Source organism: Flavobacterium notoginsengisoli (genome assembly GCF_014207905.1).
Taxonomy (GTDB): domain Bacteria; phylum Bacteroidota; class Bacteroidia; order Flavobacteriales; family Flavobacteriaceae; genus Flavobacterium; species Flavobacterium notoginsengisoli_A.
In genome coordinates this window covers 57,672-173,014 of record NZ_JACHLB010000001.1, presented here as the reverse complement: position 1 = coordinate 173,014, position 115,343 = coordinate 57,672, and the positions used below count along the sequence as shown (strand labels likewise).

The following is a 115,343-nucleotide window of genomic DNA, read 5'->3' as shown; positions in this document are numbered from 1 at the left end:
TAAACACATAGAGACATAGTTTTTAGATGCTGGTGAAAGGCGTTTCACTTTACATTAATAAACATAGACTATGTGAAAATGACTTGTCATTTATTTTAATCTTTAAAATTAGAATAAGAAAAAACTATGTTTCTATGTGTTTAAAAAAATCTAATTAATACAATTCAAAAAGCGCTTCAACTTCAACTGGAATATTATCAGGAAGTGATCCGAATCCGACAGCACTTCTTACACCGATTCCGTTTTCTTGTCCCCAAACTTCTGCAAATAATTCGCTGCAGCCGTTTATTACATAAGGGTGTCTTAAGAAATCTGAAGTACAGTTTACCATTCCCAAAACTTTGATGACTCTTTTTACTTTGCTCAAACTTCCAAAGTTGGTTACAATAGTAGAAAGCATAGTAAGTCCAACTTGTCTTGCGGCTAGTTTTCCAGCTTCAATATCCATGTCTTCGCCAATGCGGCCAATAATTAAAGATTTATCGTCTTGAACAGGGCCGTGTCCAGATAGATATAGATATTTTCCGTCTACTAAATACGGTTTGTAAATTCCCAGCGGCTGCGGAGCAGGAGGAAGAGACAAACCTAGACTTTCGAATTTTTCTTGCGGATTTAAACTCATGATTTTAATGTATTAAAGCGTTTAAAATAAATATAAATACAATTCCCAGAACAGAAACCAATGATTCCATAACTGTCCAGGATTTAAAAGTGTCTTTTAGACTGATATTAAAATATTCTTTGAACATCCAAAAGCTCGGATCATTTACGTGCGAACACATTAAACTTCCGGCTCCAACAGAAAGAACAAAGAGATTAGGATCAAGATCGTTTGATTGTAGTAAAGGTAATAAAACGCTGGCAGTCATTAAACCCGCAGCTGTTGCAGAACCCACACAAATACGAATTATCGCAGCCATAATCCACGCTAATAAAAAAGGATGAATATTAACCTGATTTAAAGTCGCGACAATAGTTTCGTTTACACCGCTTACAATCATGACTTCTTTTAAACAGCCAGCACCGCCGACAATTAAAACAATTAAAGCGACATCTTTTATAGCTTGTGTATAATCGTCCATAACAGATGACATACTTCTGTTCATTTTAATTCCTAAAGTGTAAGTGCAAAGCAAAAGTGATAATAACATTATGATGCTTGGATCGCCGATAATTTTACAGATTGAAACTAATGTTTTATTGTCTGAAATTAGAGGAAGTAAAGAAGTAATCGTTAATCCGAAGACGGGAAATAAAGCCGAGAATAAACTCAGTCCAAAACTCGGTAATTTGCCTTCGTTGGTTATTTCTTCTACATTTAAAATTTCATGATCTGATTCGGTTTTGATGTTTTTAAATCGGGTTGAAAACCATAAACCTGCAATCAATATTGTCGGAATCGCGATTATGATTCCGTAAATCAAAACTAATCCAATATCTGCTTTTAAAATACTGCTCAAAGCCATTGGTGAAGGATGCGGTGGCAGAAATCCGTGTGCAACAGAAAGCGAAGCCAGCATTGGAATTCCCAAATAAACTTTTGATAATTTAAATTGATGCGCAACCGAAAAAATCAACGGCACTAAAAGTACAAATCCAACGCTATAGAAAAGCGGAATTCCGATTATAAAACCAGTTATCATTAAACCCAAACGAACGTATTTTCTTCCAGTCCAATTCATAACCGTTTTGGCAATTACTTTTGCAGCGCCAGAAGAAACGGCAAGTTTTCCAATACAAGTTCCGAAAACAATAATTAGAGTAATCGAACCCAACATTTCTCCAAGTCCTTTTTGCAAAACTGGCGAAATAGTTTCTATTGGTAATCCTAAAAAAAGCGCAGCCAAAAGTGACGTAATAATAAACGCGATAAACGGATTTATTTTAAACCAGGCAATCTGTAGAATTAAAAAAATAATGCACGCAGTGAGTATGAGAATGCTCATGGTTTGTGGTTGTTTTTTAGTTAGTTATAATTGTGGTTGTAATTCCAAATATATAAAATATTTCTACACTTCGCATTTTTTTTGCAAAAACTGCGTTTTTTTTGCAGTGTTAATGTTAAAATTATTGGCTCATAAATAAAGAATACCTCGATGTTTTCTACCTTTATAGAAAAATACAACGAGATGAAAATTGCTTTAATTCAAACTGACCTTTTTTGGGAAGATGCTTCTAAAAACAGAGAAAATTTCGACTCAAAAATTAATGAAATAGATTCGGAAATAAATCTAATTGTGCTTCCTGAAATGTTTTCGACAGGATTTACAATGAATGCTTCTGATGTTGCAGAAACGATGCAGGGAGAAACGGTTGAGTGGATGAAATTAAAAGCAAAACAAAAAAATGCTGCCATAACAGGAAGTGTTGTTATCACCGAAAATGGAAATTTTTACAACCGAATGTTTTTTGTTTTTCCATCAGGAGATTTTCAATATTATGATAAACGACATTTGTTTTCATTGGCTGGAGAAGACGAGTTTTATACTCCGGGAACCGAGAAAGTAATTGTAGATTATCTGGATTGGAAAATTTGTCTTCAGATTTGTTATGATTTGAGATTTCCAGTTTTTTCAAGAAATGTCGAAAATTACGATCTACTTTTATATGTTGCCAATTGGCCAAAAGTGAGAACTGGTGCTTGGGACACTTTGCTAAATGCGCGCGCTATAGAAAATCTAAGTTATGTTGCGGGAGTTAACAGAATTGGTTTTGATGATAATAATTTTGAGCATAACGGACATACTCAATTAATTGATTTCTGGGGCAATTATATAATAAAGCCACAAGAAACGGAAGGCGTTTTTGTGGCTGAATTGGATAAAAATATAATGTTAGAAACTCGTAGAAAAATCAATTTTCTAGGAGATAGAGATCAATTTGAACTTAAACTCTAAAAGGCTTTCCGTTTTTTTTCGGCTTCTTTTTTCTTTTTGTCATCTGTCTTTTTCTCGACTTCTGGACTAAATGGTATACTGAGGTCAATGCTTTCGTCTACATCCCAATTCGATCGTACATCTATGCCTTTTTGATGATAGAATACTTCTTCAGAATAGGTTTTCTTTAAGAAATTTCCAGTGTCGTAAACCTTATTTTTATTGTCATCATAAATAACACGAATGGTAAATTCCTCGGGAACTACCAAGTTGAATGTAATTTTAGTTTCTCCTTCAGAATAAGCAGTTGCAAGTACTTCGTCTCCTTTTTTGTTTGTAATATCTACAATAATCGGGAAACGTTTTACATTCTTAAGATTCAATATCAGATTACCATAATCTTCTAATTCTTTGGTAGTCAATTTAAAAGATAAAGTGTCATTCGTTTTTTCATAAAAATCGGTTAAAGCGCCTGGTAAGAAAGTGAAATTGTATTTTTCTACCGGATCTTTCTTGAAATCAATATATAACTTTTGGTCAAACTCATCATATTCTGTTGTAAAATCAACTGCTGTAGAGTCTTTGTTGACCAATGAGATTTTAGATTTATCAAATTTTACCAAAGGAGTTTCGGTTTCTAAAGTAAAACGTTCTCTAAAATTAATAATACCATTTTGTACCGCCTTAATATTTAAGGTGTCCTTTTTCATGTTTTTAATCTTAAAAGAAAACTTTTTGTCGTAGTTGTCTTTTGATACTTGAAGTGATAAAGAATCTGCTTTTAGAGGTTTAAACCAAACTTGAAGCGAGTCTTTTTTAGGAAATTGCGTTACAATTGTTTCCAAAACTTCATTTCCGTTTTTAAGAACGATTTTTGGTTTGGCATTTTTAAAATTTTGTTTTCCTTCATACGGAAGTAATAATCTGTTTCCAGAAGCCTGAATTGGTTTGAAAGCTTTTAAAGGCAATACTTCTTTAAATAATTCTATTTCGTAAACCGTATCAGTCGGAATTGTGATATAATGTTTTAAAAATCCGATTTTATCATCTTTCGGATTAAATTTATTATTACCACCTTTATCTTTCAAAGCAATCAAAAGATATTTCCCTTCTTTTAAATTTTCAAATTGAAAAGTTCTCAAACTATCTAAAGTATTGGTCACATAACGCGGAAAATCTTTATAAATAGTAGAATCGTTAAACTTCTCATTTACTTCATACAGCATTACAGACACAAAGTTGTCTACATATTTATCTTTTGCATCTTTAATTCGTCCATTCAATTTTAAAGAATCAATGTAAGGACCTGTTGAGAAAACGTATTTAAACTGATTGATAGCATTTCCCTCATTATTGTCTGTAATGGCTTGACCAAAATTAAAACTGTAAGTAGTATTTGGCTGTAAAGTGTCTTTAATGTCAATTTTAATGAATTTGCTAACCGATGTAGGAGAAATCAATGGCTCGTGCTTCATCGGCGGAGAAATAATCAGCTGTTTATTCAAGTTTTTTAGCTTGATATATTCATCAAAATTTAAAGTAATCGTATTTCCTTTAAAGTTTGTACTGTAATTTTCTGGATAACTAGATATTAAAACTGGCGCTAAAGTATCTTTTAAACCGCCAGTAATACTGCCTCGTTTGGCGCAGCTTATCATTGATATCAGAATAAGGAAAGCAATATATTTTAACGTGTTTTTCAACATAAGGGTTTTTCAATTTGATTGCACAAAATAACGATTATATTTGCTTTAATTGAAATTTTTTGGCCATTTATTAGGATTTACAACTTTTGGATTTCGTTGCTATTTTTTATGATTTTGAATGTTTTTAAAACAGTCATAATTTCTTACTTTTGATTTCGAATGTAATTTTCTAAGTTTTGTTAAAACGATTTTTGTCTATTTTATGCCTTTTTTTGCTGTTGTCTTGCGGTAAAAACGATAAACCAATGATCTCTTTTTATTATTGGAAAACGATTTTTAAATTTTCAAAAATTGAAAAAGAAGTTTTGGATGAAAATAAGGTTACCAAGCTTTATTTAAGATATTTTGACCTCGGATTGCATCCAGAATCTAAAATTCCTATTCCGATTAGTCCCATTCGATTTGAAGAAAATCCGAAAGAATATCAAATTGTTCCCGTTGTATTTATTCAGAACAGAGTCATGCTGCAACCTAATCTTGATGTAAATGATTTGGCAAAGAAGACTTTTGATTTTATAACGCAAATCAATTCTAAAAATAAAATTACTTGCAAAGAAATTCAGATCGACTGCGATTGGAGTTTAAAAAGCAAAGATAATTATCTGAGATTTATCGCAGTTTTTAAGAAACTTTCTAATAAAAAACTATCGGCAACAATTCGACTTCATCAAGTGAAATATTTTGAAAAGACTAAAATTCCGAATGTAGATTCTGGAGTTTTAATGTATTACAACATGGGATCAATTGCGCCAGATTCTCTAAATTCGATTTACGATCAAAAATTGGCGTCGAAATATCTTAAAAGTCTAAAGAAATATCCACTTCATCTCGATTTTGCATTTCCGATTTATTCATGGGGAATTCATATTCGAAACAATAAAGTAATCGAACTTCGTTCAAAAATTAATAGCCGAGAATTAGAAAAAGATCCGAATTTTGAAAAAACAAGTCCAATTTTTTTCAGAGTAAAACAATCCAATTATAAAAATGGAGTTTTTTATGAAGAAAACGATTTGTTGAAAATAGAAGAAATTAAAACAACAGATTTGAAAGAAATGGCAGAAGATTTGGAAGAGAATCTTAACAAAAAGCCAAACGAAATTATATTTTACGATTTAGACGAATTCAATTTAAATAATTATGAGAAAAATACTTTTAAGCAAATTATTTCTTATTTCTAGTGCCATTTTGCTTTCGGCATACGGAATTATATACGCCTGCGCCGGAGGAGACGATTGGGATTTCTTTGGTTACAATTCTAATTTTACGCCAGAAACTTTTGCAGACAAATCGTATTCGCCTTTATTTTTGTCGGGTGGTATTTTCTACGGAATCGGATTTGATACCCAACACAATTCCCGTTTCAATAAAAATATAAAATCGGATTGGGCAAATTATTTAAAAGGGAAAGTTGATACTACAACGGTTAATTATTTTTTAATTGGTGATGAAAAGCCAAGATATTATTCTGATGAAAAAAGTAAAATTAATAATCAGCAAGAAATAACCGATTTTCATGTTTATTATAAAACCAAAAAAGAGAACAAAAGCACTCAAAAATGGAATAAAAAGCTGAATTTCAAAGACGAGAAAGTTAAAAATTTTATTGAGTTTTTGTATTTAGCACAAAAAATAGAAACGGTTTCTATTGGCGAAGATTATTGGAGTTATGATCCAGTTGTAGCCAAAACTTTCAATGATGCCAAAATGATTCAGTCTATTGAAAATGTCTACAACACTTTGTCAGATCCATTCTTGAAAAACAGATATTGGTTCTTGACTATGAAAGCGCGTTTTTATAGTAACGACAAACAAAAAGCGATTGATTTTTTTAATAAAACAGAAAGTTCGGTAGCCAAAAATACGTTGTATTATCGGGCTTTAGCTTACGTAGCGGGAATCAATCACAAACAAAAAAAATATGCAGTTTCGAATTATTTGTACGCTCAGGTTTTTGATAATTGCCCAGAACTTCGTGTGGTAACGGCTTATAGTTTTCATCCAAAAAACCAATCGGATTGGACTAAAGCTTTAGCAATGGCAAAAAACAATAAAGAGAAAGCAGCACTTTGGGCTATTCACGGATATTATAAAGATGAAAAACAAGCCATTGAGAAAATCTACGAATTAGATCCAAAAAGCGAACATTTGAATTATTTGGCGACTCGATTGGTAAATTCTTTAGAACAGAAAATAAATAATTCTTTTCAGCAAAGCGGTAGCGAAAATCAAAAGCCAAGACCACAAACTGTTGCAGAAAACAAAACCGAAAACAAAGCCAAAATTGATAGCAGTGAATTTGATTTAATAGCTAAAATTTCTGCTGCAGGAAATACTGAAAAGCCTTATTTATGGGATTTAGCAATTGGATATCTTCAAACGCTAAAAGGCGATTATGCCAATGCTGATAAGAATTTTAGCAAAGCAGAAAAAACACTTCCGAAAACAGAATTGGCTGGAATGCAGCTTAGATTATTGCGTTTTGTAAACAATTTAAGCAAGATCGATAAACTGACAGATAAAAATGAGAAAACAATTTTGGCCGATTTGAATTGGTTATATTATGAACTTCCAAAAACATACAAAGGACAAGAGTTTCGTTATCAGAATGCTTCTTCATGGAGCAGAAATTATTTGTCGAATTTATACAAAGAAAAAGGCGATTTGGTTTTGGCAGAGATTTTTGGCGAATCCCGTTACAGTTATTGGAACGATGGAAATTCGTTCTATGATAATGAAAAGGATTTGTTGGGAATGAAAAACTTTTTGGAGAAAACGAATAAATCTGAAATCGAGAAAATTGGTGCAGGAATTTATAGTTTGAAATTGAAAGATATTAATAATTTTCAAGCAGTTCAGGCGACTTTTAAAAACAAAATTCCAGAAGCAATTGAGTTTTTAAAACAAGCGGATTCGGTTCAGTATTATAAGTTTTTAGGGAATCCGTTTAACGGAAGCATAAAAGATTGTCACGATTGCGACCATGTGGCGTATCAAAAAAGAAAATATACTTACATGGATTTCTTGACGACGATAAAAGAAATGCAGGATAAATTGACAAAGAAAGAAGATGTTTACACGAATAGTCTTTTGTTAGGAAATGCATTTTATAATATTTCTCATTTTGGAAACGGGAGAACTTTCTACGAAATTAGTATTGTTGGTTATGGATCAAGTCCGTACTCTTTTAGAGATACAATGAAAGAAATGATTACGAATAATTCGGTTTCTAAAATGTATTATCAAAAGGCATTTGAAGCGGCTTCGAACAAAGAACAAAAAGCAAAATGTTTGTATCTGATTTCGAAATGTGAACGAAATGATTATTACAATAAAAAGTATAGCGCGATAAATAGTTATTGGGAAATTCAAGATGATAAAATTAATTTTATTGCCTGGAACACATTCAAAACATTAAGAAAAGATTATTCAGACACGAAATATTATCAAGATGTAATTGCGGAGTGCGGTTATTTTAATACGTATGTAAACCAATAAAATTTAAAGAATGGTAAACAAAATAGAACATATCGGAATTGCGGTAAAAAATATGGACGATGCCAATATTTTGTTCGAAAAAATGCTCGGCGTTCCGTCTTATAAAATGGAAGCGGTAGAAAGCGAAGGCGTTCTGACTTCTTTTTTTCAAACGGGAAATAACAAAATTGAACTTTTAGTGGCAACGAATCCAGAAAGTCCAATTGCGAAGTTTTTGGAAAAGAAAGGAGAAGGAATTCATCACATTGCTTTTGACGTTGATGATATCGAAGCTGAAATTTCACGATTAAAAAGTGAAGGTTTTGTACTTATAAATGAAGTTCCGAAGAAAGGCGCCGACAATAAATTGGTTGTTTTCCTGCATCCGAAGAACACAAATGGCGTTTTGGTAGAGCTTTGTCAAGAAATTAAATAAAAAAATGTCATTTTAGTTTTTGAATAAGATATTGAAAATCAATTTCGTTTTTGAAATTCTAGGAAAGATTTAAAATTAAATACAAATGATGTCTTAAAATATTTGGAGTGAATGAAAAATAGTAGTAATATTGCATCCTCTAAACCGGTCCTATAGCTCAGCTGGTTAGAGCACCTGACTCATAATCAGGTGGTCCCTGGTTCGAGCCCAGGTGGGACCACTAGTAAAATCAAGCCTTCGCAAATGTGTGAAGGCTTTTTTATTTTTTTTGACGAACATTTGACGAACATTTTTTAAAGTACTGCAAAAAATGTCTTGTTTTATTTTCAATTAGTTTTGCTTATTTTTATGTAAGCTAACTGATTGAACATGGAAATTTATATCTACATCATAACGGTTGTGTTATATTTTGCAAAGATTGGTTTTCCCATGTTCCTGCTCTTTAGATTATTTTTCATTGTCAAACCTCTTTTGATAAATTTATACGCTGAAGAAAAGTTTAAATATTATATAGGAATCAATAAAAGCAGATTGATAATCTTGTTTTCACTTTTCCTGTTATCCTGTTTTTTAGGAATTCTCTTTGGAAATGAAATTTCAAAGAATCCAGATATTTATAATCAAACATTCTATGCTTTTCTGCTTGTTTTGATTCAGTCCATTTTGCTTTATCTATTTGAGACAAAAACTCCAGTGCATATTCTAAAAATTTTAAATCAGTATATTCTAAACCCTAAAGAAATATTTAAAGAGAGGAAAGTAGTTTTTGAAGAAAGCAGAGCTATTTCGTCAATTCAAAATGGCCTCAGTTTTAAAGATGTGATAAACTTATCCAATGGAGATATCATTAAACAGATTGGCTCAAGAGAATTTGAATTGATCATAGAAAAACATAAAGATGTTTTTCAAGACCAATTTTCGATCGATAATCTCTATAAGCTTTGTAATGGAATAAAAATAAAAGAAGGAACAATTGCTATAAAAATCGATAATAAAAGAAATTCCAAACAAAATATCGTTGAAATATTAGCCTCACTTTTCAATATCCAGCAAAACTGGAATTCTCAGATCAAAGATAGATCCAATACCAAAATCGTTGATTTTCTGAATACGTATATCGTAATAAACCAAAAAAAGAAAATATTGCACAGTAATGATTTTACCCGATTATTTGAAAAATTGGACTAAACTATTTGTAAAACTTCATTACTGCAATCTCATTTTTTGAATAAAATAAGTTATAATGATTTACCCCACCTGGGTATTAATCAGTATAGATTATTTTAGACATGTAAAATGTTTTTACACGATTTTTTACTTCACCAAACCTCTTTAAACTTGTCTCTTAATTCAAAAAATAGAATCATGGACACGAGTAATTTTACTTCCAAAATTGAACGATTAGAATTGATCGTACAGGAACTAGCTAACAAACAGGATGCTTTCATTAAGAAAGCATTAATGAAATTATCTTTAAATAGTAAAGATGTCTATTCCTCTGAAGAAGCTGCCGAGTTTCTGTCAATAGAGGTTAAGTATATTTATCAGCTAACCCACCAGCGAAAGATTAGATACACAAAGAAGAAAGGGCAAAAGAAAATCTATTTTAGAAAAGTGGATCTTCTTGATTATCTAAACGGAGACATCATCAGTACTACTGAAGATCTTGAAAACGCAAATGCTGCTTTGTGGAAAAAATAAGGCCTTTGACTCCTGCAGAAAACGCGAAAAACAATTCGTTATTTTTTAATCAAATTCTTATGCTAAAACTATAAGGATTGCAATTTGAATTTTATGGACTTAGATATTCCTTATATCAGGGTAGGAACTTCCTATTTCAAAATAATTGATAAGCCTTTAATATCAGGCGATAAAGTAAAAGTAATGGTCCGCTGGAATCGTGAAACGATCATTTCGGATCATGGAAAATCATTTTTAAATAGTGTGCTGAAATTAGACGGGTTCTGCTGTATTCCAAATCATTTTGGTTATGAGCAGATTGTTCATGATTTCTATAATACTTACCATGAACTTCCAAATAAACCTGCCATTGAAGATTTTCCGCTGGATGAGCTCGAAAAAATGATTCCAAATTCAATGCAGTTTATGAGCCATATTTTTGGGGACCAAATCAAGCTGGGGTTAGATTATTTGAAGATTCTATATGAGAAGCCTACCCAGACACTGCCAATACTTTGTCTGGTCAGCAAAGAACGGTCTACAGGGAAAAGTTCTTTTATAAAATGGCTGAAAGCGATTTTTGGCATGAATATGACATACATAAAAGGAGATTCCTTCGGCTCGCAGTTTAATTCTGATTGGGCAAGTATGCTGATTGTCGCCATTGATGAAGTCTTTTTTGATAAAAAAGAAATTACTGAAAGGTTAAAGTATCTTTCTACAACTGATAATGACAAGATAGAAGCAAAAGGGAAGGACCGGCAGGAAATTGAATTTTTTGCAAAGTTTATTCTCTGTTCAAATAATGAAGATAATTTTATCCAGATAGATGAAGAGGAAATCCGTTTTTGGATTCGTAAAATTCAGACTATTAGCGCGGAAGATGTATTCTTCCTTAAAAAACTTAATAAGGAGATCCCCTGCTTTTTAAAATATCTTCAGATGAGAGATTACTTTTCCCAGCAGAAAACAAGAATGTGGTTCAGACCGGAACAGATTATGACCGCTTCTCTTCTAAAACTTGTAAATCGAAACAAAGGTGAAATAATTGTTCTTGAGCTTATAAATGAATGTTTTGAGAAAATGGAAGAAGATGAGCTGAAGCTGGCTCCAAATGATATTTTTATGCTGTTGAGAAAACAAAACAGCAGAACGGATATTTCTGCTAATGAAATAAGAAATATTCTTAAAAGATGGGGCTTCATGCCGGAGGATAATACAAAGTCTTATTGCGGAATTGAATTGTTATCGCACGGTGAATATGTGAAAGTAGACAGGAGGGGACGTTTTTACACTATTAAAAGGATTCTGTTTCTTAAAATATTTGATGCTATGATGCAGAATTAGTTCTAAAACCTCACAGGCGGGGTAAGGATATCTGCATCAAAGTCTGCATCAAATAACAATACCGGTATTTATGATGCAGTATTGATGCAGCCTGAAAATAAAATGATGCAGTGATGCAGATAGTGATGCACTGCAATGCCTGTATATTCAGCGGTTTAGATTTAAACTGCATCAAAGTATTGCGGATATATGAATAATTTTTTTTTCACCAGCAGATAAACAGATTTGACTGGAACAGCCAATGGATTCACTAAAAGAAAATGATTATGGAAAAGTTCAATTGTAAAATTGCAAACCAGATAGATTTAGTCAATTATCTTAAGGTATTAGGACATGAACCATCAAAAATTAAAAATCAGGATTACTGGTTCCTGTCGCCGCTGCGAAATGAAAAAACTCCTTCTTTTAAAGTGAATCAAAAATTAAACGTGTGGTATGACCACGGATTAGGAAAGGGAGGAAATATAATTGATTTTGGGATTGAGTATTTTAGATGTACAGTTTCAGAATTCCTGCAGCTTTTAAACCGAAGCGGCATTTCCTCCAGCGCAGGTCTTTCATTTAAAAAGGATGATGTGCAGCCTGCAGGCCATGAAATGACTCCTGGGAACAAAGATAATCATTTGGATAAAATTGTAATTGCTGATGTCCGTGAATTGGCTGACAGCTTATTGACGGATTACCTGGCCAGCAGAAGCATTTCCCAAGTGGTTGCAATGCGACACTGCAGAGAGGTTGAATTTTGTTTAAATAATAGGAAGCACATAGCTGTTGGATTTCCAAATAATTCTGGAGGATTTGAATTGCGCAATGAACATTTTAAAGGCAGCAGTTCGCCAAAAGATGTCACATTTATCAGCAGTGATGCAGAAACGTTAAACGTTTTTGAAGGTTTTTTTGATTTTCTTTCCTATAAAATGCTCAATCAGAACAAGGATGGGCTTGAAACAAATTTTCTGATACTTAATTCACTGTCTTTTTTTAACAAGTCACTGCCGATAATGGAAAAACATCAGAAAGTAAATCTTTATCTCGACAGAGATCCGTCAGGCATAAAACTGACTGCTGAAGCGCAGCACCGAAATCCTTCCAGATATATCGATCAAAGTTTTTTATACCAAAACAGGAAAGATCTCAATGAATGGCTAAAGACCAAAGAGCAGGTCAAGCGAGGTCACGCTTTTAAGCGGTCTCTGTAACCTTATAGTGGCAGGCGCAGTGGTAGCCAGCTATGTTTTGGTATAACCAAAACGCTGGCTCTTCTCATGCTCCCGCATTCGCCGAGAGTTTTTTCATGCTCCCGCATTCAAAAAAATAGATGATGAAAGATTATGGAACAGCAGAGAAATAGTATAAAGAATAAGGGAGGCAGACCTAAAAAAGAAGTAAAGAGAGACCAGCTCGTGGGTGTTAAGTTTACACTCTACGAGCGCAGGATAATTGAAAGCAAGGCTAAAAATGTAAATCTTACTGTCTCTGAATACCTTCGTGAAATTGCATTAAAAGCGAAGATCAATTATAAAAACAAAGTGCTCTCAAAAGAAATCCTGAGTTTTACAGGGCAGCTTAATCATTTGGCTGCGAATCTGAATCAAATAGCCAAAAAAAGAAATAGCAATGATGAATTAAATCCAGTTGAAAGAGCAGAATTAAAAGTCTGCACCCAACGAATCAAAGATCTTGCAGTGGAAATTAAAAGCTGTATGTCATGATAGGGCATGTGAGTATTGGACGATCGTTTTATCATTGTATCAGTTATTGTCTTGAAGATAAAAAAGAATTATCCGAACTAAGAAAACTTGAACTTGAATCTCAGGATCATCTTATACATAAAGGACGGGCGGAAGTATTGGAATACAATAATTGCTTCGGTGATAAGTATGAACTCACTCAGCAGTTTAAGGATGTAAGAAAGTTAAGCAGGCGTGTTGAAAAACCTATGCTTCATCTGACGCTGCGTTTGGCTCCAACTGACAGACTTACTAAAGAACAGTTTAGGGAAGCTGGCAGAGAATGCGCCAAAGCATTTGGCATAGCAGATAATCAATACATCTGTGTATTGCATAAAGACACTAACGAGAGGCATATCCATATTGCTGCAAACCGAGTAGGTTTTAATGGCAGGGTTGTTAGTGACAGTAACAGTTATAAGCGCATGGCAGATCTCTGCCGCCGCCTTGAAAAGAAATACTGTCTTCAAGAAGTATTAAGTCCAAAAGCATTTCTTTCGCCAGAAGACAGGCGGCAGCCCCGTTGTGATAAGAGGAAAGAAAAACTCAAGGCAGATATCAATCAGGCATTAAAGCTTACCAGTTCCTATTGGACATTTGAAAAGTATATGCGGAATTTAGGCTATAAAGTTCTCAAGGGGAGGGGAATTTCTTTTGTAGATGATAAAAAAGTAAAAATAAAAGGAAGCGAAGCTGGTTTTTCATTGATGAAAATTGAAAAAATATTATATCACAAGCAAAAAGATATGATGAAAAATGCTGGTGAAGAAAAAGAAGATAACAAAAACAGCTGGTCAATTCCTGATTCTCCAAGAAGTAAAAAGCAAGGCATTGAAAATCAGAACTACAGTTTAAATAAAAGCATTGGGATAGATGCTGAGGGAGTCTCAAGCTCTATAGGCAGCTTATTGAATCCCGAATATCAGCCGGATTATATCAACCCTGAATTACAGATAAATTCCCAAAAGAAAAAAAAGAAAGCAGCATTAAGGAGATGATCATAAAAATTGTACAAAATGAAGACAAATTCAAATACAGATAAGACACAGATAGAACAAGATGCATTACAGCTGGTGATGGAGGAATTTTCGCAGGAACAGAAAATAAATAACCAGCATATAGTAACGCTTATTTCAGAAGTGAAAAATGTGAAAGATAAAATTGATTCATTTAAAAAGGAATCTGAGGGAGAAATAAAGCTTTCCCAACCATTTGATATTAGTACCGTAGAAGTTATTCTGCAGAAAGGCATCCTTGATATGAAATATATGATTGGAAGACAGCCTAAAAGCATCGTTAGGAAATTTCAGGTTCTGTTATTTCCGGAACAGGATGCAAAGCTGTTTTATAAAATTGTTTTTGGGAGATGGATATTGTATTTAACTGTAATGCTGGCAATAACAAATTTGTGCAAATGGGGATTAAATTCCAGCAATAATCGTAAAGAGGTTGAATTACGGATGATTCAGGATGAAACAGTGTGGGGAGCCTGGATATATATGTATAATAATAGTGATAAGAAAATTAAACAGCAAATGGATAAGGCTTATATCAATGCGGTTAGGGCTCAAAGAAAATCTGGACAATGAGAAAAAATATGCTATTGATTCAATACCATTTTGGTTTGCTTATAAAAGTTGTTTATTATGAAAAGCAGCTATGGACAACTTAGATAGACATTAAAATTAGCATCAGAGACGGCTGATTAATTGATATTTTTCAAGTACTTAAAGCTCTAACTGTTTTTCCATATTGAAATTTTGTTTTCAGTTAAAACAGATTGCATAACATAAAATTAATTGAAAAATATTAAAGGCTATTGGCGGTACTTAGATGTAAATTTTGGTTTTTTATAATTAAGAAAAAATATTATGAAAAACTACCAATATTATCGATTGCTTGAGGGTTGTGAAGGCATTTGAGTAATAAACTAAAAGTGTAAATAATGTATACTAAAAATGTAATTTATTATCTTTGTAATGATGAATAAAAATCTTTATATAATTGCAGGCTGTAATGGTGCTGGTAAAACTACTGCTTCTTTTACAATACTTCCTGAAATACTAAATTGTAAGGAGTTTGTAAATGCGGACGAAATTGCTAAAGGGCTCTCTCCTTTTCAGCCTGAAAAGGCCGCCTTTGAAGCGGGAAGGATAATGCTTCACAGAATCAATGAATTGCTGGCAAACAATGAAGTCTTTGCGTTCGAAACGACTTTAGCCACAAAAAGCTATAGACAAAAAGTGATTGCGGCTCAGGAAAAAGGCTATAAAGTGGTGCTTTTGTTTTTTTGGCTCAATACTGTCGATCTGGCAATCGAGAGGGTCAAAACAAGGGTGCAGGAAGGCGGGCATAATATTGAAACCGATGTTATTAAACGCAGATATGAAAACGGGATAAATAATTTATTTGATATATATTTGCCTATAGTAAACGAGGCACTGATTTTTGACAATACAGCTGTAAAAGCTGAGCTAATTGCACAAAAAACATTGGGCAATGATATTGAAGTTATAAATGAAATCAAGTTTGAAAAACTCAAAAATGACCAATCATGGGAGAACATAAAACAACCACGACACCGACTCAGAAGAAGATTATAGAGGCGATGGATAAAGTTTCTGAAAAACTAATTGAGTTTAAAAAGAAAAATAACAGCGATTTAGTTGTTATGCAAGACGGTAAAATCGTAAGGATAAAAGCCAGTTCTTTGTAAAATATTATTTTAATAATAGTGGAAAAGCTCTCAGAAATGAGAGCTTTTCTTATTTACAGTCTAAAACAAATTTAGGAAAATGATTGAACTAAATCTACTATCGCATAAATTGGAAAATGCAAAAAGACTGATCTTTCTATAGAGATTTTTTGCAAGGCATTTTTACTAAGTTTGCAATTCATTAGTTTATATGTATCTGCATTAATTTTCAATCATTAATATTTTTCGACCACAGGCGGTGTCCAACTTCCGTCTATAATCGCTGTGTCTCCCCAGTATGCTCGAATATACAATGAAAAATGCTCTGCAGGTGAGGGAAGCCAGTTGCTTTCTTTATCTGCGCCAGGATTTTTATTTCCTGCGTAAAGCGTTAATGTTCCGTCAGCGTTTTTCTTGAGGGTTTTGTTTTTGGTTCCAAGAGAGTATCGTTTTAAGTCATTTGGATAAAAGAAATGCTCTTTATTGTATAAGGTCAATGACCAGAATCCTTTTACAGGAGGAAGTACCTTAAAGGTAATTTTGTAGTTATTGTTTCCTGTAAGTTCTTGCCCGTCTGTGGTTGTATCGATATAGAAATATTGGGTTTCGTTTGGACGGTTGTCAAACATATTTGATTTGGCGCTTCCTATGCGGTTGTAATAATCAAGTCCCCAATCCGCATTATTCTGTGAACGGTTCCAACCGTTTCCAGCCGGTTTGCCATTGTATTCCCAGCGGATATAATCTTTGATCAGGGTTTTATCCAAAGCAATTACTTCATCGGTGATTAATTTTTTAACGGCAGGGTCCTTTTTTGCAGCGGCGACTAAAGATTTAAACTGACTGTACAATGATTCTTCGCCAGGAAGAGGCGGAACAGTTTCCAGTACGGTTGGGAACTGGTCAAAGTAAACCTCTGGTTTCACCCATTTCGTCTCAGCTCCTCCGGTGCTTGGATTTGGATTAGGAATGATAGGTGCATTTTTCCAGACTGTTGTTTTCATTTTGCCGTCAAATTCTGAAAGGGGATAAACCACTACCTGATTGATAAGCGGCTGTATCGCGGCTTTGTCCTCTGGAGTATCATCCTGAAAAATCCTTGGAATACAGTTCGCTAAAGTGGTAGGGCTGGTCAAGACACCCGTGATGCCATCAGGTACTTTTCCGTTCCATTTAGGGCCTTTCAACAAATAAAAACCTGGTTTCGATCCGTAGGGCTGTCCAAGCTGTCCCACCTGATCTGTTCTTGCGTCATAGATCGCATATACGAAAAAACGCTTGCCAAAATCGGGAACCTGTATCACGACTGGCTGCTCATCCAATGAAAAAAAGCCTAGTCCGTAAACTACGTCTTGGTTAGGACAGGCAATAAATGTCTGTGCCGGATTAATGTAGTCGTAAAGCATACCTATGCGCCCGGTTGGTGCCACTGGCAGTACGCCATCCATACGCCCCGGTTCGGGCGCTTTCGCAAGAGTATTTTTTCTGTTCAGCATATTTACCATAGGATAACCCCATATATAAGCCATACGAGCCAGTGTTTTGGCATACTCAGGATGCAGTTTCACATCGGTGCTGGCCGTGGCTAATCTCAGGCTGTCTTTATTTTCTGCTGCTGTTTCGACAGCGACGGAATTAGTATTTTCTGTGGTATCTGCATTCTTTTTGCAGGCTGTGAAAACTGTAACCGTAAGCAGAGTAAGGATGAATTTTTTCATAATCGTGATATTAAGCTTTTAGTAAAATTGGATGTTGCGTTTAATAAAATTATAGTGGTTGAATTTTTATCACTATTTAATCTTAACCAGATCATCCGGCTTCCAAGTCTGGTCGTAGAAAGCGCTCCCTGTTCCATATAATCTAACGGCGACTAGCAGAGCCCTATTAGGGAGTGTCTGTATCCAGTTTTCAGAAGGAGATGCCGATGGTTTTGAAGGGCCGAAATACAGATCTACCGAACCGTCAGAATTGGTTTTCACTTTGTCAAACTGATTTCTTGAAGGAAAAGGCTGTGAGGTTTCAGGCATGGTTCCATCCTGCGGATTATAAGCAGTTACAGCCCAATATAAGCTTGCTGGAATATTTGGTGGAAGATGCAGTTTATAGCTGTTGCTTCCATTTAAGAAATTGCCTTCAGAATCTATGTAAGTATTAGGATATTTTGATCCCATGCCAATAGCATCTACCACCATTGCCGGAGCAGAAGAAAATGCAATTTGGAAATATCCTGCCTGGGTTTTCAAAGACTGGTAAGTGGGAGTCTGCCAGTCAGCATCCACACCGCCCCATACATTAACATATTTTCGGTCTTTATAATAAGGATTCATGCTTAGGCCTTCTGGATGAAGTCTAAAACCAAGGATCATTTTTTCTGCCTTAGTAACAGCATCTGTAAGAATCTGTTTCTGATGTGCATCTGGATTAAATGGCTGCCCTTTAATAATTCCTATTGAAGCAAGCTGTCCTCTTGATACAGGATCTAAACAGCCTACAGGTTCGTAATCAATGAATTTTTTCAGCTTTTCCCAATAGCTGAAATCGGTTGGATACATCATGTTGATTCTTTCGGGTGAAGCATTTGGAAACTTCATTGCGGGTCTGTTTGATTCGGTAGCACCCAATGGATAAACTCTGGTCATCTCTGCCGTTGCAACAGGTTTCTTGGTGTCAGGACCATTTGGACCTGCAGCAAGTACGGTGCGGAAAAAAAGAAAAACATTGTAAGTTCTGGACTTAAAAGCGAAATATCCGCCTGGTACATGTCCGTCATAATCTGGGGGAAGCAATAAATATAAGCCTCCTGCATTTCTGTCCGGTCCTGCGGCCCCAACGTCAGTTAGCGTGCGCTGAAAGAAGTCAGTAAACATTCCAATTACTCCGGGTGGAGCATATACAACCAACGGTCCGGTTTCTTTTAGATCCAGATAGCTCATGGAATAAATTACATCGCAGTTTGGAGTAGGAATCAGTGTTTTTGCATTCATACGGTCTTTCCAGATCGGCAGGATATTGTATCCTTTTCCGAATTTTGCTTCCGATGCATCTCGGATTCCAATAACATTCAGTGCAGGCAGAGAGGCCATGTAGGCTTGTATGGCAGCCTGCTCGAAATAATAGTCGTAGTTTTTCTGAATTTCATCTTTTGACGGCCATTCTCCATTATACATTTTCTGAACCAGAGGAGATGTTGTCTGAGCTGCAGAAAAATTTATAAAGAAGATTATGAGCAAAAAAAATGAAAAATGCGTTTTGACTGCTTTCATAAAATGAATTTTTAGATTAATCTTATAAATTTACAGTGCTTTGAATGGATATTATTAAAAACTTGGTTGCAGATTATAATCTGCAACCAAGTTTTTAATAATGATTCAAATCGCATTACGTTAACTTTAAGGATTTACGAATCAGTTTTGTTTTGTAAGGTAAAACTTTATTGTTGTTGAAATGATTTATAAAAAAAGACCTATCTGCAAAATGATAGGTCTGTTACATGTCGAAATATGATCAAAGAGGATTATTTTTTTAAAAAATAATATCATCAATCATTTTATCTAATGTATTGCTGGGAAGGGAATTTAGATAAGACATTGTGGATTTAATATCTCTATGGCCTAAAGCCTCTTTAATTATATCTATGGAGATATTATTAAATTTCAGTATTGTAGCAAATGTGTGTCGTGCGCAGTAGTAAGTAATATTCTTTTGAATCCCCAGATCATTAATAATCCTTTTAATAGGTTTGTTTATATAAAGTTTTAAAAATTTTTCCTTTCTATTATTTATATATGTTTCGGAATCTTGATTATTATGAATGATATTGAATAAATACAAAGAGTCAGTAGAAGAGGCGTATTCTTTAATTTTTTGCTTCCAGAATTCATTTAATTTAAAATTTACGATTACTCCTGTTTTACTTCTTTTATAAGTAATAGTCTCTTTATATAAGTCTTTTTTCTTTAACTGCATAAGATCAATGAAATTGATGCCTCTTCCATAATAGCTAAGTAAAAACATATCTCTTGCTATAATATCATTGCTGTCAGATAAATTTGCTTTTTTAAGTAAATCGAGTTCTGCTTCAGACAAGTATTCCTTTTTACCACTTTCCTTAATCTTGGACACTTTAAATTTAGCGAAAGGGTACATAGAAGCGGGTATGATTTCTCTCTTAATTGCTTTATTAAAAACGGATCTTAAAGTTCGGATTCTTATGCCAATGGTGCTCTGGCTATTTTTATTGGCATTTAAAAAAGATTGATATTTATAGATTGCATCGACAGACAAATCTCTAAAAGTGATTTCCGTTTTACCCAAAAAGCGTTGTATTGATCTTAGTGTTTCCTTTTCAATACTGCTCGTTGATAGTTTTCCTGCGTTTTTTATTTCTTCAATCAAGGTTTCGTGAAAATCAGTATAACTCAAGGCTTTCTGTTTGCCAGATTTTTTTTTGAAGTTAGTTATAATATCCTGTACGGTAAATGGATTTTCATCTGATTCAAAATCATGAATTATTTCATTAATTCGATTCGAGTATTTTTCAATTAGTTCATTAATTTGTTTATACTGTTTATGTGATTTTTTTAGCCGCTGGGTTTCAAACGACCAATCTTCATACTTGCATGTTTTATTGATCGATAAACTACTGTTTATTCGGTCTTTTATAAAGACAAGGATAATAGAATAATTTCCTTCTGTATTTGAAGTGCTTTTTAATGTGAATCTGTAGGAAATCATCTTTTTTTGGTGTTTGATTTGTAAATTTGACGAACATTTTCTATTAAACCCTTGAAAAACAGGCGAAAATTAGTGAAAATTTGACGAACATTTGACGAACATTTGACGAACATTTGACGAACAAATGTACAAATATTATCATTTATAATGATTTATCTTTTGAGTATATTTTTATAACTTACTGATTATCAGTTATAATAAGCTAAAGTAAGAAATTGTAAAATGACTCAAATCTGACTCATAATCAGGTGGTCCCTGGTTCGAGCCCAGGTGGGACCACTTCTTTAGAAATAGAAAGCCTTTACAGAAATGTAGAGGCTTTTTTGTTTTTTATCATTTTAAAAATGTGAAAGTTGAAATATATAGTAGTCAATATTTAAACTTTACATGGCTTAAAATACCTTAACTTTATCCATCCGAAACAAATTTAATCTCAAGATGGATAGATTAACTCCCGAACAGAGGAGTAAAACTATGCAGGCGATAAAAAGTACTGCGACAAAAGGTGAAGTAAGGCTTGCTAAAGCGTTATGGAAATTAGGCTACAGATATCGAAAAAATAACAAAAAGATATTTGGAAGGCCAGATCTAACTTTTGCCAAATACAAAATTGCCATTTTTGTTGACAGCGAATTTTTTCATGGTAAAGATTGGGAAACGCAACAATTAAGAATCAAATCGAATCGGGAATATTGGATTCCGAAAATTCAGAGAAATATAGAAAGAGATCAAGAAGTTAACGCTTTTCTCATTTCAGAAAATTGGGCAATTTTACGATTTTGGAGCAAAGAAATTGAGAAAAATCTTGAGGTTTGTTTAGCTAAAATTGAAGGAACGATAATGCTAAGAAGTATCTAAACTTTTTGAGATTTTGTTTTCTTATTTTCTATTTTTTGAATGCACTTAAAAATCTCAGACGCCAATCTTTGTATAACCGGCATGCTAACAGAATTTCCTGCTTGTTTGTAAAGATTAGAATTTGAAATTTTAGGTAATTTATAACTATCCGGAAATCCTTGAAAACGAAAACATTCTCTTGGGGTTAATTTTCTAAAACCGAAATCGGTTGTAATAATTGGAACATTGTGTCCGCCGGTTCCCATATTTGCTGTTAGAGTTGGACAAACTTTTCTTTTATTTTCTCGAACATAATGTCGTCTAAATTGGTAAATTCTATCTTCTCGTACAATGGCCTCTTTCAATACTGGGTACATATACTTGTCTTCGGTGTAATAAAATTTCTTTTCGACTTGTTCTTTTATAATCAAATCAGTAACCTTTTGGGTTAATTGTTCTTTTTCGGGAAAATGAAATTTGAAGCCTCTTTTTACGAAATCTTTGTCGAAAGCAATCATAAAAATTCGTTCGCGATTGTGAGGGATATTTCCAAAATCTTTGGTATTCAAAATGGCACTGTCAAAAGTATAATTACGCTTTTTAATTTCCCGTTCTATAACTTTCATGGTATTTCCTTTGTCATGACTTTTTAAGTTTTTGACATTTTCTAGAAATACAACTTTGGGTCTCATTTCGTCAATAAAATCCAATATTTTAAAAAAGTGATTTCCTCGACTGTCATTAAAACCTTTTCTATGGCCTGCAAGCGAAAAAGGCTGGCACGGAAATCCAGCAGTAAGAATGTCTATTTTTTGAAGCTTTTTAACATCCAAATCCATTACATCTCCTTCAAAAAGAGTATGTTCAAAATTGTTTTTATAAGTGATACAGGCTTTTTTGTCAAATTCATTGGCCCATTCTAGTTTAAAACCAGCATTTTCAAAACCCAAACAAATTCCGCCAACACCAGCGTATAAACTTCCTACAGTATAAGTTTTTGTCATTTCTTTGTTTTTGAGTGGTTTTGAATCTGAAAAATTTCTTCTAAAGTAAAAATAGAAAGACTGTTTTCTAATTACAATCTTTTATAGCGAAAATTGTTTTAGAAAGAAAAAATTAGTTGTCTTGAGAAAGTAAAAAACCAATTGGTGTAATTTTTCGTAAATGGTGACAAACAGAAAATTTTTATTCAAAATTAATTTTTCAATTTTTTAAAATCAGGAAATTCTTATAAGGTTATTATCTGTGTGAATAATATGAAAATGAGGATTTTATGCTCTATAACGTTTTCTGAAAAGGTATTTGGCTATTAGCGCAAAAAACTGTTAAAATTTCTTTTATGTTTTTTGATTTAAAAGTTGCTTTTGTGTAAAAAACTTATACTTTTGTCCCTGATTTTGTAGGGAAAAATATATTTGTGAGGAAATTTCTATAAAAGAAAAATTTGTTTATTAATTATAGCTTGTTGATTTTAAACAGCTTGAATTTATGAGAAAACTAAAAGCCCCCTTTTTAGCAGTTACAATAATATTATTCAATGTTTCAGTGGTATTGGCTGCTCCTGAACCGCCAGAACCTACGGTGAGTACTGCACAATCAGATGCATGTGAATTTTGTGATCCTGGAACTCCGCCTGTGCCAATCGATCAAAATATTGTTTTTTTGGCAATTAGTGGCTTAGCTCTTGGAGCAGGCGTTATATATAAAAATAAAATAAAAAAAGCTTCAATTTAATTGAAGCTTTTTTTATTTAAAACCTGATGAAGGTTACTTGTTTATTGCGTAAAGCCTTGAAATGTATTTTCCAACTACATCAAATTCAAGATTGATTTTTGTTCCAACTTTGAAATCTTTAAAATTAGTGTGCTCAAAAGTATAAGGAATAATCGATACGCTAAATTCATTTGTTTTTGAATTTACTACCGTAAGACTTACACCATTTACAGTTATAGAACCTTTTTCTATCGTAATATTATTTAAGTTTTTATCATACTCAAAAGTATAGTTCCAGCTTCCGTTTGCTTCTTCAATTTTAACGCAAGTTCCGGTTTGGTCTACGTGACCTTGTACAATGTGGCCATCTAGACGATCTCCGAGTTTCATTCCTCTTTCTAAATTGACAATATCGCCAGTTTTCCAGTCACCAATATTGGTTTTTAAAATAGTTTCATCTATTGCTGTTACAGTATAAAAAGAATCTTTAATGGCAACAACTGTAAGGCAGATTCCGTTATGAGAAACGCTTTGGTCAATTTTTAGTTCGTGTGTTATTGAAGAGTCAACTGTTATATGTAGATTGTTTTGGTCTTTCTGGATTTCATGTATCCTGCCGAGTGTTTCTATAATTCCTGTGAACATTGTAGTTTTATTTTACTAAATTTGCAACATCAAAATTAGTAATAAATAAACTGAGCTCATGAATAAAAAAGCAGAAAATATAATTGTTGGAATTTCAGTAGGAGATTTAAACGGTATTGGAAGCGAAGTTATATTAAAAACATTCGAAGATTCTCGTATGTTAGAATTGTGTACGCCGGTTATTTTTGCAAATGCTAAGATTCTTTCTTTCGTTAAAAAAAGCTTTACATCGACAGTCCAGTTTCATGGAGTTGATAAACTAGATCAGGTTATTCCTGGAAAAGTTAACGTTTTTAATCTTTGGAGAGAAGGTGTAGATATTAATTTTGGGGTAAATGATGAGAAAATCGGAGAATATGCCATCAAGTCGTTTACAGCAGCAACAAAGGCATTAAAAGACGGAAGTATAGATGTTTTGGTAACAGGGCCTATTAATAAGTATAATATACAATCGGAAGATTTTAAATTTCCGGGACATACCGATTATCTTGATCAAGAATTAGAAGGTAATGCACTAATGATGATGGTTCAGGATAATTTAAGAGTAGGTTTAATTACGGATCATGTACCTTTAAATGAAGTCGCTTCACACTTGACAGTGGAATTGATCACTAAAAAAATTGAAACAATAAAAAAATCGTTGATTCAGGACTTTAGTATCGTAAAACCCAAAATTGCAGTTTTAGGTTTGAATCCGCATGCTGGAGATGGTGGCGTAATTGGAAAAGAAGACGATTTAATTCTAAAACCTGTTCTGAAAAAAATATTCGATTCTGGGACAATGGTTTTTGGGCCATTTCCTGCAGATGGTTTTTTTGGAAGCTCACAATATGAGAAATATGATGCGATTGTGGCCATTTATCACGATCAAGGATTAATTCCGTTTAAAACATTGTCTTTTGGAAAAGGAGTGAATTATACCGCGGGATTAAATAAAGTTAGAACTTCTCCAGATCACGGTACAGCTTATGATATAGCAGGAAAGGATATGGCAGATTACAATTCATTTAAAGAAGCAGTGTATCTTGCAATAGATATTTTTCGCTCGCGTAATCAGTATGAGGAGATTAGCGAAAAACCTCTTAAAATAAAAGAAAAACAGTTATAAACAAAAAAAGGTGAATAAGATTATTAGATTTATAATAATTTTATATCTTTGCACCCCAATTCAGATATCTAGTTTTAGAAATGAATTGATCAAATTGATGTTGAAATGAGCAAAACAAAAGAATTTTTAATTCCTTTCGTAGGATTAAAACTAGGAAAACACCATTTTGAGTATCAGATAAATAATGAGTTTTTTAAGGAATTTGAATACGATGAGTTTCAAAGTTCTGATATAAAAGTCAAATTGCTTTTTGAAAAGAAAAGTAATATGTTAGAATTGGAATTCAAACACAAAGGGACAGTTAATGTACCTTGTGATCTAACAGGTGAAGATTTTGATTTGCCTATAAAAGGTAAAATGAAATTGATTGTTCGCTTTGGAGAAGAATTCAATGATGATAATGAAGAATTGTTGATTTTGCCACATGGTGAGTTTGAAATAGATGTTGCGCAGTATATTTATGAAATGATTGCGCTTTCTGTACCTCAAAAAAGAATTCATCCAGGAGTTAAAGACGGAAGTTTGCAAACTGAAGCTTTAACAAAATTGAATGAGTTGAGTGTAAAAGAACAAAAGGAAGAGAGTAACAAAGAAGAAGATATTGACCCGCGTTGGGAAAAATTAAAGAAACTATTAACGGATAAATAATATAGTAAAATGGCACATCCTAAGAGAAAGACCTCGAAAACAAGAAGAGATAAGAGAAGAACACATTATAAAGCTACTGTAGCTCAAATCGCTACATGTCCAATTACTGGAGAGGCACATTTATACCACAGAGCTTACTGGCATGAAGGTAAAATGTACTACAGAGGGCAAGTTGTTATCGATAAATCTGAAGCGGTTGCTTAATACGTTTTTGTAAATTATACTAGAACTCTCACATAGTGAGAGTTTTTTTTGTTGGTTATAATTTTCGTTTTTTAAGAAAATATAGACAAAATCGTTTCGTTTTTTTTTGTAATTTTCAAGTCTTTTAAAAATTTTTCAAATTGGAGTATTTGAAAGGAAATAATAGAATATAATGAATACAATCACAGCCGCAATTACCGCTGTTGGAGGATACGTTCCTGACTTTGTGCTTTCGAACAAAGTTTTAGAAACAATGGTTGAAACCAATGATGAGTGGATTACCACTCGAACAGGAATTAAAGAAAGAAGAATTCTTAAAGATGCTGATAAAGGAACATCATACCTTGCAATAAAAGCAGCACAGGACTTAATTGCAAAAGCAAATATTGATCCGTTAGAGATTGATATGATTATCATGGCAACAGCAACACCAGATATGATGGTGGCTTCTACAGGAGTGTATGTTGCAACAGAAATTGGAGCTACAAATGCATTTGCTTACGATTTGCAAGCTGCATGTTCAAGTTTCTTATACGGAATGTCAACGGCTGCGGCATATGTACAGTCAGGACGTTACAAAAAAGTACTTTTAATTGGTGCAGATAAAATGTCATCAATTGTAGATTATACAGATAGAGCAACTTGTATTATTTTTGGAGATGGAGCTGGTGCAGTTCTTTTCGAACCAAATTATGAAGGTTTAGGTTTGCAGGATGAATATTTAAGAAGTGATGGTGTAGGACGCGATTTTCTTAAAATCCCTGCTGGAGGTTCTTTGATTCCGCCTAGCGAAGAAACAGTAAAAAACAGACAGCATAATATTATGCAAGATGGAAAAACTGTTTTCAAATATGCTGTAACCAATATGGCTGATGCCAGCGAATTGATTTTACAAAGAAATAATTTGACAAATCAGGATGTTGACTGGTTGGTACCACACCAGGCAAACAAACGTATTATTGATGCAACTGCTGGAAGATTAGAATTGGACGATTCTAAAGTGTTGGTAAACATTGAAAGATACGGAAATACTACTTCTGGAACTCTTCCATTAGTATTAGCTGATTTTGAAGATAAATTAAAAAAAGGAGATAATGTTATCTTTGCTGCCTTTGGTGGTGGATTCACTTGGGGATCTATCTATTTAAAATGGGCTTACGATAAGAAATAAATTAAAACTAAAAACGAATCATTATGGATTTAAAAGAAATTCAAAACCTAATCAAATTTGTTGCAAATTCGGGCGTTGCAGAAGTGAAGTTAGAAATGGATGATGTAAAAATCACAATCAGAACAACTTTAGAAACAAATGTAACTGAAGCAACTTACGTACAGCAATTACCTGCTCAGGCAGCTTTACCTCAAGTAGCGGCTCCACAAGTAACTGCTCCAGTTGTTGTAAATGTAACTCCAGAAGCACCAGCTGCTAAAGACGATTCTAAATACGTTACTATAAAATCTCCAATTATCGGAACATTCTATAGAAAACCATCTCCAGACAAACCAGTTTTCACTGAAGTAGGAAGCACTATTGCTAAAGGAGATGTTCTTTGTGTAATTGAAGCAATGAAATTATTCAACGAAATCGAATCTGAAGTTTCTGGTAAAATTGTAAAAATTCTAGTTGACGATATGTCTCCAGTAGAATTTGACCAACCTTTATTCTTAGTAGATCCATCATAATTTTTAAAAATTCCAATACACAAGTCACAAAATCCAATGAGTTGGAATTTGGAGATTGGAATTTGTAATTTTTAATTTAAATAAGATGTTTAAAAAAATATTAATTGCGAATAGAGGAGAAATTGCACTACGTGTAATTCGTACATGTAAGGAAATGGGAATCAAAACTGTTGCAGTTTACTCTACAGCCGACGCAGAAAGTTTACACGTTAAATTTGCTGATGAAGCGGTTTGTATTGGCCCTCCTCCGAGTAACTTATCGTATTTGAAAATGTCAAATATTATTGCAGCTGCAGAAATTACAAATGCAGATGCAATTCATCCAGGTTATGGATTTCTTTCTGAGAATGCTAAATTCTCAAAAATTTGTCAAGAGCACGGAATCAAATTTATTGGTGCAGCTCCTGAAATGATCGACCGTATGGGAGATAAAGCTTCTGCAAAAGCTACAATGAAAGCAGCAGGAGTTCCTTGTGTACCAGGTTCAGATGGATTATTAGAATCTTACGAGCATGCACAAAAAACAGCAGCAGAAATTGGTTATCCAGTGATGATGAAAGCTACTGCAGGTGGTGGTGGAAAAGGTATGCGTGCCATCTGGAAAGAAGAAGAGCTTTTAAAAGCTTGGGAAAGCGCACGTCAAGAAGCTGCTGCAGCATTTGGAAATGACGGAATGTACATGGAGAAACTTATTGAAGAACCACGTCATATCGAAATTCAAGTTGTTGGAGATGCTTACGGTAAAGCTTGCCACCTTTCTGAAAGAGATTGTTCTGTTCAACGTCGTCACCAAAAATTAACGGAAGAAACTCCTTCTCCGTTTATGACAGACGAACTTCGTGCTAGAATGGGTGAGGCTGCTGTAAAAGCTGCTGAGTTCATTAAATACGAAGGAGCGGGTACTGTAGAGTTTTTGGTTGACAAACATAGAAACTTCTATTTCATGGAAATGAATACTCGTATCCAAGTTGAGCACCCAATCACAGAACAAGTTATTGATTATGATTTGATCCGTGAGCAAATTATGGTTGCTGCTGGAATTCCGATTTCGGGTAAAAACTACCTTCCAGAATTACACGCTATCGAATGTCGTATTAATGCTGAAGATCCTTATAACGATTTCAGACCTTCTCCAGGAAAAATTACTACGCTTCATATGCCAGGAGGACACGGAGTTCGTTTAGATACTCACGTATACTCAGGATATAGCATTCCGCCAAACTACGATTCTATGATTGCTAAGTTAATTACAACTGCACAATCTCGTGAAGAAGCTATCAGTAAAATGCGAAGAGCTTTGGATGAATTCGTAATCGAAGGTGTGAAAACTACAATCCCTTTCCATAGACAATTAATGGATGATCCAAAATATATTGCAGGAGATTATACAACTGCATTTATGGATACATTTAAAATGAATAATCCAGAATAATTATAAAGGCTGTCAATTTTTTGACAGCCTTTTTTCTTTATAAGCTTTTATAAATTCCAATATTCAAATTCCAAATTCCAATATTTGGAACTTTCAACCTAAAAAAACTTGGAATTTGGTATTTTAAAATTTCAGATTTCTATCAAGGTTACACTTTAAGTGTTTACTTATTACACACCTTTTTTCTCCTTTACACACTTTTTTAAATTCGTCAATTTTTGGCATATTGAAGAAAACCCTTTAAAAACAAGCCTTTTACGTGTTTGGCATAGTTCTTTTCTTTTACGGCATAATAATTTCATTACCTAAAGCGTAAACAACTATTAATATTAAATATACACGTTATGAAAAATTTATTTTTATCAGCCGCAATTGTTTTAGGAAGTTTAACTTCATTCGCTTCAACTACACAAGTAAATAACACAATCGTAAAAACGATTACTATTGAAGACGAATATACTGAAATCAAATTAGAAGAATTACCAGCTGCAATTTCTGAAGCTTTGAAAAAAGCATACCCAGAAGCTGTAATTACAAAAGCATATAAAAACGAAAAATCTGAGTATAAACTTGATGTTACAGTAGGTGACAAAGTTGGAAATCTTTTCGCTAATGCAGACGGAACTTGGATTAAAAAATAATCTAAATGTAGGTTTGTGAAAATCCAGATCAAGAATACTAAGATCAAATTAACAATATTAAAACAGAACTATCATGAAAAATTTATTTTTATCAGCCGCAATCGTTTTGGGAGGTTTAACATCATTTGCTTCAACTTCGCCAATTTCAAATACTATCGTAAAAACAATCTCTATCCAAGATGATTATACAGAAATTAAATTGGAAGAAGTTCCAGCAGCAGTGACAGATGCGCTTAAAAAAGCTTATCCAGATGCTGTGCTTACAAAAGCATTTAAAAATACAAAATCTGAATACAAGCTTGAAGTAACTGTTGGTGAAAGAACAGGAAATCTTTTTGCTAACGCAGATGGAACTTGGATTAAAAAATAAGTAAACTAACCCTTAAAAACTATTACTATGAAAAAGTTAATCTTATCGGCAGCAATTGTTTTAGGCAGTTTGTCGATGCACGCAGAAAACAGTGTTGTACCTAATCAGATGGTACAGACAGTAAATGATCAGGATGGATACAAAGAAGTAGACGGAGTTCCGGCAGCTGTAAAAAAAGCTTTAGACGAAGCTTATCCTGGTGTAGTGCTTGAAAAAGCATGGGTAAATGACAAAAAGGAGTATAAAATTGAGGTAACCGTTCGTAAAGAAAAATCGATCGTTTACACAGATGCTTCTGGTAACATTCTTAAAAAGTAATTTAAATCAATATATTATGAAAAAGTTAGTTTTATCAGCAGCGATTGTGTTAGGAACTTTATCGGTTAACGCCGCAATTCTTCCAGCGATTTCGATCACTCAATCGGTACTTATTCAAGATGGATTTACCGAAGTAGCTGCAGATGCTGTTCCAGCAGCAGTGAAGTCTACAATTGAAAAATCTTTCCCGAATACTAAGCTTGAAAAGGCTTATAAAAACGAGAAAAACGAGTATAAACTTGAAATTTCAAGTGGAGACAAGAAGTATACTATTTTTACGGATGCTTCTGGTAACATCATCAAAAAATAATTAACAATCAGCATCATGAAAAAGTTAATCTTATCAGCAGTAGTTCTTTTAGGAACAATGTCAATTCAAGCAAATGTTTTGCCAGTTTCTAAAGACACAAAAGCAACTGTAATAGTTCAAACTGAATATACAGAAGTTACTGCAGATGCTGTGCCTGCAGCTGTTAAAACGGCTTTGCAGACCGCTTATCCAGGCGCAAAACTGGAGAAGGCATTTGTAAACGAAAAGAAAGAATACAAACTAGAAATATCAGTTGGAGACCAAAAGGCTACTGTATACTCAGATGTCAATGGTAACTGGTTGAAAATATAATTAGGTGAATTTAGATTTATGTTTTTGGTGAAAAAGAGATTGCATCGTGCAATCTCTTTTTTTTTGCATAATTTTGTGAAAATCCAATTTTAATAGTCTTATTTTAGCAAAAAACTCCCTAAAAGCAAATGCCGAAGATATTATTGATAGAAGACGACATCGCGTTTTGTAAGCTGTTAGAAAAATTTCTAATTAAAAAAGCGTACGATGTAACCATTGCTTTCTCAGCCGCAGAAGCACGCGTAGCAATCAAAAACGAATCGTTTGATTTGATTTTGACAGATCTTCGTTTGCCTGATTTTGACGGTATAGGGTTAATGTCTGAATTTAAAAACTCTCATCCGCATATTCCAATTATTTTAATGACAGGCTACTCTGATGTAAATACTGCCGTTAAAGCAATTAAAAATGGTGCGGCAGATTATATTTCGAAACCCTTCAATCCAGATGAGGTTTTGCTTGTTATTACAAATGCGTTAGAAACTCCTCAAATTGTAGAAGAGCAAACTCCAGTAAAAGAAAAAAAAGCACCAAAAAAGCAAACTTCTGCTGAAAATGAATTTGTAAAAGGAATCTCTGTTGCTTCAAAAAAACTATTAGATCATATTCAATTGGTTAGTCCGACCGATATGTCAGTTTTAATTATTGGTGAAAGTGGAACAGGAAAAGAAATAATTGCCAAAAGCATTCATCAGCAAAGCCAAAGAAAAAACAATAATTTTATTGCTGTCGATTGTGGAGCAATTCCGAAAGAATTAGCCGCAAGCGAATTTTTTGGTCATTTAAAAGGATCTTTTACTGGTGCAATCAGTGATAAAATGGGATATTTTGAAGCGGCAAATGGCGGAACTATTTTTTTGGATGAAATTGGAAACCTTTCTTACGAAAATCAAATTCAGTTATTGAGAGCGCTTCAAGAAAGAAAAATTAAGCCAGTTGGAAGTAATAAAGAAATAAACGTCGATATCCGCATTATTACAGCTACAAATGAAGATTTACGAGAAGCAGTAAAAAATGGCGATTTTAGAGAAGATTTATACCATAGAATCAATGAATTTTCTATTGAATCTCCATCGTTAAAAGATCGTGATGAAGATTTAATGCTTTTTGCCGATTATTTCCTTGAAAAAGCCAATCAGCAATTAAATAAAGATGTTATCGGATTTTCTCCAGAAGTAGTTTCTATTTTTCAGAATTATAATTGGCCTGGAAATTTACGTGAATTACAAAATTGTGTAAAACGTGCCACGCTTTTAACTCGAGGCGATTTTATCGAAAGCGAAGTGCTTCCGGCAGAATTTTTCCAAATTCAAAAACAGCCAAGTGGAGGCGAAAGCTTTTCTTTGTCTGATAATGAAAAAGAGGCTATTATTCATGCTTTATCTAAAGCACAAAATAATAAATCTGAAGCGGCTAAACTTTTGAAAATTACAAGAAAAACACTTTACAATAAATTGAAACACTATAATATTGAGTAAAGCACGAATTAAATTCGTGCTTTGTTTTTTATATTTCTTGTTTTAAAGCTTCAAAAAGAATTTCTATTTTTCTTTTTAAATCTGCATAAGTACTTTTGACATCAATTGTATTTAAATCTTCCTTTTCCAAATCTTTAAGAAATTCGCCAATTTCATTGGCTTGAATCTGTCTGAACATCGGAGCAATTCTATGTGCAATAGATTTTATTTCTTCATGATTTTCTTCTTCAACGGCAGTTTCTAAAAATCCTAAATTTTCGATGCTGGTTTCGATAAAAGAATTTAAAACTTCTTTCAAAGCAGATTCGTCTTTTCCTAGAAAATCATTTAAAGTTTCTAAAGAATACATTTGAGAAGAATTCTGGTTTTGAATTTCTGTAATTTCATTTTCAGGAATTTCTTCGTGATCCAAAATGTGCTGAATTGTTTCTAATAAAATCTTTGGAGAATACGGCTTTTTGACAACTGTTGTAAAGCCAGCATTTTTGTAAACAGAAAGATCTAAATCTGTTCTTCCCGTTAAGGCAATTACAGGCTGATTTTTATAAATAGGAAGTTCACGAAGTTTTTCCAATAATTGAAATCCGTCAATTCCTGGCATTTGAATGTCTGTAATAACAAAATCAAAAGGAGTGTTTTCGATAGTTTCTAAAGCCTTAGCTGGATTACTAAAAGAAAAAACTTGATGTTGTTCTTGTTTTAAAACACCACTCGTTAAATTCAAAAGATTAATGTCGTCATCAACAACAATGAAAGTTTGTTTCTTGATGTTTTTGGCAATTTTAGGTTTCTGTACACCCTCAGAATTGTTTTCACTATTATCGAACAATAAAGGTAATTGGATTTTAAAAGTGCTTCCTTTTCCAAAAATACTTTCCAAACTTAAATTGCCTCCCAAAATGGAAATTATTTTCTGGCAAATAGACAATCCTAAACCAGTTCCGCCATATTCTTTTTCGATATTTTCATTAGCTTGGGCAAATTCTTCAAAAACCAATTTCTGATTTTCCTTCTCAATTCCGATTCCTGTATCTTGAATTGAAATGGTAAAAGATTGTTCATCATTCGCGTAAGCGGCAATTCGAATATGTCCTTCTTCTGTAAATTTATAGGCATTTCCAATAATATTGGTCAGAATCTGTTTTAGTCTAAACGGGTCGCCAACAATTCGCTTTTGAAATTTCTCATCAATATTGATAATCAGATCAATGTTTTTGTGTTTGTAAACGGTTTGAATATTTCTAGCAATATCTTCAATAATTTCTGGCAGTAAAAACGGAACCTTTTCTATTGTAATTTTTCCTGCTTCTATTTTAGAAAAATCCAATAAGTCTTGTACTAACTGCGTAATATATTCGGAAGAATTTTTAATGTTTTTAACGAAATAAGACTGTTTGGTAGTAATGTCTGAATTTCCTAAAAGTTCAGAATAACCTACAATCGTGCTTAAAGGCGTTTTTAAATCGTGACTTACGGTCGAAATTAATTGCTCGCGACTTTTAAGTAGATTTTTAGTTTTGAAATTGGCAATTTCTAACTGCTTTTTATAGACTTGAGATTTCGAATAATCACTTACAATCAAAATAGAGAAAAATAAAGTCAATAATAAACCAATTACCGCCGAAGCCGTAACAATTTCGTTGACTCTTTTTAATGATTTTTCTTTTAAAGTATTGCTTTTAATAGAATTGATAATAATTTCTCGTTCAATAATTCGAAGTATTTTTCGAAGTTGATCTGAAATTGCAATTTCATTTTGAAGCAGTTTGTTTTCTTCAAAATTTAAAGATTCCTTTTTCTTTTCGGCTTTTAGTTTTACCGAACTTAATAGTTTTTTCGAATTAGCTAAAATCGAATCGGAAGCTTTTTTGCTTAAAGTATTTGTGCTATCGTCAGGAATATTTGAATTCATATAATCAACATAACGCTGTAAAACGTTTCGCTGATAACTTCCTAACTGATTTGGGTTTTTAGTGAAATCTTGAAGTTCTAGTTTTCTCAGATTGAACTCCATTTTGGTAATTTCATCAATAGCATTGTTTACAGAAGTTTCGTCGTCTGCTTTGTTCTTGATTTCTCTTAATTGTTTAATGTTTTCGGTTTTTTCGGCCAAAAAATAAGTCACACTATCTAAAAGTGTTTTTTGATATTCAGTTGTGACAATTTGTTTTAAAGTATCGATACGCTTACGAAGCGAGTCTGTTTCAATCAGATAGTTTTTGAAATCTTTTTGAGAGTTATTTTGAATGGTTTGCCTTGCTAAACTTTCTGTTTTATAAACATTAGAATACAATCTGCTTACTCTTAATATTTTATTTTTTTCTAAAGCAATTTTGTCTTCGAGTTTGTTATAAACGACATTTTCAGAATATAAAAACCATCCAACGGTGACAACCAAAGCTAATAATGCAACATAGCTGAATAAAACTTTTATTGCGGTGTAACTTTTTTTAGTCTCCATATTTTATTGAAAGATTTGGCGAATTTGGGATTAATAAAACAATGCAATTTATCTAAAAAAATCTGTTTTCGGAAACCTTAACCTTCTTTATCTGTTATATAATTGTCATGTTTGTAAACAAAAACAGCCGTAGGTTATGTAAAATCTACGGCTGTTTTTTATAGTTTTTGAGAGCTTATAAAGTTTCGCTTAACCATTTAAAGAATTCTCCTTGCCAAACCTGAGCATTTTGCGGTTTTAAAACCCAGTGGTTTTCATCTGGAAAATACACAAATCTACTTTTGATTCCTCTTAATTGAGCTGCCTGAAAAGCTTCTTGCCCTTGTCCGATTGGCACACGGTAATCTTTTCCGCCTTGGAAAATCAAAATTGGTCTGTTCCAGTTCTGAACCAAAGTTGCAGGGTTAAAAGTTGTATACGCTTTTTGGGCTACAGCATTGTCTTTTTCCCAATAAGCGCCACCAAAATCCCAGTTGTTAAAGAAAACTTCTTCCGTTGTTCCTAACATTGAAACCGTATTGAAAACTCCATCGTGAGCAATAAAAGTTTTGAAACGATTTTTGTGAATTCCAGCTAAATAAAATACAGAATATCCACCATAACTTGCTCCAACGCATCCTAAACGGCTTTTGTCAACATAACTTTCTTTAGCCACATCGTCAATTGCAGAAAGGTAATCGTCCATAACTTGTCCGCCCCAATCTTTACTAATTTGTTCGTTCCATTCAACACCGTGTCCTGGCATTCCACGACGGTTTGGTGCAACCACTACATAGCCTTTTGCGGCCATTAAAGAGAAATTCCAACGGTAAGAATACGATTGTGTTAACGCACTTTGTGGTCCGCCTTGGCAATATAATAAAGTTGGATATTTTTTAGAAGCATCAAAATTTGGAGGTAAAATTACCCAAACCAACATTTTTTTACCGTCTGTTGTAGTAACATAACGTCTTTCTGTTTTGCTTAATGTTAGCGTTTTGTATGTTTCAGTATTTACATTAGAAAGCTGTTTCCAAGTATTTTTCTTCAAGTTGAAAGAATAAATTTCAGCAGCATGATTCATATCGTTTCTGGTTACGATAATTTCATCGCCAGAAAAACCAACTAAATCATTTACATCAAAATCTCCTTTTGTTATTTGGCGAACCTGAATAGCAATTTTAGTCAAACCAGGGAAATTAACTGCGAAAATTTGTTTTGTTCCATCAATTGGAGCAACAAAGAAAACCGTTTTTCCGTCTTTGCTCCAGATAAAATTATCCACAGTTCCGTCCCAGTTTGCTGTTAAGTTCGTTTTGATCCCTTTAAATTCAACAATAATATCGTTTTTATCAGACTCATAACCGTCACGTTTCATTTGCAACCAAGTTAAATTTCCTGTTGGAGAAAATTGTGGAGCCGTATCGTAACCTAAATTACCATCCGTTTTATTAACCGTTTTTTGAGTTTCTAAATTGTACTCATAAATATCGGTGTTGGTAGAAATTGCATAAGCAGTTCCTGCTTTTTTCTTGCAAACGTAGAAAATGCTTTTGCTGTCTGGCGACCAAATGTAATCTTCGTCGCCGCCAAAAGGTTTTTGCGGAGAATCGAAAGTTTCGCCTTTTAAAATGTCAATTCCTTTTGCGCCGTCTTTGTTTTCTTTATAAAAAACGTGATTGAACTTTCCTTCGTTCCAAGTATCCCAATGACGATAATCTAAACCATCATAAATTTGAGCGTCAGATTTTGTCAGATTTGGATAAAAATCTTTACCTAAAACTTTATCGATTTTTACTTCTTCATTATAAACAACATATTTTCCGTCAGGCGAAATGTTTTTGTCTGCTAGAATATCTTTTGTGTCTTTAATTTCAACCGCATTTCCTCCAGTTACAGGAATCGTATACAATTTTGAAGACGATTTATTTTCTTCTACAGAAGGCGTAGAAACTTTAAAAACCACATTTTTTGCATCTTTAGAAATGCCAAGAGGCGTTACTCTTCCTAATTTCCATAACAATTCTGGCGACATTACATTCTGTCCGATAGCGTTTAAACTCATCATTATTAAGGTTGTTAATAATACTTTTTTCATAATCAATTATTCTATTTTTTGTGGCGCTAAAAATACAACATTTAAATTCCAATTAGTTAAATTCTCAATTTCAATTATTGTTAAAATTCCAATAAATTAAATTCCAAATTCCAAAGTTGAGGTAGTTTTCCTTCTTGGAATTTGGAATTTTAGATTTGGAATTTAATTAAGTTTTGTAATTTAACCCAAGATTGGAATTTGGAATTTAACTAATTGGAATTTTACAAAGATGGAACTAAGTTATTGGGAATTAAAAAACTGGTTTACAAATGTAGATTATGCCATCATCGGCAGCGGAATTGTTGGCTTACATACAGCATTACGCTTACGCGAAAGATTTCCTGTTGCTAAAATTTTGGTTCTTGAAAGAGGAATGCTTCCGCAAGGAGCAAGTACCAAAAATGCTGGTTTTGCCTGTTTCGGAAGTCTTTCTGAAATTTTAGAAGATTTAAAAACACATTCCGAAGATGATGTTGTAGCGCTTATTGAAAAACGATGGAAAGGTTTACAATTGCTTCGAAAACGTCTTGGAGATTCAGCAATTGATTTTAAACCACATGGAGGATATGAATTGTTTTTGAAAGAAGATGAATTTGGGTTTAATGAATGTATTTCTAGAATGCCTTTTATCAACGAAATCTTGAAACCACTTTTTAAAGCGGAAGTTTTTGGCAAAGAAACCGACCGATTCGGATTTGGAAATGTTCAGGATTACTTGATTTTTAATCCTTTTGAAGCGCAAATCGATACTGGAAATATGATGCAAGAATTATTGAGACAAGCAGTTTCTGAGAATATTTTAATCTTAAATCAGCAGACTGTAACGTCTTACGCAGACGCGGGAAATCATGTTGAAGTAGTTTTAAACGATTTTAGTTTTAAAACCCAAAAACTCCTTTTTGCAACAAATGGTTTTGCCGAATCTCTAACAAAAGGAGCCGTAAAACCCGCTAGAGCGCAAGTTTTGATTACAGAACCTATTCACAATTTAGATATAAAAGGAACGTTTCATTTAGATAAAGGATATTATTATTTTAGAAATATTAATAATCGAATTTTATTGGGAGGTGGAAGAAACTTAGATTTTGAAGTAGAAACCACAACCGAATTTGGTAACACGAAAATTATTCAAAATAAATTGGAAGATTTACTGAAAAATGTAATTTTACCGAATCAGGATTTTCAAATTGCGCACCGTTGGAGTGGCATTATGGGAATCGGAAATAGTAAAAATCCTGTTGTTTCTCAACTGTCTGAAAACGTGTTTTGTGGAGTACGTTTGGGCGGAATGGGAGTCGCAATAGGCAGTTTAATAGGAACCGAATTAGCAGATTTAATATAATGGCAGCACCCAAAAAACCAGCACCTAAAAAAACAACCGCAGCAAAACCAAAACCAAAGACGTCTTCTAAAAAAGGAAATCGTTCTTTGGGAGAAAAAATAAAATGGTTTTTTATTAAAGCCGCTTTATGGTTTTTTGGAGTTTCAATTGGGTCAGTTATATTTTTTAAATATGTTCCAGTTCCATTTACACCCTTAATGCTTATTCGTGCCATTGAAAATAAATTAGGCGGAAAAGAAGTGTATTTTGACCATGATTGGGAGCCGATCGAAAAAATCTCAATGAATTTGCAAAAAGCAGTTATTGCGAGCGAAGATGGAACTTTTTTAACGCATAATGGTTTTGATTTTAAAGCACTTCAAAAAGCATATAAAAGCAACGAACGAGGGCGTAGAATTCGAGGCGGAAGTACAATCTCTCAGCAAACTGCAAAAAATGTCTTTTTATGGCAGGGAAAAAGTTATTTCCGTAAAGGTCTTGAAGCTTATTTTACAGTTTTAATCGAAATTATCTGGGGCAAAGAGCGTATTATGGAAGTTTATTTAAACAGTATCGAAATGGGCGATGGTGTTTATGGTGCTTACGCAGCGACAGAACACTGGTACCGTCGTGATGCCTCAAGTTTAACGCCAATGCAAGCGGCTGGAATTGCTGCGATTCTGCCAAATCCAAGAAAATTTAAAGCTACAGGGTCTTCAAGTTATATTAATAGAAGAAAAGAAAGAATTGTTCGCGAAATGCGTTACGTTGGAAAAATCAATTACGATGGTAAAGAAAAAGAAAAGTAAAAAAGCACTTTTTGCTTTTCTAATCTTGACAGTAACGCTCACTTTTGGACAAGGAAAAAAAACAGAAATAGGTTTTATATCAGATAACGATTTGTATACGTCCTCTAAAAATGACATGTACTATACCAATGGTTTGGAGCTTTTTTATCGATTTTTGAGTAAAAACAACAATCAGAAAATCAATAAAGAAATTACCGAATTTAGAATCGGACAATATCTATACAATCCGAGATTTATAAATGCAGAAGCGGTTGATATAAATGATCGTCCTTTTGCGGGTTATCTTTTTGCTGAAGCAGGAAAAAGCTTTTTTTACCAAAGTGAATCGGTTTTGAAGACCGATTTTCAGATTGGTTTTCTTGGTCCAAATGCTTTAGGAGAAGAATTGCAGAAAGGATTTCATGAAATTATTGGTTATAAAAAAGTATTTGGTTGGGAAAATCAAATTCATAATGCTTTAGGATTACAGGCTCATGTAATGTATTCTAAAAAAATGTTTCCTTCAGAACATAATGATTTTATTGATCTTCATTGGCAATCTGAAGCCAATTTAGGAACTATTTTTACGGGAGTTTCAACTGGTTTTATGGCTAGAATTGGTTTTAAGAATCTACTTCCGATTTATGATTCTAATGTGCATGATGCTTCTGTAAATGTGAATGAACAACCAAATATTAAAGAATTCTATTTCTATGCCATACCAAGCGTCAATTATCAGTTTTATGATGCCACGATAGAAGGAAGTATGTTTAACGATACAAGCCCGATTACATTTGATTTAGAGCCGCTTCGTTTTAATGGAGAAGCTGGTTTAAAATATCGTTACAACAATTTTAATATTTCCTATTCTTTCATTTACCGTGGAAAAGAATTAAAAGATCCAGGAATTGATACGAATAAAGGATATTTTTATGGTTCGATTAGAATGGGATTTTTGTTGAGGTAATTCTTTAAGTAGCATTTTTTTATAGCAGAAAATAGAAAATCATCGAAAAAAGGCCGTAACAAATTTGTTACGGCCTTTTTTTTGGCATTTGCCTATATGAACTTTTATCTTAATAATTTCGGGGTACTAATTCAGAAATATTTAAAAATGATACTTTGTTCAATTACAGACATATTCTAATTTTTAAAATTTGAATATGCTTGAATATAATTATTCAATTTCCTACTCAAATATTTTGCAAAACTACAAATGATTTATTGATTAATTCTCAATTTAAGGTTAAATTTTTGTTTATAATTCAAAATGAAATATAAAAAAGGTTGTTGAATTATGTAATAATCAATTTAGGTACGAAAACACCTTTTAGTTTAATAATAAAAAATAATATTTTAGGATTGTATGGAGTTTGTAGAAATATATAGTTTCTTTTAATTGCTTACGAATAGGCTTAACTTTTTGATAATATGATGAATACATTATTTTTTTAAATTAGTAAAAAAATAATATTATGGATGTTAATTGGAATATAATTGGAGTTGTAGCAATCTTGGTTCTGATTTTGGTTGTGTTAACAATCAGAAAAAATCTAAAAGAGAAGAAGAAATTGGAAAACTTGCTAAATAACGACTTCAAAAAAGCAGAGAAAAAAGATGTAGATGCTGACGATTCTGCGAATGAGAAATAGCAGAAATTCTAAAATAATAGAAAAAACAAAACCCTCGTAAATTTAGTTTTACAAGGGTTTTCTGTTTTGTGGAGAATACCGGATTCGAACCGGTCACCTCGACGCTGCCAGCGTAGCGCTCTAGCCAAATGAGCTAATCCCCCGTGTTTTTGTTTTCTGAAGAATACCATATTCGAACTGTCACCTTCCCGATTTTTCATCGGGATACTCTAGCCAAATGAGCTAATCCCCCAAATGTGTAAACAAATAAAGTCAAATAATTCTCAAAAAACAAATTTCAGAGAGTTTCAAGAATATAATTTTTCAAAAGCGTAACTTTACCTTTAAATCTTTTTTTATGAGTTCTGAAAATCTAAATGGAAGTTTAGAAACTTCTTTTCAAAATACAATTGCAACAGTAGAGTTTGGCCATCCAGCAAGTAATTCTTTTCCGAGAGAATTATTAAATAAATTAACTGCTGAAATTAATTCGTTAAGCAGAAACGAAGACGTTTCAGTTATTATTCTAAAAAGTCAAGGCGAGAAAACTTTTTGTTCTGGCGCTTCTTTTGATGAACTTTTGAAAGTTGAAAATGAAGAGCAAGGTATAGAGTTCTTTTCAGGATTTGCACATTTGCTAAATGCGATGAGAAATTGCGATAAAATGATCATTGGTCGCGTTCAAGGAAAAGCAGTTGGCGGTGGAGTAGGGATTATTTCGGCATGCGATTATGTATTTGCAACTCCACAGAGTGATATTAAATTATCAGAATTAGCAATCGGAATTGGCCCTTTTGTAATTGAGCCAGCCGTTTCTCGTAAAATAGGAAAAACAGCTATGGCTCAAATGACTTTAGCACCGCACGAATGGAAATCGGCAGATTGGGCTTTTCAAAAAGGACTTTATTCGGTCTTAGCTTCTTCCGAAAAATTGGATGAAGAAGTCGAAAGTTTTGCTCAAAAATTAAGTTCGTATAATCCAGAAGCTTTATACGAAATGAAAAAAATTATTTGGGAAGGAACAGAACAGTGGGAATCGCTTCTTTTTGAGCGCGCCGCCATTACAGGTAAATTAGTTTTGTCTGATTTTACAAGAAATGCGCTGCTTCAGTTTAAAAAATAAAAAGATAGAAATTCCAATTAAAAAAATCCAAATTCCATGATGAACTCAATACTTGGGATTTGGAATTTTTCTTTACTTGGAATTTATTATTTAAACGGTTATTAATTTGTAAATTTGCAAGCTTAAAATTAAAAATCGATGAGTAATATCAGAATTACAAAACAATTTAGTTTCGAAACTGGACATGCATTGTACGGTTACGACGGAAAATGTAAAAACGTTCACGGACACAGTTATAAATTATCGGTAACGGTTATTGGTTCGCCAATTACAGATCGATCGAATGTGAAATACGGAATGGTAATTGATTTTTCGGATCTAAAGAAAATTGTAAAAGAAGAAATCGTCGACCAATTTGATCACGCTACTGTTTTCAATCAGACTACACCACATGTTGAATTGGCTGCTGAACTAAAAAATCGCGGACATCATGTAATTTTAGTAGATTATCAGCCAACTAGCGAAAATATGGTGGTTGATTTTGCAGAAAGAATTAAAAATCGTCTTCCTGTTGGAATTTCTCTTTTCTCATTAAAACTTCAGGAAACTGAATCTTCTTTTGCAGAATGGTATGCTTCTGACAACCTGTAAAAAGTAAATTGTAAAAGGTAAAACGTTTCTCATCTCACAACTCACATTTCACAAAATTCAATGAAAAAAATATATTTTGCTTCAGATCAGCATTTTGGTGCGCCAACTCCTGAATTGAGTTTACCACGCGAGAAAAAATTCGTTGCTTGGTTAGATGAGGTTAAAGAAGATGCAGAAGCCATTTTTTTATTGGGAGATTTGTTTGATTTTTGGTTCGAATATAAAACGGTTGTTCCAAAAGGTTTTGTTCGAATTTTGGGAAAACTAGCTGAAATTCGCGACAGCGGAATTCCAATTTATTTCTTTGTAGGAAATCATGATCTTTGGATGAATGATTATTTTGAAACCGAATTGAATATTCCAGTTTACCACGATAATAAAGAATTTACTTTTAATGGAAAAACCTTTTTAATTGGTCACGGCGACGGAAAAGGCCCTGGCGATAAAGGTTATAAGAGAATGAAAAAGGTTTTTACCAATCCGTTTTCAAAATGGCTTTTCCGTTGGTTGCATCCAGATGTGGGCGTAAGTTTGGCGCAGTATTTATCAGTAAAAAATAAATTGATTTCTGGCGATGAAGACATTAAGTTTTTAGGCGAAGAAAAAGAATGGCTGATTTTGTATGCTAAGCGAAAACTAGAAACCAAACATTATAATTATTTCGTTTTTGGACACCGCCATTTACCAATGATTCGTTCTGTTGGCGAAAATTCTGAATACGTTAATCTAGGTGACTGGATTGGCTATTTTACGTACGGTGTTTTTGACGGTGAGAAATTTGAACTTCACGAATTCAAAAAATAATTACTTTTTCGCATTCGGATAAATTCCGATTCTGTGCGTTCTCAAAATATAATTGGATAATTGTTTGCTGTTTGAAAGCTGAAAACTAATCGCATTTGAAGCTTTTTTAGGCATATGACATTCTACACAATTAGAAGCCAATAATTTCTCTGGCATTGTTTTTTGCGTTGTTTCATTATGCTTTAAACCTTGGTGGCAACTCATACAAATTTTAGAATACGACGCCATGTTTTTGGATGCATTCTCATGCGGATTGTGGCAAGTAATACAATCCATTTTTTCGCTCTTAATAAAACACTTACTCTGAGCCATTAAGCGAAATTGATTTCCGTGAACATCAAATTTTGCACTATCGGTGATATTTCTGTTTTCACGAAAGAACTCCGATAAGTTATCTCCAGGTTTAAATTCAAAACGAGATCTCAATTTCATTCCATCATTTCCTGAATGACATAAGGCACAAGCATCCAGTTTTTGTTGTCTGTTTAAGGTTTTAAAACTCGTAATACTGTTGGCGACTTTTACGTTTGGATTTTTTAAATGAAATTCGACATGTTTTTTTGCAGGTCCGTGGCAGCGTTCACAATCAATTCCGTAAACTATTGTTTTTTTGTTAATGATATCTTCCACATCCATAGACATAAAATTCTTTTCTGCAGAACTCTGATCCACCATTCTAGAACTCACATTAGAACTATGGCAGGCATAACAATCTTTTACAACCATTCGATCAAAATAAGGTTTGTCGGCTGGAAATCCTGGACTTGTTGCCCAATTATTTATGGAATGATAAAAAGAAAGCGGTAATTCATAAGTGTTGTTGTCTTTCCAATAAACTGAAGTTTGTGCATGTTTGGTTCCAAAGACAATTTCAAATTTGTATCTCGAATTTTCTTTTCCGTTTTTGTACAAAACCTGATACAAACTGTCGCCATGTTTTTCCATGACCAATTTAGTATTCTTATCGTAAATGAAAGTATGATTTTTAGAATCGAAATCTCCAGCGACATTTCCTAAAATAGCGGGAGCAGTAGCCTTAAAGTGAGAACTTTGAAACACCATGTCAGACTGTGTTTTATGACATTGCACACAGCTTTCTGAACCCGCAAAATCAGTTCCGCGAGGATCAATGTATTCTTCAGATTTATTGTTGCAGCTGACAAAGAAAATTGTCAAAAGAATATTGGTTAGTAGAAATACAGCTTTTTTCATTGCTGTAAATATACTTTTTTTTGATTTGAATCAAAATATATTTCAATAATGAAAAAATGTTGTTAAAATATTTAGAATGTGTCTTAATTCATTCCAACTCCATAAATATATTCATCTAATTCAATTTTGAATAGAGAACCTTCAACCAAATCTTTAATAGATTTTAATTCGGTCATATTTACAGCCAAATCTATTGAATTGCAAGGTGTTTTTAATAGAAATTTATGGCAAGAATATTTCATTTCGCAAGCTTCGCAACAAGCGTTTTCAATCATACTGTCTTCAATCAAATCGCAAAAAAGATTCAATTCCTGAACAGTGAAATAAAAACCAGTTTCCTTAAAAACCAATTGTACTTTGTCTGAAATGGTTGTGTTGCGATCCTTCCAATAGAAAGCTATTCCAAAGTTATTATGATATATCTGTTCAATTTCTCTCATCGTAAATCCTTTTAATTCAACAAATATAAATATTATTTAAATTAATTCTAAATAAAAAAATCATAAAAAGAATAAAATTTTGTTAACCGCATTAATTCTAGATTTTACTGATTTATTGACACATAGCGTTGAGATAAAAAGTCAGGCTCTGGCCACTTTTATACCAAGTACTTCTATTTTTTTCTCTGTAAAAGCTAGTTTCTGTCGCCGACGCTGCGGTTGAAATTGCGAAGAACTTGCTTTTCTCATCGGTTTTATCACTTTCAATCCATTGAATGGTTACGGCAATATCTCCCATTTCTTTATCCAGATAAATATCGTAAGGTCTTAAATCAACAGTAAACAAACCGAGTTTATTATCTTTCACTTCAAAAATGATGTCTTTTTCAATTAAGATTTTTGACGGAAGGCCATTTTCTACTTTATAAAAATTAAGCCTGAATTTAACTGATTTGAATTCATTTGAAGTAATATTGAAATTAAAATCATCGACTTTACAGTCTTTTTTGATTCGGAATTCCATTCCTTTTTCACGACTTAAATAATCGTCAACCGTTTTATCGAGAGAAGTGAAAAAATTAGAATGCATCAGCCCAAGACCTTTCGAACTTCTTCCAAATTGTTTCGGTTTTGGCTGTTTGAATTTAACGACAACTTCTTTTAAAGTATTTTCAGAAGGAGTCATTACAATTAAATTGGAATTTGATTTTAATTGGCCAACTACTATTTTTTTGGTTTCAAAACCAAGATGAGAAAAGAAAATAGTATCGTTTTCCGTTACTTTTTCATTGAGTTTCAAAATGAAATTTCCATTTTTGTCCGAAACAGTCCCGGTACTTTTAGAAGGAATTCCAATATTGACATATTCTAAAATGGAATTATTTTGTGAATCTTTTATTTCACCAGAAATTATATTTTCTTGCGCATAAATTCCAAAAGAAAAAAAGATAAATAACAGAGTAGTAGTATATTTCATTCAATTATTTTTAAATAAAGAAATGAAATAAGATTAAATCAGAAATCTATTTTATCCAATTTTTAACATTTTAGGAAATGAATTTTACTGCTATTTATAAATTATTACAGCAGAAGAAAATTTTAATTCATGCCGGCACCATGAATATATTCATTGAGATTAAGTCGAAATAAAGAACCTTCAACCAAGTCTTTTATAGAGTGTAATTCTATTGGTGATATTTCTAAATCTATCGCAACATAAGGTGTTTTCAATAAAAATTTATCGAAGACGCGTTTTACACCACGTGTATCATAATCGTTATGGTCTGTTGCGCATTCTTCAATTAAATCGTGAAATTCATTTAATTCTTGAACTGAAAAGTAAAATCCCATTTGTTTAAAAAGCAGTTGAATTTTATCTGATATTACTTCGTTGCCTTCTTTCCAATAAAATGAAATTCCAAAATCGTTTCGGTATATCTGTTCGATATCTTTCATGGCAATTTTTTTAGGCTACAAAGATACGAACTCTTTCTACTAATACTTGATTAAGAAAAGCATAAAAAAAAGCTAAAAATCGTTATTAGTATTTTGATTTTTAGCTATTTATGTAGGTTTTAGTGAACTTGCTTTTTTATAAAATTCGATTGTTATTTCAGCCAATTTTTTAGGTTGGAAAGAAATATTGCCTGCTGATCAACAAATAAATAATGAGAACAATTGTCTAGAAAAGCAAAACGTTTTTCGCCAGTTATTGCCTTAAGAGAATTAATTTGGGCTGATGAAAATATGCCATCGTCTTTTCCGTAAATTCCATAAATTGGAACACCAGCAGTTTTGATTTTTTTTAAAAAAGGTCTGCTGTCAATGTTGTTTAGTTTTTCGTTTCGATAAAAAACTAAAGGCGCATTTTTATTTCGAATATTCGTTTTAAAAAATTCCCCAGCTTCGTAATCGGCGTATAGTTTTTTAGATTCTGCAGTTGGATTTGGCATTTTAAAAAAGCTATTTTCTCCTGCAAGTTCGTAACATCCTTTTCTGTATTCGGCAGAATTTTTATTTAGATTTTCAACGATATCAATTTTCTTCAATTGTTCAGAATCGTCATGGTACTTTTTCTTTAGCGTATTTAAAATATGATCATACGTTTCCTGTTGAGAAAATAAAGCTCCCGCTAAAACCAAAGCGCTTACATTTTGCGGATATTTGTTGGTATAAAATGTCGCAACCAAACCGCCAAAGCTATGACCCAATATAATTGCTTTCTTTAGATGATACTTTTTATAAATCGAATTTAGATCCTGAGAAGCTTCTTCAAAAGTAAATTTTGCATCAGGATCTGCAGATCTTCCTTCGCCTCTTCGGTCGTAAGCAATAACATAAAAGCCTTGATTGGCTAGTTTTTGAGCTGTTGTTCCTTCAAATAAAGTAGCATTTCCGCTTGGACCGCCGTGAATGAAAATTACAGGTTTATTCTTCTCGTTTCCGTAAGTTTTGATATAAAGGTTTTGTCCGTTTGCAAAAACAGATATAAAAAATAAATAAAGAAAAAGTGATTTCATTTACTCCAGTTTCTGATGCTCGTCCATATCTCTTTTCAGATCTAAATTCCTAAAGGTCGGAGATTTCAATGCGGTGAAAACTACGGTCAAAAGCGTAACACTTCCGCCAAAAACAACCGAAGTTACAGCTCCCATTAATTTAGCAGTTGCACCGCTTTCAAAAGCACCTAATTCGTTAGAAGAACCAACAAAAATCGAATTTACAGCACCAACACGTCCACGCATATGATCGGGAGTTTTAAGCTGTAAAATAGTTTGGCGAATTACGACTGAAATTCCGTCAGCCAATCCGCTTAAAAATAAAGCGAAAACAGAAAGCCAGAAATAAGTTGAAAGTCCAAATAAGATAATCGATAATCCAAAAACAAAAATGGCAATTAAGAGTTTCTTTCCTGCATTTTCATATAAAGGTACGTAAGCTGAAACTAGCATTGTAATAAATGCACCCACAGCAGGAGCGGCTCTTAGAATTCCAAAACCTTCTGAACCGACTTTTAAGATATCTTGTGCAAAAACTGGCAGTAATGCAACAGCTCCTCCAAAAAGTACCGCTATCATATCAAGTGATAATGCACCAAGAACAATTTTGTTTTTAAATACAAAAGTTAAACCTTCCATAAGACTATCTTTTATAGATTCTCCCATTTTCGGATTTATGATTGGTTTAGCACTGATTTGCGATAAAGCAATTAACGAAAGAATTGAGAATCCGAAAACCAGACACATTGACCAATGAACGCCAATCCAGTTAATTGAAAATCCAGCTAGTGCAGGTCCCATAACAGCTCCAATCTGCCAAACAGAACTGCTCCAAGTTGCAGCATTTGGATATACTTTTTTAGGAATGATCAAAGATAAAAGCGAGAAAATAGTTGGTCCCATAAAAGAACGGACGATTCCGCCAAAAAATACTAAAGCGTAAATCGAATACAAAATAAGATGCGTAGACCAACCACCAACTACTTTTGGCCAAGTCAATAAGAAAAGTCCAAAACTGATTACTGAAAATCCTAAAATACATTTTACTAATAAGCTTTTCTTTTCTCTTTGATCTACGATATGTCCTGCAAACAAAGACATTGAAACGGCAGGAATAATTTCCATTAAACCGATAATTCCTAATGAAAGTGGATTTTTGGTTAAGCTGTAAACTTCCCATTCAATAACAATAAATTGCATTGACCAAGCAAAAACCATTGCAAAACGCAATAATAAAAACACGTTAAATTCTCTGTAACGTAATGCCTGATACGGATCAGGTTTGTTCGATTTAATCTCTTCCATTTGTTCTAATGTCTTTCAGCATAAGCTGTGTTGAAACAGTTCCGTTCCATTCGTTTTCTGCAATGCAATACGCCAGTTGAAACGGATTCTGATTTTTTACAATATTTAATTTTTTTCCTAATCCGAAACCAATTGCAGCAATTCCGTCTGAGTTGTTTTGTTTGGCAAAAAGCCTTAAATGTTCTTCTTCTGCACCCAAAGTTTTAGCATAACCAGTATCGACCGCATTTTCAGTCATAAAAACAGGCGTCATATTCTGAGGACCGAAAGGTTCGAATTGTTTTAAAATTCGAATGAGTTTTGGGGTTATATCAGAGAAATTAATTTCGGCATCGATCTCAATTTCTGGAGTAAGCATTTCTGGTAAAATGGTTTCTGAAACCTGTTTTTCAAAAGCATCTTTGAAAACTTTATAATTTTCTGCTTTTAATGTCATTCCTGCGGCGTACATATGACCTCCAAATTGTTCCAAATGTTCGGAACACGCATCAAGCGCATTATAAACATCAAATCCTTTTACAGAGCGAGCAGAAGCGGCATATTTATCTCCGCTTTTAGTAAAAACTAAAGTTGGACGATAATACGTTTCAATTAATCTTGAAGCTACAATTCCGATAACACCTTTGTGCCAGTCTTCTTGAAAAACAACTGTTGAAAAACGCTCTTCTTCATTATTTTCTACAATTTGCTGAAAAGCTTCTTTGGTAATTTTTTTATCTAAATCTTTTCTATCGGCGTTGTATTGTTCAATTTCTGAAGCAAATTGCTGTGCTTGTTCCAAATCAAATTCTGTCAATAATTCGACAGCATGATTTCCGTGTTTGATTCTTCCTGCAGCATTAATTCGCGGAGAAATGATAAAAACAACATCGGTAATATCTAGAACTTTCTTTTTTACTTGATGCACCAAAGCTTTAATTCCGGGTCTTGGTTCGCTATTGATCACTTTTAAACCAAAATAAGCCAAAACTCGATTTTCTCCCGTAATCGGCACAATATCGGCTGCAATTGCTGTTGCAACTAAATCTAGATAGGGAACTAAATCTTCTATAGTTTCATTTCGGTTTTGACCTAAAGCCTGAATCAATTTAAAACCAACTCCGCAACCGCACAATTCATCATAAGGATAGGAGCAGTCTTCTCTTTTTGGATCTAAAACAGCAACAGCATCAGGAAGAAATTCTCCTGGTCTGTGGTGGTCACAAACAATAAAATCAATGTTTTTAGCTTTCGCGTAAGCAATATGATCAATTGATTTGATACCGCAGTCGAGAGCAATTATTAAAGAAATTCCGTTGTCGTCTGCGTAGTCAATTCCTTTATAAGAAACGCCATATCCTTCGTCATAACGATCTGGAATATAAGTGGCAATATTCGGATAATGTGCTTTTAAATAAGACGAAACCAAAGAAACCGCTGTTGTTCCGTCAACATCGTAATCTCCGAAAACCAAAATATTTTCATGATTTTCAATTGCCTGCTCAATTCTCGCAACTGCTTTGTCCATATCTTTCATTAAATATGGATCGTGAAGATGTTCTAGAGAAGGGCGAAAAAAGTTTTTTGCGTCTTCAAAAGTTTCAATGCCACGCTGAATCAAAAGTGTTGCTACAAAATCTTCTACATTTAAGGCCTGCGCTAAATGTTTGATTTTATCTTCAGAAGGTTTTGGTTTTAATGTCCAACGCATGGATGATTTTAGATTTTAGATTATTGATTTTAGATTTAAGAAATCGAAAAACGTTTAATCTTGATGGATATTTTTTTAAACACATAGAATCATAGATTATCAGAAACTCTAAAAAGGCGTTTCTCTTGCATAAATGCACATAGTTTTTCTATGTGTTAGAAACTAGTTTCTTTTTGTTTTCTTTTATTCACAAACAAAAAACTATGTTTCTATGTGTTTATTTTTTTACGCAGAATTATTTTGCTTCTAAAGCATTTCCTTCAAACTGAATTCCGTCCCAGCCTAAGTTGATGAAATTTCTAATGTTTTGGTGATTTGTTCCGTTTAGATCGCCTAAAACTTCTTCGAAATAAAAAGCTCCGAAACAAGCTAAAGTTTCTTCTTTGCTTAAGTTTTGCAATTTTGCGAAAGAAAATAATTTACAAGAACCAGAATTTTCTCCGGCAGCATTATGCTGTGTTCCGTTTTGAAAAGCGGTTGGTGTAAAGTTGTAATTTTCTTCAATTACGGCAATAGTTTCAGGAAATGTGATTTGAGTTGGAGTTTGTTTTACTTTTTCTAAAAAGGCTTGAATGCTCATGATTGTATTTTATTTTTTTACATTAAGTGATATTGAATTTTGCATAGTTGTAACTTTTCCTTCATATGGTATTTTTACTAATATATGCAATTTGCTATCATCTATTGACTTTGGAATAAACTCGTAATTAAATTTTGTTTGATTGTTTTCACCTATTTTAATTTCTTTCTTATTTTCAACCTTATAAATTTCATATTGAGGTAATTTTTTATCTAATGTGTAAAATAAGAAGGTGATATTATTTTTTTTCCCCACTTTAAAAGATTCGACATCAGGAACTCCAATTAACATTTGAGAATTTATAAAATCGCGTTCATTTTTTGATAATGAATCTTTTAATTTTTTATTTTCATTTTCAAGTTGTGAAATTTTATCCAATAAAGCTTTTTCTTTGTTTGAACTATGATTTGAATTGTTACAGCTTAACAATGTAAAACAGATAATTATAAAGATTGCTTTTTTCATTAAACAAGAGAACTTTCTGGATTGTAAATAGGTTTTATTCTTCTTCTTTTTCTTCATCCTTAGAAAACTTACTTTTCTTAGGTTCTTTTGTTATTGTTTTTCCCGCAACGACAACGACGATTTCGCCGCGTGGAGCTGTTTTTTCAAAATGTGCTAAAACTTCTTTTGCTGTTCCGCGTACATTTTCTTCATGCATTTTTGATAATTCTCTCGAAACGCAAACTTGTCTGTCTTCTCCAAAATATTGCACAAATTCGGCTAAAGTTTTCACTAATTTGTGTGGAGAAACATATAAAATCATCGTTCGGGTTTCTTCGGCTAAAGCCAAAAATCGAGTTTGACGCCCTTTTTTATCAGGAAGAAAACCTTCAAAAACAAATTTATCATTTGGGAGTCCACTGTTTACTAAAGCAGGAACAAAAGCTGTAGCGCCCGGAAGACATTCTACTTCAATTTTATTTTCGACGCAAGCGCGAGTTAAAAGAAATCCAGGATCTGAAATTGCTGGAGTTCCAGCGTCTGAAATTAAAGCGATGGTTTCGCCGGCTTTCAAACGTGCAATTAAATTTTCGGTGGTTTTGTGTTCATTGTGCATATGATGGCTGTGCATGTGCGTGCCAATTTCAAAATGCTTCAATAATTTTCCGCTTGTGCGGGTATCTTCCGCCAAAATCAAATCGACCTCTTTCAAAACCCGAATGGCTCTAAAAGTCATGTCTTCAAGATTGCCAATTGGCGTTGGAACGATATATAATTTGGACATAATTCTTTATTCGTGAAATGTAAAATGTGAGATGCGAAATTGTTAAGCGAATTTTTTCTCGATAATTCCAAGAAAACGTTCTGCGTAATCGTCTTTTCCTTCCCAATTATTGTAATCTGGTTTCACCATGTTTTCTATAAATTCTTGCGCTTCAGCATAAGAATCAAAAGTTAAAAGCTGGTTTAAAACTCGACTGTAATCTTCGGTGCTGTTTCCAAAAAGGTTTTTCGTAAAAGCAATTCTATCATTCAAATCAATATGAAAACCTCTTGCCAGTTTTTCATTCAAACTAACTGGTTTTGATTGTGCAGGAGTTTCAAGAATAGCAGTTTCAACTTTTTTTGCTTCAATTTTCTCTTCCTTTTTTTCTTCTTTAAAATCGTTTATTGAAGGAGTTTTAGCAGGAGGAATAGCTTCAAAACTATCTACTTTTACAAATTGTGCATCGGCATAATTTACACCAAAATCTTCAAACAAAATGGTCGGAATTGGAGCCGTTTTAGCTTTTGGCTCTTCTTTAACTTCGTCCTTAATTTCTTCTGTTTCTAATTCAAAAGCAGGTTTGAAATCTGGAATCGGTTTCAAATCATTTACAGTTGTAAAAGAAAGTTCGTCGATTTTATTTTTCGATTCTTCAATTTGCTCAATTTCTTTTTCAGCTTCTGGTTCAATAATTTCGGCAACAATTGGTTCAGTCGTTTCTTCGATTACAGGTTCTGCAATTTCAGTAATTGGTTCGGCAGCTTCAACAACTTCTGCTGGACTTTCTTCTGAAATTTCAGGTTCATAAGTTTCTTCAAGCGCAATTACTGTTTCTGCAATTGGAGCTTCATTTTCTAATAAAGTTGGAATAGTTTCTTCTTCTTTATCAAAAATCATTTCCAATTCTGAAGCAATATCGTTTTGCCCGATTGTTGGTTTTGCAGCATCAAAATTCTCTTCTACAAATTTTAATACCGCTAATTTCTCGTATAATTTCTGAGTTTCTAGGTATAATTGATTGATATCGGACTTGTTCTTAAGTTTTAAAATTCGATGTGCAATGCTGATTAAATCGGCTTCCAATTTTTTTTTCATAACTGTTGAAATTATAGTGAATAAGGTATTTTAGGGTATTTAACGTCTGAATGTCTCTATTCTCAAGGAAAATTCAAAAGATAATTTTTTATTTCTGTTAATAAGCTTTCGCTAATATTTGATTTGATAAAAATTTTCTACTTTTGAAAAAATGTAAAACAACACATTTTTACGTCGATTTATTACCAGTACAAAGTAATAAAAACTATTCATTTTTAAAGGCAGAAAAATACAAAATGTTTCTCGAAAATACAGTAAATCACAAAGAACAATTTGGGTGGATTGAAGTTATTTGTGGATCAATGTTTTCGGGTAAAACCGAAGAGCTGATTCGCAGATTAAAACGTGCTCAATTTGCCAAACAAAGAGTTGAAATCTTTAAACCAGCTATTGATACCCGTTATCATGACGAAATGGTGGTTTCTCACGATGCCAACGAAATTCGTTCTACGCCAGTTCCAGCAGCAGCTAATATTTTAATTTTAGCGCAAGGCTGCGATGTGATTGGTATTGATGAAGCACAGTTTTTTGATGATGAAATTATTACCGTTTGTAATGATCTCGCAAATCAAGGAATTCGTGTAATTGTTGCTGGTTTGGATATGGATTTTAAAGGAAACCCATTTGGACCGATGCCTGGACTTATGGCAACTGCCGAATATGTAACTAAAGTTCATGCTGTTTGTACTCGAACAGGAAATTTAGCAAATTACAGCTTTAGAAAAACCGCTAATGATAAATTAGTAATGCTTGGCGAAACCGAAGAATACGAGCCACTTAGCCGTGCGGCGTATTTTAATGCCATGAAAAAAAATCAGGAGAAATAACTTCTCGATTGAAACTTTGTTAAGTACATAAAACATGAGAAAATCGAATATTTTATTGTTGATTATCGTTGTCGCTGCAATTGCTGCGGCTGTTTATTTTCAATTTTTCCTTACTGAAAAAGAACAAGAAGTGAATACAGAAATAACTGAATTGGTAGCAAAATATAATAAAAGCTGTCCACTAAATATTCAGGAAGGCATGCGCTTAGATAGTGTAAGTTTACATGAAGAAAAAACAGTTCAATACAATTTGACATTATTGAATGTGGCAAAAGAAACGGCTGAAGTAAATGTTATAAAAGAAGAAATTGAAAAAAGTTTGGTTAGCACTGCAAAAGCAAATCCAGGGCTTCAAGTTTTTAGAGATAATGATTATACTTTGATTTATCATTATTCTGATAAAAAGAAAGTGTTTTTATTTGATGTGAAAATATTGCCAGATCAGTATAAATAAAAAATTAAGTTTATATGTTGATAAACCCGACGGATTTTTAAAATTTGTCGGGTTTATTATTTGTACGGATAAATATATTATATTTGTACGTATTAAATGTGTTAGGTTATGGATGCAAAATTGACACTCAAATTAGATAAAGATGTAATTGAAAAAGCTAAAATTTATGCTGCAGGACATAAGCATAGTTTGTCGCTTTTGATTGAAAATTATTTGAAAACAATTATTGAAAAAGATAAATTTGAAGAGAACAGAGAAATTAGTTCTTTTGTGAAAGGTCTGTCAGTAGGGAAAGGAGAAACTCCGGAGGATTTTGATTATAAAAAAGATCGTCAAAATTATTTATCTGAAAAATATAAATAATAATGAATTTATTTTTAGATACAAATGTCCTAATTGACTTAATTGATAAAAGAGAACCTTTTTATAATGACATTGCAATAATTGCTTCTTTAGCAGAAAATAAAAAGGTTAAATTGGCAACATCTTCTTTGTCTTTTGTAAATACGGTTTATGTAGTTTCCAGAAATGTAGACGAAAAGATAGTTTTAGATGCTCTAAAAAAGTTCAGAATTATTTGTGAAGTTTCTAATATTGATGAAATTGTTATTGATAAAAGTTTGATTTCTAATTTTAATGATTTTGAAGATGCGGTACAATATTTTAGTGCTGTGCATCATAAAAGCGAAATAATAATAACCAGAAATAAAAAGGATTTTAAAAATTCTGAGATTGTTGTTATGACACCTGCAGAATTTTTAGCAACAATATAAAAACAAACCCGACAGATTTCAAAACCTGTCGGGTTTGCTGCTTTAAATGAGCTTACATTTCTTATATGGTTCGAAGAAAATCTAAATCTTTTTTCTCATTCTCGCTACCGGAATATCTAATTGTTCACGATATTTTGCGATTGTTCTTCTAGCAATTGGATAACCTTTTTCTTTTAAGATTTCTGCCAATTGATCGTCTGGAAGCGGTTTTCTTTTGTCTTCTTCTTCAATAGTATTTTGAAGAATTTTTTTGATTTCTAAAGTCGAAACATCTTCACCTTGGTCGTTTTTCATCGCTTCTGAGAAAAATTCTTTGATCAATTTGGTTCCGTATGGAGTTTCAACATATTTGCTGTTTGCTACACGCGAAATGGTCGAAATATCCAAACCAACCATATCTGCAATGTCTTTTAAGATCATTGGTTTTAGTTTGGTTTCGTCACCATCTAAGAAATATTCTTCCTGATAATGCATAATCGCATTCATGGTTACAAAAAGCGTTTCCTGACGCTGTCTGATCGCATCGATAAACCATTTAGCCGAATCTAATTTTTGTTTGATAAACTGAACGGCATCTTTTTGTGCAGTCGATTTATCACGAGATTCTTTGTATGTCTGCATCATTTCTTGATAATCTTTTGAAACGTGCAGAGAAGGAGCATTTCTTCCGTTTAAAGTCAGTTCTAATTCTCCGTCTACAATTCTGATGGCAAAATCTGGAACTACATTTTCGGTAACTTTATTATTTCCTGTGAAAGATCCGCCCGGTTTTGGGTTTAGTCTTTCAATTTCGTGAATCGCTTTTTTAAGCTGTTCATTAGAAATACTGTATTTCTGTAGAAGCTTGTCGTAATGTTTCTTCGTAAAAGCATCAAACTGATTTTCGATAATGTCAATAGCTAAATCAACATATTCAGTTGGAGTTTTATGTTTTAATTGAAGCAATAAACATTCTTGTAAATCGCGTGCGCCAACTCCCGAAGGCTCTAGTTCGTGAATCACGGTCATCATTTTTTCGACCATTGCTTCATCAGTATAAATTCCCTGCGTAAAAGCCATGTCGTCTACAATATCCGGAATGCTTCTGCGGATGTAACCCATATCATCAATACTTCCAACAAGGAATTCAGCGATTTCACGCTCTTCATCGTTCAAAATAAAAGTATTCAATTGATTGATTAAATCCTGATGGAAACTAATCGGAGCCGCAAAAGGTGTTTCGCGCTCTTCATCGTCGCTGTAATTATTAACCTGAGTTTTGTAATCTGGCGTATCGTCGTCGCTTAAATATTCGTCAATGTTAATGTCGTCTGCTTCGATTCTGTCAGACTCATTGTCATCATAATCGTCGTAGTCGTCATTAGTATATTCATCAGCTTCGTAGTCGTCTTCTTTACCCGCTTCCAAAGCTGGGTTTTCGTTCATTTCTTCTAATAAACGCTGTTCAAAAGCTTGCGTAGGCAATTGAATTAACTTCATCAGCTGAATTTGCTGTGGAGATAATTTTTGAGATAATTTTAAATTTAAAAATTGCTTTAGCATAAAAAAAGGTGCTAAGATACTAAGGTGCTAAGGCACTAAGTATCTTATGTTGACGAATTAATTTCGCTTTTAATTATTTATTATTAAACTTTAAACCTTAGAATCTTAGTACCTCAGTACCTCAGTACCTTAGAGCCTCAGATTAGAATTCCGCGCTACCTGGAGTTCTTGGGAAAGGAATTACGTCTCTAATGTTTGTCATTCCAGTTACAAACAATACCAAACGTTCAAAACCTAAACCAAAACCGGCGTGCGTTGCAGAACCAAATCTTCTGGTGTCTAAATACCAGTATAATTCTTCTTGGTCAATTTCTAATGCTTTCATTTTTTCAACCAAAACATCGTAACGCTCTTCTCTTTCAGAACCACCAACGATTTCTCCAATTCCAGGGAAAAGGATATCCATTGCGCGAACAGTTTCTCTTCCTGGTTCTGTGTTGTCGTTCAAACGCATGTAAAACGCTTTAATGTTTGCTGGGTAATCAAATAAAATTACTGGACATTTAAAGTGTTTTTCTACTAAATAACGCTCGTGTTCTGATTGTAAATCAGCTCCCCATTCGTTGATGATATATTGGAATTTTTTCTTTTTATTTGGAGTTGAATCTCTTAAAATGTCAATTGCCTCCGTATAAGAAACACGTTTGAAGTTGTTTTCTAAAACGAAGTTCAATTTCTCTAACAAACTCATTTCGCTTCTTTCCGCCTGCGGTTTTGATTTTTCTTCTTCTAAAAGTCTTCCTTCTAAGAATTTCAAATCATCTTTACAGTTGTCTAAAGCGTATTTAATTACATACTGAATAAAATCTTCAGCCAAATCCATGTTGTCGTCAAGGTTGTTGAAAGCAACTTCTGGCTCGATCATCCAAAACTCTGCCAAGTGACGAGAAGTGTTTGAGTTTTCTGCTCTAAAAGTTGGTCCAAACGTATAAATCTGACCCAAAGCCATTGCGAAAGTTTCTCCTTCTAACTGTCCAGAAACTGTTAAGTTGGTATGTTTTCCAAAGAAATCTTTTTTGAAATCGATGTTTCCTTCTTCATTTTTAGGAAGATTATCCAATGGTAAAGAAGTTACTTGGAACATTTCTCCAGCACCTTCAGCATCAGCTCCAGTGATAATTGGCGTGTTTACATAAACGAAACCTTTGTCCTGAAAATATTTGTGAACTGCATAAGACAATACAGAACGCACACGCATAATTGCACCAAAAGCATTTGTACGTACGCGCAAGTGAGCGTTTTCACGTAAAAATTCTAAAGAGTGTTTTTTAGGTTGCATTGGGAATTTCTCTGCATCAGAATCTCCAAGGATTTCCAATTTGGTAACCTGAATTTCATATTTCTGACCAGCACCTTTACTTTCAACTAAAGTTCCAATTACAGAAACCGCAGCTCCAGTAGTAATTCTTTTTAAAGTCTCTTCTGGTGTATTTTCAAAATCAACAACACATTGAATATTATTAATTGTAGAACCGTCATTTAAAGCGATGAACTGATTATTTCTAAAAGTTCTCACCCATCCTTTTGCATTCACTTCCTGTAACGTCGTCGTACTGTTTAATAAGTCTCTAACTTTTGTGTGTTTCATTTTTATATATAATTGATATTAAATAATATTCGTTTTGAACAACTGCAAATATAATCGATAATAATTAATTTGGGAAGTTGAATTTTTTATAGAGTTTCTAATATTTCCATTTTTTGTCATTTCGACGAAGGAGAAATCTTCGTAAGAAACTCGACAAAGTTAGGAATTACCATGCGGAGCTACTTGCGGAGATTTCTCCTTCGTCGAAATGACAGACTTTTTTGAAAATTTTATTTCAAAAAATCATATAATCTAAAGGCAAATAGAAAAACACTTGCAATTATAAAAAATAACCAATATTTTTTTTGAGGTTTAAAATCTTCTCTATTTGTAGACTTTAAAATTATTCCAAAGCCTATTATAATTAGAGGTACGAATAATCGAAATATTTCCATCTTAGATTTTCTAGAAAGTAAAAAACTTATTTCTCCAAATTCTCCAATTCCTCTTTTCTTGTTTTCTTCTTTTCAAAAGTCAAAACCAATGAAGGCAATACTACCAAATTCGCAAACATTGCAAATGCCAATGTACAAGAAATTAATCCGCCTAAAGCGATTGTTCCGCTAAAACTTGATAATGTAAAAGTCGCAAAACCTAAAATCAAAACTACAGAAGTGTAAAAAGTACTAATTCCAGTTTCTCTTAAAGCACTGAAAACCGATTTCTTCACTTTTCCGCCACTTTGAAGTAAGTCATGTCTGTATTTTGCCATAAACTGAATGGCGTTATCAACCGAGATTCCGAATGCGATACTGAATACTAAAATCGTAGACGGTTTTAATGGAATTCCGAAATAACCCATTAATCCTGAAGTAATACAAAGCGGTAAAATATTTGTAATTACCGATGCCATTACCATTTTGAAAGAACGGAATAAATACAAAATCAAAACTGCAATGGTTAAAATCGCAAAAATCAAAGATTCGATTAAGTTGTCAACTAAGTAAGAAGTTCCTTTTTGGAATACTAATGCTTTTCCGGTAACGGTAACTTCATAACGATCTTTTGGGAAAATTTCATCGATTTTAGAATGTAATTTTTTCTCTACTTTCGCCATTTCATCTGTTCCAATATCTTTCATGAAAGTTGTGATTCTGGCATATTGTCCAGTCGAATCTACATAAGCTTTCATTAAGTTTTCTTTGCTGTTTTTAGTCGCATTTTTAGCATAACTTAAAATAAAAGTTTGCTCTTGCGATGTTGGCAATTGGTAATATTCTGGATTTCCGTTGTAGAAAGCCTGTTTCGAATATTTTACCAAATTCACGATTGAAACTGGTTTTGCCAATTCTGGAATTTCTGCGATTGTATTTTGCAATTCATCCATTTTACGAATAGTCGAAGCTTTCATAACACCTTTTTTCTTTTTAGTGTCAATCATAATTTCCAACGGCATAACTCCGTTAAACTCTTTTTCGTAAAATAAAATATCTTTAAAGAAAGAAGCGCTTTTTGGCATTTCACCAATTAAACTTCCCGAAACTTTCATTTGAGAAACTCCAATTACGCTGAAAACCAAAAGTAAACCGTAAACAATGTAAACGAATTTACGTTTTGTTTTAACTAAATTTTCGACCACATTCAATAGTGTCGAAATGTAAGTTTTAGTCAAGTGATATAAATGCTTTTCTTTTGGAAGCGCCATAAAACTGTAAATAATCGGCACAATGAAAAGTGTCAATAAATAAACAGAAATCACGTTGATTGAAGTTACTAATCCAAATTCAAAAAGAAGATCGTTTCCAGTAATCATAAACGTTGCAAAACCAATTGCTGTTGTCAAATTCGTCATCAAAGTCGAAACTCCAATTTTCGAAATAACACGTTGCAATGCTTTTGCCTGATTGTTATGCAATTTGATTTCCTGCTGATATTTGTTAATCAGGAAAATACAGTTTGTAATTCCGATTACAATAATAAGGGGTGGAATAATTGCTGTTAAAATCGTGATTTTGTAGCCAAATAATCCTAATGTTCCAAAAGACCAGATTACACCAACAATTAAGATACAGATTGAAATAAAAGTGGCGCGAAACGAACGGAAAAAGAAAAAGAAAATCAGTGAAACAGTCAATAAAGCTGCGCCGATAAACAATCCGATTTCGCCTTTCATGTCGTTGGCATTAATCGTTCTGATGTATGGCATTCCTGAAACTTTAAGATCGATTCCGGTAGTTTTTTCGAATTTATTGATTTTCGGAACCAGATTTTCAAGAATAAAGGTCTTTCTTTCGGCTGTATTTACCAGTTTTTTATTGATATAAATCGCAGAACGAACACTTCCGCTTTCTTTATTAAATAAAAGTCCTTCGTAAAAAGGTAAATTATGGAATAAATCGTTTTGAACGCTCTTTAAATAAGCTGGATCTAAAACCTTGCTTTGATCTATAAATGGAGTTAAAATAAATTTTTCGTTAACCGTATCTTTTTCAAGTTTTTTCAAATCATTTAAAGAAACCACTAAATCAACTTCTTTCGATTTTTTTAAACCTGTCATTAACTCATTCCAAGCGGCATAGTTTTTAGGTGTGAAAAAGTTTTTATCCTGAAAACCAATTACAACGAGATTTCCTTCTTCTCCAAACTTGTCTAAGAATTTTTGATATTCTTTGTTTGCGATATGTTCTTTCGGAAGCAAATTTGCTTCAGTATAAGTCATAGAAAGATTTTTCCATTGATAACCAAGGAAAATAGTTAAGGCAGATAGGATTACCAGAATTGTTATTCTGTTTTTAAGTATAATTCGGGCCAACTTCTCCCAAAATCCAACTTGAATAGTGTTTTTCATAAAATCTTTAAAAATGGTTGCAAATGTAGTGAAAAGTGCTCGAAATCATAAATAATCGATTGTATTTTACTTAATGTTAACACATATCTGAATGATGTTCTATTGTGAGAATTTTGTTAGTTTTTGTTATAGAATCAGTAGCTTTTCTCATATTTGTAGTGAATTTATAATGAAAAGGAAACAGTTTTTAGTTTTAAAATTTTCCGAAGTAATTCTAAAAATAGATATAATAATGATTAAAAGATGTTTGTTGTTTTTGATGTTTATTTTTTCATTTAAAGGAATTTCTCAAAAAATAAATTGTAAAGAAGTTCATACGGGTAAATTTGAGTTAAATTCTGAAATTTCCGGAAAAACAGAAATTTTAAGAACTGAAAAACATCAAATAGAAACCAATACTTTTATGAATGTAAAAGTTCAATATGATGTTTTTTGGCTTGACGAATGTTCTTATGAATTAAGAAATAGAAAGTTAATAAGTGGAACTTCTAAATATGCTGGTCAACCTACAGATGTTTTTAAGGTTCAAATTTTAAGGATATCGAATAATAAAATTTATGTGAAAACAAGCGCTAATTTTACGGACCAATCTTTTGAAAGTGCAATTGATATTATAAAATAATTCAAACCAGATTTATGCAGCAAAACAATACAACAACTTTTATTTTTCTAGCAATTTTGTTGCTTTTAATTGTCATTATTTGCTTTATGATTTATCAATTAATGCAAACCAAAAAAGCAAAAGAAGACGCTGAGAAAAGCTTTTACGCCTTAGAGTCTAAAGTAAATGATTTGCAGTTGGAAAACTTAGAGTCTAAACTAAATCCACATTTATTTAAGAATATTTTAAATTCGATTCAATCGCACGCTTATCAGACTTATTTTGCCTTAGATAAGTTGGCAAATGTTTTAGATTATATTCTGTACGAAAGCAAAAAGAAATTTGTGACGGCAAAAGAAGAAATTGATTTTGCATTGAATTTAATCGAAATCAATAAAATTAAAATTAGTCCACTTTTCGAATTGAAAGTTAAGACCAACATTAACCAAGAAGACAAATTGTACGACCAACCTCTTTTGGCGCCTTTAATTTCTATTGACTTAATTGAAAATGCTTTTAAACATGCAGATCTTCAAAGTGCCGATGCTTTTATTTCGGTAGTTTTCGAATTTAAAGACAATGCTTTCTTTATGACGGTTTCGAATAAAATCTCCGATAAAAAAATGTTGAAAAAGGAGCGAAGCGGTTTTGGACATGCAACTTTAGAACATCGATTACGAATTATCTACAAGAATAATTTCAAACTCGATAAGTTTGTAGAAAACGATATTTATATTGCTCATCTAAAAATTGATTTACTTGAATACAAAACTGAAATGCTTGCTTCTGGACGATGAACTTCCAGGATTAACGTACTTAAAAATGCTTTGTGAACAAATTCCAGAGCTAGAAATTGTAAAGACGTGTAATGATCCAGAGAAATTGCTGTCTGATTTTTCTAATTTGGATTTTGATTTATTGATTTCGGATATTGAAATGCCCGGAATCGATGGGCTTCATTTGGCTGAAAAACTGCAGGACAAGTTGGTGATTTTTTGTACCGCATACAAAGAATATGCCGCCGAAGCATTTAATATAGATGCTGTTGATTATATTACAAAACCAGTAAAATTAGAACGTTTGCAAAAAGCAATTGCTAAAGCTATGGAGCGTTTTGAAAAATCTGATTCTTCTAAAAAATTCATTCAGCTCAATACTGATAAAGGAAAAACGCTGCTTTACTTTAATAAAATTCAATACATAAAAACGGCTTTGAGCGATAGTCGAGATAAAACGGTTTTGCTTACAGACGGAAGTTTTTTGAATCTAAAAAATGTTAAATTTGATACACTTCTGCAAGAGTTGCCAGAGTCTGATTTTTGCAGGGTGAATAAAAAAGAAATTGTGGCCGTTAGAGCAATTAAGTTTTTCAATCATAACGAAATTGCTTTACATCATTTGGACGAAAATAATAAAAATACCACTTTAATTTTAAGCGAAACATATCGCTCTGAATTCTTAAAAAAAGTAAAAATCTAAACTTATTACAAAGTTTTTCGGTCTTGTTACATAGAGAGGAAATTAGCAGACCTTTTACTTTTTCACTTAAAACTCAGTTCTGATATTTGCGGCAATAAATCAAAAGAACGAGTTATGAATAACATTAAAAACTCTGTATTTTACATTACAATTATTGGCGGTTTTACGGCGCTGATATATTGGGTAATTTCAAAAGGTGCCGCATTAGAAGTGGGGCGCAACATCGTAAAAAAACAAATCGAAAGCAACCATTGGAATGACTTCCTAGATTCTATGGTTCATAATTTACAGCATCCCTTAGCTATTTTATTGGCTCAGATCGTAACTATTATTTTGGTTGCACGTTTATTTGGATGGTTTTTTAGAAAGATTGGCCAGCCATCTGTAATCGGAGAAATGATTGCGGGGATTGTTCTAGGGCCATCTTTAGTCGGAATGTACTTTCCAGAATTTTCAGCCGCTTTATTCCCAAAAGAATCTTTAGGAAATTTACAATTCTTAAGTCAGATTGGTTTAATTCTTTTCATGTTCGTTATCGGAATGGAATTAGATCTTAAAGTACTAAAAAACAAAGCCCATGATGCCGTTGTAATTAGCCACGCTAGTATTGTAATTCCATTTGCCTTGGGATTAACTTTGGCATATTTTATATATCACACTTTTGCCCCAATTGGTGTTGAGTTTTCTTCTTTCGGATTATTTATGGGAATTGCCATGAGTATAACTGCTTTTCCGGTTTTGGCGAGAATTGTCCAGGAAAGAGGAATGCAAAAAACAAAACTAGGAACAATTGCCATTACTTGTGCTGCCGCAGATGATATTACAGCTTGGTGTATTCTAGCGGTTGTAATTGCAATAGTAAAAGCGGGTTCGTTTACAAGCTCATTATATGTTATCGGTTTAGCGATTTTGTATGTAATTATAATGCTAAAAATCGTTCGTCCGTTCTTGAAACGTGTAGGAGATTTAAATTCAACTCGTGAAAGTCTAAATAAGCCTGTTGTTGCCATTTTCTTTATTACACTTTTAATTTCAGCGTATGCATCAGAATTAATCGGAATTCATGCTTTGTTCGGAGCTTTCTTGGCAGGAGCAATTATGCCAGAAAACAATAAATTCAGAAACATATTTATCGAAAAAGTAGAAGACGTAGCGATTATTGTTTTACTTCCTTTGTTCTTTGTGTTTACAGGTTTACGTACGCAAATTGGATTGTTAAACGATCCAGAATTATGGAAAGTGACAGGATTAATTATTGCTGTTGCTGTAGTTGGAAAGTTTTTCGGAAGTGCTTTGGCAGCAAAATTTGTTGGACAGAATTGGAAAGACAGTTTATCGATCGGAGCGCTTATGAATACACGCGGATTGATGGAATTGGTAGTTTTAAATATCGGTTATGATCTTGGCGTTTTGTCTACAGAGATTTTTACTATGATGGTTATAATGGCTTTGGTGACTACTTTTATGACTGGTCCGGCATTAGATTTTATCGGATTTATTTTTAAAGATAAAGAAACGGTCGTTCCGCAAGAAATTGGAAGTAAAAGCAAATACAAAATTCTGCTTTCATTTGCGACTCCAGAAAAAGGAAAAAAACTGCTTCAAATTGCCAATAGTTTAGTTAAAAAACAAGGAGATAATTCTGTTGTAACCGCTATGCATTTGTCTTTGAGTACCGAAATTCACTCTTTTGATGTAAAAGAACATGAACGCAAAATGTTGGTTCCCGTTGTTGAAGAATCGCAACGTCTGAATCAAAATATGGTAAGTTTGTTTAAAGTAACAAATGATATTGATACTGAAATAATAGATACAGCAAACCAAGGTGAATATGATTTATTGTTGGTAGGTTTAGGACAATCTATTTTTGATGGAACTTTGCTAGGAAAGATTCTAGGATTCACAACTAGAATTGTAAATCCAGATCGTTTGATTGATAAATTTACAGGAAAAGAAGGATTGTTTGAAAATTCTCCTTTTGATGAAAGAACTCGTCATATTATCGCCAAAACTAAAATGCCAGCAGGTATTTTTATTGATAAAAATTTAGAAGAAGTCAATCAGGTTTTTATGCCTATTTTTAGTAAAGAAGATGCTTTTTTAATTGAATACGCTAAAAAACTAATTAATAATAACGGTTCTCAAATAACGGTTTTAGATGCTGCAGGCGAGGTTAAAAACGCAAGAGATATTCAGGAAACCATTCGTTCTATCGAACAGATTGCACCGAATCATATTATGATTATGAATGATCGAACTATTAAAAAGGAATTTTTAGAAAGTCAGGATTTGATGATTATTAGTTTAGAAAGCTGGAAAAAACTAATTGAATCTCAAAGTATTTGGCTAAATAATACGCCTTCGGTTTTGATTTTGAAGCCATAAAGTTTTAGAATTTTCAATATAAAAAATCCCAAATTCCAAATGTTGTTGGAGTTTGGGATTTTCTGTTTCTCATAATTAATGAAGTTCAAATCTTTGTCAAAGTTTCAAACTTTGATAAAGATTTATTGCAAAGTATGTCATTTCTCCTTTCGGTCGAAATGATAAAACGTATTGTTTAAATTGGAATTTGGGATTTTTTTTAAAATTGGAATTTACTTTCTTAAAGTCCCAAATCTAAAACATAAGAAATCTTAACCGCAATATTATCTTCAAATTTCAACAATTGATTTGGTCCGTAACGGTAGAAACCTCCCAAACCAAAACCTTTGAAAATCTTATTCAATTCGATTCCTGATTCAAAAAAACCTTTATCTAATGTTTTATAATCTGGACCAACATGCTGTTCTGGATTTTCCATATGTCCATAAGCCATTCTAGTTACCAAAACCAAAGAGGGACGAACTTTTTTCATGATTTTAATTCGATCAAAGCCATGTTTAATTTGAAAAAACACATATTGACTTGAGAAAAATTCATTAAAAAACATCGTTTCAAAGCTGTTTCTTCCTGCAAAAGTAATACGTTGAATAACTGTTTCTTTGGTTAAATTGTTCGGCATCGTATTGTACAAGTGCGTAATCGGAACATCTCCGGTTGCATAACCAGCCTGCAAAAGCAAACTTGTTTTCTGGCCGTTTAGATATTTTTTTTCGTATTCGGTCTTAAAATCAATTTTACTGAATTTGAAATCATTTTCTAAAACATTAGGCAATGACTGCGTAAATTGAAATGTAAACCTCGGAAATCTTTTGTCAGATTCTGTTCTTCCGGTCGGAGTTTGCATATAATCACTAAATGGCGCCCAAACAATAGAAGCCATAGCTGTTGTCATTACATAGTGAGAATATAATTGCCCGTTATAATTAAAAAGATAATCAAATTTAGGTTCAACATACGTTCTAGCTAATTCGAAAACGGCTTCTGTTTTCGGAATAATTTTGGTCTGTACATTTGCTTTCCAAGCCGTATAATGGTAGAAAGTGCTAATGTTAATCGGTCGTGGATCGTAGATTTTGAATACACGTTTGTCGACGGCAAAAACGGTACTTGCAATTTCTCGAACGTCGTCTGTATAATAACCGTTTAGCCAAGTATTGGTATATTTATCTAATAAAACTCCAGAACCTACGCTATATTTAAAAACTCCATCTTTTGTTCCATAGGCGCCATAACCTTCAATCCTAAAGTTTTTAGAAAAACGGTCATTTGTAATTCCGCCCAATCCAAGTCGAAATCCTTCGTAATTATTATAACTGATGATTTTCTTTAAATCCAAATCGATTGGACCAATTGGATAAAAACCATTGATGATTTTTCGTCCAATTCCTAAACGTTTTTCGATTCGATTACTCACAGAAAGACTATCTAGCAATAAATACGTTTTCTGGCTTTTTAAATCTAGATTTTCTTTGCGATATGCTTCCCAAAAGTTTTCTGGTTTTTTGGCCGCATCGTCTTTAATTTCGATATAAAGTGAAGGGTTTTTTATCGGATTATTAGTGTTGACACGAATATCAAAACTATTGCTCTCAGAAATCAAATAAGTAAAATCGGAAGCGACTTTTTTTCTAGGTTCGAAATTCTCTTCAACGTCACCATCAAATTGAATCGTTCCTCCTAAAATTCTAATATCATCGTCGTTTTTTCCCTTTACAATTTTGAAAGTAGTATTGCTTTGAAACCATATTTTTTCTTTCGGAATATATTCAAATTCATGAATACCGCTAATGTCCAAAACGCCTTTAATTCGCATTACAGCTTTCGCGACAGCAAAATTTTCTTTATCAATATATAAAACACCTTCTAAGCCAGATGACTTTCGTTTCGATTTGTTTTTAAAATAAATCATGTAAGTATCGCGTCCGCGAATGCTTACTGTATCTAATAATTTATAATTGTAACTTGAAGGCGCACTAGTTGCAATTGGGTTTTCGTATTTCGTTTCAAACAATTCATATTTCGGATCATAAATAGAAATAGATTGTAAGTTGAAAGCCAGAACTTCATAGATTGGCTGTTTAAAACCAGCTATTTTTGTTCCAAGTACCGTTTCTTTTAATTTATGATTTCCGAATTGATATTGTGAAACTTTTTCCGTTTGAAACAAATGTTGCTTAGTTACAATTTCTTTGAATTTATAATCAGAAGAATCAATATTGATGATTTTTTTGTCTAGATCTTTATAAGATGCACTAGAATCTATTCTGCCATCAATTGAATCTGGATTAGCTGTAACAATAAGTTTATTATAGGTCTTGTATTCAAAATTGTTGAGTTTCTTCTGCGGATCATTAAGCGATTTGTTAGCAATAACTTTTTTAATAATCGTTAATGCCGGATTTTCGTTAGAAACAACAACTTCTTTTAAATCATCTGTCTGCTGCGCAAGAGCAACAGCATAAAAAGTTTTGCCCTTTAATAAAGCAATGGTTTTAGTCTGAAAACCGATATAAGAAACAGTAAGTGTATTTGCTGATGAACTGATTTTAAAAATAAATTTTCCATCAACATCTGTAATAGTGTTGTTGTTTTCAGAAGTTGTGATCGTAGCAAACGGAAGAGGTTTATTGTTCGAATCAGTTACGATTCCGTTTATTTGAATTTGCGCTTGAAGTGTAAGCGTAAAAAACAAAGTCAAAAAACAAAATAGCTTCATACAGAATGATATAGTTTCAAAAACGAAAAGATTTTAATTTTCGTATGCAAAAGTAGGAATAAAAAAATCCGTCTGGCAAATAAACCAAACGGATTTTTATTTTATCACAAATCTTACTTAAACTTTCATGATTTCAGCTTCTTTTAAAGCTAATAATTCATCGATTTTTTTGATGTAAGCGTTTGTTAAGTTTTGAACTTCTTCTTCTGCAGATTTACATACATCTTCAGAAGTTCCTTCTTTTTCTAATTTTTTAATGTCAGTATTTGCATCTTTACGAGAATTACGAATACCGATTTTAGCATCTTCAGCCTCAGATTTTGCTTGTTTAGCCAAATCACGACGACGCTCTTCTGTTAATGGCGGAACACTGATAATTACCATGTCGCCATTATTCATTGGGTTAAAACCAATGTTTGCAATTAAGATTGCTTTTTCAATTGCTTGCAGCATATTTTTTTCAAATGGCTGTAATGTAATTGTTCTAGCATCTGGAACACTAATTTTAGATACTTGAGAAAGCGGTGTTTGAGATCCGTAATAATCTACAAATACACCTCCAAGCATAGCTGGAGAAGCTTTTCCTGCACGAATATTAAGAAATTCTTTCTCTAAGTGTGCAATAGTACCGTTCATTGATTCTTCAGTACTTTCTAAAATAAAGTCTATTTCTTCAGTCATTTTTTTTTGTTTTCAGTTTTCTTTTTCAGTTTTCAGATCAAGTCGTTAAATGCGACTGTAAACTGTTACTGACGACTATATATGTACTACAGTTCCGATATTTTCGCCATCACAAATTTTCAGAAGGTTTCCGATTTTATTCATATCAAAAACAACGATTGGTAATTTGTTTTCTTGGCTTAAAGTAAATGCAGTTGTATCCATAACATTTAATCCTTTTTTCAGAACATCATCAAAAGTAATAAGGTCGAATTTTACTGCCGAAGCGTTTTTCTCTGGATCAGAATCGTAAACACCATCAACGCGAGTTCCTTTAAGGATAACATCAGCATTAATTTCGATTCCTCTTAAAACTGCTGCTGTGTCAGTTGTAAAATACGGGTTTCCAGTTCCAGCACCAAAGATTACAATTCTTCCTTTTTCAAGATGACGATCTGCTCTTCTTTTGATGTAAGGTTCTGCAATAGATTCCATTTTTAAAGCTGTCTGAAGACGAGTTTTCATTCCTTTATCTTCAAGAGCTCCTTGTAATGCCATTCCGTTAATTACGGTTGCAAGCATTCCCATGTAATCTCCTTGAACTCTGTCCATACCGGCACTTGCACCAGCAACGCCTCTAAATATATTTCCTCCTCCAATAACAATGGCAATTTCTACTCCTTTGTCGTGAATCTGCTTGATTTCATCTGCATATTCGGCTAATCTTTTCGGGTCTATACCATATTGTAAATCACCCATCAGCGCTTCGCCGCTAAGTTTTAGAAGAATTCTTTTATATTTCATGTGTGTGTCGCGTTAATTTGTGCAAATATAGACATATTCTGATTTTTAGAAATAATGTTTGCAAAAAATTAATTGAGCATATGAATTTAGATCAATAAAGATCTTAAATGTTATTTTATTTCTAATGTGATAAATGTCATTTCTTCGTCATTTCAAAAATTCGTATTTTTATATATCCTAAAAAAATAAAAATATGAAAAGCATCGTAGCCAAAGGATTGTTCAATAGTCATCCTTATATTGAATATAGAAAAATTGTAACCGATTTGTTGTCTGAAGGAAAATCAACAGGAAATGAACAATCGGAAAGTTTGACTAATTATTCGAAATTGAATGAAGCAAGAATGAACCGTTTGGAAAAAACAATTTCTATTTCTGATGAAGTTGCAACCAAACTTCAAAACTTAGACAATCATTATATTTGGCTAGTACTTTCTGAAGGTTGGTGTGGCGATGCGGCACAGATTCTTCCTATTTTAAATAAAATGGCTTTGGCTTCAAACAAAAAAATCGATCTTAGAATTGCATTTCGAGATGAAAACGATGAATTAATGAGTCATTATTTAACAAACGGCGGAAGAGCGATTCCAAAAATTATTGTTATCTGTAAAGAAGCTGGAATTGTTCGTGCCGATTGGGGGCCAAGACCAAAAGGAGCTTCTGAATTAATGGCAAAACACAAAATAGAAGTTGGACCAATTGACGAAAAAATAAAAACCGATTTGCAATTGTGGTATTTGGCAGATAAAGGAATTTCTGTGCAAGAAGAATTGCTTGAAATTATGGAGAATATAAAGTATAATCGACTTTAATTTTGCTTAATGTGTTGATAAACAAATTATTTCGTTAATAAAATTATCTTAAAGTCTTTTTATCTTGAATTGAATTTCGTATCTTAGTATTGCTAACCCACGTCTATTATAACTTTCTGATTTACTCTTTTTATTGGTGTTTATTTAATGTTTAACAATTAAAAGTACACTATTATGAAAAAGTTATTCGAAAGGTTTTATGATTTCTTCTCTCAATTTTTATTTGGAGGAAAAAATGTGCCTCACTATTAACTCAGGGAAATAAGTATGAAATAATTTTACTTATCAACTTTAGGAAACACGGCACATTACTCCATAAAAAAGTGATGTGCTTTTTTATTTTTACAAAGAATACTAATCTTCTTGAGAATTATAGCTAAAGAAATCTGATAAGGTTACTCCGAATGAAATTGAACCTATACTTTTTTGGTCGTAAAGGCGAAATCCATAATCGCTAACTTCGGCAAAAATGATAAAATCATCATTTCCAATACCAAGTTTAATCTTTTTATATTCTCCATTCAAATTGCCACGACCCAAGGCAAAACCTTTTCCGTATCCGGCTTGAAGCATAATTCTGGTTTCTGGACCTACTTTTGGACTTAAGCCTAAATTTAGGTATACTGGAACAGCGACAAGTTTGTCGTCCCACTTCCAGTCAAGTCCAGAGTGAATTCCGAGTGTAAGCCATTTTCTGTAATGAACTCCATAGCCTATTTTTGATCCTAAACCATTCGGAACCAAAAAGGCATTTGAAGAAGTTGTTTCGGGATAATAATAAGAATCGTCTCTATCTTGATTTCCTGTTATAGAAACGGCAATATCGAATTGTGTGTATGTAAATTTTGTTACTTGACCGTGAACAAATGAATTAAAAAATGAAATAAATGCAATAGTCAGTAAAATTCTTTTCATACAATTTTTATTTTTTTAGGAGTTCTTCTTCAAATAAAGTAATGTCAATTGCATTTTTAACATCGTATTCGCCAATTTTAGTACGGCGTAAAACAGTTAAATGCGAACCAGAATTCATTGCTTTTCCAAAATCAAAAGCGAGAGAACGAATGTAAGTTCCTTTAGAACAAACTACTCTAAAATCTACTTCTGGTAATGCAATTCTGGTAATTTCAAATTCGTGAATAGTTGTTTTTCTGCTTGCAATTTCTACAGTTTCTCCTGCGCGAGCATGCTCATACAAACGAACTCCATCTTTTTTAATCGCGGAAAAAATAGGTGGCTTTTGGTCAATTTCACCTAAAAATTGTTTTACTGTTTCAAGAATTAAAGCTTCATCTATATGTTCGGTTGGAAAAGTCTGATTGATTTCAGTTTCCAAATCATAAGATGGAGTAGTAGCTCCAATATAGAAAGTTCCAGTATATTCCTTTGCTTGACCTTGAAGTTCAGCAATTCTTTTAGTGAATTTTCCAGTACAGATTAATAAAAGTCCAGTTGCTAAAGGATCTAAAGTTCCTGCATGTCCAATTTTGAACTTTTTTGGAAGTCCAACTTTATTAATCAAAAGGTATTTTAACTTATTGACAGCTTGAAACGAACTCCATTTTAATGGTTTGTCAATCAATAAAACTTGTCCGTCTAAATATTCTTCAGGTGTCATTATATAATGGTAAGCGGATGAATGAAAAAGTGAATCAATAATAAAATGATTCCAGCAAGGATTCTATAGTAACCAAAAACTTTGAAACCATTTTTAGTTAAAAATCCGATGAAAGTTTTAATGGCTAAAAGTGCTACAATGAAAGCAACAACATTTCCAATAACCAACATATTTATTTGGTCGTGAGATAATTCGAAACCAGCTTTGTAATAATCGTAACATTTTTTTGCAGTTGCTCCTAACATAGTTGGGACAGCTAAGAAAAATGAAAATTCTGCAGCAGTAGTTCTTGATAATTTTTGAGACATTCCTCCAACAATACTAGCGCCACTTCTAGAAACTCCAGGAATCATGGCAAGACATTGAAATAATCCAATTTTAAAAGCTTGCAAATAGCTAATTTTTTGAGAAGTTTCGGCAGTGTTTGGAGTGTTGAACCATTCGTCAACTTTCAATAAAATGATTCCTCCAATTAAAAGCGAAATCGCAACGGTAACAGGATTTTCTAATAAACCATCAATAAAATCACTTAATAATAATCCTAAAACGACTGCGGGAATAAAAGCGACTAAAAGTTTAAAGTAAAAATCAAGTGTTTGAAAGAAACGTTTGAAGTATAAAATTACAACCGAAAGTATTGCGCCAAGCTGAATTACAATGGTAAAAAGTTTAGTGAAATCGTCATGTGCGATTCCAAAAAAAGAAGAGGCAATAATCATGTGTCCAGTTGAAGAAACAGGCAAGAATTCTGTAATTCCTTCAATAATGGCAAGAACAATAGCTTGTAATGTATTCATTTAGAATTTTAGATTTTGGATTTTAGATTTTAGATTTGTTCTTTCGCTTCGCTCAGATAATTAAAACCTTGAAATCTATTTATTTTGATTTTTTGAAAATAGAATAAATCGTGATTCCGAAACCGATTAATACAGTTGTCGGGGCTAAACGAATACGTCTAAAATTGAAAATTTCTTCGTTGAAAACATTTGGATCTGTACTTCCTCCGCCAGACATTAAAATAAATCCTAATGCAATTACGGCGATACCGATCAATAAAATTTTGTAATTGATTGTATCAAAAAGGAATTCCTGTTTTAGTTTTTGTTCTTGTGTGTTATTATTGTTGTTTTTCATTTTTTTTTCTGTTTGTCAGCCTGAGCGAAGTCGAAGGCCTTTTTTTATTGCTGAAAACTTAAAACTGCGACTGAATACTAATTAATAAAGATCGTCAGTTCTTAAATTCAAGAAACGTTGTGTTGCAAAATGCGTGCTTACCCAAGTAATTAAAACGCCTAATCCGAAAACGGCTAATAAAACCAATCCAATTAACGCTTTATCTTCTAAAATTCCTAAACCAGGGAAATTGCTTTCTACGTAAAGTAATAATGCAATCAAAGCAATAATTGCTAGTCCAGCACCAAGCATTCCTAATTTTACGCTTCTTGTTACAAATGGTTTACGAATAAAAGCTTTTGTTGCTCCAACCATTTGCATGGTTTTAATAATAAATCGATTAGAGTGTATCGATAATCGAAGTGAACTATTGATCAATAAAACCGCAATTACAGTCAAGAAACCACTGATAATCAAAATCCACATACTTACTTTTCTAATATTGTCGTTTACCAGATTTACCAATTGTTTATCGTAAACAATGTCAGAAACCATTGCGTTTTTACGTAAACGGTTTTCGATTTTTACAATACTGTCTCTTTCAACATAATCAGCTTTTAAGTGAATGTCGTATGAATTCAATAAAGGATTTTCTCCTAAAAATGTTAAAAAATCTTCTCCGATAATATCGGTATGCTCTTTAGCAGCTTTTTCTTTAGATACATAAACAGAAGAAAGTGCAAATGGCGCTCTTTTCAATTCGGTATTAAAAGCTTTGATAATACTATCATTTGCTTCATTTTTAAAGAATACTGTCATAGCGATTTTTTCCTTAAAATCATCTGCCAGTTTTTTAGAATTAATGATGAATAATCCCAGTACTCCCAAAAGGAATAAAACCAAGAAAACACTTAATACTACCGAAAAATAAGAGGAAATTAACCTGCGCTTTTGAAATTTATCAAAGTTAGAACTCATAGTCTGCTTAAATTATGTGGTAAAAATAATAAAGAATTTCTTTATTTAAAGTTATTAACGAACTTTTATACTATAAATGTACAATTAGATAGGAAATAAAAAGTTGATTTAACCGCAAAGTACGCAAAGATTTTTTAATGCTTTATGTTATTAACGCAAAGTTCGCAAAGCTTAGTTTGATAAAGCTTTGCGAACTTTACATTTGTCAGTGTTTAGTTTAGGGAAAAACTTTGAGTCCTTTTCGGTTAATCGTCAGGTTTTTTTAACGCAAAGTTCGCAAAGTTTCTTTTTGACGAGTGTAAGCAAGATCTAAATATTAAGTCCGCAAAGCTTAGTGTGATAAAGCTTTGCGGACTTTGCGTTTTATCGGCAGTAAGCTAGGGAAAAAACCTTGCGAACTTTGCGTTTGATTTTTTCTTGATTAAATTTTTTAAAATTTCAAATTCTGAGTTTCTTTTCGAGCAAAATCTTTAATGCGATTTTCAACTTCATAAAAAACGGTAATTGCTTTTTCTCCGGCTTCAGTCAATCGTGCGCCTCCGCCACCTTTTCCACCAAGAAGTTTTTCGACCAAAGGACTTTCTGCTCGTTGATTCATTTCTTCAACCAGTTGCCAAGCCTGACGATAAGCCATTTTCATTTCTTTTGCAGCATTGGTAATCGATCCTGTTTTTCGGATATTTTCTAGAAGCCAGATTTTTCCAATTCCCAAAAAAGCACCTTCTGTTTCTTCAATCCACATGCGGACTTCAATGGTATATTTCTTGTTTTCAGCCATCGAAATAAGTATTTTTTAATTACAATAATACGTATTTTTACGTAATCGATAATACGTAAAAAGTAAAATTATTTGTTTGCCAAGGAAATAGCTTTGCTACAATGCACAATAAATGTAAATTTGCGGCTAAATTAATTTAGTGAAAAGCTTAGAGCCTTAGTAACTTAGAATCTTAGTCACTTAGAAATGAAGTACAATCCAAACGAAATTGACGCCAAATGGCAAAAATATTGGGCAGAAAATCAAACTTTTGCAGCAAAAAATAACTCCGAAAAACCGAAACATTATGTTCTCGACATGTTTCCTTATCCGTCAGGAGCAGGATTACACGTAGGGCATCCACTGGGTTATATTGCTTCAGATGTGTATTCTCGTTTCAAAAGACATCAAGGTTTCAATGTTTTGCATCCAATGGGTTACGATAGTTTCGGATTGCCTGCAGAACAATATGCAATTCAGACTGGGCAGCGTCCAGAAGATACAACACGTGTTAATATCGACGGTGGAGTAGACAAAGAAGGAAAACAAATTGCAGGATACAGAAAACAATTAGATAAAATTGGTTTCTCTTTTGACTGGGCGCGTGAAGTACGTACATCAAATCCAGATTATTACAAACATACACAGTGGATTTTTATCCAGTTGTTCAATTCTTGGTACAATAAAACGACAGACAAAGCAGAAGATATTTCGACTTTAACTGCGATTTTTGAAAAAGAAGGAAATGCAAATGTAAATGCAGTTTCTGATGATAATATTCCTGTTTTTTCGTCAAGCGAATGGAACGCGTTTTCTAAAGATGAACAAGAAAAAATCCTTTTGCAATACAGATTGACGTATTTGGCAGAAACGGAAGTAAACTGGTGTCCAGGCTTAGGAACTGTGTTGGCAAATGATGAAATTGTAAACGGAGTTTCAGAGCGTGGAGGTTTTCCTGTTATAAGAAAAAAAATGACACAATGGAGTATGCGAATTTCTGCTTATGCCGAGCGCTTACTTCAAGGTTTAAATGATATCGACTGGAGCGAGTCTATCAAAGAATCACAAAGAAACTGGATTGGGAAATCAGTAGGAGCTTTGGTAACTTTTAATGTGAAAGATCATAATGAAGTAATCGAAGTTTTCACGACTCGTCCTGATACTATTTTTGGAGTGACTTTTATGACTTTAGCGCCAGAACATGATTTGGTAGCTAAAATTACAACTCCAGAACAAAAAGCAGAAGTTGAAGCTTATATCGAAAAAACAGCAAAACGTTCAGAACGCGAGCGTATGGCCGATGTAAAAACTATTTCTGGTGCATTTACTGGAGCTTATGCAGAACATCCCTTTACAAAAGAGCCAATTCCAGTTTGGATTGGTGATTACGTTTTAGCAGGTTACGGAACTGGTGCTGTAATGGCAGTTCCTTGTGGAGACGAAAGAGATTATGCTTTTGCCAATTTCTTTAAAGGTCAGACTGGAATGCGAGAGATTAAAAATATCTTCGCAAATGTTGATATTTCTGAAGCAGCTTACGGATCAAAAGATAACGTTGAAATCGCCAATTCTGATTTCTTAAACGGATTAGATTATAAAAAAGGAACTCAAAAAGCGATTGAAAAATTAGAAGAAATCGGACAAGGAAAAGGTAAAACAAATTACCGTTTGCGTGATGCTGTTTTCTCTCGTCAGCGTTATTGGGGTGAGCCATTCCCAGTTTATTATGTGAATGGATTGCCAAAAATGATCGAATCGCAACATTTGCCAATTATTTTGCCAGAAGTAGAGAAATATTTACCTACTGAAGACGGTTTACCGCCATTAGGAAATGCAGGAGTTTGGGCTTGGGATACAAAACAAAATAAAGTTGTAGCAACTGATTTAGTTGATAATGTTTCAATTTTCCCTCTTGAATTAAATACAATGCCAGGTTGGGCGGGAAGTTCATGGTATTGGATGCGTTACATGGACGCACACAATGAAAATGAATTTGCAAGCAAAGAGGCTTTGGCTTACTGGGAAAATGTAGATTTATACATTGGAGGAAGCGAGCACGCAACGGGTCACTTGTTATATTCTCGTTTCTGGAACAAATTCTTAAAAGATAAAGGTTTGGCTCCAACTGAAGAACCATTCAAAAAACTGATTAATCAGGGAATGATTTTGGGAACTACGGCTTATGTTTACAGATTAGAAGGAACAAATACTTTTGTTTCTAAAAATAAAATAGAAGGTCAGAATTTGCAGCCAATTCGTGTTGATGTAAATTTTGTTAATTCTTCTGATGAACTAAATATCGAGAAGTTTAAAGCTTGGAGAGAAGACTTCAATACAGCTGAATTTGTTTTTGATGAAAATGGAAAATACATTGTAGGACGCGAAGTAGAAAAAATGTCTAAATCATATTACAATGTAGTAACTCCAGATGATATCTGTGCAGAATATGGTGCAGATACATTGCGTTTATACGAAATGTTCTTAGGTCCATTAGAGCAAGCAAAACCTTGGAATACTGCCGGAATTTCTGGAGTATTTGGTTTCTTGAAAAAATTATGGAGATTGTATTTTGATGATAATGGTTTAATTGTAAACAACGACGAACCAACAAAAGACAATTTAAAATCGTTGCACAAAACAATCAAAAAAGTAGCGGAAGATATCGAGAATTTCTCTTTCAACACTTCCGTTTCTCAGTTTATGATTTGTGTGAATGAATTGTCGTCTCAAAACTGTCATTCAAGAGCGATTTTAGAACCGTTAGCAATTTTGGTTTCGCCTTATGCACCACATATCGCAGAAGAATTATGGTCTCAGTTAGGACATACAACTTCAATTTCAGAAGTGGCTTTTCCAATTTTTGAAGAAAAACATTTAGTTGAAACTAATAAAGAATACCCAGTTTCTTTCAACGGAAAAATGCGTTTTACAATCGAATTGCCTTTAGATTTAACAAAAGAACAAATCGAAGAAATCGTAATGAAAGACGAAAGAACTCAAAAACAATTAGACGGAAGAACGCCGAATAAAGTGATTATTGTTCCTGGGAAAATTATCAATTTGGTTGGTTAACCAAATTAATTTCCAATAATTAAAATTCCAAATTCCAATTTTACGATTGGGGTTTGGGATTTTTTTTGTTTTTTTCTGCCACGAATTAAACGAATTACACGAATTTTTATTTCGAAAAACGCATAGTTTGTCAGTCTGAGCGAAGTCGAAGACCGCGCAAGTAACTCTGTAAAGATTGGCGATTTTGATTGTGGTGCTTCTCACATGGTCTTCGACTTCGCTCAGACTGACAATAAGTGTGGTTTGTTATTTCGAGAATAAGACTTAGCGACTTAGCGTCTTTGCGAGTAAATAACCTTGTCTTCTTTGTAGTAAAAAAACAAAACATATATTTTTATAAAACTCAAAATAAAATTCGAATAAATATAAAAAAAGAAGCTTCGTAAAAATTACGAAGCTTTCTTTTACCAAAAACAAAAAAATTAAATCCTAATTTTTAATATTATAGAGGAAAGATGTAAGTTCCAGGAATTGCAACGATTGTTCCGTCACTTTTCGCTATAGCAGTTGTTTCCTTTTCTACTTTTCCTCCAATGTAAATTTTTACAGTTAAAGTTTGATCAACAACACCTCCATGACCAGAAACTTGAACTGCTGCACCAGTAGTACCTGCCGCAGCAGTAAATTCTTTAGTCCAAGGTAATTTGGTAATATCTACACTTTGTCCAGCATCTCCAGACTCCATATAAACAGCATCCATCTGTCCAGAAAAGTTTCCTGTTACTTCATATTTAACAGCTCTTGAGTTATTTCCGCCTTTATCGTCATCATCACTGCTGCAAGAAGCAAATGTAAATACAAGAGTTAATGCTAACATTATTTGTTTTAAATGTGTTTTCATGTGTAAATTCTTTAATTATTTATATTCAAAATCTGATTTAAACAAAGTTAGAAGCTAATAATACGGGTAGCAATACCTGATAAAATGTATTTTTTATTACCTGATTTCAGGTAAAAGAGCGTGTTTTTGTTTCGAAAGTCATTAAGCTTTAATAACTTTGAGTAATTGCCCTACAATTATGAATAAAATCCACGCCCTACTTTTCTTTTTGTTTTTCTCAGTAATTTCATATTCTCAAGTAATTCTTTCATTAGATGATGATACTGCTTACATTGACAGTATTGTTAAAATCACAAAAAACACAAAATCCGATAGCGTAAGAAGTTTGAATAGTTTTAGATTGTCTAAACTATTTTTGATGGCGCAGAATGCAAAAAGCTCCAAAGAATATCTTGAGCAGGCGAATAAGCTAAAAGAGAAATTTCCTTTTTTAAAAGATGCCTCTATTTTTTATAATGCCTCTAGTTTTCTTGAAAAAGGAGATATGGAAGGTTTCGAAAAAGCTTTGCTCGAAGCCAATTCTAAACTTAAAAAATACCGCAATAAAGAAGCATATAAACTTCGTGCTGTTATTCTTCAGAACTACGGAATTATGCAACAGCGTAAGAATAATGAAAACGCTTATATGAAATTGCTTGTCAACGAAGCAATTCCGATTGCTAAAAAAAGTGGCGATTATGAATTGATAAGTGCCTTGAATAAAGCAGTCGCCATTATTTTTATGAATAATAATGAACGCGAAAAAGCTTCAGAATATCTAGCGCAAGCACAAAAATATATCGAAAATACCACTAAGAAATCTGCGACCTTGGCAGAATCTAAGATGGAAACCTATATTATAAATGCAGAAAATCTGGTTGAATTGAAGCATTTTTATGATGCCAAAGAAATTTTAGATAAGGCATATTCTACATTAGAAAAATATCCAGAATCGAATTTAAATGATTCTTATTTCTATTCGGAAGGACTTTATTATGCTAAACAGAACAAACATAGTGAAGCATTGGTAAGTTTTGAAAAAGGTATTAAATCTGCAGAAAAACATAATAATGCAATTGCAGTAAACAGATTGAAGTTTGCTGAATATGAAGTGCTTTTTAAACTTAAAAATTACGATAAAGCAAAAGGTAATTTAGAATACTTAATTGCTAAAACACCATTTATTGTAGATAAAAAGAATTACTACAAAGAATTGTCTAAAGTGTATAATGCGACGAAAGAGTTTCCGAAAGCTTATTTTTATTCAAATAAATACAACGTAATAAATGACAGTCTTAATGATGCAAAACTCAAAAGCGAAATTGTAGAACTCGAGGCGAAATATAAAAAAGCAGAAAGCGAAAGAAAAATTAATTTGCTTCAATCAGAAAATGAAAAGGCAGTTTTGCAAGGGAATAATAACCGTCTGAATTCGATGCTTTTTGCGGTGCTTTCTTTCCTATTGTTTTTAACGGTTTTGTTTTTATGGATTTACAGCAATTATCAGAAGAAATTGAGTTTTCAAAAAGAGCTCAATCATAAACAAGAGTTATCTGCATTAGAAAATCAGCAGAAATTATCGATTTCTAATGCTTTAATTGAAGGAGAAGAAATCGAAAGAAAAAGAATTGCTAGAGAATTGCATGACGGTCTCGGCAGTATGCTTTCAGGCTTAAAAATGCATTTGAATTTAGCCGATCGTGAAAATAACGCAATTAACCCTAATATTAACGGAATGCTTAATGATTCTATTAAGGAGCTTCGTAATATTTCTCAGAATCTAATGCCGGAAAGTTTAATGAAATTGGGCTTGGAGCATGCTTTAAAAGATTTGTGTGCATCCCATTCCACTTCAGAAACGACTATCGATTTTCAATATTTAATTAAAAAATCTGCTTTTCCGCAGCATTTCAAAATCATGATTTACAGAATTATTCAGGAACTTTTGAATAATGCTTTGAAATATGCAAAAGCCTCACAAATCTTAATTTCCTGCTCCCAGAATAAAGACGTTTTTTATATCACAGTTGAGGATAATGGAATTGGATTTAATATCAAACACGCAGAAAAAAGAGATGGAATGGGCTTGCGAAATATTAAAAACCGCGTGGCTTTTTTGAATGGAAAACTAGAAATCGATTCGATTCCAAACAAAGGAACTTCGACTTATATAGAATTAAAAATATAAACCCCAAATTATTAATATGAGATATAAAACAGTAATTGTCGACGATCATCCCATTGTTATTTCGGGTATAGCTGGTTTATTGTCGGAATTAGAGAATATAGAAATTGTAGAGAAATTTGAATCTGGAATAGCACTTTTGGATTATATAGAAGATCATAAAATTGATTTGATTTTAATGGATATTTTTCTTCCTATAATAAATGGAGTCGATTTGTGTAAAACAATCAAACAAAAACATCCGAAAATTGTAATTATAGGAATGAGCAGTCAGTCTGAAAGAAGTTTGGTAATGCAGTTTATTCAAAATGGAGGAAATGGCTATATTTTAAAAAACGCTTCTTTCGATGAATTCAAAAACTGCATTTACAAAGCTATTGATGGAGAAATTGTTTTTAGTGAAGAAGTAAAAACTATAATCAGCCAGCCATTATCTGAAGATTTAGAACGTATTCCAGGTTTGAGCAGAAGAGAACGTGACATTGCTTTGTTGCTTTCTCAAGGAAAATCGACACAAGAAATTGCCGACGATTTGTTTTTGAGTTTTCTAACCGTTCAAACACACCGCCGAAACATCCTTCAGAAGTATAAAATGAAAAATGTGGCAGAGTTAATTGCTTTTCTTTTGAAAAATAATATGCTGAATTAAGTCAAAATAGGCAATAAAATGTCAAAATGACATTTTGTTAAAATGGTTCATAATTTGCAGTTTGTTTTGTAAATTTAAATCAATCTAAAAATCAAAAAACTATGGGGTCTGGATATCTAATTATTGCTGGAGCTATAATGCTGTTCAGCTGGCTGGTAAGTTCTCAGCTAAAGAGTAAATTTGAATTATACTCGAAATTACAATTAAGAAACGGAATGAGCGGTGCCGAAATCGCCGAAAAAATGCTTGCCGACAACGGAATTACTGATGTTCGTGTTATCTCGACACCAGGTCAGTTAACCGATCATTATAATCCTTCAGATAAAACAGTAAATTTAAGTGAAGCTGTTTACAGTCACAGAAATGCAGCGGCAGCGGCGGTTGCAGCGCATGAATGCGGCCACGCGGTACAGCACGCAATTGGTTACGAATGGCTAACAATGCGTTCTAAATTAGTGCCGATTGTAAGTGTAGCTTCAAACTACGTACAATGGATTTTAATTGCTGGAATTCTGATGATTAAAGTTTTTCCTCAATTGTTATTGGTTGGGATTATCATTTTTGCGGCTACAACTTTGTTTTCTATCATTACGCTTCCTGTAGAATATGATGCGAGTAACCGTGCTTTGGCTTGGCTGGAAAACAAACATATGTTGACGCAAGAAGAACAAGCTGGAGCTAAAGACGCTTTAAAATGGGCAGCAAGAACTTATGTAGTTGCGGCAATTGGTTCAATAGCAACGTTGTTGTACTATATCTCGATATATTCGGGAAGCAGAAGAAATTAATTTGATAATTGAGAAATTAGTCAATTAGATAATTTACAGCAAACCCGACAGATTTTTAAAATCTGTCGGGTTTTGTTTTTATAATACAAGCTACAATAGTTCCAAAGGAACAAATTGTATTGTAGGGCTGGACTTCAGTCCAGTTTATAATAGCGAGTTTTTTAAATTATTTAATCAATTAGTGAAGTTTAAAAATAGAAAAAGTATTACCCAAATTCCAGATATGATATAAATAGAATTTAGGTATCGCTTTTCTTTTGATCGATAATATTTAAATAAAAGAATCAAAGAAAGAATAATACTTGTCGGGATTGAAAGCAAAAACAATAAAAATCCTCCCCCAGGTGTACAAACGCCGCTTGGTGCTGCCTTTTCAGCAATAAAAACTGCAATAAAATACAAAATAAAAAAGAGTATTGTTTTTATTTCGGTTCGAATGTTAAACATAAAGTTTTAAAATTATCTAATTATCAAATTGACACATTCTCTAATTTATAACTGAATCTGTCTGTCGATCTGCTGATCTAGCGAAATAAAAGTTTCTGTTCTAGAAACACCTTCAATAGCTTGGATTTTATTATTCAATAGCGACATTAAATGTTCGTTGTCGCGACAGATAATTTTAATCAAAACCGACCAGTTTCCTGTTGTATAATGACATTCTAAAACTTCGGGAATTTTGCGAAGTTCTTTTACAGCTTCTGAGTTTCGAGAAGCTTTATCTAAATATACTCCAACAAAAGCCATGGTATTGTAACCCAAAACTTTTGGATTTACAGTAAACTTAGATCCAGAAATAACGCCAGATTGCTCGAGTTTTTTTAATCTCTGATGAATTGCTGCTCCAGAAATTCCGATTTTGTTTGCAATCTGTAGAATTGGTTTTCGGGCGTCATCCATTAAATATCTAAGAATTTCTTTGTCGATACCGTCAATTTCAATTAAGAGGGAGTTGATTTTCATAACTTACAATTTGAAACTATTTCTTGTGATTTGGGTTTAGAATAGAAATCAAATGTAGTTAAAATGCTCAAGAAATAGAAATTCCAATTTTTTAAATTCCAAATTCCAAAAACATAGCCCATGGTTTCAACCACGGGAAACGAACGAAAATCAGTAATTGATTTAAAAAGAAAAATTCCAAATCCCAATTGATTAAGTTGGAATTTGGAATTTAAATATTTTTACTGGTCAGGTTTATTTTCCTTTGTTTGCTTCTGCAACGTATTTTTCTAAAGCCATTGTCATAGAAGGAGTTTCAGGAGTTGGAGCAAGAATATCAATTCTTAAACCATGGTCTAAAGCTTCTTTTTGCGTTGTGCTTCCGAATACGGCAATTCGCGTGTTGTTTTGTTTAAAATCTGGGAAATTCTTAAACAATGATTTAATTCCTGTTGGGCTGAAGAAAGCTAAAACGTCATAATAAACGTCTGCTAAATCAGATAAATCACTCATTACAGTTCTGTAAAAAATAGCTTGCGCCCAGTCAACTTTTAGACTGTTTAATGTTACAGGAGCATCTGCATTTAATTGGTCAGATGCTGGAAGCAAAAACTTTTCGTCTTTGTACTTCTTAATTAGCGGAGATAAATCTGCAAAATCTTTTGCCCCAACGTAAATTTTACGTTTTCTGTACACAACATACTTTTGAAGGTAAAACGCAACAGCCTCAGATTGACAAAAATACTTCAATCCTTCTGGAACTTTGTAACGCATTTCATCAGCAACTCTAAAAAAATGATCTACAGCATTTCGACTTGTTAAAATGATCGCAGTGTAATGATTAAGATCGATTTTTTGTAATCGAATCTCTTTTGCGCTAACCCCTTCCACATGAATAAATGGTCTGAAATCAATTTTTATTTTGTGTTTGTGTTGGAGCTCAAAGTAAGGAGAATTCTCCACTTTAGGTTCAGGCTGTGACACCAAAATTGTTTTCACTTTCATATTATAAACATTTTCTAAGCACTCCCTTTTGTTATCCAATAATAGAGAAAATAATAAGGGGCTATTTCAAGAGCGCAAAGATACAAAATAAAATAAAATAACTTACCGATAATTGCGTTTTGATATGTTTTAATTGAAATAAAGTAAGAGTATACGCTAATACACAGCGAAATACCAATGATTGCTAGCGGAACAATTTTTGGAATATTGCTGTAATAGAACAAAATAGCGTTAATTGGAAGGATCAAAACGCCAATATATGTTCTGTAAGTCACTTTTTGTAAGTTAAATAACTCCACAAATTCATCAATATTAAAGGAAGTCGCTACAATTTTTTCGATTAAATATTTTCCTAAAATAAAATAAAGCAGAAAAGTTGCAATCTGAATAAACAAAATCCAATCGGTTTTGGCTGCATATCCAAAAATATTCATTGTAAGCAAAATGAAAAAAGCGTACGAAATAATCTGTACAAAAAACAGTCCAAATGTAAAGCTACTTTTTAAATGGTTGTTGTCTCGATAAATTTTAGCGTATTTATCAGAAAAAATAAGCTTGCTAAATTCGCTGAATCTAGTTTCGTAAGCAGATTTTGTCATGGCAACAACAGCAAAAGCTAACACAAACAAAAGTGTTGCCCAGTCTTTGTTTTCCAGAATTCGAGGATGAAGTTGTTCAATCATAGCGTTACAAAATTAGTAATTTTTTGATGCAATACTTTTATTATATATTTATTATGAATCAAATGCTATAAAAAGTTTACTTTTGCGGTGAAATTACCATGAAAAAATGAATGATAGCATTGTCATAATTCCCACTTATAACGAAATTGAAAATATAGAAAGTATAGTAAGAGCCGTACTTTCGCAGCATAAATCTTTTCATCTGCTGATTATCGATGATAATTCTCCTGATCATACTGCAAATAAAGTAATTGCATTGCAGGAAGAATTTCCAGGAAAACTTTTTTTAGAACAGCGAACTAAAAAGTCAGGTTTAGGAACGGCTTATGTTCATGGCTTTAAATGGGCTTTAGAACGAGATTATCAATTTATTTTTGAAATGGATGCCGACTTTTCTCATAACCCGAATGATTTAGAAAAATTATATGACGCTTGCCATTTTGGTGGAGCAGATTTAGCCATTGGGTCTCGTTATGTAACTGGTGTAAATGTTGTAAACTGGCCTTTAAGCCGTGTTTTAATGTCTTATTTTGCTTCCGTTTATGTGAAATTTATTACCGGAATGAAAATTCATGACGCAACTGCAGGTTTTGTTTGTTACAAACGAGAAGTTCTGGAGAAAATCAACTTAAATAAAATAAAATTTGTTGGGTATGCGTTTCAAATTGAAATGAAATACAGAACCTATTGCGGTAAATTTCAGATTACAGAAGTTCCTATTATTTTTACAGATAGAACAAAAGGAGTTTCTAAAATGAGCAATGCTATTATTAAAGAAGCTATATTGGGTGTAATTTCACTTAGATTAAGAAAATTAGTCAATTCATTATAAAGTAACCACGATGAACAGGATTTTAATAAAAAATGCCAAAATTGTAAACGAAGGGACAATTTTTGAAGGTGATGTTTTGATTGAAAACGATTTGATTGTTGAAATTGCAGACAGCATTTCATTAAAAACATCAGATTGTATTGTAGTTGATGCCGAAGGTAATTATTTAATGCCAGGAGCAATTGACGATCAGGTACATTTTAGAGAACCGGGATTAACGCATAAGGGGGATATCGAATCTGAATCTCGTGCAGCTGTTGCGGGCGGAATCACTTCTTTTATTGAACAGCCCAATACAGTTCCGAATGCCGTTACTCAAGAAATATTAGAAGATAAATATCAAATTGCATCTCAGAAATCATTTGCGAATTATTCGTTTATGATGGGAGCAACAAACGATAACTTGGAGGAAGTTTTAAAAACCAATCCGAAAAATGTTGCTGGAATCAAGATTTTCCTTGGTTCTTCGACAGGAAATATGTTGGTTGACAGAGAAGAAACTTTAGAAAAAATATTTTCAAGCACACCAATGTTAATTGCGGTTCATTGTGAAGATGAAACGACAATTCAAAATAATCTTGCCGCTTTTAAAGAGCAATATGGAGACGATGTTCCAGTTACGGCACATCATTTAATTAGAAGCGCAGAAGCTTGTTATATTTCTTCTTCAAAAGCTGTAGCTTTAGCTAAAAGAACAGGAGCAAGATTGCATATTTTTCATCTTTCTACTGCAAAAGAAATGGAATTGTTTACGAATAAAATTCCGTTAGAAGAGAAAAAAATTACAGCTGAGGTTTGTGTACACCATCTTTGGTTTACGGACGAAGATTATAAAACAAAAGGGAATTTCATTAAATGGAATCCGGCTGTAAAAACTGCAGATGATCGCGCAGAACTTTGGAAAGCTTTAAACGATGGCAGAATTGACGTAATTGCGACTGATCATGCGCCTCATACAAAAGAAGAAAAACAGCAATCATATCTAAATGCGCCTTCTGGTGGTCCATTGGTTCAGCATGCAGTTGTTGCTATGTTTGAAGCACATCATCAGGGAAAAATAAGCGTGGAGAAAATCGTGGAAAAAATGTGCCACAATCCTGCTAAGCTTTTCAAAATCGAAAAAAGAGGATTTATTAGAGAAGGTTATTATGCCGATCTAGTTATTGTAAATCCAAGTTTGCCATGGAGCGTAAAACCAGATAATATTTTATATAAATGTGGATGGTCACCTTTTGAAGGTTATACTTTTAAATCTAGAATTACCCATACTTTTGTAAACGGAGAATTGGTTTATAATAATTTCAAGGTAAAAGATACTAGAGCTGGAAAAAGATTATTGTTTGACAGATAAAAAGCAATTATGAAGAATTTTATAGTAATACTATTGGTTTTGTTTCTTTCTATAAGTTGTAAAAAAGAGCTGGTAAAAGAGCCCGCTAAACTTATAGAGAAAGAAAAAATGATAGATATTATGTACGATTTATCGATTTTAGAAGCAATTCGATATCAAAAACCGTTGTCTTTAGATTCGTTAGAAGGTGATGCTACTAAATTTGTTTTAAGAAAGTATAAAGTAGACAGTCTTCAATTTGCTCAAAACAATATGTATTATGCTTCTGATTATGAAGGTTATAAAGAAATGTTTGATGAAGTAAATAAAAGAATTGCTGTAAACCAAAGAGCGGCTGATTCTCTAGCTAAAATAGATGAGAAAAAAGCAGCTAAAGCCAAGAAAAATAAAATAAAAGAAGTTTCTAAGGATTCGGTTAAAAAAATAGCGCCAAAAATCAATATTGATTCATTAGAAATGGCACATAGAAGACAAAGAAGATAGTTTAAGTTTTTTAACTTTCTTTAATGTAAAAATGAATATCAGTAAAAACCGTTCCTAGAGCGGTTTTTATTTTTTCATTACTATATAAATTGGTTGAATAAGAAGCTTTGGCCGTTGCTTTTGTAATGCTTCTTTTTCTGAAAAATAAATTTGAAAACAAGAAGTCAGAAATCCATAATAAATTCATAAAAAAAGGCTTTGCATGAATATGTGGTCTTTTGACTTTTAAAGTATCTGCAATTGTATTCAAAATATCTCTAAATACAATATTGTCTGAAATAAGTGTAAAACGTTCGTTTTTAATTTCGCTTTTCATCAATTGATAAGTTGTTTTTACGACATCATCAATTGTGATAAAGCCTGTGCTTCCTAGTGTGTAAAACGAAAGGCCTTTAGAAACTTTTTGATAAATTTCAGTGCTTCCTTGTTCAAAAACGTTTGCCATTCGCAATGGCCCTAAAATCACTCCAGGATTTACAATAATTACATTTAAGCCTTCTTGCTGTCCACGCCAAACTTCCATTTCGGCACCATATTTAGAAATGGCGTAATCGCTATGTGGCTTTTCAGGATTCCAATCTGTTTCCTCTGTGATATGTGTTTCATGTGCAGCAATATCTCCCAAAGCAGCAATAGAACTAATGAAGCAAAATTTTTGTATGTCCTTAGCAATCGAAAAATTAACCATATTGGCAGTTCCTTCGATATTGGTTTTTCTAAGTTTTTCTTCGTCTTTTGGATCAAACGAAATTAAAGCGGCACAATGATAAACGTCTGTAATATCGATAAAAGCATTTTCAAGTGAGGGAACATCTAGAATATCGGCTTCAAGCCAATTAATCTTTTCAAACAAACTAGATTTTTTATATAAGTCAAAAACCGATTTTGTTTTCTGAATGTTGTCTTGAGTTCTATAAATAGCCCGAACATTTTCTCCATTTTCAATTAAATGAAGCAATAAATGCGCGCCGACTAAGCCAGTTCCTCCCGTTACTAATATCATGTTGTAAAGATAGCTTTTTTGGGTTTTGCCACAAAGGCACTAAGACGCAAAGTTTTTATTTTTTGCTGCGAATATTTAGGTTAAATTTTATAGAAATAAAAAACTTTGTGTCTTTGTGTCTTCTCGGCAGACTTTTTTGTCATTACCAGCGACATTGATTACATTTGCGCAAATTATTTTAGAAAAAAAATGAAGAATCTAGTTGAAGAATTAAAATGGCGCGGGTTATATCATGATAGTATGCCTGGAACGGAAGAACAATTACTAAAAGAAGCTACCTCTGCGTATATCGGTTTTGATCCAACGGCAGATTCACTGCATATCGGAAGTATGGTTCAAATTATTTTATTGGTTCACTTAAAGAATTTCGGTCACAAACCGATTGCTTTAGTAGGTGGCGCAACAGGAATGATTGGAGATCCTTCTGGTAAATCTGATGAAAGAAACTTGCTTGATGAAGAAGCTTTAGCTAAAAATGTTGCCGGAATTAAAAGTGTTCTGTCACGTTTCTTAGATTTCAATTCAAACGAAGCAAATGCACCATTAATGGTAAATAACTACGATTGGATGAAAGAATTTTCTTTTATCGATTTTGCACGTGAAGTTGGAAAACGTATCACTGTAAATTATATGATGGCTAAAGATTCTGTAAAAAAGAGATTTAGTGGAGAAGGTGAGGGAATGTCTTTTACAGAATTTACATATCAGTTAATTCAAGGTTACGATTTTTATCACTTATATAAAAACAATAATTGTGTCCTACAAATGGGAGGTTCTGACCAGTGGGGTAATATTACCACGGGAACAGAATTAGTGCGTAGAATGGGAGGTGAAAATGCAAAAGCTTACGCCTTAACAACACCTTTAATTACAAAAGCAGACGGTTCTAAATTCGGAAAATCTGAAGGAGGAAATGTTTGGTTGGATGCTGATAAAACTTCTGTATACAAATTCTACCAATTTTGGGTAAATACAACAGATGTTGATGCTGAGAAGTATATCAAAATCTTTACTTTCTTAGATAAAGATGCAATTGATGCATTGATCGAAGAGCATAAAACGGCTCCGCATTTAAGAGTTTTACAAAAGAAATTGGCTGAAGAAATCACTGTTTTTGTTCACAATCGTGAAGAATTAGAAAAAGCAATTCAGGCTTCGAATATTTTGTTTGGAAATTCTACTGCAGAAGATTTGAAGAAATTGGATGAAGCTACTTTCTTAGAAGTTTTTGACGGAGTTCCACAGGCCGAAATTGCAAAAGCAGATTTAGAAAACGGTTTGGATATTATTACTGTTTTAAACGAAAAAACAGGTTTCTTTAAATCTAACGGAGAAGCGAGAAGAGCTTTAACAGCAAATTCTATTTCTGTAAATAGAGAAAAAATAAAAGAAGACTTTGTTTTAACTGCAAATGATTTAATTAATAATCAATTTGTGTTATTGCAAAGCGGAAAGAAAAATTATTTTGTGATTCGAATAGTTTAAGAAAGTTTAACTGTTTAATTGGTTAATTGTTTAATCGATTTAGAAAAAATCTTTTACAATAAATATATAAATCCCAATTTTCGAAAGAATATTGGGATTTTTTATTGAAAAAACATTCCGTAGGAATGTCTCGTCGGTAGAAATGGAATTTGGTTTGTAATTAACGTTCCGTAGGAACGTTTGATTAATGCGGTGAATTAACAATAACCAAATTAACGATTAACCATTTTAAAGAACCATCAAATTACAACCACGAATATCTGAATTATCAAAACGTCCCAAAACTTCAAAAGAGTTGTTGGAATATTTTTTGCCTAAATCCTGTGTTGCGATAAAAGAGCACGAATTGATATTGGCTAAATCAATTACGTTTATTCCACCCGTTTTTCCATCTTTCACGTAAGTGAGAGCATCTTCCGGATCACGAACTAAAATATTCATCCAAGAAGGACACTCAAAAACTCCATCACCAAGAGAATACGCTTGCGCTAAAAGTTCAGTCATTCCGTATTCTGAATGGATAGAAGAAACCCCAAAACCTTTGCAAAGCTGTTCGTGCAATTCTTCACGAATCATTTCTTTGCGTTTTCCTTTCATTCCTCCAGTTTCCATAATAATGGTATTTTGAAGTTTGAATTGGTGTTTTTCGATTAAATCTAATAAAGCATAAGTAACGCCAATCAAGATTACATTTTGACCAGCTTCTTCTAATTCAAGAAGTTTTTTAATCAAGTCGTCGTGATTATGTAAATAAAAACCACTTTCAGGCTGATTAGAGAGTTTTATTAAATCTTCTACCATATAAATTAACGAAGAGCCTTCGCGCTCTAAATATGATGGTAAAAGGGCTAAAACAACGTAATCTTCAATATTGCCGTAAAATTGAGAAAATCCCTTTCGGTAGCTTTCTTCATATAAGGAAACATCGGTTACTAAATGTCGGCTAGTAATCATTCCAGTAGTTCCGCTGCTGGTAAAAGTTACTTGCGCAGGGTCAGAATTTGAAACTACATCATGACTTTTGAAAAACTGAATCGGTAAAAAAGGAATTTGCTGTAAAGATTTTACCTGTTGCGGATTCACTTTTAAAAAATCACAGAAATCACGATATACTTTGTTGTTCTCGTGCTGAAAACGAAACACTTTTAATGCTATTTTCTCAAATTGTTTCTGACTAGAAATGGTAAATATATCTGTGGCTGTGATCAAAACTTTTTTTTTTGCAAAGATATTGTTTTTAGTTTTCAGTCGCAGTTTTCAGTCGCAGTTTTCAATAAAGTATGAAACTGTAAACTGTGACTGAGGCTGAAAACTAAAAAAAGCTCCATTTGGAGCTTTTAAGATTATGTTTATAATTTTATTCTTAATCTGTTATGTACGGGTCATTACAATTGTTTAATGATATATTGTAAGAGCTAACACATCCTGTATTTGATGTTCTGGTAACAACTCCAGTAGCTGGCCATGTAGTATTGTTGCCTTTAACGCGTATTTTGCATAAGCTGTTATTAGTAGCTATTATTTCTAAAGAGTTCCCTGAAACTTGCCAGGTTGGATTAAGATCATCTCCGTTTAATTGTTTACTGCCAGCTACATAGACAGTATAATTTGCGATGTCGCCATAGAGATTATATGCACACCTGTTTTCCGAAGGACCTACTAGGCGTGTGTTACAAGGCAAGGGAGGGTATAAATAATTAACAGCTATAATATCATACTGTGAAAAGCCATTCCATGAATATAATGCAGTTTCTTTATTCATTACAGAGTTTGGATCTGGTTGTGTAATATTTGGAATATAGTTACCTCCAATATAATCCCCATTTTGATTATAATAACCTTCATCTTCCCAATTAGTATGTCTAAAACCTATGCAGTGTCCAAGTTCATGAACCATATTGTAAATTTTAGTGCTTTCTGATACTGTCATATTGCCTAGGAAATCAAAATTTATTAAAATTTGGTTGAATGCCTTACCATTAGATAAAGGAGTTCCGGCCATGGCAATTACAAAATCTAATAGTAAATTGTTATCAGATTTAATCGTAATGTCTGCATCTAATTCATTAGAAAGTACAAATTTTATGGAATTCTGAGTTAAGCTAGACCAGTGGTTCATTGCTGATGAAATTGCGTTGCGCCAATTATTTTTGCCACTTTGAGGTATAGAAGGGTCAATTCTTACAGTGATTACTCGATATTGTTGAGATACTAAATTATCTGTATGAGCATGTCTACTAGTTTCGCTTTTGCTATAATCATTTATATTTTTAGAAAACATCAAGTCGCCTTCCACTATATAAAAATCTTTTGCTTCTTGAATGTTTTCAGCCTTGTAGCCCATGTTGATTAATTTCTGTACAACAGGTGAATTTTTGTCAGCTAAATTTGTACTAACATTAGTAGTTGGAATTGACTCGTCATTTTCACAAGAAAACATTAAGCATACTGCGAATAAACCAATAATAATTTTTTTAATTTTCATTTTCAAAATTGATTAAGATTAGTAAATAATTTCTTATATGAAATTAAGAAGATATTTATCTTGAAATCAATTTGTTGTATTAATTAATAGTTACTATTAATCTTGTTAAATAAAAATTAATTAACAAAAAAAAACTCCTATTATGGAGTCTTATGATTTTTCTAAACTATTTATTATCTGATAATAAGTTTTCGAGTTGCCGATGCGTTCAATTCGCTAATTTTAATAATGTACACTCCAGGAGGCAATTCAGAAACATTAAGTTCTCGGGATGCCAAATGAGCTTGAAGTACTTTTTTTCCTAAAATATCAAACACAATAATTTCTTTCTCTAAATCGTTTTTAGTTGAGATATAGACTTTCCCATTTGTTACTGGGTTAGGATACAAGCTAAGTCCCTCAATAGAAGTTGTTTCTTGAGGTTTTGGTAATTGCTTGCTGTCCTGCGCTGAAGCGGATACAGTAAAGAAAAAAGCCAATAAGAAAGTAATATAAAAGTAGTTTTTTGCCATCGCAATATTTTAGTTATTGTAAATATACAAAAAAAATTACAAAAATTACGCCAAAAGAAAATAGCGTTAAGATTTAGGATGTTTTTAACATTTTGCGTTATAAGTGGTTATAGTATCTTTTTTGGTTTTATATAGCGAAAGTATAGATTTGTTTTAATAATAGATCAAAACGAAAAAAGCTGTCTGAAATATTTCAGACAGCTTTTTTTATTTTATTTTGAACTTTAATTATTTAGTCCAGTTAGCCCAAGTTGGCAAATCAGCACCAGCACCAGCACCTAGAGCACCTGTAGTTGTTCCTGATAATTTAGGACCAGCTAAGTTAGTGATAGAAGCTCCAAAAGTATAGTTTGTGATAGTAAAGTTACCAGCAGCTAAGTTAGCAGTTACACCAGCATCTGTAGATAATTTTACAAGATCTGCAGGCATTCCGTTAGCAACATATAAGTTTGTGTAAGTTTGTTTTCCACCACCTTCTTTGTAGTTGATTGCTTTTTCGTCAGCTGTAAAAGCTGCACCACCTTTAACGATAGAGATGTTAGTGATTTTAGCATTTGTCATTGGAACAGCTGTACTTGGATCTTTAGCGTTAGTAGATCCTTCAACACCAGCTTTAGTAACACCACTAATGTATACATTTGTAGCAGTACCTTGCCATCCGTCAGCGAAATCTAATGAATCATCATAAGAGTTGATCATTACTAAGTTATTAGCATTTACAGCTCCACCGAAGAACTCAATTGCGTCATCACCACTTTCGAAAGTGTAGATATCAGATACTACAGTTCCTGAACCAACTCCGAAGAAAGAAACTCCATTGTATTCTTTTTCAGCAGTATATTTAGAACCTGTATAAGAGATTTTTAAGAAGTTGATGTTTCCAGAAGAATCTGCATTATCATTTCCTCCATAGCTTAAACCACCTACTTCAGAAGTACCGTTATCTCCAGTATTTACTTTAGCATTACCAGCGATGATTAATCCACCCCAGTCACTTTGAGCAGGAGTAGCTTTTCCAGATGTCATGATAACTGGTTTAGCAGCCGTACCATTGATGTTGATTTTAGCGTTTCTTTCTACAGCGATATATAAAGATGTAGCAGCTGCAGTAGCAGAACTTTTAATTACAGTTCCAGCAGGAATAACTAATGTTGCTCCACCTTTTACAACTAAACCTCCAGTTAAAGTGTAAGTTTGAGTTGGGTCTAAAGTTACAACACCATCATTGATGTCTCCTTTTAAATCGTCAACTTTTAATACGAAAGTACTTTTGTTGTCGTTTTTGTTGTCATCAGAACTACAGCTTGTTAAAGCAAGTCCTAATATTGCAGCCATTGCAAATAAACTTTTTTTCATTTTGTTGTGTTTTATTGTTTTATTTATTCATGGCAAAGTAAATGAACATATGTTTTTGCTGAGTTAAGACGAGATTAACAATCTATTAAGTATACTGGCTTAAAACAACTTCTGCTTAATGTAAAATTTACATTGCATTTGTAAACAAAAAGAGAGGTAATTAATAGTACTTAATCACCTCTCTTAAAAATTTTATGTAGAATCTTCTTCTTAGAATGTATAGTTTAAAGTAAGTCTAAGATCTGAACCTGCTTTGTATGATGTAACTGTAATGTCACCAACAGATTCTTTTCCAGGTACTTTTCCTTGCTCTTGTACACGCTCGAAAGTTGGGTTTAAGATATTGTTGTAAATAAGACCTAATTTTAAACTTTTTGTCAAACTTGTATTAACGATAAAGTCTAATTTGTTTACTGCTTTATCAACCATGTTACCAACTCTTGAAGTTCCAATTACGGCAAGCTTGTCTGAGAAATAAGAGTAAGATAATGTAGCAGAAATATCTTTGTTTTCTGAGAATTCATTCAAGAAAGATAAGTTGGCATTAGCTAAGAAATTAGAAGCTCCAGTTAATTTACTTTCTGTAAACGTAAAGTTTGCTCCAAAATCATTTTCATCATTTACTTTATCATTGCTTAGATCTTGTTTTGTATATAAGTAAGATCCATTTGCATCAAAAGAAAGTTTTGTTTTTAAGTTGTCATTTTTCTCAATTTCAAAAATATCTTTTCTGAATTCTACTTCAACCCCAGCTACTGTTCCTTTATCTCCTGTATTTGCGTAAGAGATGTCATTTGAAGACGAATTCAAGAACATTTCGTTGATTGGGTTTTGAATGATTTTTCCAAATGCAGTTACAGAAACTAACTCACCTGCTTTCGGGAAAAATTCCCATCCTAAGTCGAAGTTATAATTTGTTGAAGCATATAAATTTGGGTTTCCTTCATATGCTTGTGCAACATCTTCGTAAATAATTGGCACTTTTTCCTTAAATTGAGGAAGAGTGTAAGTTTTACTTGCAGAGAATTTTAAATTCTGTTTGTCATTCAATGTATACTTCGAAATTAAACTTGGTAAAATATTGAATTTTGAATCATTAGAATTGTCTCCACCAGGAACTGTAGTTGTAATGTAGAAAACATTCTGAGTCAATTGCTCTAATCTTGCTCCTAATATAACGCTTAATCTTTCAGTTAAAGAATATTGAAGGTTAACGAATCCAGCATTAATATCTAAATTTCCGTTATAGATTTGGTTAATTCTATTTGAGTAAGAAGAACCCCAATGTGCAGGATCTAGATAATTGTCTACATGATGAATGTCTTCTTTAGGAAAAGAAATTGTAGTTCTGTTTGGGAAGAATGAGTATTGTTCCATGTTGTAATCTACATCCTTAAATTTTCCTGAATAACCAACAGTTAATTTTCCTTTATAAGTATCATCACTTCCTTTTTTGAAGTTATAAGAAAGAGCAATATTTGCAGCAATTTCATTTTCTTTTAAGTCCTGGTAAAATCTGTGGTTATTGATGTTTGAATTCGTGAAGAATGTATAGTCAATAGCATTTGGAGCGTATACGAATGAATTTTGCATACGGTCTGGAACAGCACTGTTAGACATACTGTATCCAACTCCCCAGTTTAAATTCCACTGATCGTTAAATTTGTTTTTACCTGTTAATTGGTTTACAATTAATTGAGTTCTTTCAAAAGTTCCACGTTTGATGAAACCTGTAATTTGCTGCATAGCGTCTCCACCACCATCAAAATTTTGGTTTGTTCCTTCGTATTCACTATAGTCTTGATCACTTGAATTTAAGAATAATGAAGTAAAGAAGATTGAGTTTTTGTTGTTGATTTTGTAATCAGCAGTACCCATAACCGTTGTAGTTGTGCTATGTTTGTAAGCTGTTCTTACGAAATCAGAAAATATATCTCCATCAGAAGTGATTCCTCCTCTGCTGAAACCTTTTGTGTATTTGTTTTTTGCGCTGAAAGATCCAGTAATAAAAGTACCGATAGAACTTTCGTCGTTGATATTAAATCTTTTTCCGCCAGATAATGTATAGAAAGCATTTAATACATTTTTGCTAGTTTGTCTATCCCAGCTTGTTGAATAGTTATAAGGTTGAAGTGGAGCGTCAGGAGGTCCAACTTTTTTAAATCCCATATAAGTAGGTCCGTCTTGCAGGTAAAAATTATCTTGTCCTAAAACATTTGTGTTTGCACCAGAACCGATTGAAACAGTAACAAATGGTTTTCCACTGAATCTTTTTGCGGCAATATCAATATTAGCTCCGCCAAAATCTGCATAGTTTTGAGCTTCAAAAGTTTTGCTGATTCCAATGTTATCTACAATGTTTGTTGAGAAAATATCTAAAAGAATGTTTTTGTTTGCTGGGTTATTTGATGGTAATGGAAGACCATTTAAGGTAGTTACATTGTAACGGTCTCCTAATCCTCTTACGAATACGTTTCCAGAATCATCTTGTTTCGAAACCCCACTCACTTTTGCGACAGCATTCGCCACATCATTAACCCCTTTTCTTGAAATTTCTTCAGCGCCAATTGCGGCTTTAAAAGAAACGGCATTTTTTTGGTCTAATAATAATGCAGATTCTTTTTGTTTACTTACAGGGGCAGCTTGTACAACTACATCTTTAAGTGTATAACTTCCAGAAGAAAGAGCTTGATTAACCACTACAGTTTCGTTTGCTTTTACGGCAACTGGAGCTTCTACAGATTCATATCCAAGGAAACTAAAAATTAAAGTATAATTTCCAGGATTTACGTTTAAGGAATATTTCCCATCAACGTCGGTATTTACGCTAATATTTGTACCTTTAATAAGTACATTAGCAAAAGGTAACGGATCGTTGTTCATTTCTTTGTCAGTTAGAACTCCAGAAATTGTACCTTTGTTTTGCGCGATCGAAATCGTACAGATAAATAATGCAATAAATAGAAATCTTAAATTGAATTTCATTGTTCAGTGTTGTGTTAATTTATTTTTGTGCAAAGAAAGAACCGCGCTGTAAAGTCCATGTTACCGACTTGTTATGTTTTTGTGTTGTTAAGATTATCAAATTGTTACGAGATTAAATTACGGTTAACACCATTTTTTAAAGGTTCTTTTGTTAGTATATTTACCCTGTGAAATAAGAAATATCGAATCTTGAACAATAAAATTTCGATATAAAAATCTCAATTGTTGCTATTTATGAAAAAAACACAAACTAAGATTTTATTAGTTGACGATGAACCAGATATCTTAGAAATCGTTGGCTATAACCTTGCTCAAGAAGGCTACCAGATTGTTACGGCATCTAACGGAAAAGATGCAATAGCAAAAGCGCAGAAAGAGCTGCCAGAATTAATCATTATGGACGTGATGATGGCAGAAATGGACGGAATGGAAGCTTGCGAGCATATTAGAAAAATTCCTGAATTAAATAATGTAATCATAACATTCCTTACAGCGAGAAGCGAGGATTATTCGCAAGTGGCTGGTTTCGACGCCGGTGCTGACGACTATATTACTAAGCCAATTAAACCAAAATTATTGGTTTCAAAAGTAAAGGCGCTGTTACGAAGATTAAAAGAACAAGAAGTAGTTACAGATACTTTAAATGTTGGCGGAATCGAGATTAATCGCGAAGAATACAAAATCATAAAAGGCAATGTAGAAATTGCTTTGCCAAGAAAAGAATTCGAATTATTTTATTTATTGGCTTCAAAACCAGGAAAAGTTTTCAAAAGAGATGAAATCTTGGATAAAGTTTGGGGTAATGAAGTTGTAGTTGGAGGAAGAACAATCGATGTTCACATCAGAAAACTACGCGAAAAAATAGGTGAAGATCTTTTTAAAACTATAAAAGGAGTTGGCTATAAATTTGAAGTATAACATTCTATAAAAATTCTGAACCATATAAGTGATGTAAGGTCATTTAATTTGTTGTTCGTATTTTTTAAAAAATAGTATATTTAGCACATGTAAGCATAGCGTTTACATGTGCTAAGTCATTTATAGCCAAAAGTAAAATGAACTTACATTGCTTATATGGTGAAAAATATTAAATAATTTCAATGAAAATCAATTTTAAAAAAACATACAAATTTGCTATAAAATCGGCATTGTACATCAGTCTTTTTTCGACAGTATTTGTGCTGATGTTAATGTCATTATTTTATAAAAATCAGCTAAAACATCAAGTTGCGTTTGGAATAATTTTCATTATAGTTATCTATATATTTTCTTTTTTGGTTTTACAATATCGTGTAGAGCGTTTCATTTACAGACGAGTAAAGAAAATTTACGATGAGGTTTCGTTGTTAGAATCTACAACTTTAATTAATCAGCCGATTAATACGGATATGGAAACGCTTTCGCGCGAAGTGAAAAAGTTTGCCACCGATAAGAAACTCGAAATCGAAATGCTCGAAATTCGAGAACAATATAGAAGAGAGTTTTTAGGAAACGTTTCACACGAATTAAAAACGCCATTATTTACTGTTCAAGGTTATGTTTCAACTTTGTTAGACGGGGCGATGGACGATAAAAACATCAGAAAAAAATATTTAAAACGTGCCGAAAAAGGAGTAGAACGCTTAATCTATATTGTAGAAGATTTGGATATGATTACCAAATTAGAATCGGGCGATTTAGATTTGAATATGACCGATTTTGATGTCGTCGAATTGATTCAGAATGTTTTTGAATTGCTGGAAATGAAAGCCGACAAAAAGAAAATCAAATTGGCATTTGAAAGCAAAAATGTACAATCGGTTATCATTAGAGGTGATCAGGATAGAATTCAGCAAGTTCTGGAAAATCTTATTGTAAATTCTATTAAATATGGAAAAGAAGGCGGTTTAACAGAAGTTGGTGTTGTAAATCTGACCAAGAAAAAAGTCTTAATTCGTATTAGTGATAATGGTGAAGGGGTTGAAAAACAAAATATCCCTAGACTTTTTGAACGTTTTTACCGAGTGGATAAAAGCGGAACAAGATCTGAAGGTGGTTCTGGTTTAGGATTGGCGATTGTAAAACATATTATTGAAGCTCATAAAGAGAAAGTTTATGTAGAAAGTGAGTTCGGAATTGGCTCTGAATTCTCTTTTACACTCGAAAAAGCAAATAAAATAACAAAAACTGACGTTAAAAAATCGTAACGCCTTTTTTGGTAAAAGCCCTAAAACAAAGGTGTTTAACAATAAATAAACATTCAGATTTAGGGCATAACATTAAATTTTTATTATAGTAACATCTGGTTAATGATTTCTTAACATAGGTGCTGCATCTTTGCATCCTGAAATTAAGGGAATTACAGAACTAATGATAAAAAGAAAACTATTAGCTGTTTTATTACTGCTAACCTGTGTTGCTTACGCACAAGAAACAGACAAAAAAGAATTAAATAAGCAGGATGTAAAAAACGAAGTAATGCGTATTTTAGATTCTATCAACAAATCAAAACTTCCAGAAACTAAATCTGGAGGAGGAGTTGAGGAACATTGGTATGACAGAATCTCTTTAAGAGGTTATGCACAAGTAAGATACAATGGCTTGCTTTCTACAAACGATAAAGTTTCTTGCGAACAGTGTGATAAATCTTGGGGAACAACTTCTACTGCTCCAGATGCAAAAGCAAACAACGGACTTTTCATTCGTCGTGCGCGTCTTGTCTTTTCAGGACAAGTTCACCCAAATGTATTTTTCTACTTTCAACCCGATTTTGCAAGTTCTCCAAGCACAGGAATTCAGAACTTTGTGCAGATTCGTGACTTGTATTTTGATTTGTCTTTCGATAAAAAAAGGGAATATCGTGTTCGTATCGGACAAAGTAAAATTCCATACGGATTTGAAAATATGCAATCTAGCTCGCAACGTCTAACTCTTGATCGTGCCGACGCTATTAATAGTTCAATATTAAACGAACGTGATTTGGGAGCAATCTTTTATTGGGCTCCAGCCGAAATTAGAGAGCGTTTTGCTATGTTGGTTAAAGATGGCTACAAAGGTTCTGGGGATTTTGGAGTTTTTGCTTTCGGAGTTTACAACGGTCAAATTGCTAATAAATTAGACGGAAACAGAGATCTAAATGTGGTTACAAGATTAAGTTATCCTTTCGTAATCGGAAGCCAGATTATAGAACCTGGAATTCAGGCTTACACAGGTAAATGGGCATTTACAGGAGAAATTTCTTCTGGAGTTGTTGTAAATGATCCGCAATATGTAAAAGACCAGAGAGTAGGAGCAACTTTTGTTCTGTATCCAAGGCCATTCGGAATTCAGACGGAATACAATATAGGAAAAGGACCTCGTTATAATACATTGACAAATACTGTTGACGAGACAGATTTAAATGGAGGTTATGTTTTATTGAATTACAAATGGGATTTGAAAAAACAAATTATCTATCCTTTTGCTAAATTTCAATATTATGATGGAGGAAAAAAATACGAGAAAGATGCTAGAAGTTATGTGGTAAGAGATTACGAAATTGGTATAGAATGGCAACCTATTAAAGCATTTGAACTTACAGCAGAATATGTAATTGCAGACAGAACTTTTGAAGACAGCGCTCTTCCAGTAAACAGACAGCAAGGAAATGTTTTAAGATTGCAAGCCCAGTTTAATTTCTAAAATCAGTACGCAGATAAAACAGATTCGCTTTCGCGAAGACGCGGATAAAACTGATTTTTATTTGAGAAAAAATTCAATTGCCTCCAGCTTTAGCTGGAGGTTTTTTTATTGTAGTAATAAGGCTTTAGCCAAACTAGTTTGATGCAATTATGCAGTTTTATCTTCAAAAACCTTAAATAAGGAATCCCAGTCAATATCATTTTTAAATTGAGTTAATCCTTGAAAAGATTTTACTTTATTTAAATCTTCAATCGTAAAATCATCTTGCAGTGCATACGGCACCAAATTTTCTTCCTGAAGTTTTATCGCCAAATATTCTTGTTCATATTGTCCAGGCGTCGGAATAAAAAATGCTTTTTTACCCAATTTTGCCAAGTCCATTACGGTCGTATAGCCAGATCGGCACAAAACAAATTCACTTTCGTTAAAAGTTTGTTCCAACTGTTTTGAGTTCATGAAGTTGTAATAAGTCACATTTCCGGTTTCCCATTTTTCCTGTGTTTTTTCGACAACTCCTTTTACGAAAACTACTTTTCCCGGAAATTTTGAAGCTTGTTTTTGCAGTTTTTCATCTAAAAAGGTACGTTGAGGTTCAGGACCAGATAATATAATCATAAGATCATATACTTTTGGAGTTTCCTTTTTCTTCATTCGGCTCAACGGACCAATATATTTAAGATTAAGTTCGTTAGTTTTTAGATGGCCCAAATCTCCAGTTAGATTTACTTTTCCATCTGTATCGGGAACCCAGCATTCATTATACTTTTTTATAAAATATTGATGACATTTACTAGTAAACCAAGTTGTGTTTCCAGTCATCACATTCAATTGATGCGTCATAAAAACAGAAGGCACTTTTTTGCTGAAAACGCCCAATCTATTATCAGAAATTATTCCGTCAATACCATGTTTTTTGATCCATCCGTTAATCATTTTTTTCTCATCTAAAATGGCTGTAATCATTTTTGGAAGATTTTTGATCAGCTTCCATTTAAAATTTTTGCCATTCTTTGCATATTCAATATGATAAGAAGGAAGTTCTAAAGTTTGTATATAAGGAAATTCTTTTCGTAATAAAGCCAAAGCAACTCCATCAGACGCAATAATCGGAATATAATTATTTTCTTGAAGTGCCTTAATAATAGGAATACATCGAGTTGCATGACCTAAACCCCAATTTAATGGAGCGATTAAAATAGTTTTATTCGCAGAATAATCAATGCTCATTTTTTAACACGTTTTAAAAACGAAGATAGAAAAATATGTTTTTTATGTTATTTCGAGGGTATTACTAAATTATTAACTCTAGATTTTATAAAACACTAGGGTTTTCAAGGGGTATATTGAAAAAATATAAGTTTTGTCTAATAAGATTATCTCTATGTTAAGCAATTTTGAGTTTTTAAAATGACCTTAATAAGGAACTTTGTAAGTTTTGTTAGAATATAAAAAAAAGCCGAACATTAAGTTCGGCCTCAAAATTTCGTGTTTTAGAACCTTAGCACCTCAGTGCCTTAGTCCCTCAGAACCTTTTAATTAATCCTGAATATAAGTTTTATTACCATTTTTGTTGATATAGTATTTACCGCCTCTTGGACCAGTATATACTTTTTTACCATTATACTCGCCAGTAACTTTATCTGGTACAGCTGGCGCTTTTTCGTTTGTTTCTTTTACAGTCTTAGTCGCCGATTTTTTGGCAGCTGTGGCATCTTTTTTAGCAGCGTCAGCTTTTGCTGTTGATTTTTTTGCATCGGCTTTAGCTTTGTCTGCAGCACTTTTTGCTTTGTCAGATTCTACAGTTGCTTTTTTAGCGTCGGCTTTTGCTTTTGTAGCTTCCTTGTCTGCTGTTTTTTTAGCTTTGTCTGCTGTTTCTTTTTTTGCTTTTGATGAAGCTTCTTTTGCATCATCTGCTGCTTTTTTAGATTTTGCCGCTTCTTTTTTTGCATCAGCCGAAGCTTTGTCTGCAGTTGATTTGGCTTTTTTAGCTGAGGCTTCTGTTTTGCTTTTAGCAGCTTTTGCAGTTGTTTCTTGGGCGTAGAAGTTAGATGAGAAAACAACTATAAAACAGAACAATAATAATTTTTTCATAATGGTTATACGTTTAAATTTCTATTAAAATTAAACAATTTATTGTCATCTTTTTCGCAACACATTAAAAATATGCACGAAGCTGAATATTTCCAGTATGAATGGTCGATCCAGTTTCACTTTTACGACCTTGATAATTTAAATTGATATCTAAAAAAGACGTAATGTTCTTTTGCAGAAGCAGTTTCCAAACTAGATTCGAACCTGCTTGGAGTCCTTCTAACATTTGAAAACCGACAGAAGAAAACTCATTTCCATTAAATTTATTTTGATAGAAAGAAAATTCTCCATTTACAGTTACTTTCCTTTCTCCCGCATAAGAAAAAGAAGTACCGATTCTATTTTGGTCTAAGGTTTCAAAATTCCCTATTTGATTTTTTTTGTTTTGAAGTTCGTAAAAGAAATCCAATTTGGTGTTTTTAGAAAATAAATAACTCACTTTTGGTGCGATTTGCCAGCCATTTATGTCGTAATTTTTTTCGGCAAAATCTTTCGAAACCAAATCTGTTTTGATGGTTTTGGTAAAGAAATTAAAAAGCCAGCTTTTTTGATATAAATGAGTATATTGGATTTGATGCGAATAATTTCCAACATTTTGAGAGCCAATAGAGAGCAGACTTTTTCCTTTATTGACGAGGTAAGAATAAGTGACAGAATGTTTTTGTCGACCACGATTGTAAAACAAACTATTTCTAAAGCTCGAATTAAGTCCTAAAATGTTGTCTTCCGAAGAACCAAACGGATTAAGGTCTAGCTCGCCTTCATTTCTAACCTTTCGGTCGAATATAAAAGAGGTCTGATTGTAAAAATAAGACAGCACTTTTTTATATCCTTTTTCATTTTGCCATTGCAGCGGATTCAGAGTTAAGGATTGCGAAAACTTATTCTGATTGGTTTTGATATAAACCTGATTGGGTAAAAAGATTCTAACATATTTCGCCTGATCCTGATAAACTGCTATTTCAAATTCTTCCAATTCCTGAATCCCGTTTCCGTTATAATCATTCCATGTGTAAACTCCTTGTCCGGTTGGAACTTCAACATAAGTAAATTCTTGTTGTGCAATAGTTCCTGAACTGGTTTCATAAGCCGTTCCAATCTGCATTAATTGATTGAAAAAACGGTCATTGTATAAAATTCTCGAATTTAAAGAAGGTTCATTTTTTCGAGTTGCGTCTGTAAAATCTAGATTTCTATAACTCGCATAAACCGCTAAATCGGTGGTTTTATTCTGAATCAGTTTTGATTTTAAATAATAGGTTTGAGAGTTGTTTACATGTTGTAACAATCCGTTTTGCAAACTATCATTTCGTCTTTGCAAATAACCAATTTCAACAAAAACTTTGGTGCTGTCGCCACGTCCCGCAAAAACTCCGTATTCTGAAAAACGCTGACTCAAAGTCGAAAACTGATTCGTAATCTTATCTTTTTCCTGATTGTCTTCCAATTGCATGCTGCCGCCAACCCAATTTTTGCCAAAATGATATTTGGTTCGGGTTTGATTTCTAATAAATTTTGAAGTAGAAGTAGTTGCATCGGAATTCAAGAAACTGCCATTGTTTTCAATTGTCCAATTTTTGATTTTGAATAAAGCCGTCGTGGTGTGTCGGGAACCAGAATAACTTTCGCTAAAATCTAATTTCTCAAATTGATATGTCAGTAAACCAATATCAGAAGATTTTTTTTGAGAAAATAAATCAAAATTAAATCCCGTTACCAAAAGGCTCTGATTGCCCAAAAGTGTTCCAGTTAAATTCCAATCGCGATTAAATTCGATATTATACAAACGTTCAACAGATTTAAAATCTTGCTGCACATATTGATAATTAGCAAAAGCATCTAAACTCCAACTTTTAGAAAAAAGTCGTTTTTTAAGATTGGTTTTAAAAGCGATTCCTTCATTGTCAGCATCATCAATTCCTGAAAATAAGTTCTGGTCATTATTGCTAACTGCCAATTCAAAATCGACCAAAGTTTTTTCATTCGGATTATATTTTCCTAAAAAAGTGGCAACCTGAAGTTTTATTGGTGCAACAAGCTGTACAATTGGTTCGTAATTTCCTTGTAAAATGCCATTTATAGGTTCAACATATTGGTAAATACGCTCGACAGAATTATTGTTTTGAATGATATAATTTCCAGCATTTGCACCAACCAGACTAAATCTTACATTGTATAAAACATCTGCAGAATTGTTGGAATATTCATATATTTCAACCGAATTTACAATGCTCTTTTTATACAGAATTTTGTTGTCTGCATATTTGTCTTCATAAGCAGACGGCGCTTTCATTAAATTAACATCATCTCCCGCTTCACTCAAAATCTGAACTTGTTCTGGAGAAAGATTTTGCTGTAAAGGCTGATTTTTCAGGTCGTTTTCAGAATAAATATAACCTCCAAAACTCCATTTTTTGTTCTCGTGCGTTGCGCCCGCATAAGTCACCAATCGATTGTAATTTCGCTCAGAATATTGGTATTCTATATTAATACGCATTTCTGAATTGATTGGAAAAAGCGACGTAAAGACTATTTCTCCTGCATTATAATCAATGACATAATCGTTGTTTTCACCACGTTTCAGTAAAACACCATTTACATAAACACGTTCTGAACCCGAAATCACCAAAACATACAATTCGCCATTTTGACCTTTCAATTTATATGGACCCTGATTTCCTTCCTGACCTGTAAAAGTACTTTTGGCATATTGACCTTTTACAAAAGCAACTGAAGCAAAAACATTAGTTTTACTTTTTTCGGTATCGAAATCAAAGCTTGCCGAAATTCCCTGAACTTTTTTATTGAAACTTAGAAATTGTGTTTTTCTGTTTTCTAAAAAGACATCGCCTGCGCGAATGTTCCAATCATCGCTGAAAAGTTCCATAAAAATATTATCAAACTGATCTAGTTTTTGAGAATAACCGCCATCTTGCAACGGAATATTGCTGTCTTGCAACGAAGCACGCAAACTCACTTTTTCTGAAATTTTTCCCGTAATCTGTAAATCTAAATTGGAGTTTAAAACCGTACTTTGATTATTACCAATTGTAATCCCTCGCGTAATACTTCCAGAAGTATTTAAACCATCAAATGGAGTTACTTTTTTGGCGTTAGCATTGTTTTCAATTCGATACAATTTTTCGGTTCCGACATCATTGGTAACAATTTGATCAGATTTGTAAAGGCTATATTCTTTGGTTAGGAAGTCTGGATATTTGAGATAATTGACAACTAAAGTATCTGAAGTTGATTGAAATTTTTCATTTAAAAGCAAAAAACCTTTTTGAAAATCAATTTTATAGAAAGTCGAATCTATCGGTTCGTTTTTGGTATTTAAAAGCTGAAAAAATCCAGAGTTGATGCTGACCTTTTCTAACCGAATAGTATCTTTTGAAGCGATTACTTTTTTGGTTTTGTACAACGATTCCGTATCCTGTGCCTGAAGCACAGAAAAGCAGAAGAAAACAGTCCAAAACAGTAATTTTTTCAACATAAATACTTTAACTCTAAAAAGTCAAAAGTAGTATTTATAATTGGTAAAATCAGGGCTTGAATTTTTGAGTTTTAAACTTGTAAATTCTCTTGTTTCTTGAGTTTGTTTTCTTTTTTAATTGCTGATCGATAACTTAAATATACACCTGTTCCTGATAATGCAACTCCAATTGAATTTCTAAAATCAGAAAATGAAATATCTTTTATGCTTTCTTTTTGAAAAAAAAGTGGACCTAAATCGAATCCGATATATAATAAAACAATTATTAAAAAAATCAGTGTAAATGTTTTTTGTGCTTTCATATAATTTTAGAAAATGGTTCGGATATTATTCAGAAGTTTTTGATTGTTTAAGTTTTTTTTCAGTTTGATATAAAACAATTGCAACAGAAATTATTAAACCTATAAATACTGAAAAATTAGTAAACGTAGTACTGCCGAAGATTAGATATAATATGATTTGAAGAAGCAACAAAACAGTCAATAATATAAGGAAAAGATTGGTGCTGAATTTTTGAGCAAAATCCCAATTCGATTTATTTTTCATTGAATTTGAAGTTCTGTAGCCATACAAAGAATTTATGTTTTTTGGAGGAAACACTTTAGTTATTAGTATTATAAATAATACTATTATAACGATAGGATTTTTAAGTAAAAGAGTTATCACTTCCATAAATAGTGTTTTAAAACTTCATTTTCCAATTATACAAAAAATAAAGGAAAATCAAATAAAAAACTTACAAAAAAAGGCTCCACAATTAAGTGAAGCCTTTTTCTATAAGATTGAATTAAATAATTGCCTTTTTAAAGTATTAACTTAATTCTTTAGTCACAATTTGCATCGTTTCGCGGCTAACTTGTTTCAGTAAAACTTCTTTGTTAGTTTCGACCGTTTGAGCAGCTTCTTCTGTAAAGTGACGAATCGTATATAATGTAACATTCTCGCTGTATTCAACTTTGAATTTTTTAGAAAGAATAGCATTCAATTCTGGGAAATTTCCAAATTTATCTTCCACACAAACAGAGAAACTAATCGCAGAATTCTGAATCAAGTTTACTTTGATTTTAAATTCGTGGAATAATCCAAAAATCTCACTGATGTTTTCTTCCATAATGAAAGAGAAATCAATAGAAGAAAGTGAGATTAAAAGTTGTTCTCTTTTTACGATAAAACATGGATATTGTGGTTCTAAATCTACACCTTTAGAAACGCAAGTTCCTTTCAATAAAGGATTCACAAACGATTTTACATACAAAGGAATTTCTTTTTTCTGTAGAGGCTGTAATGTTTTCGGGTGAATAACTGTTGCTCCGTAAAATGCTAATTCGATAGCTTCACGATACGAAATCTGGTTTAATAAACTAGCATTTTCAAAATAACGCGGGTCAGCATTCATAACTCCTGGAACGTCTTTCCAGATTGTTACGCTTTCTGCGTTTAAGCAATAAGCAAAAATTCCGGCAGTATAATCTGAACCTTCACGACCTAAAGTAGTAGTGAAATTATTATCGTCAGCACCTAAAAATCCTTGCGTAATGTTTAGCTGTTTTCTTGGGACATTTTTGCTGATGTTTTGCTGAGTTGTTTCCCAATCTACTTCTGCATCTCTGTAATTTGCATTTGTTTTAATGAAATTACGAACATCAAGCCATTGTGTCTGAATTCCTCTGAAATTCATATAATGACTTAAAATATTTGTTGAAATCAATTCACCAAAACTTACAACTTGATCGTAAACGAAATTGTAGTTTGGAGATTTATTATGAGCTAAAAAGTACTCTAGTTCATCAAACTGCGCATTTACAGCTGCAAAAACTTCATGCTTTTCATCTTCAAATAAATCCAATAAGATTTGATTGTGATATTTTTTTATTTCTTGAACAGAAGAGTTCAATTCTGTTGATTTTTCAAAATAATTCTTGATAACAACTTCAAGAGCATTTGTTGTTTTTCCCATAGCCGAAACTACAAGAATTACGTCTTCGTAACCTACTTTTTGTAAAACGTCATATACGTTTTTAATTCCATCTGCATCTTTTACAGATGCTCCTCCAAATTTAAATACTCTCATTTTTTAATTTATAGATTTTTGATTTTAGATTTCAGATTATATTGGGGCGAAATCTTAATTTTTTGTTTTTTATAATTTTTCTAAGAATGAATTAACTCCAGCTTCATCCATTTGCACAACTTGCCAGTCTTCTAGAATTTTTGCGCCAGAATTTTTGTAAAAGTTAACTGCTGGTGTATTCCAAGCCAAAACATTCCATTCTACTCTTCTTACACCATCTTTTTTTCCTTGCTTCATAATTTCAGCATAAAGTGCAGAGCCCAAACCAGTGCCGCGCATTTTTTCTTTTACAATTAAATCTTCAAGATGTATTGTTTTTCCTTTCCAGGTAGAATAGCGGTAATAGTACAAAGCAATTCCAACAATTTCTTTTTGTTTTTGGTCGTTTTCAATCTCTGCCACAAAAACGTGAAATAATGGTTTTTCTCCAAAACCGTCACGTATTAAATCTTCCTCCGTGATGACAACTGCTTCAGGTTCTTTTTCGAATATCGCCAGCTCCTGAATAAGTCCCAACACCGATTTCATGTCTTCAGGATTCCCTTTTCTAATATTCATAATCAATTCATTTTACTTTTTGTCCTTTATAGTATCGCTTTTTCCTTTATCAGATTTGCTCTTGCGAATTTATATAAGAAACAATTTTTTGTATTCGTATTTTTAAGTATTTATTATCTCAAAAAGCATTTTTTTAGTTGTTGCTTTTTGCAGATTATTAGCAAATATACAATAGTAGCAAACTAACAAAATAATTTTTGAATCATTCTCACAAAATAAGCGATATTTGTGACTTAAAAACAAAACTATAACGATTTAGAAATGGAAGAACGCAATAAAACACTGGGAGAGTTTATTATTGAGAACCAAAAAGCATTTCAGTATTCTTCGGGAGAACTTTCTCGAATTATCAACTCTATTAGATTGGCGGCCAAGGTTGTCAATCATAAAGTAAACCAAGCTGGACTTGTAGATATTATTGGCGCCGCGGGCGAACAAAATATTCAAGGAGAAGATCAGCAAAAATTAGATGTCTATGCAAACGAAGTATTTATCCAGACGTTAATAAACCGTGAGATTGTCTGTGGTATTGCTTCTGAAGAAAACGACGATTTTATTACAGTTCAGGGGAGCGACAACTGTCATAATAATAAGTACGTGATCTTAATGGATCCGCTTGACGGATCTTCAAACATTGATGTAAACGTTTCGGTTGGAACTATTTTTTCTGTTTTTAGAAGAATTACTCCAATTGGAACTCCGGTAACTAGCGAGGATTTTTTACAGCCGGGAATCAATCAAGTTGCAGCAGGCTATGTAATTTATGGAACTTCTACAATGCTGGTTTACACGACTGGACATGGAGTAAACGGATTTACCTTAAATCCGGCGATCGGTACTTTTTACCTTTCGCATCCAAACATGAAATTTCCGAAAGACGGACATATTTATTCTGTAAACGAAGGAAATTATGTTCATTTTCCACAGGGAGTCAAAAATTACATTAAGTATTGTCAGCGCGAAGAAGGTGACAGGCCATATACTTCAAGATACATTGGAAGTTTGGTTGCCGATTTTCATCGAAATATGATCAAAGGCGGCGTTTATATTTATCCGACAAGTTCGAAAGCGCCAAAAGGAAAGTTACGTTTATTATACGAATGTAATCCGATGGCGTTTCTCGCAGAACAAGCAGGAGGAAAAGCAACAGACGGTTTTGGAAGAATTATGGAAATCCAACCAACAGAACTACACCAAAGAGTTCCGTTTTTTTGCGGAAGCTATAATATGGTAGAAAAAGCTGAGGAGTTTATGGCGGCTGAATAAGTTTTCAGTTTTCAGTCTCAGTTTTCAGACCAAACTATAAAAATAAAACCCGATAGATTTTTAAAATCTATCGGGTTTTTAGTTTTGTATAAATTTCAATCTTTAGATTTCAGAAGAAACTGAAAACTGCGACTGCGACTGAAAACTTCTTATTTGTTCATATTCTCCATTTCGAAAAGGAAAGTATCCAATTCTACTTTTTTGTCTACTAACGAAAGTGCTTTAGAAACAATAAAATCTACGTTTCCTGGTGTAAATCCTAAAGCTAATCCCATACGTCTTAACATTACTTCTTGTAAATCTCCTAAATGGTGGTCAACATGAACCATTCTTGCTAAGTCATACAGACGCTCTAAACGCTGCGTGTATAAGTAAGGAGGGTTTATTGGATGTTTCCAAGGATCTGAAAGTATCTCTTTATATTCTTCGTCTGAAATTTGTAATGTTGAAGCGATTTTATCCAAAAACTCTTGTTCTTGTTGGTTGATTTTACCGTCAGCAAAAGCTACACGCACAATTGCAGAGAAATGACCTCTGTTTCTTTGTTTGAATTCGTTATCAAATAATTCTGAAAATGGCATAATTAATTAGTTTTTATAGAACAAATATAGTCCTATTTTTAAATTTATAATTTTAAATTTCTCATAAAATTTAACTTATTTTTCTTGAAGGATTTGAAGGCTTAAATCTTGAATTTTGAAAATTAATCGTAAGTTTACAGCCCCTAATTATTTAATTACAATATACCTATGTCACAATTTTGGATTTATTTTCAAATAGGATTAAAACACGTTTTAGATATCCATGCTTACGATCACGTTCTTTTTTTAATCGCCTTAACTGTTCCTTATTTATTTAAGGATTGGAAAAGAATTTTTCTATTAGTTTCTTTATTTACAATCGGACATACGTTGGCTTTAATCCTGTCTGTTTACGGGATAATTGCGATAAAAGTAAATATAGTAGAATTCCTTATTCCAATAACAATTTTGATAACTGCTCTTTATCATTTATTTACAGCAGGAAAGACTTCTAAGAATGATGGCGTAAATCTGGTATTTTTTATAACTTTATTCTTTGGAATTATCCATGGTTTAGGATTTTCTAACTATTTCAAAACAATATTAGGAGGTTCCGCAACATCAAAATTACTACCTTTGGGAGAGTTTGCGTTAGGAATTGAAGCTGCTCAATTAGTAGTGGTTTTTGTTGTTTTAGTAATTTCATATATAGTGCAAACGGTTTTTCGTTTTTCAAAACGCGACTGGGCGCTTGTAATGTCGGCTTTTATCATTGGAGTTGTAGTTCCGATGATTATTGAAAGCCCAATTTGGAACAGATAAATTAAATGAAAGAAAAAAAATTGAATAAATACGATAAAGCTTATCTGCGAATTGCAAAAGAGTGGGGGCAGCTTTCATATTGTAAACGTAAAAAAGTTGGAGCCATTATCGTAAAAGACAGAATGATTATTTCTGACGGTTACAACGGAACTCCTTCTGGATTCGAAAATTGCTGTGAAGATGAAGAAGGCTTAACACGTTGGGATGTTTTACATGCTGAAGCAAATGCCATCTTAAAAGTGGCAAGATCAACACAATCTTGCGAAGGCGCGACATTATATATTACACTTTCACCTTGTAAAGAATGTAGTAAATTAATTCACCAATCAGGGATAAAGAGAGTGGTTTATAAAGATGGATATCGTGATGATTCCGGAATTCAATTTTTAATAAAAGCAGGTGTTGAAGTAGAACACGTTCCTGTTTTAGAAGAAGATGAAGTTTAATTCGAAATATTTGCCAATAATAATAGGAGCAACTTTTGCTCTGGGAACAATTGCAGGAAGTTTTATGAACGCTCCCGCAAGCGATCAGCTTTTGGCTAAAAATTACTCTAAAACCAAGCTTAATAAATTAATTGACTTCATCAATACAGAATATGTTGATAGTGTCAATACCGATTCTATTGTAAATCTTACGGTAGATAATATTCTTTCTAAATTAGATCCACACTCGGTTTATATTCCGCCAAGCGAACAAGCTGAAGTTGCAGAAAGTATGAAAGGTGATTTTGTCGGAATCGGAATCAATTTTTATATGTATAAAGATTCGGTTGCCATTATAAAACCAATCGAAAATGGTCCTTCAGCGAAAGCGGGACTTAAATCTGGAGATAGAATTCTTTTTGCAGGAAAAACAAAATTATACGGAAGAAAATTGCCTTCGGATAGTTTGTTCTCAAAATTGAAAGGTCTCCAAGGTTCTGAAATTGAATTAACGGTTTTTAGAAAATCAGAAAAAAAGAAACTTAAGTTTAAGGTAAAACGAGATGTTATTCCAATTAAGAGTGTCGACGCTTCTATAATGATTGGAAATAAAATCGGTTATATTAAAATAAACCGTTTTGCAGAAACCACTTTTAATGAATTTAAGACGGGTTTAAGCAGATTAAAACAAAAAGGAATCGAATCTCTTGTAATAGATCTTCGCGATAATGGCGGCGGATATATGGAAGAAGCCATTGCGATTGCAGATGAATTTTTGAAAGATAAACAGTTAATCGTTTTTACAAAAAGCAAAAATGGTTCAACAGAAAAAACATATGCCACAAAAGCAGGAAGTTTTGAAACAGGAAAAGTGTATGTTTTAATTAATGAAAATAGCGCTTCTGCGAGCGAAATTTTAGCTGGCGCAATTCAAGATAATGATCGCGGAACCATTGTTGGGCGACGTTCGTTTGGAAAAGGTTTGGTTCAGAGAGAAATGGATTTTAATGACGGATCTGCTGTAAGATTGACTGTTGCGCGTTATTATACTCCTACAGGAAGATCAATTCAGAAACCATACAAAAAAGGAAACGAAGAATATTTTAAAGAATCTGAATCTAGAATTGCTACTGGAGAACTTTATGCAAAAGATAGTATAAAAGTAGCCGATTCTTTAAAATTTAAAACTCCAAAAGGGAAAATTGTCTACGGCGGTGGCGGAATTGTTCCCGATGTTTTTGTTCCAATGGAAGCGGAGCACGGAAATGAAAACGTTGCTTATTTGTTGCAAACCGGAATTGTTGGGCATTTTGTGTTTGAAGAATTAGATAAAAATAGAAATGCTTTTGCAGGAGATAATTTCAATACGTTTTTAAATAAAATGAAAAGTTCAGATCTGTACTTTAAAAAGTTTAAAAACTATATTTTAATGACTGGTTTAGATTTAAAACTAGACAAAACAAAAGCACTTGTAAACCGATATATTACTGCTGAATTTGCTCGTCAGCTATATGGAGAATTGTATTATTATGATGTGATTTTAAAAGATGATGCCATGATTAAGACCGTTCTAAATCCAAAGAAATAACTTCAAATTGTATATCATGAAAATAGAAACCGTTATTGATGCAGAAATTGAACTTCTGACTGCTATTAAGAAATCGGATGTTTTGGCTTTGGAAACCATTCTTCATGATGATTTATTGTTTAATATGCCAGACGGACAAACCATAACCAAAGAGTTTGATCTGCAATCGTATCGTTCTGGTAAAATGAAGATAGATTTTTTAGAAGCTACCGATCAGATTGTAAATATAATTGAGAGCGCCGCAGTAGTCGCTGTTGCCGTTTCATTAAAAGGAAGTTACGATAACAACCCAATTAATGGAGTTTTCAAATACATTAGAGTCTGGAAAAAAATAGGCAAAAATTTGAAAGTTATTGCAGGAAGTTGCGTTCAGCTGGCATAAATTTTGGTTGAATAGTAATATTAACTTAAAATAAACTTTGCGAACCTAGCGTAAATCTTAGCGAACTTCGCGATTAAATTATCAATATGAAAAATCTAAAAAAAATAAGTTTACTAGCATTTTTAGTGGCTTTGGTAATCTCTTGTGCAACAATGAAAAACGATGCAAATGTTCCAGTTTCTGGAAGAGTAGAATCTATTGAAGGAGGAAAAGACGGTTATACAGCAAAAATTACAACAGATGCGAAAGAAGTATATTTTGCCACAATTAGTATTGTAAATGTCGGCGGACCACAAAACTACAAACAATTAAAAATCGGTGATGTGGTTTCTGTAAAAGGAGAAAGATGGAAAACCGAAGATGAAAACCATATTAGAGTAACTGAAATCGTTTCGGTTAAATAAAGGTAAAAAACAAACCATATAAGTGATATAAGTTCATATATGCTTTGCGCATAAAAATTGAATGAACTTATATCGCTTATATGGTTTAATAATTTTATCGAATACTATCGTGTGCGTGAGTTTGAACGCCGTTATTCCATAAAGTAAGAATATCTGTCGCGACAGCAGCTCCACTTCCGGCAGCAATTGCCAATTGACTTCTCCAGCCGGCCAAAGTTCCAATTACATAAATTCCTTCAGCAACTTTGTGATCTTCGTTTTTAAGTTGAATACGTTGTTTCTCAGGTAGTGCTTTTTTATGAGGTTCAACAAATTGCATTAAA

The 115,343-nt window shown here is 32.9% G+C and carries 111 protein-coding genes and 3 tRNA genes (1 of these 114 only partly in view); 60 read left to right on the top strand and 54 right to left on the bottom strand.

Going from position 1 to position 115,343, the window contains the following annotated elements; all coding sequences use genetic code 11:
- Window positions 1-154: 154 nt before the first annotated feature.
- The gene (locus HNP35_RS00795; RefSeq protein WP_179004296.1) at window positions 155-622 is read right to left on the bottom strand and encodes a RidA family protein; all 468 of its coding nucleotides are present in this window, start codon (window positions 620-622) and stop codon (window positions 155-157) included.
- A 4-nt stretch (window positions 623-626) separates the two neighbouring features.
- Window positions 627-1,946, bottom strand: a complete 1,320-nt coding sequence (locus tag HNP35_RS00790) for a GntP family permease (protein ID WP_184159394.1) — start codon at window positions 1,944-1,946, stop codon at window positions 627-629.
- Window positions 1,947-2,129: 183 nt separating this feature from the next.
- On the opposite strand from HNP35_RS00790, the gene HNP35_RS00785 reads away from it, so the two are divergent.
- Window positions 2,130-2,897 carry an amidohydrolase gene (locus HNP35_RS00785; protein ID WP_184159396.1) on the top strand — a complete coding sequence of 256 codons (768 nt, stop codon included), beginning with the start codon at window positions 2,130-2,132 and terminating at the stop codon, window positions 2,895-2,897.
- Here the strand turns inward: HNP35_RS00785 and HNP35_RS00780 are convergent.
- Window positions 2,894-4,582: an Ig-like domain-containing protein gene (locus tag HNP35_RS00780; protein ID WP_184159398.1), complete on the bottom strand. Its 1,689-nt coding sequence runs from the start codon at window positions 4,580-4,582 to the stop codon at window positions 2,894-2,896. The genes HNP35_RS00785 and HNP35_RS00780 overlap by 4 nt on opposite strands.
- 245 nt (window positions 4,583-4,827) lie before the next feature.
- Between HNP35_RS00780 and HNP35_RS00775 the strand changes: the two genes are divergently transcribed.
- The 12 genes from HNP35_RS00775 to HNP35_RS00720 all read left to right on the top strand — a co-directional run bounded on the left by HNP35_RS00775 (window position 4,828) and on the right by HNP35_RS00720 (window position 15,855).
- Entirely contained in the window at window positions 4,828-5,763 is a 936-nt protein-coding gene (locus tag HNP35_RS00775) for a hypothetical protein (protein ID WP_246453295.1), read from the top strand.
- The gene (locus HNP35_RS00770; RefSeq protein ID WP_184159402.1) at window positions 5,723-8,080 is read left to right on the top strand and encodes a hypothetical protein; all 2,358 of its coding nucleotides are present in this window, start codon (window positions 5,723-5,725) and stop codon (window positions 8,078-8,080) included. Before HNP35_RS00775 ends, HNP35_RS00770 begins: the two co-directional genes overlap by 41 nt.
- Window positions 8,081-8,090: 10 nt before the next feature.
- On the top strand, window positions 8,091-8,495 hold the full coding sequence (gene mce / locus HNP35_RS00765) for a methylmalonyl-CoA epimerase (protein WP_184159403.1): 405 nt from the start codon (window positions 8,091-8,093) through the stop codon (window positions 8,493-8,495).
- A gap of 146 nt (window positions 8,496-8,641) precedes the next feature.
- Window positions 8,642-8,715, top strand: a tRNA-Ile gene (locus tag HNP35_RS00760).
- Between the two features lie 251 nt (window positions 8,716-8,966).
- A complete protein-coding gene (locus tag HNP35_RS00755; RefSeq protein ID WP_184159405.1) occupies window positions 8,967-9,683 on the top strand; it encodes a hypothetical protein in 717 nt (238 codons plus the stop codon).
- Between the two features lie 177 nt (window positions 9,684-9,860).
- The gene (locus HNP35_RS00750) at window positions 9,861-10,196 is read left to right on the top strand and encodes a helix-turn-helix domain-containing protein (RefSeq protein WP_184159407.1); all 336 of its coding nucleotides are present in this window, start codon (window positions 9,861-9,863) and stop codon (window positions 10,194-10,196) included.
- Between the two features lie 93 nt (window positions 10,197-10,289).
- On the top strand, window positions 10,290-11,522 hold the full coding sequence (locus HNP35_RS00745) for a primase-helicase family protein (RefSeq protein WP_184159409.1): 1,233 nt from the start codon (window positions 10,290-10,292) through the stop codon (window positions 11,520-11,522).
- Between the two features lie 266 nt (window positions 11,523-11,788).
- Window positions 11,789-12,721, top strand: coding sequence for a toprim domain-containing protein (locus HNP35_RS00740; protein ID WP_246453293.1), 933 nt, complete (start codon window positions 11,789-11,791; stop codon window positions 12,719-12,721).
- 132 nt (window positions 12,722-12,853) lie between these two features.
- A complete protein-coding gene (locus HNP35_RS00735; RefSeq protein WP_184159413.1) occupies window positions 12,854-13,234 on the top strand; it encodes a plasmid mobilization protein in 381 nt (126 codons plus the stop codon).
- Window positions 13,231-14,250: a relaxase/mobilization nuclease domain-containing protein gene (locus HNP35_RS00730; RefSeq protein ID WP_184159415.1), complete on the top strand. Its 1,020-nt coding sequence runs from the start codon at window positions 13,231-13,233 to the stop codon at window positions 14,248-14,250. Before HNP35_RS00735 ends, HNP35_RS00730 begins: the two co-directional genes overlap by 4 nt.
- 18 nt (window positions 14,251-14,268) lie before the next feature.
- Window positions 14,269-14,841 (top strand): hypothetical protein, encoded by a 573-nt coding sequence (locus HNP35_RS00725; protein WP_184159417.1) that lies wholly within the window; start codon window positions 14,269-14,271, stop codon window positions 14,839-14,841.
- A 390-nt stretch (window positions 14,842-15,231) separates the two neighbouring features.
- Window positions 15,232-15,855, top strand: coding sequence for an AAA family ATPase (locus tag HNP35_RS00720; RefSeq protein WP_184159419.1), 624 nt, complete (start codon window positions 15,232-15,234; stop codon window positions 15,853-15,855).
- Between the two features lie 328 nt (window positions 15,856-16,183).
- Here HNP35_RS00720 and HNP35_RS00715 read toward each other — a convergent pair whose 3' ends face one another.
- From HNP35_RS00715 to HNP35_RS00705, 3 genes are all read right to left on the bottom strand, one after another.
- Complete coding sequence (locus HNP35_RS00715; RefSeq protein WP_184159421.1) at window positions 16,184-17,665, bottom strand: DUF1254 domain-containing protein; 1,482 nt, start codon at window positions 17,663-17,665, stop codon at window positions 16,184-16,186.
- A 72-nt stretch (window positions 17,666-17,737) separates the two neighbouring features.
- Complete coding sequence (locus HNP35_RS00710) at window positions 17,738-19,210, bottom strand: DUF1254 domain-containing protein (RefSeq protein WP_184159423.1); 1,473 nt, start codon at window positions 19,208-19,210, stop codon at window positions 17,738-17,740.
- A gap of 259 nt (window positions 19,211-19,469) precedes the next feature.
- Entirely contained in the window at window positions 19,470-20,681 is a 1,212-nt protein-coding gene (locus HNP35_RS00705) for a site-specific integrase (protein ID WP_184159425.1), read from the bottom strand.
- 438 nt (window positions 20,682-21,119) lie between these two features.
- On the opposite strand from HNP35_RS00705, the gene HNP35_RS00700 reads away from it, so the two are divergent.
- The gene (locus tag HNP35_RS00700; protein WP_184159428.1) at window positions 21,120-21,539 is read left to right on the top strand and encodes a very short patch repair endonuclease; all 420 of its coding nucleotides are present in this window, start codon (window positions 21,120-21,122) and stop codon (window positions 21,537-21,539) included.
- On the opposite strand, the gene HNP35_RS00695 is transcribed toward HNP35_RS00700, so the two are convergent.
- On the bottom strand, window positions 21,536-22,522 hold the full coding sequence (locus HNP35_RS00695) for a DNA cytosine methyltransferase (protein WP_184159430.1): 987 nt from the start codon (window positions 22,520-22,522) through the stop codon (window positions 21,536-21,538). The genes HNP35_RS00700 and HNP35_RS00695 overlap by 4 nt on opposite strands.
- Before the next feature lie 484 nt (window positions 22,523-23,006).
- Between HNP35_RS00695 and HNP35_RS00690 the strand changes: the two genes are divergently transcribed.
- The gene (locus tag HNP35_RS00690) at window positions 23,007-23,252 is read left to right on the top strand and encodes a hypothetical protein (RefSeq protein ID WP_184159432.1); all 246 of its coding nucleotides are present in this window, start codon (window positions 23,007-23,009) and stop codon (window positions 23,250-23,252) included.
- Window positions 23,253-23,285: 33 nt separating this feature from the next.
- Here the strand turns inward: HNP35_RS00690 and HNP35_RS00685 are convergent, their stop codons facing one another.
- Window positions 23,286-23,876 carry a riboflavin synthase gene (locus tag HNP35_RS00685; protein WP_184159434.1) on the bottom strand — a complete coding sequence of 197 codons (591 nt, stop codon included), beginning with the start codon at window positions 23,874-23,876 and terminating at the stop codon, window positions 23,286-23,288.
- Between the two features lie 58 nt (window positions 23,877-23,934).
- Between HNP35_RS00685 and pdxA the strand changes: the two genes are divergently transcribed.
- The 12 genes from pdxA (at window position 23,935) to HNP35_RS00625 (ending at window position 32,380) form a co-directional block, all read left to right on the top strand.
- On the top strand, window positions 23,935-24,984 hold the full coding sequence (gene pdxA / locus HNP35_RS00680) for a 4-hydroxythreonine-4-phosphate dehydrogenase PdxA (protein WP_184159436.1): 1,050 nt from the start codon (window positions 23,935-23,937) through the stop codon (window positions 24,982-24,984).
- A 105-nt stretch (window positions 24,985-25,089) separates the two neighbouring features.
- A complete protein-coding gene (locus HNP35_RS00675; protein WP_184159438.1) occupies window positions 25,090-25,632 on the top strand; it encodes a YceD family protein in 543 nt (180 codons plus the stop codon).
- A gap of 9 nt (window positions 25,633-25,641) precedes the next feature.
- Window positions 25,642-25,836 carry a 50S ribosomal protein L32 gene (gene rpmF, locus HNP35_RS00670; RefSeq protein WP_008465217.1) on the top strand — a complete coding sequence of 65 codons (195 nt, stop codon included), beginning with the start codon at window positions 25,642-25,644 and terminating at the stop codon, window positions 25,834-25,836.
- Window positions 25,837-26,008: 172 nt separating this feature from the next.
- On the top strand, window positions 26,009-27,007 hold the full coding sequence (locus tag HNP35_RS00665) for a beta-ketoacyl-ACP synthase III (protein WP_184159440.1): 999 nt from the start codon (window positions 26,009-26,011) through the stop codon (window positions 27,005-27,007).
- A 23-nt stretch (window positions 27,008-27,030) separates the two neighbouring features.
- Window positions 27,031-27,519, top strand: coding sequence for an acetyl-CoA carboxylase biotin carboxyl carrier protein (gene accB / locus HNP35_RS00660; RefSeq protein ID WP_184159442.1), 489 nt, complete (start codon window positions 27,031-27,033; stop codon window positions 27,517-27,519).
- Window positions 27,520-27,604: 85 nt separating this feature from the next.
- Window positions 27,605-28,951, top strand: a complete 1,347-nt coding sequence (gene accC, locus HNP35_RS00655) for an acetyl-CoA carboxylase biotin carboxylase subunit (protein WP_184159444.1) — start codon at window positions 27,605-27,607, stop codon at window positions 28,949-28,951.
- 344 nt (window positions 28,952-29,295) lie between these two features.
- A complete protein-coding gene (locus HNP35_RS00650) occupies window positions 29,296-29,592 on the top strand; it encodes a hypothetical protein (RefSeq protein WP_184159446.1) in 297 nt (98 codons plus the stop codon).
- 73 nt (window positions 29,593-29,665) lie between these two features.
- Window positions 29,666-29,962, top strand: coding sequence for a hypothetical protein (locus tag HNP35_RS00645; protein WP_184159448.1), 297 nt, complete (start codon window positions 29,666-29,668; stop codon window positions 29,960-29,962).
- 27 nt (window positions 29,963-29,989) lie between these two features.
- Entirely contained in the window at window positions 29,990-30,280 is a 291-nt protein-coding gene (locus tag HNP35_RS00640; RefSeq protein WP_184159450.1) for a hypothetical protein, read from the top strand.
- A gap of 16 nt (window positions 30,281-30,296) precedes the next feature.
- The gene (locus tag HNP35_RS00635) at window positions 30,297-30,590 is read left to right on the top strand and encodes a PepSY-like domain-containing protein (RefSeq protein ID WP_184159452.1); all 294 of its coding nucleotides are present in this window, start codon (window positions 30,297-30,299) and stop codon (window positions 30,588-30,590) included.
- 15 nt (window positions 30,591-30,605) lie between these two features.
- A complete protein-coding gene (locus HNP35_RS00630) occupies window positions 30,606-30,902 on the top strand; it encodes a hypothetical protein (protein ID WP_184159454.1) in 297 nt (98 codons plus the stop codon).
- Between the two features lie 128 nt (window positions 30,903-31,030).
- Window positions 31,031-32,380 (top strand): sigma-54-dependent transcriptional regulator, encoded by a 1,350-nt coding sequence (locus HNP35_RS00625; protein WP_184159455.1) that lies wholly within the window; start codon window positions 31,031-31,033, stop codon window positions 32,378-32,380.
- A 28-nt stretch (window positions 32,381-32,408) separates the two neighbouring features.
- Here the strand turns inward: HNP35_RS00625 and HNP35_RS00620 are convergent, their stop codons facing one another.
- Together HNP35_RS00620 and HNP35_RS00615 are read right to left on the bottom strand one after the other, a co-directional pair.
- Window positions 32,409-34,841, bottom strand: coding sequence for a hybrid sensor histidine kinase/response regulator (locus HNP35_RS00620; RefSeq protein ID WP_184159457.1), 2,433 nt, complete (start codon window positions 34,839-34,841; stop codon window positions 32,409-32,411).
- 175 nt (window positions 34,842-35,016) lie between these two features.
- Window positions 35,017-36,918 (bottom strand): S9 family peptidase, encoded by a 1,902-nt coding sequence (locus HNP35_RS00615; RefSeq protein ID WP_184159459.1) that lies wholly within the window; start codon window positions 36,916-36,918, stop codon window positions 35,017-35,019.
- 229 nt (window positions 36,919-37,147) lie between these two features.
- On the opposite strand from HNP35_RS00615, the gene HNP35_RS00610 reads away from it, so the two are divergent.
- From HNP35_RS00610 to HNP35_RS00595, 4 genes are all read left to right on the top strand, one after another.
- The gene (locus tag HNP35_RS00610; RefSeq protein ID WP_184159461.1) at window positions 37,148-38,260 is read left to right on the top strand and encodes an NAD(P)/FAD-dependent oxidoreductase; all 1,113 of its coding nucleotides are present in this window, start codon (window positions 37,148-37,150) and stop codon (window positions 38,258-38,260) included.
- Window positions 38,260-39,048, top strand: a complete 789-nt coding sequence (mtgA, locus tag HNP35_RS00605) for a monofunctional biosynthetic peptidoglycan transglycosylase (protein WP_184159463.1) — start codon at window positions 38,260-38,262, stop codon at window positions 39,046-39,048. Before HNP35_RS00610 ends, mtgA begins: the two co-directional genes overlap by 1 nt.
- Window positions 39,026-39,994 (top strand): lipid A deacylase LpxR family protein, encoded by a 969-nt coding sequence (locus HNP35_RS00600; RefSeq protein WP_184159464.1) that lies wholly within the window; start codon window positions 39,026-39,028, stop codon window positions 39,992-39,994. Before mtgA ends, HNP35_RS00600 begins: the two co-directional genes overlap by 23 nt.
- Window positions 39,995-40,502: 508 nt before the next feature.
- A complete protein-coding gene (locus HNP35_RS00595) occupies window positions 40,503-40,679 on the top strand; it encodes a hypothetical protein (protein WP_184159466.1) in 177 nt (58 codons plus the stop codon).
- A 69-nt stretch (window positions 40,680-40,748) separates the two neighbouring features.
- Here HNP35_RS00595 and HNP35_RS00590 read toward each other — a convergent pair.
- Window positions 40,749-40,822: transfer RNA gene (locus HNP35_RS00590), tRNA-Ala, on the bottom strand.
- A gap of 14 nt (window positions 40,823-40,836) precedes the next feature.
- Window positions 40,837-40,911 (bottom strand) — tRNA-Phe (locus HNP35_RS00585).
- A 105-nt stretch (window positions 40,912-41,016) separates the two neighbouring features.
- On the opposite strand from HNP35_RS00585, the gene HNP35_RS00580 reads away from it, so the two are divergent.
- The 3 genes from HNP35_RS00580 to HNP35_RS00570 all read left to right on the top strand — a co-directional run bounded on the left by HNP35_RS00580 (window position 41,017) and on the right by HNP35_RS00570 (window position 43,176).
- Window positions 41,017-41,781 (top strand): enoyl-CoA hydratase/isomerase family protein, encoded by a 765-nt coding sequence (locus tag HNP35_RS00580; protein WP_184159468.1) that lies wholly within the window; start codon window positions 41,017-41,019, stop codon window positions 41,779-41,781.
- A gap of 138 nt (window positions 41,782-41,919) precedes the next feature.
- Window positions 41,920-42,372 (top strand): 6-pyruvoyl trahydropterin synthase family protein, encoded by a 453-nt coding sequence (locus tag HNP35_RS00575; RefSeq protein WP_184159470.1) that lies wholly within the window; start codon window positions 41,920-41,922, stop codon window positions 42,370-42,372.
- Between the two features lie 60 nt (window positions 42,373-42,432).
- Window positions 42,433-43,176: a UDP-2,3-diacylglucosamine diphosphatase gene (locus tag HNP35_RS00570; RefSeq protein WP_144217180.1), complete on the top strand. Its 744-nt coding sequence runs from the start codon at window positions 42,433-42,435 to the stop codon at window positions 43,174-43,176.
- On the opposite strand, the gene HNP35_RS00565 is transcribed toward HNP35_RS00570, so the two are convergent.
- The 11 genes from HNP35_RS00565 to HNP35_RS00515 form a co-directional block, all read right to left on the bottom strand.
- Entirely contained in the window at window positions 43,177-44,388 is a 1,212-nt protein-coding gene (locus HNP35_RS00565; RefSeq protein ID WP_184159472.1) for a cytochrome c3 family protein, read from the bottom strand.
- An 83-nt stretch (window positions 44,389-44,471) separates the two neighbouring features.
- On the bottom strand, window positions 44,472-44,828 hold the full coding sequence (locus tag HNP35_RS00560; RefSeq protein ID WP_184159474.1) for a hypothetical protein: 357 nt from the start codon (window positions 44,826-44,828) through the stop codon (window positions 44,472-44,474).
- Between the two features lie 112 nt (window positions 44,829-44,940).
- On the bottom strand, window positions 44,941-45,804 hold the full coding sequence (locus HNP35_RS00555; protein WP_184159476.1) for a carboxypeptidase-like regulatory domain-containing protein: 864 nt from the start codon (window positions 45,802-45,804) through the stop codon (window positions 44,941-44,943).
- A gap of 122 nt (window positions 45,805-45,926) precedes the next feature.
- Window positions 45,927-46,283 (bottom strand): hypothetical protein, encoded by a 357-nt coding sequence (locus HNP35_RS00550; protein WP_184159478.1) that lies wholly within the window; start codon window positions 46,281-46,283, stop codon window positions 45,927-45,929.
- 152 nt (window positions 46,284-46,435) lie between these two features.
- Window positions 46,436-47,347: an alpha/beta fold hydrolase gene (locus HNP35_RS00545; RefSeq protein ID WP_184159480.1), complete on the bottom strand. Its 912-nt coding sequence runs from the start codon at window positions 47,345-47,347 to the stop codon at window positions 46,436-46,438.
- Window positions 47,348-48,631 (bottom strand): MFS transporter, encoded by a 1,284-nt coding sequence (locus HNP35_RS00540; RefSeq protein ID WP_184159482.1) that lies wholly within the window; start codon window positions 48,629-48,631, stop codon window positions 47,348-47,350.
- Complete coding sequence (recJ, locus tag HNP35_RS00535) at window positions 48,618-50,321, bottom strand: single-stranded-DNA-specific exonuclease RecJ (RefSeq protein ID WP_184159484.1); 1,704 nt, start codon at window positions 50,319-50,321, stop codon at window positions 48,618-48,620. Before recJ ends, HNP35_RS00540 begins: the two co-directional genes overlap by 14 nt.
- A 235-nt stretch (window positions 50,322-50,556) precedes the next feature.
- Window positions 50,557-50,901, bottom strand: coding sequence for a HopJ type III effector protein (locus HNP35_RS00530; protein ID WP_184159486.1), 345 nt, complete (start codon window positions 50,899-50,901; stop codon window positions 50,557-50,559).
- Between the two features lie 9 nt (window positions 50,902-50,910).
- Complete coding sequence (locus tag HNP35_RS00525) at window positions 50,911-51,366, bottom strand: hypothetical protein (protein WP_184159488.1); 456 nt, start codon at window positions 51,364-51,366, stop codon at window positions 50,911-50,913.
- Between the two features lie 34 nt (window positions 51,367-51,400).
- Complete coding sequence (gene rsmI, locus HNP35_RS00520) at window positions 51,401-52,129, bottom strand: 16S rRNA (cytidine(1402)-2'-O)-methyltransferase (protein ID WP_184159490.1); 729 nt, start codon at window positions 52,127-52,129, stop codon at window positions 51,401-51,403.
- 42 nt (window positions 52,130-52,171) lie between these two features.
- Entirely contained in the window at window positions 52,172-53,206 is a 1,035-nt protein-coding gene (locus HNP35_RS00515; protein WP_184159492.1) for a hypothetical protein, read from the bottom strand.
- Window positions 53,207-53,442: 236 nt separating this feature from the next.
- Here HNP35_RS00515 and HNP35_RS00510 point away from each other — a divergent pair, with 236 nt between their 5' ends.
- From HNP35_RS00510 to HNP35_RS00495, 4 genes are all read left to right on the top strand, one after another.
- Entirely contained in the window at window positions 53,443-54,033 is a 591-nt protein-coding gene (locus tag HNP35_RS00510; protein WP_095928508.1) for a thymidine kinase, read from the top strand.
- Between the two features lie 34 nt (window positions 54,034-54,067).
- A complete protein-coding gene (locus HNP35_RS00505) occupies window positions 54,068-54,487 on the top strand; it encodes a hypothetical protein (RefSeq protein ID WP_184159494.1) in 420 nt (139 codons plus the stop codon).
- Window positions 54,488-54,595: 108 nt separating this feature from the next.
- Entirely contained in the window at window positions 54,596-54,850 is a 255-nt protein-coding gene (locus tag HNP35_RS00500) for a DUF6364 family protein (protein ID WP_184159496.1), read from the top strand.
- 2 nt (window positions 54,851-54,852) lie between these two features.
- A complete protein-coding gene (locus tag HNP35_RS00495; RefSeq protein WP_184159498.1) occupies window positions 54,853-55,260 on the top strand; it encodes a type II toxin-antitoxin system VapC family toxin in 408 nt (135 codons plus the stop codon).
- A gap of 81 nt (window positions 55,261-55,341) precedes the next feature.
- On the opposite strand, the gene rpoN is transcribed toward HNP35_RS00495, so the two are convergent.
- The 3 genes from rpoN to HNP35_RS00480 all read right to left on the bottom strand — a co-directional run bounded on the left by rpoN (window position 55,342) and on the right by HNP35_RS00480 (window position 61,178).
- Window positions 55,342-56,802 carry an RNA polymerase factor sigma-54 gene (gene rpoN / locus HNP35_RS00490; protein ID WP_184159500.1) on the bottom strand — a complete coding sequence of 487 codons (1,461 nt, stop codon included), beginning with the start codon at window positions 56,800-56,802 and terminating at the stop codon, window positions 55,342-55,344.
- Between the two features lie 142 nt (window positions 56,803-56,944).
- Window positions 56,945-58,390, bottom strand: a complete 1,446-nt coding sequence (gene asnS / locus HNP35_RS00485; RefSeq protein WP_184159501.1) for an asparagine--tRNA ligase — start codon at window positions 58,388-58,390, stop codon at window positions 56,945-56,947.
- A 421-nt stretch (window positions 58,391-58,811) separates the two neighbouring features.
- Entirely contained in the window at window positions 58,812-61,178 is a 2,367-nt protein-coding gene (locus tag HNP35_RS00480) for an efflux RND transporter permease subunit (protein WP_184159503.1), read from the bottom strand.
- Between the two features lie 169 nt (window positions 61,179-61,347).
- On the opposite strand from HNP35_RS00480, the gene HNP35_RS00475 reads away from it, so the two are divergent.
- The 4 genes from HNP35_RS00475 (at window position 61,348) to HNP35_RS00460 (ending at window position 65,643) form a co-directional block, all read left to right on the top strand.
- Complete coding sequence (locus tag HNP35_RS00475) at window positions 61,348-61,800, top strand: hypothetical protein (protein WP_184159505.1); 453 nt, start codon at window positions 61,348-61,350, stop codon at window positions 61,798-61,800.
- 14 nt (window positions 61,801-61,814) lie between these two features.
- Window positions 61,815-62,576: a sensor histidine kinase gene (locus HNP35_RS00470; RefSeq protein ID WP_184159507.1), complete on the top strand. Its 762-nt coding sequence runs from the start codon at window positions 61,815-61,817 to the stop codon at window positions 62,574-62,576.
- Window positions 62,539-63,258, top strand: a complete 720-nt coding sequence (locus HNP35_RS00465; RefSeq protein WP_184159509.1) for a LytR/AlgR family response regulator transcription factor — start codon at window positions 62,539-62,541, stop codon at window positions 63,256-63,258. Before HNP35_RS00470 ends, HNP35_RS00465 begins: the two co-directional genes overlap by 38 nt.
- Before the next feature lie 114 nt (window positions 63,259-63,372).
- Window positions 63,373-65,643, top strand: a complete 2,271-nt coding sequence (locus HNP35_RS00460) for a cation:proton antiporter (RefSeq protein WP_184159511.1) — start codon at window positions 63,373-63,375, stop codon at window positions 65,641-65,643.
- Window positions 65,644-65,863: 220 nt separating this feature from the next.
- On the opposite strand, the gene HNP35_RS00455 is transcribed toward HNP35_RS00460, so the two are convergent.
- The 3 genes from HNP35_RS00455 to pyrH form a co-directional block, all read right to left on the bottom strand.
- Window positions 65,864-68,359 carry a DUF5686 family protein gene (locus HNP35_RS00455; RefSeq protein WP_184159513.1) on the bottom strand — a complete coding sequence of 832 codons (2,496 nt, stop codon included), beginning with the start codon at window positions 68,357-68,359 and terminating at the stop codon, window positions 65,864-65,866.
- A 117-nt stretch (window positions 68,360-68,476) separates the two neighbouring features.
- A complete protein-coding gene (gene frr, locus HNP35_RS00450) occupies window positions 68,477-69,040 on the bottom strand; it encodes a ribosome recycling factor (protein ID WP_184159515.1) in 564 nt (187 codons plus the stop codon).
- 75 nt (window positions 69,041-69,115) lie between these two features.
- Entirely contained in the window at window positions 69,116-69,823 is a 708-nt protein-coding gene (gene pyrH / locus HNP35_RS00445) for a UMP kinase (RefSeq protein ID WP_184159517.1), read from the bottom strand.
- Between the two features lie 193 nt (window positions 69,824-70,016).
- On the opposite strand from pyrH, the gene HNP35_RS00440 reads away from it, so the two are divergent.
- Window positions 70,017-70,634: a thioredoxin family protein gene (locus HNP35_RS00440; RefSeq protein WP_184159519.1), complete on the top strand. Its 618-nt coding sequence runs from the start codon at window positions 70,017-70,019 to the stop codon at window positions 70,632-70,634.
- A gap of 354 nt (window positions 70,635-70,988) precedes the next feature.
- Here the strand turns inward: HNP35_RS00440 and HNP35_RS00435 are convergent, their stop codons facing one another.
- The 6 genes from HNP35_RS00435 to HNP35_RS00410 all read right to left on the bottom strand — a co-directional run bounded on the left by HNP35_RS00435 (window position 70,989) and on the right by HNP35_RS00410 (window position 75,121).
- Window positions 70,989-71,549 carry a hypothetical protein gene (locus tag HNP35_RS00435; protein WP_184159521.1) on the bottom strand — a complete coding sequence of 187 codons (561 nt, stop codon included), beginning with the start codon at window positions 71,547-71,549 and terminating at the stop codon, window positions 70,989-70,991.
- A gap of 7 nt (window positions 71,550-71,556) precedes the next feature.
- Window positions 71,557-72,252, bottom strand: coding sequence for a tRNA pseudouridine(55) synthase TruB (truB, locus tag HNP35_RS00430; protein WP_184159522.1), 696 nt, complete (start codon window positions 72,250-72,252; stop codon window positions 71,557-71,559).
- On the bottom strand, window positions 72,252-73,049 hold the full coding sequence (locus tag HNP35_RS00425) for an undecaprenyl-diphosphate phosphatase (RefSeq protein ID WP_184159524.1): 798 nt from the start codon (window positions 73,047-73,049) through the stop codon (window positions 72,252-72,254). Before HNP35_RS00425 ends, truB begins: the two co-directional genes overlap by 1 nt.
- 79 nt (window positions 73,050-73,128) lie before the next feature.
- Window positions 73,129-73,386 carry a DUF3098 domain-containing protein gene (locus tag HNP35_RS00420; RefSeq protein ID WP_184159526.1) on the bottom strand — a complete coding sequence of 86 codons (258 nt, stop codon included), beginning with the start codon at window positions 73,384-73,386 and terminating at the stop codon, window positions 73,129-73,131.
- An 81-nt stretch (window positions 73,387-73,467) separates the two neighbouring features.
- Complete coding sequence (locus HNP35_RS00415) at window positions 73,468-74,343, bottom strand: cell division protein FtsX (protein WP_184159528.1); 876 nt, start codon at window positions 74,341-74,343, stop codon at window positions 73,468-73,470.
- A gap of 430 nt (window positions 74,344-74,773) precedes the next feature.
- On the bottom strand, window positions 74,774-75,121 hold the full coding sequence (locus tag HNP35_RS00410) for a winged helix-turn-helix domain-containing protein (protein WP_184159530.1): 348 nt from the start codon (window positions 75,119-75,121) through the stop codon (window positions 74,774-74,776).
- 186 nt (window positions 75,122-75,307) lie between these two features.
- On the opposite strand from HNP35_RS00410, the gene leuS reads away from it, so the two are divergent.
- On the top strand, window positions 75,308-78,172 hold the full coding sequence (gene leuS / locus HNP35_RS00405) for a leucine--tRNA ligase (protein WP_184159532.1): 2,865 nt from the start codon (window positions 75,308-75,310) through the stop codon (window positions 78,170-78,172).
- Window positions 78,173-78,614: 442 nt separating this feature from the next.
- Here leuS and HNP35_RS00400 read toward each other — a convergent pair whose 3' ends face one another.
- Window positions 78,615-79,013 carry an MmpS family transport accessory protein gene (locus HNP35_RS00400; protein ID WP_184159534.1) on the bottom strand — a complete coding sequence of 133 codons (399 nt, stop codon included), beginning with the start codon at window positions 79,011-79,013 and terminating at the stop codon, window positions 78,615-78,617.
- 178 nt (window positions 79,014-79,191) lie between these two features.
- On the opposite strand from HNP35_RS00400, the gene HNP35_RS00395 reads away from it, so the two are divergent.
- The 3 genes from HNP35_RS00395 (at window position 79,192) to HNP35_RS00385 (ending at window position 82,614) form a co-directional block, all read left to right on the top strand.
- Window positions 79,192-81,180 (top strand): sensor histidine kinase, encoded by a 1,989-nt coding sequence (locus tag HNP35_RS00395; protein ID WP_184159536.1) that lies wholly within the window; start codon window positions 79,192-79,194, stop codon window positions 81,178-81,180.
- Between the two features lie 16 nt (window positions 81,181-81,196).
- Window positions 81,197-81,826 (top strand): response regulator, encoded by a 630-nt coding sequence (locus HNP35_RS00390; RefSeq protein WP_221433423.1) that lies wholly within the window; start codon window positions 81,197-81,199, stop codon window positions 81,824-81,826.
- Between the two features lie 101 nt (window positions 81,827-81,927).
- Entirely contained in the window at window positions 81,928-82,614 is a 687-nt protein-coding gene (locus HNP35_RS00385) for a zinc metallopeptidase (protein WP_184159538.1), read from the top strand.
- Window positions 82,615-83,106: 492 nt separating this feature from the next.
- Here HNP35_RS00385 and HNP35_RS00380 read toward each other — a convergent pair whose 3' ends face one another.
- The 3 genes from HNP35_RS00380 to HNP35_RS00370 form a co-directional block, all read right to left on the bottom strand.
- Complete coding sequence (locus HNP35_RS00380) at window positions 83,107-83,577, bottom strand: Lrp/AsnC family transcriptional regulator (RefSeq protein ID WP_091494722.1); 471 nt, start codon at window positions 83,575-83,577, stop codon at window positions 83,107-83,109.
- Between the two features lie 234 nt (window positions 83,578-83,811).
- A complete protein-coding gene (locus tag HNP35_RS00375; RefSeq protein ID WP_184159540.1) occupies window positions 83,812-84,561 on the bottom strand; it encodes a uroporphyrinogen-III synthase in 750 nt (249 codons plus the stop codon).
- A gap of 14 nt (window positions 84,562-84,575) precedes the next feature.
- Window positions 84,576-85,244 (bottom strand): DUF4271 domain-containing protein, encoded by a 669-nt coding sequence (locus HNP35_RS00370; RefSeq protein ID WP_184159542.1) that lies wholly within the window; start codon window positions 85,242-85,244, stop codon window positions 84,576-84,578.
- 106 nt (window positions 85,245-85,350) lie between these two features.
- On the opposite strand from HNP35_RS00370, the gene HNP35_RS00365 reads away from it, so the two are divergent.
- From HNP35_RS00365 to HNP35_RS00355, 3 genes are read left to right on the top strand one after another with little or no spacing between them, the layout of a single operon-like run.
- Window positions 85,351-86,076: a polyprenol monophosphomannose synthase gene (locus HNP35_RS00365; protein ID WP_184159544.1), complete on the top strand. Its 726-nt coding sequence runs from the start codon at window positions 85,351-85,353 to the stop codon at window positions 86,074-86,076.
- Between the two features lie 10 nt (window positions 86,077-86,086).
- Window positions 86,087-87,427, top strand: a complete 1,341-nt coding sequence (locus HNP35_RS00360; protein ID WP_184159546.1) for a dihydroorotase — start codon at window positions 86,087-86,089, stop codon at window positions 87,425-87,427.
- A gap of 9 nt (window positions 87,428-87,436) precedes the next feature.
- Window positions 87,437-87,910 carry a DUF4296 domain-containing protein gene (locus HNP35_RS00355; protein ID WP_184159548.1) on the top strand — a complete coding sequence of 158 codons (474 nt, stop codon included), beginning with the start codon at window positions 87,437-87,439 and terminating at the stop codon, window positions 87,908-87,910.
- Between the two features lie 10 nt (window positions 87,911-87,920).
- Here the strand turns inward: HNP35_RS00355 and HNP35_RS00350 are convergent, their stop codons facing one another.
- Window positions 87,921-88,913, bottom strand: a complete 993-nt coding sequence (locus HNP35_RS00350; protein WP_184159549.1) for an NAD-dependent epimerase/dehydratase family protein — start codon at window positions 88,911-88,913, stop codon at window positions 87,921-87,923.
- A 189-nt stretch (window positions 88,914-89,102) separates the two neighbouring features.
- On the opposite strand from HNP35_RS00350, the gene tyrS reads away from it, so the two are divergent.
- Window positions 89,103-90,398: a tyrosine--tRNA ligase gene (gene tyrS / locus HNP35_RS00345; RefSeq protein ID WP_184159551.1), complete on the top strand. Its 1,296-nt coding sequence runs from the start codon at window positions 89,103-89,105 to the stop codon at window positions 90,396-90,398.
- 228 nt (window positions 90,399-90,626) lie between these two features.
- Here tyrS and HNP35_RS00340 read toward each other — a convergent pair whose 3' ends face one another.
- From HNP35_RS00340 to HNP35_RS00320, 5 genes are all read right to left on the bottom strand, one after another.
- A complete protein-coding gene (locus tag HNP35_RS00340; protein WP_343069216.1) occupies window positions 90,627-91,628 on the bottom strand; it encodes an acyl transferase in 1,002 nt (333 codons plus the stop codon).
- A 133-nt stretch (window positions 91,629-91,761) separates the two neighbouring features.
- Window positions 91,762-92,883, bottom strand: a complete 1,122-nt coding sequence (locus HNP35_RS00335; RefSeq protein WP_184159555.1) for a M57 family metalloprotease — start codon at window positions 92,881-92,883, stop codon at window positions 91,762-91,764.
- Between the two features lie 173 nt (window positions 92,884-93,056).
- Window positions 93,057-93,395: a T9SS type A sorting domain-containing protein gene (locus HNP35_RS00330; protein WP_184159557.1), complete on the bottom strand. Its 339-nt coding sequence runs from the start codon at window positions 93,393-93,395 to the stop codon at window positions 93,057-93,059.
- Window positions 93,396-93,623: 228 nt separating this feature from the next.
- The gene (locus HNP35_RS00325) at window positions 93,624-94,751 is read right to left on the bottom strand and encodes a hypothetical protein (protein WP_184159559.1); all 1,128 of its coding nucleotides are present in this window, start codon (window positions 94,749-94,751) and stop codon (window positions 93,624-93,626) included.
- Window positions 94,752-94,961: 210 nt separating this feature from the next.
- Entirely contained in the window at window positions 94,962-97,736 is a 2,775-nt protein-coding gene (locus HNP35_RS00320) for a TonB-dependent receptor (protein WP_184159561.1), read from the bottom strand.
- A 234-nt stretch (window positions 97,737-97,970) separates the two neighbouring features.
- Between HNP35_RS00320 and HNP35_RS00315 the strand changes: the two genes are divergently transcribed.
- From HNP35_RS00315 to HNP35_RS00305, 3 genes are all read left to right on the top strand, one after another.
- A complete protein-coding gene (locus HNP35_RS00315; RefSeq protein WP_008465097.1) occupies window positions 97,971-98,654 on the top strand; it encodes a response regulator transcription factor in 684 nt (227 codons plus the stop codon).
- A gap of 182 nt (window positions 98,655-98,836) precedes the next feature.
- A complete protein-coding gene (locus HNP35_RS00310; protein WP_184159563.1) occupies window positions 98,837-99,922 on the top strand; it encodes a sensor histidine kinase in 1,086 nt (361 codons plus the stop codon).
- Between the two features lie 163 nt (window positions 99,923-100,085).
- Window positions 100,086-101,396, top strand: a complete 1,311-nt coding sequence (locus HNP35_RS00305) for a porin (protein ID WP_184159565.1) — start codon at window positions 100,086-100,088, stop codon at window positions 101,394-101,396.
- A gap of 147 nt (window positions 101,397-101,543) precedes the next feature.
- Here the strand turns inward: HNP35_RS00305 and HNP35_RS00300 are convergent, their stop codons facing one another.
- From HNP35_RS00300 to HNP35_RS00270, 7 genes are all read right to left on the bottom strand, one after another.
- Window positions 101,544-102,623 carry a glycosyltransferase gene (locus tag HNP35_RS00300; protein ID WP_184159567.1) on the bottom strand — a complete coding sequence of 360 codons (1,080 nt, stop codon included), beginning with the start codon at window positions 102,621-102,623 and terminating at the stop codon, window positions 101,544-101,546.
- A 309-nt stretch (window positions 102,624-102,932) separates the two neighbouring features.
- Entirely contained in the window at window positions 102,933-103,487 is a 555-nt protein-coding gene (locus HNP35_RS00295; protein ID WP_184159569.1) for a hypothetical protein, read from the bottom strand.
- Between the two features lie 64 nt (window positions 103,488-103,551).
- Window positions 103,552-106,983, bottom strand: a complete 3,432-nt coding sequence (locus HNP35_RS00290) for a hypothetical protein (protein WP_184159571.1) — start codon at window positions 106,981-106,983, stop codon at window positions 103,552-103,554.
- A 71-nt stretch (window positions 106,984-107,054) separates the two neighbouring features.
- Entirely contained in the window at window positions 107,055-107,285 is a 231-nt protein-coding gene (locus HNP35_RS00285) for a hypothetical protein (RefSeq protein ID WP_184159573.1), read from the bottom strand.
- A 25-nt stretch (window positions 107,286-107,310) separates the two neighbouring features.
- Window positions 107,311-107,529 (bottom strand): SdpI family protein, encoded by a 219-nt coding sequence (locus HNP35_RS23985; protein WP_246453358.1) that lies wholly within the window; start codon window positions 107,527-107,529, stop codon window positions 107,311-107,313.
- Between the two features lie 265 nt (window positions 107,530-107,794).
- Window positions 107,795-109,054: an aspartate kinase gene (locus HNP35_RS00275; RefSeq protein WP_184159577.1), complete on the bottom strand. Its 1,260-nt coding sequence runs from the start codon at window positions 109,052-109,054 to the stop codon at window positions 107,795-107,797.
- Window positions 109,055-109,123: 69 nt separating this feature from the next.
- Complete coding sequence (locus tag HNP35_RS00270) at window positions 109,124-109,612, bottom strand: GNAT family N-acetyltransferase (RefSeq protein ID WP_184159579.1); 489 nt, start codon at window positions 109,610-109,612, stop codon at window positions 109,124-109,126.
- Window positions 109,613-109,873: 261 nt separating this feature from the next.
- Between HNP35_RS00270 and fbp the strand changes: the two genes are divergently transcribed.
- On the top strand, window positions 109,874-110,878 hold the full coding sequence (fbp, locus tag HNP35_RS00265) for a class 1 fructose-bisphosphatase (RefSeq protein ID WP_184159581.1): 1,005 nt from the start codon (window positions 109,874-109,876) through the stop codon (window positions 110,876-110,878).
- A 149-nt stretch (window positions 110,879-111,027) separates the two neighbouring features.
- Here fbp and HNP35_RS00260 read toward each other — a convergent pair whose 3' ends face one another.
- Complete coding sequence (locus HNP35_RS00260) at window positions 111,028-111,459, bottom strand: TerB family tellurite resistance protein (RefSeq protein WP_184159583.1); 432 nt, start codon at window positions 111,457-111,459, stop codon at window positions 111,028-111,030.
- Window positions 111,460-111,627: 168 nt separating this feature from the next.
- Between HNP35_RS00260 and HNP35_RS00255 the strand changes: the two genes are divergently transcribed.
- The 5 genes from HNP35_RS00255 (at window position 111,628) to HNP35_RS00235 (ending at window position 115,020) form a co-directional block, all read left to right on the top strand.
- Entirely contained in the window at window positions 111,628-112,221 is a 594-nt protein-coding gene (locus HNP35_RS00255; RefSeq protein WP_184159585.1) for a HupE/UreJ family protein, read from the top strand.
- Between the two features lie 5 nt (window positions 112,222-112,226).
- Window positions 112,227-112,667 carry a deoxycytidylate deaminase gene (locus HNP35_RS00250; protein WP_184159587.1) on the top strand — a complete coding sequence of 147 codons (441 nt, stop codon included), beginning with the start codon at window positions 112,227-112,229 and terminating at the stop codon, window positions 112,665-112,667.
- Window positions 112,657-114,234 carry a S41 family peptidase gene (locus HNP35_RS00245; protein WP_184159589.1) on the top strand — a complete coding sequence of 526 codons (1,578 nt, stop codon included), beginning with the start codon at window positions 112,657-112,659 and terminating at the stop codon, window positions 114,232-114,234. Before HNP35_RS00250 ends, HNP35_RS00245 begins: the two co-directional genes overlap by 11 nt.
- Window positions 114,235-114,250: 16 nt before the next feature.
- The gene (locus HNP35_RS00240) at window positions 114,251-114,616 is read left to right on the top strand and encodes a nuclear transport factor 2 family protein (RefSeq protein ID WP_184159591.1); all 366 of its coding nucleotides are present in this window, start codon (window positions 114,251-114,253) and stop codon (window positions 114,614-114,616) included.
- Window positions 114,617-114,702: 86 nt separating this feature from the next.
- The gene (locus tag HNP35_RS00235; RefSeq protein WP_184159593.1) at window positions 114,703-115,020 is read left to right on the top strand and encodes a hypothetical protein; all 318 of its coding nucleotides are present in this window, start codon (window positions 114,703-114,705) and stop codon (window positions 115,018-115,020) included.
- 94 nt (window positions 115,021-115,114) lie between these two features.
- Here the strand turns inward: HNP35_RS00235 and HNP35_RS00230 are convergent, their stop codons facing one another.
- On the bottom strand, window positions 115,115-115,343 hold the final stretch of the coding sequence (locus tag HNP35_RS00230) for an FAD-dependent oxidoreductase (RefSeq protein ID WP_184159743.1). Its footprint extends 377 nt past the window's final position; 229 of the gene's 606 nt are visible here — the last part of the coding sequence; its start codon lies off the right edge, out of view; its stop codon occupies window positions 115,115-115,117.

Coding starts and splice junctions, on each gene's coding strand:
- HNP35_RS00795 (WP_179004296.1), bottom strand. CDS start 622: ATGAGTTTAAATCCGCAAGAAAAATTCGAAAGTCTAGGTTTGTCTCTT.
- HNP35_RS00790 (WP_184159394.1), bottom strand. CDS start 1,946: ATGAGCATTCTCATACTCACTGCGTGCATTATTTTTTTAATTCTACAG.
- HNP35_RS00785 (WP_184159396.1), top strand. CDS start 2,130: ATGAAAATTGCTTTAATTCAAACTGACCTTTTTTGGGAAGATGCTTCT.
- HNP35_RS00780 (WP_184159398.1), bottom strand. CDS start 4,582: ATGTTGAAAAACACGTTAAAATATATTGCTTTCCTTATTCTGATATCA.
- HNP35_RS00775 (WP_246453295.1), top strand. CDS start 4,828: ATGATCTCTTTTTATTATTGGAAAACGATTTTTAAATTTTCAAAAATT.
- HNP35_RS00770 (WP_184159402.1), top strand. CDS start 5,723: ATGAGAAAAATACTTTTAAGCAAATTATTTCTTATTTCTAGTGCCATT.
- mce (WP_184159403.1), top strand. CDS start 8,091: ATGGTAAACAAAATAGAACATATCGGAATTGCGGTAAAAAATATGGAC.
- HNP35_RS00750 (WP_184159407.1), top strand. CDS start 9,861: ATGGACACGAGTAATTTTACTTCCAAAATTGAACGATTAGAATTGATC.
- HNP35_RS00745 (WP_184159409.1), top strand. CDS start 10,290: ATGGACTTAGATATTCCTTATATCAGGGTAGGAACTTCCTATTTCAAA.
- HNP35_RS00740 (WP_246453293.1), top strand. CDS start 11,789: ATGGAAAAGTTCAATTGTAAAATTGCAAACCAGATAGATTTAGTCAAT.
- HNP35_RS00735 (WP_184159413.1), top strand. CDS start 12,854: ATGGAACAGCAGAGAAATAGTATAAAGAATAAGGGAGGCAGACCTAAA.
- HNP35_RS00730 (WP_184159415.1), top strand. CDS start 13,231: ATGATAGGGCATGTGAGTATTGGACGATCGTTTTATCATTGTATCAGT.
- HNP35_RS00725 (WP_184159417.1), top strand. CDS start 14,269: ATGAAGACAAATTCAAATACAGATAAGACACAGATAGAACAAGATGCA.
- HNP35_RS00720 (WP_184159419.1), top strand. CDS start 15,232: ATGATGAATAAAAATCTTTATATAATTGCAGGCTGTAATGGTGCTGGT.
- HNP35_RS00715 (WP_184159421.1), bottom strand. CDS start 17,665: ATGAAAAAATTCATCCTTACTCTGCTTACGGTTACAGTTTTCACAGCC.
- HNP35_RS00710 (WP_184159423.1), bottom strand. CDS start 19,210: ATGAAAGCAGTCAAAACGCATTTTTCATTTTTTTTGCTCATAATCTTC.
- HNP35_RS00705 (WP_184159425.1), bottom strand. CDS start 20,681: ATGATTTCCTACAGATTCACATTAAAAAGCACTTCAAATACAGAAGGA.
- HNP35_RS00700 (WP_184159428.1), top strand. CDS start 21,120: ATGGATAGATTAACTCCCGAACAGAGGAGTAAAACTATGCAGGCGATA.
- HNP35_RS00695 (WP_184159430.1), bottom strand. CDS start 22,522: ATGACAAAAACTTATACTGTAGGAAGTTTATACGCTGGTGTTGGCGGA.
- HNP35_RS00690 (WP_184159432.1), top strand. CDS start 23,007: ATGAGAAAACTAAAAGCCCCCTTTTTAGCAGTTACAATAATATTATTC.
- HNP35_RS00685 (WP_184159434.1), bottom strand. CDS start 23,876: ATGTTCACAGGAATTATAGAAACACTCGGCAGGATACATGAAATCCAG.
- pdxA (WP_184159436.1), top strand. CDS start 23,935: ATGAATAAAAAAGCAGAAAATATAATTGTTGGAATTTCAGTAGGAGAT.
- HNP35_RS00675 (WP_184159438.1), top strand. CDS start 25,090: ATGAGCAAAACAAAAGAATTTTTAATTCCTTTCGTAGGATTAAAACTA.
- rpmF (WP_008465217.1), top strand. CDS start 25,642: ATGGCACATCCTAAGAGAAAGACCTCGAAAACAAGAAGAGATAAGAGA.
- HNP35_RS00665 (WP_184159440.1), top strand. CDS start 26,009: ATGAATACAATCACAGCCGCAATTACCGCTGTTGGAGGATACGTTCCT.
- accB (WP_184159442.1), top strand. CDS start 27,031: ATGGATTTAAAAGAAATTCAAAACCTAATCAAATTTGTTGCAAATTCG.
- accC (WP_184159444.1), top strand. CDS start 27,605: ATGTTTAAAAAAATATTAATTGCGAATAGAGGAGAAATTGCACTACGT.
- HNP35_RS00650 (WP_184159446.1), top strand. CDS start 29,296: ATGAAAAATTTATTTTTATCAGCCGCAATTGTTTTAGGAAGTTTAACT.
- HNP35_RS00645 (WP_184159448.1), top strand. CDS start 29,666: ATGAAAAATTTATTTTTATCAGCCGCAATCGTTTTGGGAGGTTTAACA.
- HNP35_RS00640 (WP_184159450.1), top strand. CDS start 29,990: ATGAAAAAGTTAATCTTATCGGCAGCAATTGTTTTAGGCAGTTTGTCG.
- HNP35_RS00635 (WP_184159452.1), top strand. CDS start 30,297: ATGAAAAAGTTAGTTTTATCAGCAGCGATTGTGTTAGGAACTTTATCG.
- HNP35_RS00630 (WP_184159454.1), top strand. CDS start 30,606: ATGAAAAAGTTAATCTTATCAGCAGTAGTTCTTTTAGGAACAATGTCA.
- HNP35_RS00625 (WP_184159455.1), top strand. CDS start 31,031: ATGCCGAAGATATTATTGATAGAAGACGACATCGCGTTTTGTAAGCTG.
- HNP35_RS00620 (WP_184159457.1), bottom strand. CDS start 34,841: ATGGAGACTAAAAAAAGTTACACCGCAATAAAAGTTTTATTCAGCTAT.
- HNP35_RS00615 (WP_184159459.1), bottom strand. CDS start 36,918: ATGAAAAAAGTATTATTAACAACCTTAATAATGATGAGTTTAAACGCT.
- HNP35_RS00610 (WP_184159461.1), top strand. CDS start 37,148: ATGGAACTAAGTTATTGGGAATTAAAAAACTGGTTTACAAATGTAGAT.
- mtgA (WP_184159463.1), top strand. CDS start 38,260: ATGGCAGCACCCAAAAAACCAGCACCTAAAAAAACAACCGCAGCAAAA.
- HNP35_RS00600 (WP_184159464.1), top strand. CDS start 39,026: ATGGTAAAGAAAAAGAAAAGTAAAAAAGCACTTTTTGCTTTTCTAATC.
- HNP35_RS00595 (WP_184159466.1), top strand. CDS start 40,503: ATGGATGTTAATTGGAATATAATTGGAGTTGTAGCAATCTTGGTTCTG.
- HNP35_RS00580 (WP_184159468.1), top strand. CDS start 41,017: ATGAGTTCTGAAAATCTAAATGGAAGTTTAGAAACTTCTTTTCAAAAT.
- HNP35_RS00575 (WP_184159470.1), top strand. CDS start 41,920: ATGAGTAATATCAGAATTACAAAACAATTTAGTTTCGAAACTGGACAT.
- HNP35_RS00570 (WP_144217180.1), top strand. CDS start 42,433: ATGAAAAAAATATATTTTGCTTCAGATCAGCATTTTGGTGCGCCAACT.
- HNP35_RS00565 (WP_184159472.1), bottom strand. CDS start 44,388: ATGAAAAAAGCTGTATTTCTACTAACCAATATTCTTTTGACAATTTTC.
- HNP35_RS00560 (WP_184159474.1), bottom strand. CDS start 44,828: ATGAGAGAAATTGAACAGATATATCATAATAACTTTGGAATAGCTTTC.
- HNP35_RS00555 (WP_184159476.1), bottom strand. CDS start 45,804: ATGAAATATACTACTACTCTGTTATTTATCTTTTTTTCTTTTGGAATT.
- HNP35_RS00550 (WP_184159478.1), bottom strand. CDS start 46,283: ATGAAAGATATCGAACAGATATACCGAAACGATTTTGGAATTTCATTT.
- HNP35_RS00545 (WP_184159480.1), bottom strand. CDS start 47,347: ATGAAATCACTTTTTCTTTATTTATTTTTTATATCTGTTTTTGCAAAC.
- HNP35_RS00540 (WP_184159482.1), bottom strand. CDS start 48,631: ATGGAAGAGATTAAATCGAACAAACCTGATCCGTATCAGGCATTACGT.
- recJ (WP_184159484.1), bottom strand. CDS start 50,321: ATGCGTTGGACATTAAAACCAAAACCTTCTGAAGATAAAATCAAACAT.
- HNP35_RS00530 (WP_184159486.1), bottom strand. CDS start 50,901: ATGAGCATTCAAGCCTTTTTAGAAAAAGTAAAACAAACTCCAACTCAA.
- HNP35_RS00525 (WP_184159488.1), bottom strand. CDS start 51,366: ATGAAAAAAGCAATCTTTATAATTATCTGTTTTACATTGTTAAGCTGT.
- rsmI (WP_184159490.1), bottom strand. CDS start 52,129: ATGTCCAAATTATATATCGTTCCAACGCCAATTGGCAATCTTGAAGAC.
- HNP35_RS00515 (WP_184159492.1), bottom strand. CDS start 53,206: ATGAAAAAAAAATTGGAAGCCGATTTAATCAGCATTGCACATCGAATT.
- HNP35_RS00510 (WP_095928508.1), top strand. CDS start 53,443: ATGTTTCTCGAAAATACAGTAAATCACAAAGAACAATTTGGGTGGATT.
- HNP35_RS00505 (WP_184159494.1), top strand. CDS start 54,068: ATGAGAAAATCGAATATTTTATTGTTGATTATCGTTGTCGCTGCAATT.
- HNP35_RS00500 (WP_184159496.1), top strand. CDS start 54,596: ATGGATGCAAAATTGACACTCAAATTAGATAAAGATGTAATTGAAAAA.
- HNP35_RS00495 (WP_184159498.1), top strand. CDS start 54,853: ATGAATTTATTTTTAGATACAAATGTCCTAATTGACTTAATTGATAAA.
- rpoN (WP_184159500.1), bottom strand. CDS start 56,802: ATGCTAAAGCAATTTTTAAATTTAAAATTATCTCAAAAATTATCTCCA.
- asnS (WP_184159501.1), bottom strand. CDS start 58,390: ATGAAACACACAAAAGTTAGAGACTTATTAAACAGTACGACGACGTTA.
- HNP35_RS00480 (WP_184159503.1), bottom strand. CDS start 61,178: ATGAAAAACACTATTCAAGTTGGATTTTGGGAGAAGTTGGCCCGAATT.
- HNP35_RS00475 (WP_184159505.1), top strand. CDS start 61,348: ATGAAAAGGAAACAGTTTTTAGTTTTAAAATTTTCCGAAGTAATTCTA.
- HNP35_RS00470 (WP_184159507.1), top strand. CDS start 61,815: ATGCAGCAAAACAATACAACAACTTTTATTTTTCTAGCAATTTTGTTG.
- HNP35_RS00460 (WP_184159511.1), top strand. CDS start 63,373: ATGAATAACATTAAAAACTCTGTATTTTACATTACAATTATTGGCGGT.
- HNP35_RS00455 (WP_184159513.1), bottom strand. CDS start 68,359: ATGAAGCTATTTTGTTTTTTGACTTTGTTTTTTACGCTTACACTTCAA.
- frr (WP_184159515.1), bottom strand. CDS start 69,040: ATGACTGAAGAAATAGACTTTATTTTAGAAAGTACTGAAGAATCAATG.
- pyrH (WP_184159517.1), bottom strand. CDS start 69,823: ATGAAATATAAAAGAATTCTTCTAAAACTTAGCGGCGAAGCGCTGATG.
- HNP35_RS00440 (WP_184159519.1), top strand. CDS start 70,017: ATGAAAAGCATCGTAGCCAAAGGATTGTTCAATAGTCATCCTTATATT.
- HNP35_RS00435 (WP_184159521.1), bottom strand. CDS start 71,549: ATGAAAAGAATTTTACTGACTATTGCATTTATTTCATTTTTTAATTCA.
- truB (WP_184159522.1), bottom strand. CDS start 72,252: ATGACACCTGAAGAATATTTAGACGGACAAGTTTTATTGATTGACAAA.
- HNP35_RS00425 (WP_184159524.1), bottom strand. CDS start 73,049: ATGAATACATTACAAGCTATTGTTCTTGCCATTATTGAAGGAATTACA.
- HNP35_RS00420 (WP_184159526.1), bottom strand. CDS start 73,386: ATGAAAAACAACAATAATAACACACAAGAACAAAAACTAAAACAGGAA.
- HNP35_RS00415 (WP_184159528.1), bottom strand. CDS start 74,343: ATGAGTTCTAACTTTGATAAATTTCAAAAGCGCAGGTTAATTTCCTCT.
- HNP35_RS00410 (WP_184159530.1), bottom strand. CDS start 75,121: ATGGCTGAAAACAAGAAATATACCATTGAAGTCCGCATGTGGATTGAA.
- leuS (WP_184159532.1), top strand. CDS start 75,308: ATGAAGTACAATCCAAACGAAATTGACGCCAAATGGCAAAAATATTGG.
- HNP35_RS00400 (WP_184159534.1), bottom strand. CDS start 79,013: ATGAAAACACATTTAAAACAAATAATGTTAGCATTAACTCTTGTATTT.
- HNP35_RS00395 (WP_184159536.1), top strand. CDS start 79,192: ATGAATAAAATCCACGCCCTACTTTTCTTTTTGTTTTTCTCAGTAATT.
- HNP35_RS00390 (WP_221433423.1), top strand. CDS start 81,197: ATGAGATATAAAACAGTAATTGTCGACGATCATCCCATTGTTATTTCG.
- HNP35_RS00385 (WP_184159538.1), top strand. CDS start 81,928: ATGGGGTCTGGATATCTAATTATTGCTGGAGCTATAATGCTGTTCAGC.
- HNP35_RS00380 (WP_091494722.1), bottom strand. CDS start 83,577: ATGAAAATCAACTCCCTCTTAATTGAAATTGACGGTATCGACAAAGAA.
- HNP35_RS00375 (WP_184159540.1), bottom strand. CDS start 84,561: ATGAAAGTGAAAACAATTTTGGTGTCACAGCCTGAACCTAAAGTGGAG.
- HNP35_RS00370 (WP_184159542.1), bottom strand. CDS start 85,244: ATGATTGAACAACTTCATCCTCGAATTCTGGAAAACAAAGACTGGGCA.
- HNP35_RS00365 (WP_184159544.1), top strand. CDS start 85,351: ATGAATGATAGCATTGTCATAATTCCCACTTATAACGAAATTGAAAAT.
- HNP35_RS00360 (WP_184159546.1), top strand. CDS start 86,087: ATGAACAGGATTTTAATAAAAAATGCCAAAATTGTAAACGAAGGGACA.
- HNP35_RS00355 (WP_184159548.1), top strand. CDS start 87,437: ATGAAGAATTTTATAGTAATACTATTGGTTTTGTTTCTTTCTATAAGT.
- HNP35_RS00350 (WP_184159549.1), bottom strand. CDS start 88,913: ATGATATTAGTAACGGGAGGAACTGGCTTAGTCGGCGCGCATTTATTG.
- tyrS (WP_184159551.1), top strand. CDS start 89,103: ATGAAGAATCTAGTTGAAGAATTAAAATGGCGCGGGTTATATCATGAT.
- HNP35_RS00335 (WP_184159555.1), bottom strand. CDS start 92,883: ATGAAAATTAAAAAAATTATTATTGGTTTATTCGCAGTATGCTTAATG.
- HNP35_RS00330 (WP_184159557.1), bottom strand. CDS start 93,395: ATGGCAAAAAACTACTTTTATATTACTTTCTTATTGGCTTTTTTCTTT.
- HNP35_RS00325 (WP_184159559.1), bottom strand. CDS start 94,751: ATGAAAAAAAGTTTATTTGCAATGGCTGCAATATTAGGACTTGCTTTA.
- HNP35_RS00320 (WP_184159561.1), bottom strand. CDS start 97,736: ATGAAATTCAATTTAAGATTTCTATTTATTGCATTATTTATCTGTACG.
- HNP35_RS00315 (WP_008465097.1), top strand. CDS start 97,971: ATGAAAAAAACACAAACTAAGATTTTATTAGTTGACGATGAACCAGAT.
- HNP35_RS00310 (WP_184159563.1), top strand. CDS start 98,837: ATGAAAATCAATTTTAAAAAAACATACAAATTTGCTATAAAATCGGCA.
- HNP35_RS00305 (WP_184159565.1), top strand. CDS start 100,086: ATGATAAAAAGAAAACTATTAGCTGTTTTATTACTGCTAACCTGTGTT.
- HNP35_RS00300 (WP_184159567.1), bottom strand. CDS start 102,623: ATGAGCATTGATTATTCTGCGAATAAAACTATTTTAATCGCTCCATTA.
- HNP35_RS00295 (WP_184159569.1), bottom strand. CDS start 103,487: ATGAAAAAATTATTATTGTTCTGTTTTATAGTTGTTTTCTCATCTAAC.
- HNP35_RS00290 (WP_184159571.1), bottom strand. CDS start 106,983: ATGTTGAAAAAATTACTGTTTTGGACTGTTTTCTTCTGCTTTTCTGTG.
- HNP35_RS00285 (WP_184159573.1), bottom strand. CDS start 107,285: ATGAAAGCACAAAAAACATTTACACTGATTTTTTTAATAATTGTTTTA.
- HNP35_RS23985 (WP_246453358.1), bottom strand. CDS start 107,529: ATGAAAAATAAATCGAATTGGGATTTTGCTCAAAAATTCAGCACCAAT.
- HNP35_RS00275 (WP_184159577.1), bottom strand. CDS start 109,054: ATGAGAGTATTTAAATTTGGAGGAGCATCTGTAAAAGATGCAGATGGA.
- HNP35_RS00270 (WP_184159579.1), bottom strand. CDS start 109,612: ATGAATATTAGAAAAGGGAATCCTGAAGACATGAAATCGGTGTTGGGA.
- fbp (WP_184159581.1), top strand. CDS start 109,874: ATGGAAGAACGCAATAAAACACTGGGAGAGTTTATTATTGAGAACCAA.
- HNP35_RS00260 (WP_184159583.1), bottom strand. CDS start 111,459: ATGCCATTTTCAGAATTATTTGATAACGAATTCAAACAAAGAAACAGA.
- HNP35_RS00255 (WP_184159585.1), top strand. CDS start 111,628: ATGTCACAATTTTGGATTTATTTTCAAATAGGATTAAAACACGTTTTA.
- HNP35_RS00250 (WP_184159587.1), top strand. CDS start 112,227: ATGAAAGAAAAAAAATTGAATAAATACGATAAAGCTTATCTGCGAATT.
- HNP35_RS00245 (WP_184159589.1), top strand. CDS start 112,657: ATGAAGTTTAATTCGAAATATTTGCCAATAATAATAGGAGCAACTTTT.
- HNP35_RS00240 (WP_184159591.1), top strand. CDS start 114,251: ATGAAAATAGAAACCGTTATTGATGCAGAAATTGAACTTCTGACTGCT.
- HNP35_RS00235 (WP_184159593.1), top strand. CDS start 114,703: ATGAAAAATCTAAAAAAAATAAGTTTACTAGCATTTTTAGTGGCTTTG.